Below are 115,343 nucleotides of genomic sequence, written 5' to 3' on the forward strand. Positions count from 1 at the left end.
CCTAAAGTCTGATTTTTCTGTTCCTCCTAACCCCTTTGTGATACTAGCCATTAAAAGTACCTGACAAGGAAGATGTTCCGTCTTCTTAAGCCAGTCTTCCAAGGCGGATTCATGGTCTGGAACTGGTTGTGTATTTGGCATACATACCACCGTTGTATATCCACCAGCCAAGGCAGCTTTGCTTCCAGTTTCTAGGGTTTCCTTCTCTTCTCCTCCTGGTTCACGAAAGTGTACGTGCATATCAATAAAGCCTGGTAGCACCCATTGATCATTGCCTTCAATCACCTCTGCCCCTTCTAAATCTAAGGCTTCTGTAAATCTTTCTATGGTCCCCCCTGAAAGAACAAGACTTCCCTTTGCCTCGGCTCCAGTTTCTGGTGAAACATATCGAATATTTCGAATTAGCTTTTTCATAAACTTCCTCCTTTGCACAAGGTTTCTTTACTCAACGTTTCTAAAACCAACCCTACATCTTTTTCCACCTTATCCCTATAAATGGATAGGTTTTATGAAAAACACCTCACTCAACAGCATTGGATGCTTGATGATCCTCTGATGAGGAAGTATCTTGTTCTTCTGATGGTGCTTCTTCCGATGGTGCTTCTTCCGAAGAAGTTTCTTCTTCCTCTTCTTCCGGTTCCAGCTTTGGTGGTGGTGCCCGATGAACAGAACAATACTGATCTGGTTCTGTTCCCATGATGAAAATCTCTTGCCTAGTGCTTCCACAGTGGCGATTCGCCAGAAAACCAGAAGTACTACAAATCGTTTTTTCAACAATATCTTTGGGCCTTGTATATCCTTTAGGTTCTAAGTTTTCATGAATTTCCATCATCATTTTCTGCCACAGGACAGTTGCCATCCTGCTTCCCTCCGTTAACGCTTCCGGTCGATCATTTCCAATCCAAAGACTGGCGGCGTAGTAAGGCGTATATCCCACAAACCAGGCATCTTTTTTATCCGTTGTAGTACCCGTTTTTCCTGCTACTGGTATTCGCTGATTTTGAGGATCTAGTTTAGCTTGAGAACCAGTTCCATAGGTAATGCTATGCACCATCAAATCCGTCATGATATAGGCAGTTTGTGGCGTTACCACCCGCTTTCTTTTGATGTTCCTATCTACCAAAAGATTCCCTTGACGATCCTTAATATGCGTAAAGGTATAGGGTTCTACATAAACCCCTTCATTGGCCATGACGCTAAAAGCAGCCGTCATATCCATAGGAGAAACTCCTAGGGTCATCCCTCCAAGAGCAGTAGAAAAGGTCTCATCATGATAGGAAGCTCCATCCTGATCCACATAGGGTTCCTTTCGACTTATGATAGAAGTGATTCCACTCCGTTCCAAATATTCAAACATGATATCAAAAGCACCTTGCCGACTTCCACCAATTTCATGCAATAATTTCACCGTCGCTACATTGCTAGACCATTGAAGGGCTTCCCGCAAAGTAATATGACCAAAATATCCTTGTCGATACCAATTGCGAGGCCAAGGCCTATTGGGATTCGCTGGATCCAAGTACACTGGTGCGTCATGGATAAGAGAGGCAGCTGTCTTGCCCTTATCTATAGCTGGAAGATAGACCGCCAATGGCTTAATAGCCGATCCTGGCTGCCTTGGCACCAAGGCTCGATTCAGCATATTTCTTCCGGTCACCATCCTCCCACCTGAAATGCCACGAATAGCGCCTGTCTTATGATCCATGACCACAAAAGCACTTTGAGGTTGAATGTTTCCATGAAGATCTCGAAGGACATGGCCTTCTGCATCTCTCATGGTTTCAGGAAAAGCGTCTGGATCATCAAAGGTAGCTTCAATGATTTGCTGTATCTCCATATCTAATGTGCTATAAATATGCAACCCGCCGGCATAAAAAAAATGCCGGGCCTCTTCTAGGCTATAACCCCTATCCTGAAGGACTGTCAGCACATCCTGTCTCACTAAATCTGCAAAATAAGAACCTATTTCTTCTCCATCTTGCAATCTTCCTGGTTTCAACAAATCTACTAAGGTTTTATCGATGGCTTCATGGTAGGCCTCTGTACTGATCCACCCTAATTCATGCATTTTTCCAAGTACCAGCTGCTGTCGGTTTTTTGCTTCCGGCTGCATCAGCATCACATAGTTTTCGTCCAGCACCTTCAGAATCCTTGTTTCATCCATCACTTGAGATGCCTTAACGGTTTTAATAGGTGCGTATCGACTAGGATTTCTGGGAATACCTGCTAGCAAGGCTACTTCTGCCAAGGTTAGTTGCTCAACATCTTTAGAAAAATAAACTTGTGCCGCCGCCTGAACCCCATAAGCACCAGCTCCTAAGTAAATAGTATTCAGATAAGTCTCTAGTATTTTTTCCTTTTCAAGGTTTTGATTTAACTGAATCCCATAATACATATCCTGAATTTTTCTAGTATAGGTTTGCTCGTGGGTCAGAAATAACATTTTAGCCAATTGTTGGTTAATGGTGCTGGCGCCTTGACGACTACCTGTTCGATAGTTGGTCCAGCCAGCTCCCAAGATCCTTCGGATATCAATGCCAGGATGATCCCAAAATCGCTCATCTTCAATGGCAATAAAAGCGTTTTGAACCAGCTTTGGTATTTCTTCATAGGAAATGATTTCTCGATACATTGGGGTCTCAACTTTTTCCAAGACTTCCCAATCATTATTGTTCGGATAATAAATGAAGGAACTTTCATCCAACAGTTGATATAAGTTGTCCGTATGAATCGCTTCCAGATCAGAGACAATACTGTGAACAATGGCAATAGTGGTGCCGGTAACCGCTCCAAAAAGAATAAGCATTACCAGCACCACTGTTAGAAAAATTCGTCGAAAAACATCCGACCATTTTTGTTTCTTTTGAAGTTGTTTTTCTGTTCGAGGCCTTTTATTTTTCATCCTTTATCCTCACTATCCCATTTAAACCCAATCCTAACTTCCATTGTAAAGGAATAACCGAGGTATTGCAATGTCTAGTTTCATAGAGGATTATGCTTTCAATGCTTTTTCCAGCAGTGTCTTTGCCACTTGTGGATTTGCCTGGCCTTTGGTTGCTTTCATTACTTGACCCATGAGAAACCCAATGGCCTGTTTTTTTCCATTTTTGAAATCTTCTACTGAGGAAGGATTCTCTTCCATAACCCCTTGTATGGTTAATTCCAATTCACCTTCTCCACTTATTTGCTGAAGCCCTTTTTCTTCTATAAGGATATCTGGTGTTTTTCCAGTTTCTACCATGGCATCGAATACATCTCTCCCTGCAGTTACACTAATGCTGCCTTTTTCAATAAAACGGATTAAACTGACCAAATCCTCAGGCTTAAGAGGTTGCTCTTCTGCTGACATTTCTTTTTCTTTCATCACTCGAAGCAAATCCCCTAAAATCCAGTTGGCAGACGTTTTAGGGTCAGCTCCCGCTTTCACTACCTCTTCATAAAAATGACTCAAGGCCATTTCATTCACCAGTATTTCTACTTCTTTCTGACTCAATCCATAGGTTTCTAAGAATCGTTTGGACTTCTCCGCTGGCAATTCCGGCAATTCTTTCTCTACTCGTTGAATAAGTGCTTCCTGAATAAATATGGGTTTCAAGTCTGGATCTGGAAAGTAGCGGTAATCATGGGCATCTTCTTTGGTTCTCATCGAAATAGTTTTTCCTTTTGCCGCATCCCATCGACGAGTTTCTTGAACCACTTTATGACCTTCGTTAAAACTATACAGCTCTAACTGCCGCTTTTCCTCCTTCTCCAAGGCTTTTTGCAACTCTTTAAAAGAGTTAATATTTTTCAGCTCTACTTTTGGATTAAAGGCCTCTTGTCCATAAGGCCTCACAGAAATATTTCCATCGCATCGAAGGGATCCTTGCTCCATTCGACAATCTGAAACGCCTGCATATTGTAAAATAGATCGAACCGCCCTTAAATAGGCTACCGCTTCTTCTGGCGAACGCATATCTGCTTCGGAAACAATTTCTACCAAAGGAACCCCTACCCGATTATAATCAATAAAAGAAACTGGTTCTTCTTCGTCGTGCAGTAACTTTCCGGCATCTTCTTCTATGTGAATTCGATGGACTCTAATCGTTTTCCGTTCTCCGCCACTCTCAATCTCTACATATCCACCAGTACAAATCGGAAGATCATACTGGGAGATCTGATATGCTTTGGGCAAGTCTGGATAAAAATAATTTTTTCGATCCATTTTATTGTTTTGTTGAATTGAACAATTTAGAGCCAACCCAGCTTTCACCGCCATTTCCACTACGGCTTCATTTAACACTGGCAAGGTTCCAGGAAGGCCAATGCAAACGGGGCAGGTATTTTGATTTGGCGGAGAACCAAAGGTAGTGGGACAATGACAAAATATCTTTGTTTTTGTATCCAATTCTACGTGAACTTCTAATCCTATAATCGTTTCCCAATTCATTTCAACGCCTCCTTCCCAAGGCTATTTCTAATATCTAAGTTCAAGCTTTTTTCCAACTGATAGGCCATCCGCAGCAAGGTACTTTCGCCAAAATGTTTGCCTATCAACTGCATTCCTATAGGAAGGCGATTTTCACTGAATCCACAGGGCATTGAAATAGCAGGCAGCTCTGCCAAGTTCACATCCACCGTATAGATATCCGCTAAGTACATGGCTAGTGGATCCATTATTTTTTCCCCTTTTGGGAATGGTAGAATAGGAGAAACCGGACCCAGCACTGCATCATATCCTTGAAATAAATCTTCAAATTGCCCTCTTATTTTCTTTCGTAATTTCTGAGCTCTCTGATAATAGGCATCATAGTAACCAGAAGACAATGCATAGGTACCGAGCATAATTCGTCTCTTCACTTCTTTCCCGAAACCTTCAGACCGGCTGTTCACCATCAACTCTTCCAAAGTATCAAACTCTTTGGGTCGGTACCCATAACGCACGCCATCAAATCTGGCCAAGTTTGAACTTGCTTCCGCTGATGAAATAAGATAGTAGGCGGATAATCCTGCCGCAGAGAATGGTAATGAAACCGTCTCCACCTCTGCTCCTAACGCTTGAAGCTCCTTCACCGTTCTATTCAATGTCTGGTATATTTCCTTGTCTAAACCTTCTTGCTGATATTCTTCTGGCAAAGCTATTTTTAACCCTTTTAGACTTTTTTCCAATCCATCTGCAAAAGACCCTGTATGATGGGCCGCCACACTGGTAGCGTCCATAGCATCAAATCCTGTCAGCACATCCAATGCTAACGCACAGTCTTCTACATTTCTAGTGAAGGGTCCTATTTGATCCAAGGAAGAAGCAAAGGCCACTAACCCTGAACGAGAAATACTTCCATAGGTAGGCTTCAATCCTACGACTCCACAAAAAGCTGCCGGCTGACGAATGGATCCACCTGTGTCGGATCCCAGGGCTAGGGCAACTGTTTCCGAAGCCACAGCAGCTGCGGACCCGCCAGAAGAACCACCTGGAACTCGATCCAAATCCCAAGGGTTGGAGGTTGCCTTGAAGGCGGAGTTTTCCGTCGAAGAACCCATAGCAAATTCATCCATATTGGTTTTTCCAATTATAATGCCATCGGCTTCTTTAATTTTTTGAACAACCGTTGCATCGTATGGAGGAATAAAATCCCCTAACATTTTCGATGCACAGGTTGTTGCAATACCGTCGGTACATATATTATCCTTTACAGCTATAGGAATAGCCGCCAGTAATCCTGTTTTTTCCCCTCGACTTCTTTTTTCATCTAAATGTCTTGCCTGCTCCAGTGCTTCTTCCTGGCATAAATGCAAATATGCATTCACTCGTTCTTCTGTTGCATCAATTTTTTTATAGGTTTCCTCTACCAATTCTCTTGCCGAGACCTCTTTTTTTATCCATCTTTCACGTTGAGACTTGATGCTCATCATTTCCATGGTTATCAACACCCTCTTTTTCCATAATTTCTATTCCAGTATTTTAGGAACCTGAATCAATCCATTTTTTAGCTCTTTGGTATTTTGGTAAAGTTTTTTCTGATGGCCAAAAAGAGTTGGATGATCTTTTCGTAGCAATGTTTTCTGTTCTTCTTCTGGAAGGGTTAACTCAACAGAATCCACATCATAACTGGCAATAACTGCAAAATGCTCTAAAATATGGTCAAACTCACGGGTATACTGCTGAATTTCCTCTTCCTCCAAATGGAGTTTAGCAAGTTTCGCAATATACTTCACTTCTTCTGGTTTCATCATTACTTCTCCCTCCTTATGGGGTGATTCGTTTCATATCCCTTGGCAGTAATGTTGCTTCTCGTATATTGTCCAGTTGACATAATTTCATGGTCAACCTTTCTAATCCAATGGCTAAGCCTCCATGAGGTGGCATCCCGTATCGAAAGGTCTCTAAATAAAAATCAAAATCTTCCGGATTCAGTTCAAAGACTTCCATATTTCTTTTTAACTGCTGATAATCATGGATCCGCTGGCCCCCCGTAGTAATTTCTAGGCCTCTAAAAATAAGGTCAAAACTCTTAGTTAAGGTTGGATCTTCTTCTACTGGCATGGTATACACAGGTCTTTTGCTAACCGGATACCGAGTCAGAAACACAAAATCACTATTATATTTCTCTTTCACATATTGAGAAAAAAGGATTTCTCCCTCTGCATCCAAGTTGCCAGGAGGAGATTTTTTATCAAAAGAGGTTCGTAGAATCTCTCGGGCAGTTTCCAGTTCAATTCTTGGTATTTTTTCAATGATAGGAAGATCCACTTCAAGAATTTCCAACTGTTCCCTACACGTTTTCCTCAAGTGATCCAATATATGACGAAGCAATCCTTCCTCTAGATCCATAATATCGTTTTCGTCCTCAATAAACCCCATTTCAACATCTAAGCTAACGTATTCATTTAAATGCCTCCAGGTATTATGCAATTCTGCCCGATAGGCATGACCAATTTCAAAAACTCTCTCAAAGCCAGCTCCTACCATCATCTGCTTATAAAACTGTGGGCTTTGGGCCAAAAATGCTCTGGTATCAAAATATTTTACCGTAAACATTTCCGATCCGCCTTCTGTTCCAGAGGAAATAATTTTCGGAGTGTGAATTTCTGAAAAATGTTGTTGCTTGAGATAATCTCGAAAAGCCGTTACAATTCCTTCTTGTATGGCAAAAGGTGCCCGAGTTTTAGGATTTCTTAAGCTAATGGATCGGTGATTCAGCTGTGTCTCCAGATGTAGATTTTCTTGCTTATTAACCGGAAATGGTAATTTATCATAATAAGCATTCCCTAGGACTTTTATTTCTTCTACTTTTATTTCTAATCCATTCACTGCTTTTGAATTTTCTGAAACCACCCCAACTACTTCCAAGGCCATTTCCAATCTTAAGCCTTGAAGTTCCCCTTCTTCCAACACCAATTGTACAAGACCAGATTTGTCTCTCAAAGTTACAAATGCAATTCGCCCCAGATTGTGAATTTTATAAATCCACCCCTTGACCAGTATTTTTTGATCCAGTACGCTTTGTAAATCTTTCACATAAACTCGTTTCATAATCCTTCTCCTTTCTTATTTTCCATACAAAAAACCCGTCTCTGCTCAGCAATACTACTGAAGCAGGGACGGGTATCTTTTCCGCGGTGCCACCCTTATTAGTCTAATAAATAGACTCACTTTATTTTTTCATACAGAAAGAAAATCTTTCGATATGTACTCCCTTTATCGGAGGAGAATCGTCCAAGTCTACTAAGTCTAAAAGAGTGGCGTCTTTGTAACTGGCCGTCTTCGTAACCGTTTGGTTGGATGCTCCCGGGTGTTTTTCTACTCACACTGCCTACTGGACTCACACTATCACCAGTTCGCTGAGAGGTTCGTAATGAATATACTCTCCCGTTCGTCACATGATTATCTGAATTTTTTCTTATTATATCATTTTTAAAAAACTTTGCAAGCTTTAATTAAGGATTTTCTCCATGTATGCTTATGGGTTAATCCAATGCGGATTATTGTCAATAAGGCTTTTGATATCCTTGGAGGAAATTGCAAAATTAAGATTCTCAGATTCATCCATTTTAAAGGTTGTCAATCCAATTAATTCACCTTTCATATTCAATAAGGCCCCTCCAGAATTTCCTTGAGAAATAGGTGCCGTTATTTGAATCAATGTTTGTTCTCCAGTTTCTCGAATTCCAGACACAATGCCATCCGAAACAGAATTCATCAATCCACGAGGGCTTCCAATGGTAACGATCCGTTGTCCAGGGCTTACATCAGATGCAGCGCCTAGAGGAATTGGTTTTAAAGACATCTCATCCCTGTTTTTCAGTTGCAATACGGCCAAATCCTGTTGTTGGTCATACCCCAAAAGCATTAAATCTCTTTCTATCACCACTCCACCAACAGCTTCAAACTCGGCTTTTGCCATATAGGGAGATGATTCAATGACATGAAAATTGGTGACCACATGACCCTCTTGACTAATCAAGACACCAGATCCTTGACCTTCTCCCGCTATTATTTTAACCACACCTTCCTTCATTCCTACTATTTGTTCCATGCTTCGTTCTATGGGAGCATCTAAGATTTGGTATGCCTTGGTCCTATCCGCTACCGGCGCTTGAAGGCTATTGCTTTCCGTCTTTTCTTCCAAAGGCGGTGTCGTATCTTCTTGTTTCGGCTCAACTTCTCTTTCTGTTGAAACAGATGCGGTTTCTGCATGTTCATTGCTGAAATACTGAAACAACAAAAATCCAGCGGTTCCATATACAAAAAGCAGCATAAAGGTAATCCCTGCTATCATAGTGATGGCAAGAGATTTCGATACTTTTTTGTTTTTTCCTTTTTCTTTTTTCGCCATTTTTTCAATCCTTTACCCCATCTAGTTTCTGTCAATAAATTAGTATTCCTTTATCTCAATCATTTTTCAAAATGTTTTAAAAAAGAAGCCTCACCTGGATCTTTTAAGGTTCTGGAAATCATAAGATTTCGATTGGTCAATAGATCTATTTGTTTCCCCTTCATTGGTCCGTTAATGATTTTAAGCACTGGACGTGTATGAAATGGTGTGTTGGTCTTGATGACAACGCCTGAACTTCCATCATTTAACTCTGCCAATGTATTAATCGGATACGGATTAATGTTTTGAATAAATTCTTGTACCAGTTTTGGGTTAAACTGAAGGCCAGACTGAGACATAATATACTCATACACTTCTGGTATTGGATATGCCTTCCGATAAGAGCGATCATTGATCATCGAATCAAAAGTGTCCGCCAAGCCAATAATTTGGGCTTTTTCGTCAGTCTCCTTGCCTTTTTTTCCCTTTGGATACCCACTACCATCCCATCTTTCATGGTGCTCCAAAATTGCAATCAGAGCTTCTTTGCCAAGGCTCGCTTTCTCATGAAGAAAGCAATAACTTTTTTTCGGGTGACTTCTAATAATTTCAAATTCTTCCTCCGATAGTTTTGGTTTTTCCATAATTTCCAACGGAATAAAGAGCATACCTATATCATGAAAAATAGCTGCTCGTCCAAGGATTTCCAATTGATTTTTCGGCAGCCCAAGACTGGTCCCTAGGAGCATGGCATTAATCATAACTCCTACAGAATGTTGATAGAGATATTCATAGGCCGTTTTCATACTAACCAGCTTTTCCATGACGGCTTCTTCTTTCAGAAAATCCTCTACAACAGAACTCATCATTGACCGTACTTCATACAGTTCAAACTCTTGACTTTCCTTTTCCGATCTTCCACGAATTCTCACTAAATGCCTAAGCTGAACCGTCATTTTTTTCTGTATTTCTGGCCGAATAATTTCCTGCAGTTGATAATCCAATAGCCTATCGTATATCCGGATCGATGTAATGCCTTCCATATGCATTTCCGTCCGATTAAAAATAGAAATAGGCGTACCCTTAGAGTAAAGTAGCTTGCCTTGGGAATTATAGACTGCTTCGGCTAAGATTGTATTTTCCTGAGCATAACTGGTTTTAACCTTTTTAATCATGGTTTCCCTCTCCATCAGCATGACGAAATACCTGCTTATATTTCATTATACAGGATGATACCTATTTCAACAACCACCATCTCCTAAGGTTACCCCACCTATTGGCTCAAAATACGTCATAATGAGAAACCTCATTTCCACCTTTTTCTTTAGAACGATATAACCCTAGGTCTGCTTTCTGGATAAGTTCTGTCACACTATCTCCATCTTCAGGGTAAACAGCAATCCCAATTGAAATCGTAAAATGTGGGTCTTTGGTGTCTTGGATTTTTCTCAAGAGGCGTTCCGCCACCAGTTTTCCTTCCGCCAAATTGAGTTGCTGAAGCAGGACAATAAACTCATCTCCACCATAGCGCCCAAGATAATCTTGATCTCGTATGACGCCCTGTGTCACAGAAGATAGTGTTTTTAGAGCAACATCTCCTTTTACATGACCATACCGATCATTCACCTCTTTGAATTTATCGATATCAAACATCAGTACAGAAAAAGAAGAACCATCGTTATGCCTGATTTGTTCATCAATAAAGTCCATAATGCTAATCCTATTAAAAGCCCCTGTTAAACCATCCTTTTTAGCATTTTCTAGAAGAGTCTGATGACTTCGAATGATTTCGTTTTCTCGCTTTTTCACTGCATGATCTGCTGTTTTTTTCAAACGACGCTGGTAGGTGGCCGCTAGAGATTGCATTTCTTTTATTTCATCCTCCATCATTTTGGAAAAATGAGTTAAAAGCATGGTATACCCCCCTACCTTTAGAAGCAAAGATACTTCTAGGGCATAGAGAGATCCACGAAAAAACTGAACCGTATAAGCCATCACCACCATAAACAACCCATAATGATATCGTGTAAAGACTTCTTTGCCTCGGTTCATTTTATAAGTCGTTATGATAGCTGGCAACCATAGAAACCAAGGAGCCCAGCGATGATCTATCCGTGTGATCCATCCAGCTGCAAACCTATGGGTCATCCAGAAAAAAAACACACTCCCAACCATCCCTACTATAAAAAAAGATAACGGGTTGGTTTTTTCTTTAATGATATCGCCATAGATCAACATGACTAAAAACAATAGCATGGTTTCTGCCATCCAATAGACTTGATCAATTTGAAGACCAGGAATAAGCAGTAATCCATTCATTAAATATCCAACCATAGAAACCCCAAATATAGCACCCAACAACCGTTGTTTTTGTTGTTGATAGGGGAAGTTCATTACCATCACCACAATCGAAAAACTGACGCATAGTGAATAGAGCCATAAAAAGCGATTGGCTACATGATAGTAATCCATGATACTCCCCCCTTTTCTAACCGTCGAATCCTATCTCTACTCTGACGAATCTTTATGTTCTAGCCGTTTATGATCTTTTTTCTCAGGCCATCATCCAGATTACATATGTTTTTCTGCCAATTGGGCCAAAGGACTTCTTTCTACTTGCTGCAATGTGACATGTCCTGTAATTTCAAAAGGCTTCATTCGATCAACGGTATATACCAGACCATTTGACTTGGAATCAACCAACACATTATCAATCTGATTGTCTGATGGATCTCCTAAAAACAAAAACTTAGCCCCATCGCCTGCTCTAGTCAGCATCAACTTGGCTAAATGCGGCGTGGTTTCCTGGGCTTCATCTACAATAACCAATGCGTTGGATAATGTTCTTCCACGCATATAATTGAAAGTCTTCATTTCCAAAACACCTGCGTCCATATAAGTATTAATAAAATGTTCCACAGAAAAGTCCGGCTTTTCACCTTTTGAATACTGTCTGGTTTTCTCTTCCCCTTTTGATTTTTGTTTTTGATCAAACAGGTTGTCCACGGCATCGTAAAAGGCTTGCATCCATGGCTTCAGTTTTTCTCGTTCTTCTCCTGGTAAAAACCCAATATCGTTTCCAGCCGGAACCACAGGTCGAACAAAAATGATTTTTCGAAAAAGATTTTTCTCTAAGACACTTTGTAAGGCATAGGCAATGCTAAGAATGCTTTTTCCGCTTCCAGCACCGCCCATGATGCTTGCAAAATGAATCTTCGGATCATGGAGTAACTCCATGGCCATTTTTTGTTCTCTGTTGATGGGTTTCAGTCCCCAGGTATATTCGTTAACGTACTCCAAGGGTTGTATTTTATTATTTTTCAATTTTGCTAACAACTCATGGCCTGCTTGATCTTGACTTTTAATATGAAAAAAATGATTGGGATGCACTGAATCCGTTAAGTTTTTAGGCACATCCAGTCCTCCGGCATACACTTGATTCATTTCTTCTGAAGCCATGGTCAATTCACTGAAGCCTTGATACAAATCGTCGGTTCGAATTTTATCCGTTTCATAGTCTTGCACTGTCAATCCCAGTGCATCGGCTTTTACGGTCATGCACATGTCCTTTGTAACTAAAATAGTTGGTCTTTCCTTGTCTTTTTCCGCTACTGCTTTTGCAATGGATAAAATCCGGTTATCATTTTTTTTGGAATCCATTCCTTCTGGCAAATTGGCTACATCTACATAATTCATTTCAATTCGAATCAACCCTCCAGAAGGCAATGGAATCCCTTCCACAAAATCTCCTCTTTCTCTTACTTTATTCAGTTCCTTTAAAACCTGTCTGGCATGATACCCTACCATACCGGATGCTTTCTTGAGCCCATCTAACTCTTCCACCGTTACCAGGGGTAGGATCAAATGATTATCTTGAAAATTATATAGAAATAGTGGATCATGAATCATCACATTGGTATCAATCACATAGTTTTTTATCATCACATGACTCCTTTCTAGTAGTGTTCAACAAAAACGATAAAATCAAGTGAGCAATCCATAGTCTTCAGAGCACTGATAGATCATGGAGTCCCAAATAAAATGATCCCTCGCCCTCACAATGATCAAGGAGCTGCATTGGCTGCAACTTGAACGACATCCCACACCGTAGAAAAAGGTGGTGCATAACTAAGGTCCACGAGGGCTAATGCTTCCGGTGTCATCTGCTGATGAATAGCCAGTGCCAAGACATCTATCCGTTTCCCAGCTTCTACAGGGGATATCATCTGTGCCCCTAACAAACTGCGACTGTCACGATGATAAATAAGTTTTATAATGACCCTCGAAGCCCCTGGGTAGGATTTCGCATGGTTCAGGCCTTTGACTGTAACCGTCTTGTATGGAATCTTTTCTTGTTTCGCTTCTTTTTCTGTCAGGCCAGTTTTAGCAAAAGCCAAGTCCATTCCTTTTACAATAGACGTCCCCAAAATCCCTGCCATGGTTGCCTCTTTTCCACCGATTACACTACCAGCAATTTTTCCCTGTTTGTTAGCCGTTGTCCCTAGAGGAAAATAAACATCCCTTTGATAAATTCGGTGAAACACAGTGGCACAATCTCCTGCAGCATACACATCCTTCAGATTTGTACGACTTTGCGCATCTACCACAATGGCACCTTTTTCCGACATTTTGATTCCACAGCCTCTTAGCCATCCAGTATTTGGCTTGATTCCAAGAGCAAAAATAACCAAATCCGCTTCGTAGGATTGTCGATCTGTTACGACACGCTGAACCTTCCCTTCTCCTTCTATTTTTTCTACTGTTTCTTCCAATCGAACCGTTGCCCCATGTTTTTTCAGTTCTTCCAAAGCAGCCTCCCCAAACTCGAAATCCATATTGTTCAGCAGTTGGGAGGGACGTTGAATAATAGTGGTCTGCTTCCCTTGCACCAACATAGCTTCAGCTACTTCTACATTAATATACCCACCACCCACAAGAATCACCTGATTCCTACTTGGATCTTTCATCCATTGTTGAATCTTTTTGGCATCTGGAATGGTTTTCAACAGAAAAACACCCTCTAAATCTCTTCCCATCATATCTGGAAAAACTGGATCTGCTCCTGTTGCAATCACCAGGTAATCATAAGGTTTGTCCATGACCAGATTTGTTCCTATCTCCTTGATAGACACTATTTTCTTTTCAGGATCTAGTTCAACGGCTTCGTGATAGAGATAAATATCGATTCCTTCTTCTTGAAATTTTTCAGGTCTTCGAACCACCAGCTCTTCTGGATCTTCTAGATGCCCTGCCAGGTAATAAGGAAGTCCACACTGGCCATACGCCACAAATCCTCCTCTTTCATATACCTCTACCTCTAGTTCTGAGTTTTCTCGTTTGGCTTTTGACGCAGCACTCATGCCTGCGGCAACACCACCTATGACAATGAGTTTTTCTTTCCCCAAAAAATTCACCCTTTCTGCCCCTATATGCCTTATTTCAATTCAATGCAACATGTGGATGCTTTCACCTTTCGGGGATCCTATTGATATAAAAGTAGGATTCCTTACAAGATATGTACCCCCATAGGCTTAAAGCATTCAACCTTATGACAGAAATCCCCTCAGAAATAATCCCCTAAACGCCACACTCTTTTAGACCTAGCTGGCCTCGGTGATGGTCAGGCCTCAAAACTAGTCTCCACACCCTTTGCGTATACTAATTTCTCATAAAAAAAAAGCCACAGGCATGGCTTTTCAATGATCTTTAAGGACTTCCATGGCCCGGGCCGCATTATAGGAGCTGCGGATAAAAGGCCCACTCTCTACAAAAGAAATTCCTTTTGCAAGACCCATTTTCTTATAAACATCAAACTGTTCTGGGGTGACAAATTCTTCCACTGGAAGGTGTTCATCCGATGGTTGAAGGTACTGACCAATGGTCAGTATATCACATTTTATCTTGACTAATGTATCTATAACGTCTTGCATCTCTTTTTCTTTTTCTCCCAGCCCTACCATAATCCCAGTTTTGGATAGAATCGAAGGATTTTTTTCTTTTACTCTTTTTAATAATTCTATGGACCTTTGATAATTCGCTCCAGGTCGGACATTCCTATACAGAGAAGGCACAGTTTCTATATTGTGATTAAGGATTTCTGGTTTTGCTTCCAAGATGACATCCAAGGCTGCTTCCTGGCCCTGAAGATCTGGGATTAACACTTCAATACTCGTGGAAGGATTCAATCTTCTGACTGCCTGGATTGTCTCTGCAAAGTGAGCAGCTCCACCATCAGATAAATCATCCCTTGTTACAGAGGTAATGACTGCATGCTTCAGTCCCAATTCCGAAACAGCCTCTGCTAAATGCCGAGGTTCATCGATATCCAAAGGCTGGGTCTCCCCTTTTCCAACGGCACAAAAACGACAACCTCTGGTGCATATATCTCCCATAATCATAAACGTCGCTGTCCGGTTTTCAAAACACTCGCCCACATTCGGACAATTGGCTTCTTGACACACCGTATGCAAGGATAAGTCTTTCACCATGGCTTGCATTTTGTCCAAACTTTTTTTGTCCGGCATTTTTTTTCTAAGCCATTCTGGTTTCCGTTTCACTGGCAATTTTTTTTACCTCCTCCAAGGTTGTCGATAGTAACTTTGCCTTATATAAGGATTCAAAATTTCTTTTTAGGGCTTCTATTATTTCTTTCCGAGTTTTCGTAATGCCCAGTTTTTCCATTGAGGTAACGCCAAATTCCGTAATCCCACAAGGGTTAATATACGTAAAATGCTCTAGGTTTGTATGATGATTTAGCGCAAATCCATGCATGGTGGACCATCGTTTAATCGCCACTCCCAGTGCACAGATTTTTTCATCACCTACCCAGATACCCCGATACTTTTCTTTCCGCTGGCTTTCTAAATCAAAGTCTTTTAAGGTTGCTACTACCCATTCTTCCATCTGCCACACAAACCATTGAACATCCTTTTTGAAGTGTGCCATATTCACCAACAGGTATCCAACTACCTGACCAGGTCCATGATACGTTACATTGCCACCTCGATTACTTTCAAACACTTGAAAACCCTGGTTTTTAATAAGCTCCACAGGAAATAAAAAATCATCTTCCTTATGATTTCTTCCTAATGTAAAAACTGGGGGATGTTCCACAAAAAATAAGAATCCTGGTATTGAAGGATTTTGTTTCAAATACCCATTGACTTGTTGCTGCAAGGCAAAAGCTTCTTCATATTCCATCCTTCCTAAGTCTACCCATTTGATATTTTTCAAGGTTTCACCCTCTTTTCTTCATCTTTTTGTATCCTTGAAGCAAATAGCCATGGTAGTACCCTCTCCTATCTTACTTCGAACCACTAAGGATGCACCAATTTGCTGAATTAACTCCCTTGAGATTAAAAGACCCATGCCGGTACCTTTTTCATCCGCAGTTCCATTCTGACTCTCCACCTTATCCGTTTTAATCTCTGTTACTTGTTTCTCCGTCATTCCAACGCCTGTATCCCTTACTCCCACCAAAATTCCCTCTTTCTGTTTCTCCGCAAACAAAAGAACCTTTCCTTGGGACTTGGTGTATTTAATGGCATTGTTTGTAAAATTTCGAAGAACCGTTTTCAGAACATTATAATCGCACTGAATGCATATGTCTGCTTCTAATTCTGGGTCGATCCCAATAAAAATCTTTTTATGCCCTGCCTGTGCTTGAAAAAGAGCTAACACCTCTTCTAACACTGGCAATAGAGGAAACCGATCCACATCCAAACTTACATTCCCTTGATGTACCGTTGCCCATTGTAAAATATTTTCTAAAAGGGTATAGCTGTTTTTAGAGGCACCATGTAATTCTTGAAAAAGCATGTCTTTTTCCTCTAAATCAAAATCTTCTGGCGATGCCAACATCATCTCAAATATACTTACCACATTTCCTATGGAATTTTTAAGGTCATGGGCCATAATACGCATCATTCGGTTCATAATTCGGTTGGACTTTTTTAAAGCCTGTTCCGACTCATATACTTGTTTTTCCCCTTGTTTTCGATCGGTGATATCAAATACAATGCCCCGAATTCGATGTGGTTTTCCTGTCGGTGTCCATTGGATGATCTTTCCCCGATCATAGAACCATTTAATTTTTCCCGTTCGTGTTAAAATTCGGTATTCTGTCTCATAAACTGGTTTATGACCACATAAATGATCCCGCATGTCTCGATTAGCTTGATCACGATCCTCTGGATGGATCATCCCTACAAAATCTTCAATCGTGAAAACGTCTTTTTCAGGATCATACTCCAATGCTTCCAACTTTAAATGATTCGCGAAAACTTCTCTTGTGACATAATCCATTTCCCAATGACCTAAATTCCCAGCCCAGGCAAATTCCAATTTTTCTTCCTGCAATCGCTCTTGCATCAGCTCTTCTTCTCTTTGCTTTAACCGATCTACTTCCGCCTGACATTCCTGAAGCCTTCTCCTTAAGTGCTCTAATTCCTTCTTATCCTTCTCCAAGTCCATCCCCTCCTTGCATCATCGAGGTTAAAGGGTTGGTTGCCCTAAAGCTTCTTCTATCAGGAAGCGGATTAATTCTCCATAGGGCATACCAGAAGTCTCCCACATTTTTGGGTACATGCTGATTTTAGTAAAGCCTGGCATCGTATTAATTTCATTGACCATCCAATCCCCTGACTTAGGATCTAAGAAAAAATCTACTCTAGCCAACCCTTCGCATTCTAAAAGCTGATATACTTGGATTGCCATTTTTTGAACCGTTGCTATTTCCTTTTCTGAAAGAGTTGCCGGAATTTGAAAACTGCTCTTCCCAGCCAAATATTTATCTTCATAATCATAAAATTCTCTTGATGGAATGATTTCTGCTGGTAGTGCTACCCTAGGATTCCGATGATGCCCTAACACAGCACATTCAATTTCTCGTCCTTCAACAAAGGCTTCCACAACTACTTTGGAATCATGAGCCGTTGCTTTTTCCAAAGCTGTTTTCAACTCTCTTGGATTCGATGCTTTACTGATTCCAAGGCTAGAGCCTAACCGTGCTGGCTTAACAAACATAGGGTATGATAAAGACTGTGCCAAGGTCTCCAAGATCTTCTCTTCTATAGGCATGGCCGAGGCCAAAGATATCACCTGATAAGGCGCCTGATTTATATTTTCTCTTTCGAGTATTTTTTTGGTCATCCCTTTGTCCATGGCCAAAGCAGATGCCAGCACCCCTGAACCAACATACGGTATTCGACAAGCTTCCAGCAATCCCTGTAACACTCCATCCTCTCCATAAGGTCCATGAAGAATAGGAAATGCAACATCCACCATCAGCTTCTGATCCTTTTCCGGATAATGAATCCTTAAAGAGGCTTCTCCCGGAGTCAGAGTAACGGTTTTTCGATGGTCTCGATACTGAAAACTAGCTTCTTCGAATCCATTCCATGTACCTGCTTGAATTTGATGTTGTTTTTCATAGAGCTGAAAGAAGCCTTCTGGCGTGATGCCCACAGGAATTATCTCATATTTTTTTATATCCATTTGCTTTAGAACTGAAGCCGCAGACATCAGGGACACTTCATGTTCCGATGACGGCCCTCCAAATAATACCAGCACTTTAATCAAACTCATACCATCAACCTTTCCCATCAATCTGACATTCAAATGGCCCTCCATTATCTTACAATGGTGTGGGCTAAATAGGTTTCACGATAAATCCGCTTTAACTTTTCATGGGCTCTTTCAGCCTGCTGCTTATTTTTATATAAACCAAAAACCGTAGGCCCACTACCACTCATCATTGCTCTAAACGCATTGAATTCCATCAGTTTTTTTCGTATTGCTTCTACTTCTGGAATCATCCCTACCGTAACTGGTTGCAATACATTGCCCATAGACTCTGCCATCATTGCAAGATTTCCACTTTCCAGTGCCTTTATGAGTTTTTCATTATCTGGACGCTGTGTCATTTTCTCCATCTGAAACTCCCGATATACATCGGCTGTAGAGGCAGAAAAAGGAGGCTTTACCAACACCAACCAAAGAGGCGATTTGGTTCCAATGGGCGTAAGTTGTTCCCCGATTCCTTGGGCTAAAGCCGTTTTTCCCATCAAACAATAAGGGATATCTGCGCCCAATTTTTCACCAAGTTCCGCCAACACATCCTCTGGCGTCTGCTTTTTCCAGTACCGATCCATCACTCGAAAAGCCGCAGCTGCATCTGCACTTCCTCCAGCTAATCCTGCCGCCACTGGAATCCGCTTTTCAATATGTATTTGAAGGCATTCCTTCTTGATATCGATGCCATGGTATTCTGCCAAAGATTGAACAGCACCATAAACTAAGTTATTTCGATTAAGGGGAAGGGTAGACTTATTGGATGTTAATCTAATTCCCGGTCTATTCCCTGGCTGGACTTCTAGTAAATCACACAAAGAAATCTGTTGCATCACCATAGAAACCTCATGGTACCCATCCCTACGCTTTCCAAGAATGTCCAGAGATAAGTTTATTTTTGCATATGCTTTTTCTTGTATCCGTTTCAATCCCTTCACTCCTATGGCCAGTTGTATTTCAGTATTTTCTCAGGTATTCTGCCTTTCATTGTACAACAAAGCATGTTTAATTTCCAGCTTAATCAATTTGTCACCACAGGAAAAAAGCCACAATTAGTTTTGCGGCTTCTTCCTTAAACTCCCTTTATGCTTCCTTCTGTTTTTCCATGGCCAAATATTCTTTCAAGGGCTTGTACTGCATCTGTAGGCCTGCTTTTTTCTTTTTGACCACCTGCAGAAATGCTTCTGCTGTCTCTAACACGGTAAAGGTTGGTATCTTATATAAAATCCCCATTTTCCGAAGCCTATGACCTCTAGAGTCCATTCCTTGTCCACGGGTCGGTGTATTGATGATCATATTTATTTTTCCATTCTGAATCAGATTCAACAAATCATCTCCTGCCACTGCTTGACAGGGAATCCCATGTTTCCTTAGATAATCAAGGGTCTTATGGGCACTGAAACATGTAAATCCAATTTCTCCATAGATTTTTGCCAACTCCAACCCTTCTTTTTTATCCGAATCCTTCAAGGAAAAATAAATCCCACCTTCTTCCGGTAGCGTGATCCCTGAAGCAATAAATCCTTTCATAAGAGCCACGGTATAGTCTGGATCAATTCCCAGCACTTCTCCTGTTGATTTCATCTCGGGTCCCAATGCCATATCTACATCCGAAAGCTTTTCCGCCGAAAACACTGGTACTTTAACAGCATAATATGGCTTGGGCGGAAGCATACCCTTTCCATATCCCATATTCTCAATTTTTTCTCCCAACATAGCTCCAACTGCTAATTTCACCATTGGTACACCTGTTATTTTGCTAAGAATTGGTACGGTTCGAGAAGCCCTAGGATTGATTTCAATAACATAGGCTTGGTCTCCTTGTATCACATACTGAATATTGACTAATCCCACCAGTTTCATCTTTTCTACAATGGTTCTCGTCATATTCTCTAACTGATCTATCACCGCTTTTTTTAGATGCTTGGCTGGATACACAGAAATACTATCTCCCGAATGGACACCTGTTTTCTCGATATGGGCCATCAATCCCGGAATCAGAATTTCCATTCCATCTGCTACTGCATCCACTTCTACTTCCATCCCTCGAATATATTGATCAATAAACAGCGGAAATTTCATAGATGCCTCTTTCTTCTCCCCTAAGTAATGCTTGAGTTCCTCTGGGTTTTGAAGACGTTGCATACCTCTTCCCCCGATAACATAAGAGGGACGGACAATGACTGGGTACCCCAATGCCTCTGTTTTCCACATGGCTTCTTCTTCATTTGCAACCATCATGGCCTTGGGCGTAGCTATATGATTTTTTTGTAAAAACTCATTGCACTTCATGCGATCTTCCGCTAAGTCCATGGAGGGAAATTGGGTACCAAGAATCGGAACCCCTCGTTCATAAAGGGCTGGTGCCAAGTTAACAGAAGTCTGTCCTCCCAACTGGACAATAACGCCCTCTGGATTTTCCTGACGAATAACATTCATCACATCGTCAATATGAAGTGTTTCAAAGTAAAGTTTATCTGCTGTATCAAAGTCTGTACTTACGGTTTCTGGATTATTGTTCATCATAATGGATTCATATCCTGCTTCTTTCAAGGCCCATACTCCATGAACACAAGAATAGTCAAATTCAATTCCCTGACCAATTCGTATGGGCCCAGACCCAATAACCAATACCTTTTTATGGGAGCTAATGCGGTTTTCGTTTTCCTCTTCATAACATGAATAATAATAAGGGGTCACAGCTTCAAACTCTCCACTACAAGTATCCACCATCTTATATACTGGATATATTTGATTTTCTTGTCGCATTTTTTCCAGTTCCGATGAATTCCTTCCAGATAAAGCAAGGATTTCTTCATCAACAAATCCCATGGATTCTGCACGGAATAAAAGCTTATGGTTCATAGCTTCCGATACCAGGCTTCTTTCCATCTCAACAATGTTTTGAATACCCCGAAGAAACCATAAATCCATCTTGGTCATGTTAAACAGTGCTGTCAGACTGTACCCCCGGCGAATCCCATCCGCCAAGGCAAATACCCTTTCATCGTCACAGGCTCCAATTTTTTCTTCTAAAGCTTCCTTTGTAAGCCTAGCCATCTGTTCCATTCGAAGTCCTGTGAATCCCCCTTCCAAAGAGGTAATCGCTTTTAGCAAGGCTGCCTCAAAACTCCTGGCAATGGCCATGACTTCTCCCGTTGCCTTCATCTGAGTTCCTAGACTTCGATTAACATGATTGAATTTTTCAAAGGGCCACTTTGGATATTTTATCACCACATAATCCAATGTCGGCTCAAAAAAAGCACTTGATTTTTGTGTTACTGCATTTTTAAGTTCATTTAGACTATAGCCAACAGCTATTTTCGCTGCAATTTTCGCAATAGGATATCCTACGGCCTTAGAAGCCAAGGCACTGGAACGACTAACTCTCGGATTCACTTCAATGACGACATACTCACTACTTTCCGGATTCATAGCAAACTGAATATTACACCCACCAGCTACCTTTAAACTACGAATAATTTTAATCGATGCTTGTCGCAGCATCTGATATTCTGCATCTCGCAGAGTCTGGGAAGGAGCGATGACAATACTGTCTCCCGTATGCACGCCTACTGGGTCCATATTTTCCATATTACACACAATCATACAATTATCTTTATGATCCCGAATCACTTCATATTCAATTTCTTTCCAGCCAGCCACGCTTTGTTCCAACAGTATCTGTCCGATAGGACTCGCTTTCATTCCCCGCTGGCTAATTTCCATCAATTCTTGATGATTTCCAGCAATACCACCACCAGATCCACCCAAGGTATAGGCTGGTCTAATAATCAGTGGATATCCAGCCTCTTGGACAAATTTTTCGCACTGCTCCAAATTCGTGGCAATAATACTAAGAGCTACTGGCTCCTGAATTTCTTCCATTAATTCTTTAAAAGCTTCTCGATCCTCAGCTTTTCGAATGGTTTCACTTTCAACTCCCAGCAACAATACCCCTAAGTTTTCCAAGGTGCCTTGTTCCTGAAGGGTCATGGCAATATTTAAAGCCGTCTGTCCTCCGAAACCAGCTAGGACCCCGTCCGGTTTTTCCTTTTTTATTATTTCCAAAATGCTTTCCTGAGTCATAGGCTCCAGATACACTTCATCGGCAATATCCGTATCCGTCATAATCGTTGCTGGATTGCTATTTACCAAAACCGTTTGGATCCCTTCCTCTTTTATGGCTTTGCAGGCTTGGGTCCCTGAATAATCAAATTCCGCCCCTTGACCAATGACAATGGGGCCAGATCCAAGAATTAGGATTTTCTTCAACTGTTGGTTTAAGGGCATAGCGTTCTCTCCTTCATAAGTTGAATAAACTGATCGAAAAGGTATTCAGAATCTTGAGGACCAGGCGACCCTTCTGGATGGAATTGAACGGAAAAAATTGGTAATTCATGATGCTGCATGCCTTCTACGGTATCATCGTTTAAGTTGCTATGGGTTATGGTCATCCCCTTGTTTATCACGCTTTCGGCTTCAACGGCATACCCGTGATTTTGAGATGTAATGTAGGCTCTGTCTTTTAAATGATCATACACCCCATGATTCCCGCCTCGGTGTCCATATTTCATTTTATAGGTTTTTCCTCCCAAGGCATGAGCCAACAGCTGATGTCCCATACAAATTCCAAAGATTGGTATTTTACTCATCCAGCTACGAATCAGTTCAATTCCTTCCACCGCCTGAGCTGGATTCCCAGGCCCATTGCTAAGAACCAGTCCCGCGGGTTCGTAGGCTTTGATGGCTTCAAAACAAGTGTGATATGGGAATATCATGATGTCACAATTTCTTTTTTTCAGTGCTTCCACTATATTTGACTTGACGCCCATATCCAAAAGTGCCACTCGAAATCCTGAACCATGTATACGCTTAGGTTCCTGAGTACCCACCACTTTCATCCAGTCTTCTTGCAACGCTGTTTCCCGAAGGATTTTTTTCAATACATCCATCTGGAGGTTTTCATTGGAAATCACAGCTTTTAAAACACCACTTCTCCGTATTTTCCGGGTAATACTTCGGGTATCAACCTCCGAGATCCCTATAAGCCCCATTTGCTTCATCATTCCATCTAAGGTCCATTGGCTTAAATAATTGGATGGATGATCTGAGATGGATTTCACCACCACTCCTCGAGCATAAATCCCCTCGGATTCAGATTCCGTCACAGAAACTCCATAGTTCCCAATCAGAGGGTATGTCATTGTAAGCATTTGACCTGCATAGGATGGATCCGTCAATATCTCCTGGTAGCCGGTGACAGACGTATTAAAAACCATCTCTCCAACAGCCGTCCCTATTCTCCCAAATCCTTTCCCCTTATATGTCGTTCCGTCTTCAAGATAAAGTATCGCTTCCATCCTTACGCCCCTTTACGATTCATCTAATCTTCCTAAACACCCTATTCCCTTCTTTATTGGGTTTTATTCCTAGGCCAATTTCATGATGGCCTCTGTCTTTGGAGACCCCTTCCATTAAAAATGACCAGTGGGACCCATGGTAGCTATGAGCATGGCTTTAATCGTGTGCATCCGATTTTCTGCTTCATCAAAAACAACAGACTTAGAGCTTCTAAAGACTTCATCTGTCACTTCCAGCTCTGAAATCCCATGTTTTTCATACACTTCTTTTCCAATAAGGGTTTCCGTATCATGAAATGCTGGAAGACAGTGCATAAAGATGGTCTCTGGATTACCAGTTTTATTCATTAAAAACCCATTTACTTGATAAGGCTTCAAAAGCTTAATTCTCTCTTCAAACTGTTCTTCTTCTCCCATCGATACCCATACATCTGTATAAATGACATCAGCACCTTTTACCCCCTCTGATGGATTTTCAAACCATTCAATGGTCCCACCGGTTTCTTTCGCTACTTCTTCCATTTCTGTCATCAAGGCTTTATCCGGAGCTAAGGAAACCGGGGATACGGCACGGAACTTCATTCCCATTTTAGCCGCACCAATCATCAGAGAGTGGGCCATATTGTTCCGAGCATCCCCTACATAAGCAATGGTTACTTCTTCCAATGGTTTGTCTACTTTTTCCATAATCGTCATCCAATCTGCCAATATTTGTGTAGGATGGTAGTCATCCGTCAACCCATTCCAAACTGGAACTCCTGCATGAGCCGATAAGGCTTCCACCGTCTTCTGGCTATAGCCTCGAAATTCAATACCTTCATAATAACGCCCCAATACTTTTGCTGTATCCTCAACAGACTCTTTTTTTCCCATTTGCGAATCTTTCATATCCAAAAAAGTAGCATTGCCACCCTCCTGCATCATAGCCACTTCAAAAGCACATCGAGTTCGGGTCGATGTTTTTTCAAATAGAAGCACAATATTTTTCCCCTTCAATAACTCATTATGTCGCCCAAACCTTCGCTGATTTTTCAATTCCAATGCTAATTTTAATAAACTTTTAATTTCTTCTGGCGAATGATTTTTCAGCGTTAATACACTCTTCCCTTTCCACGATCTAGTTTCTTCCAAAACTTTGTTTAATGTATGATCGCTGTCAGCCGCTAAAGATCCACCTTTGTGCGTCCACAATTGATTTTTCATTTTCATCACTCCGTTATCAAGATTTTCATAATTATACATTACCATATATATTTATGCAAGTTTTTTCTTTGGAATACAAAAAATAAATAGTCCTGTAGAGAACAGACATATTTCTGTTCTCTACAGGACTATTTATTTTTCACAGTCAGAAAGTCGTCCAAAGACGACTTTAACTGACTTTAATCGGTCTGTTGTTGTCACATACAGTAATTTCAACGGTTTCTGTAAGGACATCGCAATAACTGTAAGACACCTTTCGAATCGTATCAAAATCACCAAATACTTTGACGATAAAGATGCTGGGATAGGTATCTTCCAATATACCTTCCCGAATTACAATTCTTTTTCTTCCTTTATTCGCCTTGAGTGTGACTCGCTTTCCCAGATACCCCTCGATGGTTTTCTTGATTTCGCCCAGCGTGTTTCGATCAGCCAAATCATCACCTCTTTCACCCATTCCTGTATAGAGTTTACCATAAATGAAAGAGATTGTCAATTGATTTAATTGACTATTATACAATTACTCAGCACCCTTGTCAAATGGTATTTTCTTTTTTTATTTTCCGCAAGGGATCAATAACACTGGTCGTTTGGAATGACGAGAAACTGCATCCGATGTGCTTCCCAGCAATAATGACTTCAATAAACCAGCCCCTCGAGTTGCCATAACGATCAAAGTTGCATTTTCCTGCTCGGCTGTTGTGGTGATGATTTTAGAGGGCAATCCCACGCCCACTTTCACCTGGACAATAATGCCCATCTGACGATAGGATTCTGCAATTTCTTCTAATTTTTCTTTATAATCCTCTAAAATCCTTTCCACTTCCTCCCGTGTTTCACCATGTTCAGCGACGGCAATCAAGATGATTTCACGAATGCCACCCTTTATTTGTTTTATTTCATCCAATACCACTTGGGAACATCTGGAAAAATCAACAGGCACCACAATTTTTTCAAATTTACTGATGCATACATTTTGAAGTTTTTCATCTTCATCCTTTCGGTATTTTTCAATTAATACTGGGGTGGTAGTCATGCGAATCAAATCAAAGGTTGTGCTGCCTAAAAATATTTCTCTTAAAATTGTTTTTCCAATAGAACCAATAAGAATCATGGAGGCCTTTTCTTTTTCTGCTACATGGGCAATTTCTGATGCAGCAAATCCACCTAAAACACTTATTTTAGCCGCTACTCCTTTTTCTTTTAGGTCTGTAGCGATGGCCTGTAATTTTTCTTCTGTCTCTTTCTGAATAGAAACAATAGAACGATCTTCTCCAATTCGAAGATCGATCACGTGGACCAATACCACTTCTTCCAAACCATTATCCCTAAGTTCTTGGATACAATTAAGCAATCTACTGGAAGCTGGGGAGAAATCCATAGCAATAACTACTTTTTTTACCAACATAGGCAATCCCTCTCTTTCTGTTCTGATTCACTTTAAAGACAATTGATTTTTTACGTTATTGCTATTGTACCCTTCTTAAGAAAAAAAAAGCATAGAAAAAACGGTTAACACCGCTTTTCTATGCTTTTCTATTTCTTTTTTAGCAAGACCCTCCGGCTCCTTCGCCAGCATAGTTTACCATAAACCGTTTTCCCAGGAATCCAGAACTAAAGTCTACGTTAACTGCTCCAAACTGACTAAAGGTGCTGTCTTCTACTATAAAGTCTATTCCATCTACTACTTGTTCCTTGTCGTTTTCTTTTGCCTCATCCAGAGACAATGCAAATCTTGGCCCTGCTCATCCAATTCCAGAAACGTAGATACGAACTTTTTTTCCGTCTTGGTTTTGCTTTATAATTTCTTGCTTAGCTGCTTCTGTTACACTAATTTTCATAAGATCGCCTCCCTATCCCCCAGGGTATGGGTTTCTTTTTATTATACAGAGTTTCCAGCATTTTGTCAACTATTTGGATGCCTCGTCTTCTAAAAAGCTCGAAGAAAAATTGCAAACCGTCTGAACTAATGTGCTCACAGCCGATCCTGTTCCTCCCTTTTGTTGATGAGGAGCTGGTTTGGAAGTTCTTGCGGTTCCAGCAATATCCAAATGTACCCAGGGACGTTCTTCCACAAAAGCTTCTAAGAACATTCCAGCCGTAATAGCCCCTGCTTGTCGTCCACCAGCATTAACCAGATCGGCTATGTCGCTCTTTAGCTGCTCCTTATAGATGGCATCCAGCGGCAACGGCCAAAGTTTCTCTCCTGCTTCTTTTCCAGCATCCAAAACCGCCTGTTGCCATTGGTGATTATTGGAAATCGAAGCTGTGTAATGATCCCCAAGGGCAATGACACAAGCTCCCGTCAATGTCGCTATATCTATGAGATGGGTTGCTCCCAGTCTCCCTGCAAAGCTAAGGCAATCTGCTAACACCAGTCTCCCTTCTGCGTCTGTGTTGGTTACTTCCACAGTTTTGCCATTCATAGCTGTCAGCACATCCCCAGGACGATAGGCTCTATGAGAGGGCATGTTTTCACAAATCCCCAAAATTCCTATGACGCTGGCAGATGGCTTTAGATCTGCAATTGCCGACATGGCTCCTATCACCGCAGCAGCCCCTGCCATATCTGTTTTCATTTCCTCCATCCCCGATGCAGGCTTCAAGGAAATTCCACCAGTATCAAATGTTAATCCTTTTCCAATTAATCCAATGACCTGTTCCGCTTTCTTTCCATCTCCATCATAACGAAGAACGACCAACTTGGGTTTATGAATACTTCCTTGGGCCACGCCAAGGAAACAACCCATTTCCAATTTTTCGATTTCTTCTTGATCCATCACTTCTACCGACAATCCTTTTCGAGTTGCCAGCGCTTCTGCTTCCAAAGCTAAGTTTTCAGGTGTCATTCGATTTGCTGGCTCGTTTACCAAGTCTCTAGCAAGAACGATTCCTTCCCCGATGCTTTTTCCAATATTAAGGCCTTTTGTAAATTCACTGTCTTCACAGCCTAAAGGCATTATAATTTTCACATGACTAATGCTAAGATCTTCCTCTTCCTTTGTTTTATATTGATTAAACTCATAAAGACCCGTGATAACCCCTTCATGAATAAACCGACCTGCAGTTTCTGCTGACATTGGCATTTCAGGGGCATCTTGTTGAAAAGGTAAAAACCCTATTCGAGTACATTTTGCTTTTTTCCCTTGCCGGCATACTTCTGCTGCTCCCTTCATTAAGGCAGATGGACTAAACTCCGCTTTCTTCCCTAAGCCAATTAACATCAACTTTCTAGCAGGAATTTTATGAAAGGTATGCAGTATTACAGACTCTTTCTCTTTGCCTTTAAAACTCTTTTCTTCCAAGATAGCTGTCAATTGACTTTCCATCTTTTCATCAATCTCCTGCATAGAAGTTCCTAGGCATAACTCTTCTTCAAAAAAACCAACGGCCAGCACGTCTACTTCCAGTAATTCTGATTTTTGTGTTGTCATTTCTATTTTCATGAAATCCCTCCATAGACAGGCGTTCTTATGCACCTGCAAAATAGTATTTTTATTCCTCTTGTTCTTTTTGTTGAATTAATGCCAAAAATAGTTTTTGAAAAAAAAGCCTCATCACGCTAAATACTGGAACACCAAGAAACATTCCCATAACTCCAAAAAGCTTCCCTCCAATGATAATAGCAAAAATAACCCAAAAAGGCGGCATACCTACACTACTTCCTAGAATTTTGGGGCCCAAATAAAGACCATCAAACTGTTGCAACGCTAATAAAAAAACCACTACCCAAAAAGCCTTTATAGGACTATCGATAAGTGTTAAAAGACCTGCAGGAATCATCCCAAGGATAGGTCCAAAATAGGGAATCATATTGGCGACGCCAACAAAAACACTTAAAAGCAACGCATATCGTATATCCATCATCAGCATTCCGATATAGCATAGAATCCCGATAATCAGAGAATCAATGGACTTCCCTACAATAAAACGAGAAAAAAGGTAATCTGCTTCACGACCAAACTCTTTGATCTTTTCCACGCGTTCCTTACGGATAAAAGCCTTCAGCATTGACTCTAAGCCATTTTTAAAAGATTCCTTATCTGCCAAGGCATACACAGAGATCACCAGTCCCAAAATAAAGTTTAAAAATCCAGAAGTAATCGCCATGGCACGGTTAACCAACAGAGAAACAGAAATTTCCATAATTTCACTGGCACGATCTAAATAGTGATCCAAATTTTCTTCAAGGGGTCCTGCAAAGTCATATAAGTCAACATTCATGTGATAAATTTGAATGCTTCGAAAATCCGTGGACCATCTCTGAATAAGCCCCTCAATCATCACCGCATATTCTGGCGCCCGTTTGGCGATATCCCGAACATTAGAGACAATTTGTGGTGCAATAATCAACACTAAGGCTGTCAGCACCCCAGCAAAAATAAGGTATACACTGAAAATACTGATATTTCTCCGAAGGCTTGGACTCTTCTCTTTGCCCAAAATGCGTCGATAAAAACGTGTTTCAAACCACCGTACGCCTGGATTCAGTAAATACGCAATAAAGCCTGCGATGATAAATGGACTCAACAACTTTCGGAGCCACTGGAAACCATTCCCAATACTATCGACAAAGATTGCAAGATTATCAATGGCATGATAAAACACGATAGCAATCACAATTGTCAAGGAGGCGTACAACGTATACTTCAAATACTGTCGGTCCCATTTCATTCCCAACCAAAACCCTCCTGCCACCTTTTGTCATTCCTTCATGCTCTTATTATACCTCATCTATAGATTTTCTTCCATCCGCGATCTCCAGATTCCTTGAATGATAATCCATCTTTCCAAGGAGCGGCTTTTTAGTTCTCCTTTCATCTCTCTTTTAGACCAGGATACCCCCACTTCTATAAGTGGGGGGAATGTCCTTTCTATCAATCCTGTGTTTGATTGACAAGAAGATAGGCGGGAACTGTATAGCACTCCACCACCGATCCTATAATGCTTTTTCTTCCTGTCCTAATGTAAGGACCCTGGAATCTTTGATTATAGACAAAACACCCCATTAGATATTGCTGGTCTTCAAACCATGCCTCTCCTTCACGAAACATTGCCATAGGCATGTGCGGAACATCACAATAGCGCTGAATCAAATAGTCTTTTCCTGCATACTGCTCAAGCATATTTTTCCATTGCTGAAGATCATAGTCTTTTCCAGCATAAACACCGGAAGAGGCATACCAATCTTCCGGTTTTATAATATACTCATTTTTATGATTCGCCCATTGGTCCCACTGTTCAAGGTGGTCTTTGCTTAAAATAGCGGTATACGGGATATGCTGACGGATAAATTCTTTCTCTTCTCTATTCAAAAAGTCTGTGGCTTCTTCTTGGTGCAAGACTGCAAAAAAACGCTTGTTATGTGGAATTTGCGAACGGATCGGACCAACGACACACACGTCTCCTGCTAAGTAGGCATCTATCAATGCCTTTGTTTCCGGATACCGCTCCACCAATTCCCAGCTTACTATTCGCCGATATACCGCATCAATATGAAAATCTCCTGCCATCAACTTTCCATTTTGATACGTCAATTGACGTACATCCACTATTCTTGCAGGACAATTTTTTTCTTCAAAAACTTTTTGAAATTCCACAAACTCAGAGGCAATTTCACTTTGAAACCAATCTACAATAGCAACATTCGGAGGGGTATTACCCCCACTAAACTCCCAGTAATTTTCCAAAAAAGAACTAACCCAACTCTCAAAGAACTCCCCTTCTGAAATATCCCCCTCCGCCACTGGCAACAATTCAACTGCCGGCGAGTTCCGAATAATTCGCTGTAATTCTCTACACTCTGTCATTCCTGAAGACCCATCTGTGTTAATTTCACAAAACTGAAATCGACCATCAAAATGATAAAACACATCCATGCGAGCCATGGGCATCTCCTGAGAGTATCCTGGCTTTTTTAAAATCAAGGTTTCCATCAAGGGATCAAAATCAAAATATGCTCTGAATTTCGGGTTTTTTAAATACTGCTGCGTCACTTTATGAATCAGCATTCCCATCTTTTCAGTTATTTTTTCTAGATCAGACCATTGTTCCAATGTTAAAAAAAAGGGCTGAAAAAGAAATTCCACTGGCTTTCCTTTGTATTGAGCCGGGGAATCCGCTACTTTTGCCAATGCTTCTTGATACCCTTGCCAGAATCCTGCAGGATCTTTTAAAACCATTTCTTCATAGGTTTTAAAGAAAGTACTAGGAGTTGTCTTCATGAACTCTCCTCCTCGAAGCCATGATCAGCCCTAAGGCATTGCATCCATTTGGAATTCTGACGGGCTCTTTCTTTTTCTATGGATGCCAGGGTTTCTTTCCGTATTACTAATGATTCCAAATGAGAAAGCCACTTCTGTTCTTCTTCCTTTAGCCCTCTACGAGCTAAATCAAAAATCATCATCAAGGCCTCTCCATAGGACTGCCCCATGAATTTTCCATCATATCCTTTTTCCATAACTTGCTGTCTCCCATGAGCCAGTTTGGCATCCGACATACCGAGGGATAGCCGATATAAATAAGACAATGCCTCTTTCTGATAAAAAATACCTTTTATCAGTGCAATAAAACCAAAGTTGTAGGGATAAGGGATAGAGTCTGCCATCCTTATTTCAATATATTGTCTTGCTCGGACATCCGGAAACACCATGGAAAGAATATGATCAACTTCAGCGTCGGTTAAATCCTCAAAGCCTTGAATTTCTCCTGCCGTTTTGTCCTTGAATCCTTTAAACCCATCTTCTTCTTTCAGTAAAATAGGACAGGTTCTCAGGATATATCGTGCATAATCACGATATCCAAAAACCTTATCCATTACGCCTGGTATTAACCCACATCTGGCCGGATCTGTCTCGTCCCAAATCGCCGTACGAATACTAGGATGAGCCGCGGCTTTTCCTTCAAAAAAAGGTGCATTATCTGTTAAAAGAGCCAATAGAGGCATTAGAAAATGAGCCACTCGAAATTTTTGTGTAAAATCTTCCTCACTTTCATAGTCTAAGACTACTTGCAAGGATGCGGTTCCTTTCATCATATGATGGGCATACCTACCATATTGTATCAAGTATTCCGACATATAAGCATATCGTTGTTTTGGATTAAAAGGGATGTCCTGAATAGAAGATACGGGATGATAGCCAATACATAAAAGCCATTGTCCTTGACTAGATACAATCGGTAGTATTTTGTTTAAAAACCCACCATAGATGTTTAAAACTTCTTCCGTCTCATAACAAGGCTTTATACTTATCTCTACTTGCCCACCAGGTTCCAGGGTAATGGCATAATCTGCATGTTTCAGTCCAATTAAGAAATCTTTTTCCATAACAGGCTGATGCTGTTCATCTACCATTTGTTTTAAGATATCCCTGATCCCATGAGGTTGATCATAAGAAACACTCTTTCCTGTTTCTTGGTTGACCACAATATGTTCCAGCTCCACACCTACCTGAAATGCTTCTGCAGGTTTTTCGCCTTGCCGAAGAATCTCCATAATTCTATTCTCTTTTCTCTGTAACGGATCCATCTGTCACACCTGCTTTCCTGATGTCATTCTAAAATATTACTTTTTAATTGCTACCCTCTTTCGGATTTTTTAAGCACTTTCCTATTTTTCTGCGCCATAAAGACGCTGGCATCTGGTTAGGGATTCAAAAAACCCTCCTGGGTAAACAGGAGGGGATAAAAGAGCTCCAGGAGCTGAAGTTATGACTTAAGCTTGAGAAACTTTTGTTTCATGCTTTGGAAGACTCTTGTCATTTTTTTTCAATTTATTGTATTGAAGCCCCAAGACAATGGCAATAATAACGATTCCAAGGACATCTTGCATTCCATTGGCACTAATTAATAACAAGGAAGCAACCAGCAAGATGATCCGCTGCAACATTGGAATAACAGCGAAGAAGTAACCTTCCACTGCACTAGCTAAGATCGTTACGCCAATAATCGCCGTCACCGCAACCAACGTGCCTTCTATCAAGCTAGTACCTCTTAAGAGAAGTGCACTGTTATATACAAACATATAAGGCACGATAAACCCAGCAATTGAAAGTTTTAAAGATTCCACACCAGTTTTCATGGAATTCCCACCGGATATACCGGCTGCCGCAAAGGATGCCAAGGCAACTGGTGGGGTAATATTAGCAAACATGGCAAAATAAAATACAAACAAATGGGCCACAATCGGCTCAATATCTAACTGGATCAAGGCTGGCGCAGCCATGGTAGCCGTAATGAGATAGGCCGGGATACTCGGCAATCCCATTCCCAAAATAATACACGTCAACATGGTGAAAAACAACGTAAACATCAGACTGGTTCCACCCAAGGAAACGATGGCATAGGCCATACTCAAGCCAAATCCAGTGATACTAGCAACCCCTACAATAGGCCCAACAGCTGCACAAGCTACAGCCACTGGAACAACGGATCTAGCGCCATTATCTAATGCTTCTAAAATTTCACGAGGGCTCATTCTGGTGGCTGGCCTCAAGGTACTAATGAAAATCGTCACCAAAATAGTTAAAAACGCAGAAAATATAATGGTTCTGCCGCTAAAGAAAAGCATATACACTAAGAATAATAGCGGAAGCATAAGATGTCCTCGTTCTCTCATCACTTCTCTCACCGTAGGAAGCTCTTCTTTAGGAATCCCTTCCAGTCCTAATTTCGATGCTCGCATTTGCACCTGCACCATAATGCCTAAATAATACAAGAGTGCTGGCAGAATGGCTGCCGTGACAATAACACGATACTGCACCCCTAATACTTCTGCCATGATAAAAGCAGCCGCACCCATAATAGGCGGCAACAATTGTCCGCCAACAGAGGCGGATGCTTCTACTGCCCCAGAAAAGTCTTTACTATATCCAGTTCTTTTCATCAAAGGAATGGTAAACGCACCTGTGGTCACCACATTGGCAATGGCAGCTCCATTAATACTTCCCAAAAACCCACTGGCAATCACCGCCACTTTAGCTGGTCCACCTTTGGTATGGCCAGCCGCTGCCATGGCAATATCATTAAAGAATTGTCCCATGCCAGATTTATTCATAATAGCTCCAAATAAGATAAAAAGAAATATATAGGTGGACGCTACCCCTACGGCAGTTCCATAGATGCCATCCGTTGTCACAAACAAGTGATTTACGATTTGCTCCCACTGATACCCACGGTGACCAAAAAACCCTGGAATGTTTCTACCAAATAGGGAATAGGCAATAAAGATTACTCCTAAAGATGGCAATGCCCATCCAGCTACTCTTCGGGCTGCCTCTAGCACCAACACGATCAAGACTGTACCAAAAAAGAGATCATACTGATTGGGTATCCCAGCACGATGAACAATGCCTAAATAATCATAAAAAATATACACCGTTACCGAAACCGCCAACAAAGCACAAACCCCATCATACCATGCCAACTTCTTACGGCTGGATTTTTTATACGATGGATAGAGCAAATATGCTAGTGTCAGCACCATGGCCACATGCAACGAACGATGCTTCAGCGTTACCAAGGTTCCAAAATAAGCCGTGTATAAATGGTATAAGGAAATTGCAATGGCTAGTATCGAAACAAACAAGGACATCCCTTTGTTGGCAAAAGTTCTCGTTCTAGCTTCTGCATCATATTTCTCCAGCAATTCCTGCTGTTTTTTCTCATCCAGTACCTCTTCATTCAATAGCGATTTTTTTTCGTTATCCACTTTTTTTCACCTCTCCTCAATGGTCATCCTCAACGACTGATGATGGGGCAAAGCTTCCCCCTTTACCAATAATTCTCCATTCATGGTTATTGTTGGCAATGCCGTATGAGAATGAATCCAATCGTAATAAGGTACTTGATGATCTATGGGTTCAAAAATCATCATACCCTCTTCTACTCTAAATCCATCCTGATGATCATGGGGAATCCCTGCACCAAATCCCGCAAAACGACTTTCAATAAGATAAAGCACTCCTTTGTCACTAAGTTGAAGGGTTTCCGTCCATTCAATATGTTCAACAGAATGAATCCAATGAAATTCAATAGTATCTTTCGGGTCCATGGCCTTAGCAATGTAGGTTTCTCCGTCTGGAGACTCCTGTATTGTTAAAACCCATTCAGATTCTTTTTGCATAAAACACCCTTGCATGAATCCCATAAGCATCATCATCACCATAACAAGATAAAACACTCTACAAAATCTTTTTAGGGATAGAAAGGAGGAGGTTCCCCTCCTCCTTTTATCAAAACCTTCGCTATACCATGTCACAATTAATCAATAGCTCCCACTTCTTGGTAGTATCTTTCAGCACCAGGATGTAAGGGAACAATCATACCGTCCATCACACTATCAATGTTAATATGACGTTCTGCTGCATTATGAGCACTGTGAATCGTAGCAATGTTTTCAAAAATTCCTTTGGTCATTTCATAAACCGCATCATCTGGCAGGTCATGATGCACCAACATTAAGTTCATAATGGTGGCCGTATTAATATCTTCTTCATTGTCATAGGTTCCGGCTGGAATAATTTGAGGAACAAAGAAAGGATAATGTTCTTCTAGATACGCCATTCCCTCGCCTTCAATGGGAATAATACGAATATCATTGGTCGTTCCCAAATCCATAACGGTTGCGTTTGGAATCCCACTGGTAACAAAAGCAGCATCAATCATTCCATTCCGCATCTGATCCACGGCTTCACCATAGTCTAAATAATCTTCGTTGATGTCTTCATAGGTCATTCCATGAGCTTCAAACATAAGCCTTGCATTTAATTCTACACCTGAATTTGGTGCACCAATGCCTACTCGCTTCCCTTCTAAATCATAGAAACTTTCAATGCCAGAGTTTGCCATAGAGACCAATTGAACATAATTAGGGTACAAACTCATCATGCCTCTTAATTCTTCTTTGGGTTCTTGATCTTCAAAAGCACCAAATGCTTCGTAAGCCTGGGTTACAGCATCTGCCATGGCAATAGCCATTTCCGCTTGGTTGTTCAGGAGTAAATTAACATTCTCTACTGAAGCTCCCGTTGACTGGGCTGAAGAACGGAAACCAAGATCATTTTGAATCACACTTGAAAATGCTCCGCCAATAGGGTAATAAATCCCACTCGTAGGGCCGGTGGCAACCGTAATAAATAAATCTGGATCCACTGCTGAGGCTGTTTCTTCTCCATTTTCATCGGCAGGAGCTGTTGCTTCGTCGGTGCCGCCACCACATGCAGCTAAAACCATAGCCAAGGCCAATAAAAGAATTAGTAATTTCTTCATTTTAAATCTCCCCTTTTCATCTTTATTATCTTATGATGCAACACCTCTATATTCTTGCAATACTCGTGCCAACATTCCCCACTTCCCACACCTCTGCTCAATCCCATTACTACTGGGTTCCGAGGCCCTAAAACCTTCAAATTTCATTTAAAGCACTTCTCAACCCAACACAAAAACGGCATATTTTTCCATCTCTATGGCATATTTTAGACAACCCTTTATTTTCCAACATTTATAAAGCTACAGGATCCATCTTTTCAAGTCGGCATTTTTTACCTCATCGGCATTTTTTGCCGATATTGGCTCTTTAATCCAGCTGATACCGGTTTATTTTGTTTCGCAGGCCCCTCTCACTAATCCCCAACATATCCGCTGTTTTTTGCCGATGCCCATTTTGAGCTTTTAAGGTTTCTCGAATGACTTCTTTTTCTATGGATTCCAATGTGGACCCCACCATTTGTTTAAAGGGATCTTGAGCTTCAGGAGCCTTTACCCAGGAATTAGCCCGAAGGGGTTCCGGTAGGTCTTGCTCTTCAATATATTCTCCTTCCGCCATCACACAAACAGATTCAACTATATTACTGAGCTCTCGGATGTTTCCTGGATAATCATAATTGAGTAGGCATTTCATCGCTGCTTCTGATACCCCTAATGCTCGGTCCTCTTTTTGTTTATACACCTTTAGAAAATGTCGGATAAAAATCGGCAAATCTTGCCGTATGTCCCTCAAAGCAGGTAAAGAAAGATGGACCACATTCAATCGATAATACAAATCCTCTCGAAACCTACCTGACCCAACAGCTTCCATCAAATCCTGATTAGTGGCTGCTACTACCCTAGCCCGAACTACCTCTGGTTTATTGGCTCCCAAAGGCGTTACTTCCTTTTCTTGCAATACGCGCAGAAGTTTTGCCTGAAGCCCTAAGGGCATATCCCCAATTTCATCTAAAAACAAGGTACCCCTATCTGCATATTTAAATTTCCCTAGCTTATCCGAATGTGCTCCTGAAAAAGCACCTTTCACATGGCCAAACAGCTCGCTTTCCAAGAGATTCTCTGGTATGGCAGCACAGTTTAATGCAACAAATGGGTGTTTTTTTCGATTCCCTGAATAATGAAGGGCTTTGGCTACTAATTCTTTCCCAGTGCCACTCTCTCCATGAATTAACACGTTGGTGTCTAAGTCTTTTAGTTTTTCAATTTTATCAAATACTTTTTGCATCTGAGGACTATTCCCAATAATTCCTTGATACCGATATTTCCCTTCTAGTTCCTGGCTTAAATCTTCTACTCTTTGGTTGAGCCGCTGATATTCAAGGGCCTGATCAATCGTTGCTAAAAGGCCTTCTATTTGAAGCGGCTTGGTTAAATAGGTATAGGCCCCTTTTTTAATGGCATCCACAGAAGAAGCAATGGAACCGTAAGCCGTCATCATAATGACGACTAGATCCTTTTGAATCCCCTTCATTTCCTGAAGCACATCAATGCCACTGATTCCATCGATCTTCAAATCCAGCAAACATAAATGTGCGTTTTCTTCTTCTAGCCACTGAATGGCCTGATATGGTTCCGTTGTTGCTTTGACTTCATAGTGATCTTCCAGGGCAAACTCCAAAGAAGTACAAATAGATATCTCATCATCCAAAATTATGATTCGTTCCATTAAGGCTCCATCCTCTCAAATTTTAGGTGAACCGTTGTGCCATGATCTTTTATGCTCTCAAAATAAACATGTCCATTGTTTTCTTCAATATATTTTTTGGACAAGGTAAGACCCAGTCCAGTGCCACTTTTTTTTGTTGTATAGAAAGGATCCAACATCTTATTCACTTCCACCTGATCCATGCCCACTCCCTCATCCCGAAGGAGTATTTCAACAAATCCCTTTCTTGCAAAGCCTTGGATCTCCATAGTCAATGGCTTCCGGGAATTTGCTTCAGATATTTTTTTTTCCATGGCTTCCATTCCATTAAGCATAAAGTTTACCAAGGCTTGTTTTACTTGATCCCGATCTGCATAGATCACTAAGGGAGATTCTAGCATGGTTACTAGTTTCATTCCTTTTTTTTCAAAGGTTGGTTTAAAAAGCACCTGGCAGGATTCAATCATTTTTTCCATATCCACTTCCTGTTTATTGATTTTTTTAGGCTTCGCATAATCAATCAAACTCTCGATCAACTGGCTAATGCGATCAATTTCTTTGGGAACGTGATTGATCATATCTTGCCGAAACTTTGGATTATTAATTTTTGCTGGTAATACTTCCACAAAGGTCTTTATAGAAGTTAAGGGGTTTCTTATTTCATGAGCAATGCCTGCCACTACCTGACTCAAGGCTCTGGACTTTTCCTTTTCAAACCCTTGGGCGCGCATTTTCTTTTCCTCTGTAATCTCTTCAAAAGAAACAATCGCTCCTATAATATTCTTTTCATGATTTCGCAGTGGATAGACGGTATACCGTATGTCGGATTTTTGAAATTCAGCATTCACCCATTCTATCTCTCCTCCTATGAACTGGGTCCCCTTTTTTAATACATCTTCCATTTTATTCACCAATATGGACTTCAACAGATCCACCTCATAAAAAAAAGAATGCATAGAACCTTCGTCCATAGACATCATTTGAAAGGCCATGGGGTTAACAGAAGTTATTTGACCCTCACAGTCCATTGTCACCAAACCCCTTGGACTATTTTCCAGTATTTGGTTCTTTAATTCACTCATATCCAGTGTTTCCTGAATTTGTTGACTTAAATCATCGTTGGCCATCTTTAATTCTGCTGTCTTTTTCTGCACTTCCTTGGTCAGCAGACGATTCCACCAAAGAATCCCTAGAATAATCAACACGGTCATTCCACTGGCAATCGCAAAAATTCTCAAAAGATACTCTAACCGCTGTTGAAAGTCTTCTCCACCAAACCACTTATCAGAAATCCTTTGGTAGTCACTTTGACTTCTAGTCATCTGAATTCCTCGATTAAGCAAGTTTAGGATGGCGTAATTTTCACTTTTCACTGCCATGGTATATTCTACTGGCAGCATAAAACTACTGGTGACCACATAGTCATCCGTCAAGTTTTTCTCTTCCAAATAATGCTGCAACACCCATCGATCTCCGACTAACGCATCCGCACGACCCATGACCAGAAGATCAAAGGCTTTTTTCTGACTGGAAGTCCCATTAAAATCTATTCGTCGAAGGTTTTGAAGAAATTCATAGGCTACTGAACCACGCTGTACCGCTACTAATTTTTCCGATAAATCTGCAATGGTTTCTATGTCATCGGCTTCGGATTTAGGAACCACCAAAGCAATGCTAGATGAAAAGTAGGGCTCTGTAAACTCCATTTGTTGAGCGTAACGGGCTTGATAAGCAATGCCTAAAATCATATCGATCCGATTTTCCTGAAGCTGGCGAGCCGCTTCTTCTGTGGACAAAGGAACCCAGTGAATAGAAAAAAAATTTTGTTGTCCTATATGCTCCAATAGCTGTATGGAGAAGCCATTATATTCTCTTTTTCCACCCGCTTCATACTGAAAAGGCGGCATTTCCGGATCAAAAGCTACCCGAAATACCGATTGCTGTCTGCGATCATAAAGGTTACCCAGGCCATCTTCCGCTGCTACAGGAAGGTATGCTACCATCAAAAAGAAATATAGGACCAGTAGGATCCCTACCCATATCTTGTTTTTTATGAGTTTCACATAAGTTCACCTCTATCTTTCCACGGTTGTTTCCATCCATTATATCGGAAGCCTCTGTTTCTGAACAGCTATGTAACTCAGTAAAATTTCAGCCCTGCTTCTCACAATCCAGTTTCCCTCCCTTCATTTCGGGTAAAAGAAGGGTAGTGCTAGATTTTCATCTTCAAAATCTGTGTATCAAAAAAAAGGATTTTGTCTTTCTATCACGAATATAAGCGTATGGAGCTTTTTTTATCCCATTAATATGATGCGGGGAAATATGACGTAGGACTTTTTTTGAAAGGAGGTTGCCTATCCTATGCCACCAGAAAAAATGATTAACAACCAATATTTGATTGAAGAAACCCTTCACCATGATGCATTCCAAAAGATATACCTTGGGTCGGACCAGTTTACCGAATCTAAAAACCCAGTTTATATTACTGTTTTCAAAGACATGGATGCCGGCTCCCCTATTACCAATGCTTTTTTGGAATATGAACATGAACTCAAAGACATTTTTGTAGAGATTCTTGTGTTAGAGGATGTGTTACACACGGTTTCACGTTGTTGCCCTGGAAAACCGCTATCCAATTTTATTACCAACACCTATCTGAATCCCTACGAAAAAGGTATGATCGTCAGTAATTTTCTGAATCATATCCGCAGCTTTGAAGACCTCCCCCTGCTCCTAAAGTATGTACTTTGCTCTTTTGGAAATATTTCCATTGTTGACCGTAAACTAGTGTGCTTTAATCACATTCCTTTTTTTTCGCCACAAGACCTCATCGTAACCCATAAAGAATACCTGCAGCGAATCGGCGACTTTATCTTAACGATTTACGGAAACTCAGTGTCCGCCGAACTCACTCCTGAGATCCGAGAAATAGAACCTGCCGTTGATGCCATTATTCGAAACTGCTACCAAGGTCTTTATGATACAGAAGGCGATATCCAAAAGGATTTTAATCCTGTTTATTTTCGGGCTCGTATGAGTCAAGAGGAACCCAAAGCATCCATTGTCCCTCCGCCTTCCAAAGAGAAGCAAGTTCCACTTACAATGCCAGACCATCCAGATGCACCCAAACGCTCTTTTCTCTATACTCGAGAGAAAAAAGAGGGGCGAAAATCAAAAAAAGCAAAGAAACTTCAACGCTTAGCTATTTCCTTTGCCTTGATTATCGTGGTTTTTTTCACAGGCATTTGGGGAGTTAGCCGGATTTTAACTGGAGAGCCTAAAGATTCAGAACAATTGGCTGAAACTGATAGGCCACCAATCGAAGACATCACGGAACAAAATGTCTCAGAGGATAATGGATTGGAAGATGAGGAGATGCCAGAAGAAGGTCTCCTAGAAGACCCTGCTGATCCAGAAGGGTTTCCTGAAACCTTCCCAGAAGAACCTGATGAAGAGCTTCCTGAAGAAGAACCCCCTTCAACGGAGGATCCCCCTTCCCAGTACACCGTTAAATCTGGAGACACCCTCTACAGTATTAGTCGAAAAATGTATAACGACGGTAGTCGCTATCCAGAAATTATGGATGCCAATAACATTACTGATCCTAGTAGCCTCAGAGCTGGGCAAGTCCTTCAAATCCCATAAAAAAACATCCTCTTCCCATCTAATAAGCATCCATGATACCTATTAAAAAACCGCCGATTTTATCGGCGGTTTTTATGGTTTATCGAAGTAGCTCTAATGCCTTTTGAGTCACTTGATCTACCGTCAATCCAAATTTTTCAAACAGTATATTGCCTGGAGCCGACGCCCCAAAATGATCTAACCCAATTACCTTCCCATCTATGCCTACATATTTATACCATCCCAAAGTGGAACCCGCTTCTACTGCTACCCGCTTTCGAAGTCCTGGCGGCATAATGCTTTCCTTGTATGCTTGAGATTGTTTTTCAAATAGTTCCCAAGAAGGCATACTGATGACGCGTGGCCGATATCCTTTTTCTCTCAATTGTGCTGCAGCCTCTACAATCAATTCTACTTCAGATCCTGTAGCCATCAACAAGATGTCCGGCTCTCCCTTATCTGCATCTTCTAAAATATAAGCGCCTTTTAAAGCTTCTTCTCCACTATTTTCGTACAGTGGTAGTTTTTGTCTTGTCAACACTAGAGAAACCGGGGTTTCATTATTTTCAAGGGCTAATTTCCAACCCATGGCGGTTTCTTTGCCATCTGCAGGACGAAACACAATCATGTTCGGAACACTTCTCAGAGCCATTAAATGCTCAATAGGCTGATGGGTCGGACCATCTTCACCCACCCCGATGCTATCATGGGTCAACACATACGTCAGCGGCACCTTCATTAAGGAAGAAAGTCGCATGGATGCTTTCATATAATCCGTAAACACAAAAAAAGTAGCTACATAAGGAATCAATCCACCATGGAGCGCTATGCCATTGCCAATAGCTGCCATGGCATGTTCTCGTACTCCAAATCGCAGGTTGGACCCTTGATAATTCTCCCGTTGAAAATCTTCTCTTTCCTTCATCAGTGTCTTGTTAGAAGGTGCCAGATCTGCAGATCCACCCATTAAATTCGGAATCACTTTAGCCAATCGATTAAGGATTTCACCAGAAGCACTACGGGTAGCATCCGCTTTATCGTATGTCCAGATATCCTCTTGATCCAGAGCTTCCACAACCCCTTGGTTTCCATACCAGGCATTCCACTCTTTTTCCTTTTCTGGGAACTCTCTAAAATATTCTTCCATCATCATTTCCCAAGCAGCTTCATTTTTTAATCCTGTTGTAAGAGCCGCTTCCTCAACTTCTTGCATCTCTTTAGGCAAAACAAAGGGATCTTCATTCCAACTTAGGAATGATTTTGCTTCCACCAAATTTTCCGCTCCCAAAGGTTCTCCATGAGCGGAGGCTTTCCCCTGCTTTGCCGGAGATCCATAGCCAATTTCCGTCACCACCTCTATAAGAGTTGGATGTTCCTGATCCTCTTTCGCATCTTTTAATGCTTGATGGATGGATTCAATATCATTCCCATCTTTTACCTGTATTACTTGCCATCCGTAGGCTTCATATCGTTTTTTAACATCTTCACGGAAGGCAAGAGAAGTTCTACCTTCGATGGAAATTTCATTGGAATCATAAAGGACAATCAGCTTTCCAAGGCCCAAAGTCCCTGCCAAGGAAGAAGCTTCTGAGGCAATCCCCTCCATCATACAGCCATCACCAGCCAGCACATAGGTATAATGATCTACCACTGGGTATTTCGCTTTATTAAACTGTACTGCTAGCTTTGCTTCTGCCATGGCCATGCCTACAGCGTTGGCAATCCCTTGGCCTAAAGGCCCTGTAGTCGTTTCTACTCCAGTGGTATGGCCGTACTCTGGGTGTCCCGGGGTTCGACTGTCCCATTGTCTAAATTGCTTGATTTCTTCCATGTTTAAATCATATCCAAATAGATGCAACAGCGAGTAGAGGAGCATGCTACCATGACCGGCAGACAGTACAAATCGGTCTCTGTTTTTCCATACTGGATTTTTAGGATTATGCTTCATGACACGACTCCAAAGGGTGTATGCCATAGGTGCGGCTCCCATGGGCAGCCCAGGGTGACCGGACTTTGCTTTTTCAACGGCTTCAGCAGAAAGTATTCTTATTGAATTGACCGCCAACTGATCCAGATTCTTTTCCATTTACAATTGCCTCCTCTGTGATGGTGCTGCTTCATTTAGTACAAACTCTTTTCCCTTTATTGTACCATGTTTCACCCTACCATAAAAGCCTGTTCTCCAGATCCTTGATCCCAGGAATGCCAAATAATCCTTCAGCGTTGGTAACCGCATTCAATACTGCCCCTTCTATGGCTTTTGCCGCCAAGGTACCAAGTAAACTTCCATCTACTGGTGTTTCACCAGTTCCTAACACAAAAATGGTATCTCCGTCAACCATGGTATGACAGGGCCTAATGCTGCGGGCAAAGCCATCCTGTGCCATGGATGCCACTTTTGTTGCTTGTGTTTTGGTGATTTTTGCGTTGGTCATCACCACTCCAAGGCTTGTATTGCCACTGAAGGATACTTTTTCTTCGATGCCATCCAAGATCATTGTTTCTTCTGTACCTGCCAATGCCTTCTTATCTTCCCGAAGTAATCCGGCTACCCGTTCTCCTGTGGCGGGATTCACCACATCTCCAAAGGCATTCACAGCCACTAAGGCATGGACCTTTAGCCTTCCTATTTCCAAGGCAAAAAATCCGATTCCACCTTTCATGGCTCGTGTATATCCTTTAAGTTTCCCAATAGTAGCCCCAGTTCCAGCACCTATGCTTCCAACCATGAGTGGGGATACGCCTGCATTCTCACATGCTTGATACCCCATGGCTGCATCTGGTCGTCGAAAAGCATTTCCCACCGCCAGATCAAAAAGAACTGCACTGCATACGATGGGCACCTTGGCTACTTTCACATCAAATCCATACCCTTTTTCTTCTAGATACTTCATCACACCTCCGGCGGCATCCAATCCATAAGCACTTCCACCAGCAAGCACCACCCCATGGACTTGATCTACCATGTTAACCGGATTCAACAAATCTGTTTCACGGGTTCCTGGAGCTCCTCCGCCCACGTCTACTCCTGCCGTAGCACCTTCTGGACACAATACTACGGTGCATCCTGTGGCTCCTTGGAAATCATGGGAGTGCCCAATGCGAAACCCCTTTATTTCATTCATCAATATTTCTTTCATCTCCATCACTCTTTTCGCTAAACTCATGATACAATAACATCTGAGAAAATCATCCTTATGATTCATTTTATCTATGGAGGGGTTTTAATTGAAAATTATTCATCAACTCAAGGAAATGCAAGAAGATTCTGCCCTGAATCGATCTCAAGGAAAATCCATCGGATTAGTTCCCACCATGGGAGCCCTGCATGAAGGTCATCTCTCATTAATCCGAGCAGCCCGCCAAGAGAACCAACGAGTAGTGGTCAGTATCTTTGTGAACCCGACTCAATTTGGTGCCAACGAAGACTTTCATCAGTACCCTAGAAACCTTACAGCAGATGCTGCACTGGCAGAAGAAGCTGGCGCAGATGTACTCTTCAATCCCAGTGCTGAGGATATGTATCCATCAGATCTTTGCACCCGTATATCCATGGGTTCCATCGCTAAGGGAATGTGCGGACGTTATCGGCCAGGACATTTTGATGGTGTTGCTATTGTGGTCAACAAGCTATTTCATCTGGTCCATCCCCAGCGAGCCTACTTTGGCCAAAAAGATGTACAGCAAGTTCAAGTGATTAGACAGATGGTGAAAGACTTAAATATGGAAGTAGACATAATGGCCTGCCCCATTATCAGAGAAGCCGACGGTCTTGCCATGAGCTCTCGTAATGTCTATTTAAAACCAGAAGAACGGGTTTCTGCCCTGTTATTAAGCCAAGCCTTAAAAGAAGGAACACAATGGATCGAAAACCAGGGGAAAGACCCACATCTCCTTCGTGAGCACCTGGAACAGCGATTAAAGTCCGATTCGAAGATCCAGGTTCAATATATTGAAATCCTTCACCCTACTTCCTTACAACCTCTTGAAACCCTGGAAAAGCCAGTCTTAATTGCCTTAGCAGTCTTTATTGGACGTACTCGTCTTATCGATAATACCCTAGTTCTTTAATCAAGAAACCTAGGCCTATCGCAGTCCGATATCCTTGCGGTAAGTTTTTCCTTGAAATTGAATTTTCTCTGCAGCTGCATAGGCTTTGCTCCTAGCTTCTTCTACCTCTATTCCAGTAGCTGTCACACCAAGTACTCTACCGCCTGCCGTTACTAACTGGTCTTTCTCAGAAGCTGTTCCTGCATGAAAGACCAGAACGTCCTCAGGAATATCCTCCAGACCAAGGATAGGGATCCCTGTTTTATAGGAACCTGGATACCCACCAGAAGCCAGCACAATGCAGACTGTAGTTTCTTCAGACCATTCTAGCTGAACTTTATCAAGATTTCTATTAAGAAGATGTATCAACACCTGACTTAAATCATTCTTTAGTTTAGGCACTACCACTTGGGTTTCTGGATCTCCAAAGCGCACATTGTATTCCAACACTTTGGGTCCATCTGCTGTGATCATAAGCCCAATGAAAAGAATCCCTCGGAAATCCATTTCTTCAAGTTGAATCCCTTTTAATGTTGGCTGAAGAATCATTGCTTCCACTTCTTTAGCCATGGCTTCCGTATATACTCTATTGGGAGAATAAGTCCCCATCCCACCAGTGTTAGGCCCCGTATCCCCCTCTCCTATCTGTTTGTGATCCTGAGAACTAACCATAGGGAGAATTGTTTTCCCATCTACAAAGCAGAGCACCGATGTTTCGATTCCTTCTAAAAACTCCTCTATGACCAAATGTTTCCCTGCATCGCCAAAAGCATTTTTTTCCAAAATAGCTTCAATAGCCTGATCCGCTTCCGCCTCTTGATGACAAATCAATACTCCTTTTCCAGCCGCTAAGCCGTCGGCCTTAATCACCACCGGATAGGTAAAGGCTTTCAGTTTTTCTTTGGCTTCCACGGAATCATATGCCACTTCATAATGACCTGTAGGAATTTTGTATTGTTTCATAAAGGCTTTCGCAAAAGATTTGCTCCCTTCTAAACGAGCAGCGGCTTGATCCGGCCCTACAATCGGAAGGTCCGCTTCTCTAAATTGATCTACGATACCTGCCACCAATGGCACTTCTGGCCCCACAATTGTTAGATCAATTTGTTGCTCCAGGGCAAAGGCTTTTAGCTCCTTTATTTGATCTGGTTGAATTTCAACACATACTGCCAATTGACCAATGCCTGGATTCCCAGGGGCACAGTAGAGCCTATGTCCTTCCGAAGACTGGCTGAGCTTCCAAGCCAAGGTATGTTCTCTACCACCGTTGCCTATTATCAGTATCTTCATCCTTATCAACTCCTAATGTTTGAAGTGTCTCGTTCCAGTAAATACCATGGTCATTCCCGCTTTGTTGCAAGCGTCAATGGAGTCTTGATCTTTTTGGGATCCACCTGGTTGGATAATGGCTGTCACCCCGGCTGCATTGGCAGCTTCTACACAGTCTGGAAAAGGAAAAAAAGCATCGGAAGCCATCACCGCCCCTTCAACAGTATGAATCGAGTTGCTGAGGGCGTTTTGAAGTGCCCATATGCGACTGGTCTGACCTGGCCCTAGGGCTAAGGTTTGTTGATCCTTCACAAATACAATCGCGTTGGATTTTACGTGTTTTACAATTTTCCAAGCAAACTCTAAATCCTTTTTTTCTGCTTCTGATGGAGATCGTAGGGTTTTGGTTTCCATTGCCTCCCACAGACGCTCATCTGCATCTTGCAAAAGTAGTCCACCTGGCACTCGCTTTAAATCCACGGCTCCTTTCTCTCTTTTCTCTATTTCCGGGATTTCCAAGAGACGAATATTAGGCTTTTGAGCCAATACCTCCAAGGCTTCTTTGGTGAAGGAAGGTGCCAAAATAACCTCTAGAAAGATAGCTGCCATTTTAACGGCTGCAGCTTCTGTCAAAGGACGATTAACCGCCACAATTCCACCAAAAATAGAAAGTGGATCTGTCTGAAACGCTCTTTCGTAGGCTTCTTCAATGGTATCTGCTGATGCAACGCCACATGGATTCGTGTGTTTTACAGCCACTGCCGTTGGGGCATCAAATTCCTGCAGCAAACTTAAGGTTCCTGCCGCATCGTTAATATTGTTAAAGGAAAGTTCTTTTCCCTGCAACTGCTTTGCCGCCGGTAACGTCCCCTTGGTAGCATTTACTTCTCGATAAAAAGCTGCCTGTTGATGGGGATTTTCACCATACCGGAGATCCTGTACTTTTTCAAAGGTTAGGGTTTTGGTATTGGGAAAAGGTTCTTCCTGTTCCTGAGAAAGGTAGGAGGCAATCAACGTATCATAGTGGCTCGTTAGTTGAAATACTTTGGCAGCCAGGTTTTTTCGAGTGGTCAAACTGGTATTTCCCATTGTTTTTATTTCTTCTAAAACCCTAGGGTAATCTTCAGGATCCACCACTACCGTCACATCTTCGTGATTTTTTGCTGCAGATCGAAGCATGGCTGGTCCACCTATATCAATTTGTTCCACTACCTCCTGAAAAGAGGCGTCTGTCTTAAGCATGGTTTCTTTAAAAGGATATAAATTAATAATCACCAGATCGATGGTTTCCATTCCTTGCTCTTTCAATGTTTTCATATGCTCCGGTAGGCTTCGTCTTGCTAATAATCCACCATGAATTGCCGGATGTAGGGTTTTTACCCGCCCATCCAGACACTCTGGAAATCCTGTTATTTCCGCCACTTCCTTTACTGGAATGCCATGATCTGACAAAATTTTTGCCGTTCCTCCAGTGGAGAGGATCTCAATCCCCTGTTCATGTAAGATTTGTCCCACTTTTTGAATGTCCTTTTTATCCGAAACACTAATGAGTGCCCTTTTCATGATTGTCAGCCCCCTTTTCTCTCTTGATAACCCGACCATTTTCAATGGCCAATTCATTGTTAACCAAAAGGCCTAGGGCTTTTGGCAATAGTCGATGTTCCAATTTCAATACTTTGTCCGCAATAATAGCTGGTGTCTCCTCTCCTGTTAAGGCTACGGCTTCCTGTAGAATAATCGGGCCTTCATCCATTCCTTCATTGACAAAATGAACCGTTGCGCCAGTCAGTTTCACGCCACGACGATGCACTGCCTCATGGACTTTAGCCCCATAATAACCCAAACCAGAAAAAGCTGGAATAAGAGACGGATGCACATTAATGATCCTATGTTCATAGGTTCTCACTACAGAATTTGGTACTTTTTTGACAAATCCAGCTAATACGATCAGTTCAATGGCTTGTTCCTCCAGGCATTTCAGCATTGCTTCTTCTCTCGCTTCCTCCTGACTTCCTACTTCATCCAGACATTTTACCTTGATCCCTTCTCTTTGGGCTCGTTGTACACCATAAGCTTCTTTGTCACTGGAAATTACCAGACAGATTTGGATATTAAGTTCCTTCTTATGCACAGCATCTATGAGGCTTTGCATATTGGTGCCACCACCAGAAATAAATACAGCTACTTTCACTGGTTGCATACCGTCACCTGTCCATTTCCTTCTGTGACTCCACCAATTTCCCAAGCCAGTTGTCCATGCTTGTGCAACAACTCCAAAGCTGTGTGGACATCTTCTGGCGCCACCACCATGACCATGCCAATTCCCATATTAAAAGTTCCAAAGAGCACGTCATCTTCCAAAGGCCCTTTTTCTTTTAAGCATTCAAAAATAGGAGGAATTTTCCAGCTTCCCATCCTTAGGTTAGCGGCTCTTCCTTCTGGAAGCACTCGTGGAATATTTTCATAAAATCCGCCGCCGGTAATATGAGCCAGTCCTTTAATGGTAATTTCTTCCATCATTGCCAGCACAGGTTTAACATAGAGGGCCGTAGGTGTCAGCAATTCTTCTCCCAAGGTTTTTCCTTGTGCTCCAAAGGGCTCCGTCAGCTTTAGACCCTCTTTTTCCAATAATATTTTCCGAACCAGAGAAAAACCATTGCTATGAAGTCCCGAAGAAGCTAAGCCAAGAATAACATCGCCTACCTGAATCTTTTCGCCTGTGATCATTTTTTTTCGATCCACCATGCCTACGGCAAAACCAGCCAAATCATATTCTCCGTCGCTGTAAAATCCTGGCATCTCTGCAGTTTCCCCGCCAACTAAAGCACAGCCCACCTCTTTACAGGCTTCGGCAATGCCAGCAACAACGCTAGCTGCTTTTTCAGCTTTCAGTTTTCCCGTAGCCAAATAATCCAGAAAAAACAAAGGTTTTGCTCCATGGCATAAAATATCGTTCACGCACATCGCTACGCAATCCTGTCCAATGGTATCGTGACGATCCATTAAAAACGCCAATTTCAACTTGGTTCCAACTCCATCCGTTCCAGATACCATCACTGGTTGGTCCATATTGGTCAGATCTGGCTGTACCATTGCTCCAAAACTACCAAGGCCCTGCAGCACTTCTTTGGTCATGGTTTTTTGAACGGCTTGTTTCATCAATTCCACGCTTCGCTGCCCTTCCTGCACATCCACACCTGCTGATTCATAGGTCATTTTATCCATCAGGAACCCTCCTCTTCTAATCGTTGAAATACCCGATGTCCATTCTGTTTCTTCTCTTTTTCTGGCAGTTCCATAGGATAATCTCCATCAAAACAGGCTAAACAAAACTGCTTTCTTGGTTTTCCGACGGCTTGTACCAGTCCTTCGTGACTAAGGTAGTAGAGACTATCTGCTCCTATGATCTTACAGATTTGATCCACGGTTTTAACGGCACCAATGAGCTGACTCCGGTCTGGTGTATCAATACCAAAGTAGCAACTATACGCCACTGGAGGCGAACTGACTCGCACATGCACTTCTTTTGCACCCGCCTGTTTCAAGGTTTCTACAATTCGTTTGCTGGTCGTACCCCGAACAATAGAATCATCAATGAGAATCAATTTTTTTCCTCGGATATTAGCCGCCATGGGCGATAGTTTTAACTTCACTGCCAGTTCACGAATGGCCTGAGTTGGCTGGATAAACGTCCTGCCAATATATCGATTCTTGATCAATCCTTCTCCATAGGGGATTCCAGATTCTTCTGCATAACCCAGAGCCACTGGAATAGATGAGTCTGGTACCGCCATAACCATATCTGCCTCTACAGGCATCTCTTTAGAAAGAATACGCCCCGAATTTTTTCTAGCATGATATACATTAACGCCATCCATAATGCTATCTGGTCTCGCAAAATAGATATATTCAAAAATACAACCAGCCCTTCTGGCAGATGTCTGAAAAAATTCAGACTCTATGCCCTCCGATGTAATGGTGACCATTTCCCCTGGTTCTACATCTCTTACGATTTCCGCTCCCATCACATCGAAAGCACAGCTCTCCGAGGCCAGTACATAGCCTTTTTCTGTCTTACCGATGCAAAGCGGTCTTAAACCCAGTGGATCTCGAACACCAATTAAACATTCTTCGTTCATAATCACCAAGGCATAGGCACCTTTAATTAGTTCCATAGAGCGGCGAATGGCGCCATGAATCCCTTCATTACTATAGCGAGCAATCAAATTTACCACCACTTCAGAATCAATGGTGGTTTGGAACACAACACCAGAGTCCTCCAATCGGCTCCTTAACAGCTTAGCATTCACCAAGTTCCCATTATGTGCCAACGCAATGGTACCACCACGATAACGCACTACAAGAGGCTGTGCATTTTCAATGTCAGATTCTCCAGAAGTGGAATACCGAACATGACCTATTCCAATTTTCCCTGTTAGTTTTTCTAAGGCACTTTCGCTAAACACTTCTGATACCAAACCCATGTCTTTGTGCCACTTAGCTTGTTCCCCATTATTAACTGCTATGCCAGCGCTTTCCTGTCCTCTGTGCTGCAGTGCGTAAAGCCCATAATACAGCAACTCAGACGTATGGTCGTCTTCCGTCTGAATCAATCCTACCACACCACACTCTTCTTTAAGCCCATCCCACATCAATTCCTTGGTCACAGTCACCCCTCCATCTTAAAGACTCAGCACTTTTTCAATTCTCTTCAACACTTCCTGATAATGTTCCTCTACCTGTCCTAAATCTTTTCTAAATCGATCTTTGTCCATGATTTCACCGGTTTCCATCTCCCACAAACGACAAGTATCCGGAGATATTTCATCCGCCAATAAAAGTTCTTCCCGCTTCATGCCAAATTCCAACTTAAAATCTACTAACCGAAGGCCTGCTTTTCCCATGACCTCTTTTAGTAAGTCATTGATGATTAAGGCTTTTTTTCGAATCGCCGCTACCTGCTCTTCCGTTGCCCATTCCAAGGCTAAAATATGATCTTCACTGACCATAGGATCTCCCAATTCATCCTTTTTAAAAGAATACTCCAGAATCGGTTTTTTTAGTACTGTCCCTTCTTCCACTCCCAAATTTCTAGCCATAGAGCCTGCGGCAATATTGCGAAGGATCACTTCCAAAGGAATAATCTCTACTGCATCCACCAACATTTCTCTTGGGGATAATTGACGAATAAAGTGGGTTTTTACTCCCTTCTCTTCCAAATATCCATAGAGAAGAGAGGATATCGTATTGTTTATTTCCCCTTTTCCAGGAATAAGACGTTTCTTTTTTCCGTTAAAAGCCGTTGCATCGTCTTTGAAAAAAACGATAACCTGAGAAGAATCCTCTGTGGCATACACCTGTTTTGCCTTTCCTTCGTACAGCATTTCTTTTTTTGCTGGTACCCCTGTATTCCTCATTCTACTATCTCCCTTCCAGAAAAGCATCTATCCCCATTTTTTCCAAAGCTTCTGCTTTTTTAATAACCTGATCCTTTTGACGCTCTCGAAAGATTTCCAGCTTTTTGTCAATTTCAACATTGGTTATTGCCAACATCTGAGCTGCCAGTAATCCAGCGTTTCCAGCACCATTAATAGCTACGGTTGCCACAGGAATCCCTGCTGGCATTTGTACAATGGATAGCAAAGAGTCCCAACCATTTAGAGCTTTACTCTTAACTGGCACTCCAATAACAGGAAGTGTTGTCATGGAAGCCACCATTCCCGGTAAATGAGCTGCACCACCAGCACCTGCAATAATCACTTTAATGCCTCGCTCCTTAGCCTGTTGTGCGTAAGCTGTCATACGCTCCGGTGTACGATGTGCCGAAACAATCGTCATTTCCGATGAAATTCCTAAATCTGACAATGCCTGAGTTGCCTCTTTCATTACTGGTAAATCTGAATCGCTTCCCATAATAATCCCAACCTCTGGTTCTTTCATCAACATCCACCTCTTCTCCTTATTCTCCAGCTTTGACTTTAAGCATACTCCGAATTTTTTCCGCTTTTTCCATGGCTTCTTCCCTAGTGTCCCCTAAAACCGTCACATGACCCATTTTTCTCCCAGGCTTACTTTCCGTTTTTCCATAAAAATGAGGGTATACTTCCGTCAACTTCATAGCTTCTTCCATGCCTTCCAACCTAGGCGGTCCACTTTTATCTGGATCTCCCAAGAGATTAAGCATAACCGCAGGTTTTCGTAGCTTTGGCTTCTCCAGCGGCCATCCCATCAACCCGCGGATCTGCTGCCCAAACTGAGAAATAGTGCAGGCTTCTATGGTATAGTGGCCTGAGTTGTGGGTTCTAGGTGCAATTTCATTAATCCATAATTCATATCCTCGACCCACAAACATCTCAATACAGAAGATCCCGGTTCCCTTCAACTGTTTCATAGTTTCGGCTGCTAGGGATGCCGCCTTTTGTAACACCGATTCTGGCAGTGGCGCTGGCACAATACACCTATCCAAAATGCTATCTCGGTGGATATTTTGTCCCACAGGAAAGGTTTCTGTTTCTCCTTGCTGGTCTCGAGCAACAATCACGGATATTTCCATCAAAAAATCCACAAATACTTCCCCCATCAAAGGGTGCTCCAAACCTTCTAACCCATGAAAAGCTGCTTCCAATTCCTCTTCACGGCGAATCACTATATTCCCTTTTCCATCATACCCGCCTCGGCAACGTTTCAAAAGAAATGGGAATCCAAAGGTTTCCGCTGCCTTTTTCAAGTCCTCCACCCCATGGATTTTTCTATAAGCAGGCACTGGCAATCCTTTGTCTTCCAAGGCCTGATTCTGTCTGTATTTATCTTGAATCATGTAAAGCGTTTCTGCTGATGGCATCACAGAAATCCCTTCTTTTTCTAGCTTCATTAAAGATTCAGCATGGATATGTTCAAATTCATAGGTGATCCTTTGACTTTTCTCTGCCAGCAACCGAATACTCTTTTCATCAAAAAAACGGCCATGAATCAATTCATGAGCCATTACCCCTGCTGGACACCTTTCAGAAGGATCTAAAACAGCAAAAGTTAACCCCCTTTGGTGCCCTTCCATCAACAACATTTTTCCCAATTGTCCTCCGCCAACGACTCCAATGTCATAGCGCTTCACGTTCATTCCCTCCTTTTTTGTTTCATTCAAATGAGATCAAAGGATCCTCTGGCTGTTACCAGCAGGAGCATCCTTTTCTCTCTTTTTCTTTGATTAATGTGGCAAAATAGTAAATCTAAGAATAAACAAAGCAGCCAAAATATAAATTGACGGATGAACTTCTTTCCCTTCTCCTACGGCCAGCTTGGTGATAGGGTAAAAAATCAGCCCAGCAGCAATGCCATTAGCAATACTAAAGGTGAAAGGCATTATGGCAATGGTTAAGAACGCTGGCATAGCCTCTGTAAAATTATCGAAATCGATGTTTTTGATGGTCCCCATCATCAAAACGCCTACGATAATCAACGCAGGTGCTGTAGCCTGAGGTGGAACCACCAAGGCCAAAGGCGCCAAGGCTATGGAACACAAAAATAAAACACCAGTTGTTACGGCAGTTAAGCCAGTTTTTCCGCCTTCAGCTACGCCAGCGGCTGATTCAACATAAGTAGTCACCGTAGAAGTTCCTAATACCGCTCCAGCCGAGGTGGCAATAGCATCTGACCACAGAGCCTGTTTCATATTAGGCAACTTCCCATCTTTATCCAACATACCTGCTTTATTGGCCGTTCCAATTAAGGTACCAATGGTATCAAACATATCTACCAAACTAAAAGAAACGACTACAAAGAGGACACTGGTAAAGGCCCCTGCAATACCAGCTTCCCCAATGGCCAAAAGGCCACTCATATCCATTTTCATAAAAGTTGGCGAAAGATCTGGTCTGGCAAAATGAGCAATTTCTGTGCTGGTAACTCCTAAGGGGATCCCAATGGCTGTAGTCAGGAGAATCCCAATCAAGATGGCTCCTTTCAAGCCCTTGGCCATTAAAACACCCGTAATCACTAGGCCTAGCACAGACAAAATCACCTTCGGATCTGTAAAATTTCCAAAATCGACTAAGGTGGCTTCATAAGGAATAACGATGCCTCCATTTTTCAAACCTATCAATGCAATAAAAAGACCAATACCACCTCCAATGGCATGTTTTAACGCATTTGGAATGGCGTTGACAATGGCTTCTCTTGTTCCTGTTGCAGTTAATACCATAAAGACAAGTCCAGAAATAAATACAGCAGCCAAGGCCTGTTCCCACGTGTAGTCCATCCCCAGAACAACGCTAAAAGCAAAAAATGCATTCAGTCCCATGCCCGGAGCCTGAGCAAAAGGCAGATTAGCATAAAACCCCATAATAAACGTACCAATAGCCGCCGAAAGACAGGTGGCCAGAAAAACCGCATTAAAATCCATTCCTGCCGCCGATAGAATGTCTGGATTAACAAAAAGTATGTACGCCATGGTAATAAAAGTGGTAACCCCTGCTAAAATTTCCGTCTTCACATTTGTGCCTCGTTCTGTTAGTTTAAAATAATTGTCCATCAATGAATGCCTCCTTAGATTAGTGTGAATCCAGCCCCAAAAACAAATGCCTCGCTGCTGATTCCATTAAATGAATCCAGCTCGAAGCATCAATATGCTGCATGGCAGCATAGGCCTCGCTCGTAGTAGAGCCATTTACGGTGACTCTGTAGAAACTGCCGAACCATATTATCAGCATTATAGGATTGAGTTCTTTTCTTTATCATAGCAAAAAACAAAGAAAAAGCAAGGGTTTTTCGAATTTTTTTATGCTAATCAGGAAGAAAAACCATTCAAATATGGAACGTTTATGGTTTAAAATTTTTAATCGTTCGTTTTTATGCTTTCCTCTAAGGAATACCCATCTTCTCTAAATAAACGAATACACGCATCCACTATGTCTCCATCGTACCAGATCCCTCGGTATGCTTGGATTTCTTTCAAGGCATATTCGACCCCTAAAGCTGGGCGTTGGGGGCGATGGGAAGAAATAGCTTCCACCACATCGGCAACCATCAAAATTTTTGCCTCCATAATAATCTCTCCACCGGATAACCCATTTGGATAACCTGATCCATCTATTTTTTCATGATGTTGAAGAATGATCTCCGCAATTGGCCAATCAAAATCAATATCGATTAATACATCGTAGGCATTCTTTGGATGGGTTTTTATAAATTCAAATTCCAGATCCGTCAAGGCTGCTGGTTTACTAAGAATCTCTGATGGAATGATAATTTTCCCGATATCATGCAAAGAAGCCGCAATCCAGAGACCTTCTAATCTTGTTTCTCCTACATTCATTTTCTTTCCGATGGCTTTTGCCAAGCCTGCTACCCGTTGTTGATGACCAAAAATATATAAATCTCGTTTTTCAGATAATTTCGCAAAGCTATTGACGGTTTCTGTTAATGCTCGTTTCAATTGTCTTTCGGTTTTTTTCTGATTCGAAACATCTGTATAGATCCCTTGATAGCCAACTATTTCATCCTCTATCCGAATAGTTCCTCCACGGATTACCACTGGTATTTCCTTACCTTTCTTTGTATAACGAAGGGTTTCCATCTCCATTATTGAAAGTTCTTTGGCTAAGCGATCTATCCTTTTTGCTTCTTGAGCTTGATGAGAGGCTACAATCAAATCATTAATATTTTTACCAATACACTCTTCTGCGGTATATTCAAAAATGTTTAAAAAAGTTTGATTCACCTCTTTTATAACTAGTTCATCTGTCATATGAACAATAGCATCCGGGGATTGTTGAAAAAAAGATTCTAAAATAAGCTTTTGATCCTTCCTTGATTTTTGTCGTTTTTTATCCTCTGTAATATCCATTATAATGCCACTAAACGTCTTTAATTTCTCATGTTCATCCCAGGCCACTGGCTTCCCACTAACTTTTATCCAGAATGGATCTCCATCTATGGTACGCATTAAAATCTCTTTTTCATACTCCTGTTCCCCTCTGACAATCTTTTCATCGTCTTTCAACACCTCTTCTCGAAGAGATGGATCGATCCTTTCGTTCCACTCCTCCGTTGAGATAATCGATTTGGAAACACCTAATATCCTTCTACTTCCTGGATCCAGAAAAATCTTCTTTTCTTGAACATCCCATTCCCATATGCCAGAACCACTTCCCTGCAACACAAACTTAAGCTGTTGACGATTAGCCATTAAACGGTTAATTTTTTCTTTCCATTCCGTATAGTCCGTATGAGTCCCAGTAATACGAGATGGTTTCCCTTGTTCATCCCAGGCAACTACTTTGGCTTGGGAAAGAATCCATTTATAAGTCCCATCTTTACAACGCATTCGAAATTCATAACGGCGAAACAGATGCTCCCCCTCGCGAAATTGCTTTAATATTTTACGGATCCTCTGCCTATCCTCTGGATGAAGATGAGATAAAAAAAAATGCACCTGATCCATGACTTCTTCTTTGGTGTACCCCAACATAGATGCCCACTGTTCCGTTATCGTGTTTTTATCCTTGAGTAAATCCCAGTCCCATACCCCGTCTTGACTCCCCTCAATAGCAAAACGCCACCGTTCCTCATTTTCCTTTAAAAGCCTCTCCTTTTCCTTTAACAAATCATAATGATGCCGCAACTCTTCCTCCGTGGCTTTTAACTGTTGCAACGAACTCTGCATTTGCTGGTTTACCGCCGAAAGTTCTGTACCAATAGACTGTCGACCATAAATTCCTTGAAACATTTCCGCAAAATATTCTGTTAACATTTGCAGGAATGATATATGGCAACTCAACTCTTCTTCCGTCATCACAGGGACTTTCTTCAAGGATGCGAGATACACTTCTTCATCATAGCCATATTCATGGGCTTGGCGACGAAACACTTCTTCTGTTGGTTTTACCAAGAAAAACTCTCCCAAGACAAGCGTCGCAACTTTTTCGTTGGCTACCATTACTGGAACAGCTACATTCACCAAACCATTGGCACAAACCTGACGATAGACTGTCTCATCACTTTTTCCCCTAGCTAAGTGGGAGATGGATTCCTTGCTAACATGACAATTCCTTTGGAACTCTCCATGCATCGGATGAAATTCAGCACATATGGGTTGATGTACTCTTTCTGTAATGACCTCTCCTTTGGGATCTATCATCAAAACCGTCAGACCTGTTGATACCTGAAAGTGAATCATTATTTCTTCAACGAATCCAAATTCTAAATGATCAGATATTTTTAGGGATGTTTCAACTCTCATCTCCCTCACCTCCTTTGTAAACCCTTGTGCGCTATCCAAAGCTAAAAGATCCAGATTGGAATAATTTCAAGCAAATATCCACGACTTCATGATCATACCAACTTCCACGACGATTGTTAATTTCATCCAGGGCTACCTCTATTCCCAGAGCTGGCCTATAAGGACGATGAGATGAAATAGCCTCCACCACATCCGCTACGATTAGAATTCTAGCTTCTGGAAGAATGGCTTGTTTTGTCAATCCACCTGGATAACCACTCCCATCACAGCGTTCATGATGTTGAAGCACCATGTCTGCCACCGGCCATTCAAACTCAATGTTTTTAAGAATATCATAGGCATTCTGAGAATGGGTTTTAATATATTCAAACTCTAGTTGTGACAAGCGAGAAGGCTTACTAAGAATCTCCGAAGGAATCATTATTTTACCAATGTCATGCAATAAAGCTGCCGTCCGTAGACCTTGTATCTTATTCTCATGCCATTCCATTTCTTTTGCAATCGCTACAGCCAATGACGCCACTCTTTTTTGATGGTCCGACGTATAAAGATCTCTTTTTTCAGATATGCGAGATAGACTAACAACGGCATCCTGCAAAGTTTTTCGTAATTTGTTTTCTGTTAAGACTAGTTTGCTTATGTCCGTGTAACTTCCCTGAACCCCAAAGACTTTTCCATTCAGCACCGCTGGCCCTAACCGAAGAATCACCGGAATCGCTGCACCACTTTTCTTGTACCGAATGCCACGTCCTTCATAGTAATGAATCTTGTAGGCTGTTTGTGTGATGTTTCTACCCAAATTCGTTTTATCTGCTGGTAAAATCAATTTGTCCAAGTCAGCACCACTGGCTTCCTCTACTGAATACTCGAACATTTCTTCAAAACGACGATTTGTCATCCGTATTATATTTTCTTTTCCTCTTAACTCCGTATAGACCAACGCATCCGGAGAATGATTAAAAAGCGCCTCTAGCACTTTTTTCCGCCGCTCATAGTCTCTTTCTTCTTCCACTTCTTGGCTTCGATCGGTTATCATTCCACTGACCCGCTGAATATTTCCATCTTCGTCAACCTCCACGGCTCTTCCTCGATCTAACACCCATCGAATTTCCCCATCTGGTCGCAAAATCCGATAATAATGAGAAAAACCTTTTTTCTGCTGCATTTTCTTTTTTTCTGCTTGAAGAATTCGATTTCGGTCTTCTGGATGTATCATTTGTTTCCATGTATCTGCAGATACAACGTTGGAATCTATTCCCCATATTTCCTTGGTTTTATCTGAAATAACGCCTTCCCCTGTCACGTAATTGGTATCCCACCATCCATCTTCACTGGCTTCCAGTGCCAAGGTTATTCGCCGTTGACTCTCTTTAAGCTTTTGTTCCAACATTCGATTCTCAGTCACATCCCTCTGAGTCCCGACAATTCTCCTTGGAACCCCCTTTTCATCCCACTCAAAAACTTTTCCTCTGGTCTTAATCCAACGATAGGATCCATCTTTCCCTCTCATGCGAAATTCATAGTCCTGTTGCAGGCAAGATCCGTTAAAAAAACGATCTAAGACAGATTCCACATAGGTTTTATCCTCTGGATGCACCAGAGATCTAAAAAAATCAACATTCCCTTCTACCTCACTTGGCTCATAGCCCAGCATTTCTCCCCATCGATGTGAAATAAAATTTTTTCCCGATGGAACATGCCAGTCCCATACCCCATCTCGGCTTCCTTCAACAGCATAGAGATATCGTTCTTCTGTTTCTCGAACCATTTCTTCTTTTTTCAGAAGCTCATCATATTGACAACGAAGTTCTTCTTCTGTTTGTTGAAGCTGTTCAAAGGCTTTTTCCAGTTCTGCATTGGACTGCATCAACTGTTTTTCTTCCTGTTCCTGATTGTATTTAGTCTCTTCTATGGAAATAGCAAACACCACCAGACGGTGTACCATCCGGAGATGGGCCATTTGAGTATATGCTTTCTCCGAATAACCATATGCAAAGGCCTGTTTCCTTAAAGCATCCAAGTCAGACTTTTCCAGAAGAAGCGGCCCAACAAAAACACATCCTATTTTTTCACCCTTTATACAGACATCCATTGCCCCATGAAGACTTCCTAAAGAACAAACATAGATACCATAGGCTTCTTCCCCTTCATACTGCCGACGATAACCAGGCATTTTGCTTTTTTCACATACACATTGGATCTTGGAATTTTCATGAGAAAAATCTTCGCAGGCAGGTTTTGCTTCCGATGACGCCAAGACCACTCCCTGAATGTCTGTCAATGTGGCTGTCATCCCCGTCATATTTGAAAACCCACGAAAGAGTTGTGAAATTTTATCCTTCAATTTCGGAGATAATTGCATCTTCTTTCTCCTTATCTTTTATGTCTTTTTTTAAGTATACGACAAACAGAGGCTAATTTCCTCTTTTTTCTAAAAAATGACATAAAAAAAGTGAGTCTATGAAAAGACTCACTTTTTTTCGTTTACTTGATTCCCTTCCAAAATAGTTCCCAAGCAGTTTCTGCATGTTCTTCGGAAAATTCAATTTGCCTACTTATCAACTGAAGGAAATAACCCGTGATGAATCGGTGAAAGGCATCCAGTATTTCTCTAATATCTGTTTGAGGCATCTTTCTTTTTTGACTAGTAGCAATAAATTCACTGACTTTCTCTGCATATTGCTTTCTCCATGTCAGATGCATTTCCCAAATTCTTTCTTTCATGGTAGCCACTGGAAAAAGGACATTTCTTAACAAGAAGGTATGCTCTTCTTTTTGCTGACGATAAAAGTCCAGCAAGGCTTTAAAGATATACTGTAGACGTTCTTCTGCCATTAAACTAGGACAACTCTCGATGGCTTCATCAATGACTTTCTGATGTAAGGCTTCTGCTTCTTTGATCATCTGCATATACAAAAGCTCTTTTGAATCAAAATAGTAATAAAAGGACGGTGCTGTAATACCTATTTCATTGCAAATATCTCGGATAGTCGTTGCTTCATATCCTTTTTCGTTAAAGAGTCTCATCGAAATTCTTTTGATCCGCTCTGCTGATTCATGTGCTCTCACCGTTTACACCTCTTTCTACCTATCGTTAGTTGTTCCTTATTGTACCTCTAAATTTGCAAGAAATCAAGTAATTTTCTTTCAAATTGATAAAAACTAATATCATTTTATTCCCACTCCACAGTGGCTGGGGGTTTCGATGTAATATCATAAACGATACGATTTACATGATCCACTTCATTCACAATTCGATTAGAGATGATTTCCAAAACTTCATGAGGAATTCTAGCCCAATCTGCTGTCATGGCATCCGAACTAGTGATGGCACGTATGGCTACGGTGTGGGCATAGGTTCGCTCATCTCCCATAACTCCAACGGTTTGAACATTGGGCAATACAGCAAAATATTGCCAGATACTTCGATCCATTCCTGCATTTTTTATTTCTTCTCGTACAATGGCATCTGCTCCTCGAACAATTTCCAGTTTTTCTTCTGTTATTTCGCCAAGAACCCGTACCGCTAATCCTGGTCCAGGAAAAGGTTGTCTCCATACCACTTCATCTGGTAAACCCAGAGCTGTTCCCACGGCTCTTACTTCATCTTTAAATAGATACTTAAAGGGTTCGATCAATTGAAAGGTCATGTCCTCCGGAAGCCCGCCAACGTTATGATGGCTTTTAATTACCGAAGCGGTGTCCGTTCCACTTTCTATGATATCTGGGTAGAGAGTTCCTTGTACCAAAAATTCCATCTGCCCTAATTTTTCTGCTTCCTCTTCAAACAAACGTATGAAAGATTCTCCAATAAACTTGCGTTTCATTTCCGGATCTGTAACGCCTTTCAAGCCTTTAAGAAAGCGGTCTTTGCCGTCTACACGGATAAAATTCATTTTAAACTGTTTTTCAAAAATGGCTTCCACCTGTTTTGACTCATCTTTCCGAAGCAAACCATGATCTACAAAGACACATGTTAGCTGGTCTCCAATAGCTCGATGGACCAAAACCGCTGCAACCGAAGAATCTACCCCTCCAGAAAGTGCACAAAGGACTTTTCGATGACCTACCTGCTGCCTAATTTCTTCAATGGTTTCTTCAATAAAGTTACCAGTGGTCCACTCTCCTTGACAGCCACATGCCTTGTATAAGAAATTCCGAAGAATATCTGTTCCATATTCTGTATGTTCAACTTCTGGATGAAATTGAAGGGCATAGCATTTCTTTTCGACGCTCTCCATAGCCGCTACTGGACAATCTTTGGTAGAGGCCGTTACAAGAAACCCTTCTGGTGCTTGCTGAATCGAATCTGTATGGCTCATCCAGCATACTAGTTCTGTTCCGATGGTATCAAAAAGCATGGACTGACTTTCTAAAGATAACTTAGTTTTTCCATATTCTCGCTTATGGGCTCTGGCTACGGTTCCATCAAAATGTAGCGCCATCAATTGGCCCCCATAGCAAATACCCAATACTGGAATGTCCAAGCTAAAAATTCCCGGATCGCATTTCGGTGCATTGTCTTGGTATACACTGGCTGGCCCACCTGTAAGGATGATGCCAGTCGGATTCTTTTTCCTCACTTCTTCAAGGCTAATATGGTAGGGTACCACTTCACAATAAACCTGACACTCTCGAACTCTTCGGGCAATTAATTGATTGTACTGCCCACCAAAATCCAGAATTAAAATGTTTTCTTTTGCTAACTCCATTGACGCCATCCTTTCTCTTTTCATTAATTCGTTTCTTTCACACTGTAATTTGGTGCTTCTTGGGTGATAAAAATGTCATGCGGATGTCCTTCTACCAAAGAAGCACCAGTTATTTTAGTAAACATTGCATCTTTACGCAAGGATTCAATTCCCGGTGTACCGCAATAGCCCATACCTGATCGAAGTCCACCCATCATCTGGTAAATAGTGTCCTTTAAGTGACCCCTATAAGGAACCATCCCTTCTACCCCTTCCGGCACTAGTTTTCGATCATCTTCTTGGAAGTACCGATCCTTGCTGCCTTGTTTCATAGCCCCTACAGAGCCCATGCCGCGATAGGTTTTGAAATTTCTCCCTTTGTAAATAACGGCTTCTCCAGGACTTTCCTCTGTTCCTGCAAACAACGAACCAATCATCACCGTACTAGCCCCTGCCGCCAATGCTTTTACAATATCACCAGAGTATTTAACGCCTCCATCCGCTATCACTGGAATCCCATAAGCGTCTGCTGCCTCTGCACAATCAGCAATTGCAGATATTTGCGGAACGCCTACGCCTGTCACAACCCTAGTGGTACAAATGGAACCTGGACCTATGCCTACTTTTACAGCACTGGCACCCGCTTCAATCAAGTCTCTGGTAGCTTCCGCCGTCGCTACGTTCCCTGCTACTATTTGTAAGTTCGGGTAGACACTTCGAACTTTTTTTACAGCCTCTAAAACACCCTTAGAGTGGCCATGAGCTGTATCAATTACAATCACATCCACTTTGGAGCTCATTAAAGCATTCACCCGTTCCATCATATCTTCCGTAATCCCAACGGCTGCGCCGGCTAGCAATCGACCACCTTTATCTTTTGCAGAATTCGGATATTTAATGGATTTTTCAATATCTTTAATGGTTATAAGGCCTTTTAAGTTATTCTCTCTATCCACAATTGGTAATTTTTCAATTTTATGTACCATTAGGATATTTTTTGCTTCTTCCATGGTCACGCCTTCTTGTGCCGTAATAAGATTTTCTGAAGTCATCACCTGGGAGATGGATAAGCTATAATCTTGAACAAAGCGAATATCCCGATTGGTAATAATGCCCGCCAACTTTCCTTTTACCGTAATAGGCACACCAGAGATGTGATATCGTTCCATCAACTCCAGTGCATCTGAAACAATATGGTCTGGCGATAGAAAAAATGGGTCTACAATAACTCCATGTTCACTTCTTTTTACTTTATCTACTTCCAAGGCTTGTTCTTCAATGGTCATATTCTTGTGAATAATTCCAATCCCACCTTCTCTAGCCATGGAAATAGCCATTTTCCCTTCTGTCACTGTATCCATTCCCGCACTAAGCAAGGGGATGTTTAACTCAATCGAGGGAGTTAGTCGAGTTTTCAATGAAACTTGCCCAGGTAACACTTCTGATTTGCCTGGGATTAGCAATACGTCATCAAAGGTTAAGCCTTCTTTTACAATTTTTTTCATTCTCTATTCATTCCTCCTTTAAAATAATGACAAAGCCCCAACTTCAGGAGTCGAAATCACTCCATGGGCAGTTCCCTACGGAAGTACGACATCTGAATTTGGGGTTAGGTTTGTAATGCTATTTTTTCAAAAACCAGTACACATATCCGCAATGTTCACATATGTAATTCTGAGCTGCTTGATTGGCCCAATCAAACCCAAAAAAACTTGCCCCTGCGGTATTCATTAAGGTTTCCCTCTCCCAAAATTGATCTTCCCCGCAAACCGAGCATATCAGCTGTTTGCCGCTAACCGTTACTTGCTTTGCATCCTTATTCATCTAAGTCACCTCAAATCCATCATTCCTTGAATTTTTTTCAACCGATCTATAATGGGGAGTTTTTGCGTACAAAGAGATTCACAAATACCACAAGCGGTACATTCTTTAGGCAAAAGGTCTGTTTCTGTTAAGTCGTTTTTTTCCTGGTACCACTCTAATTGTTGAAACATTTCTTTTTCACCCATCAACAAGTAAAGGTTATAGGCTTCCATGTAATAATTCATTTTAATTTTCAAAGGACATTTTCGACAGTATTGACAATTGGTGCAAAGCTGATCCATCATACTGGTAACTTTTCCTCTTATTTCTTTTTCTTTGGTTGCAGATACGGTCACCGGTCGCTGAATGATTTTTACGTTTTCATCCACTTCTTCTTTAGTGCCCATCCCTGCCAAAACTACTGTAATACCATCTTGGGCTGCATTAAACCGAAGGGCCGCTTGAGAAACGGTTTCGTCTTGGTATTCTCGAATAAAGTCAAAATAGTCTTGATGCCTAGGGATCAAACCGCCACCCAGTGGATTCATTGTGACTACCCCGATCTGTTGCTTTTTCGCTGCCTCTATTCCCTGTTGACGAAAAGGATGATTCATCACATTATATCCCAGTAAAACGCCTTCAAAAACACGGTCTTCAATAATGTGCTCTATGTCTTCTCCCTTGCAGTGAGTCGAAAAACATAGATGCTCAATCAGTCCTTCTTCCTTGGCTTTCAATGCTCCTTCATAAGGCCCTCCTGGAGCCATGACTCGATGATACTGATCCAAGTCCATAATGCACCACATATGGTAAAAGGTGATTTTTTCCAAATTCATCCTTTTTAGGGAGTTTTCAATTCGTCTCCTTACCTCTGATGCGGTTTTTTCGCTGCTAATACCGCTTTTGGTAGACACGTAAAAAGGTGCAGGCATTTTTTTAAAGGCTTTTCCAAAAATATCTTCGCTACGATCCTCATTATAAAAAGGAGCTGTGTCAAAGTAGTTAATTCCATTGCGACTAGCATGTCGAACTACCTCTGCACCATAATCGTCGTCCTCACCGAATCTCATCCCTCCCATCCCAATGACGGAAACATGTTTTCCAGTTTTTCCATAAGGTCTGTAGATCAAAAAATCGCCTCCACTTAAATACATACTGCAATTTTTATGGCATGTTTATAATACTACAATTATACTGCATTTGACTCTATACGTCTACATCAAGATAAATTTGGATTTTAACGCAAAAGGGCAAAATAATAACCAGACCTCTCATAATAGTTCAGAAAGGTCTGGTTAAACAAAATAGAATCCTCTTACTTCAGACAGAATATGCAGTTCTTTCACTCCTTCGATCCTTACTTGCATTGCATTCCTTCTTTCGTTGGTCTAATTGCCGTACAGTCAACAGCAACTGTTCCTACGATGCGAGAAACAAACCATTTTACTTCAACTACTCAACTACTCAACTACTCAACTACTCAACTACTCAACTACTTAAACTACTTAAACTACTTAAACTACTTAAACTACTTAAACTACTTAAACTACTTAAACTACTTAAACTACTTAAACTACTTAAACTACTTAAACTACTTAAACTACTTAAACTACTTAAACTACTTAAACTACTTAAACTACTTAAACTACTTAAACTACTTAAACTACTTAAACTACTTAAACTACTTAAACTACTTAAACTACTTAAACTACTTAAACTACTTAAACTACTTAAACTACTTAAACTACTTAAACTACTTAAACTACTTAAACTACTTAAACTACTTAAACTACTTAAACTACTTAAACTACTTAAACTACTTAAACTACTTAAACTACTTAAACTACTTAAACTACTTAAACTACTTAAACTACTATCTTTAAGGTGCTACTTGCTACTTGCTACTTGCTACTTGCTACTTGCTACTTGCTACTTGCTACTTGCTACTTGCTACTTGCTACTTGCTACTTGCTACTTGCTACTTGCTACTTGCTACTTGCTACTTGCTACTTGCTACTACTAAACTCAATTCCCCACATATTCTAACCGTCTGTCAGAGGATTCAAGGAAGGAGTCTATCTTCCTGTAATGTTATTATAGCAAAAGTGTGAATATTTTGCAAGCTTAATATTGATTTTTTTTAAAAGTTTTTTTAAAAAAGGGATCATCGCAAGATGATCCCTTTAGGCTTTTAAACCTTACATCATGGGCATGCCGCCGCCCATGCCACCCATGCCGCCGCCCATACCAGCGCCAGCTGCTGACTCATCTTCTTTGATATCTACCACAGCACTTTCTGTCGTAAGAATCATTGCAGAAATTGAGCCTGCATTTTGAAGAGCACTTCTAGTTACTTTTTTAGGATCTACAATCCCAGCTTTAATCATATCAACGTATTTTTCGTTCAGGGCATCAAACCCAAAGTTCTTATCGGAGTTCATCACTTTTTCAACAATAACAGATCCTTCTAGTCCAGCATTTTCAGCAATTTGTCGCAATGGCTCTTGTAATGCTCGCTTCACAATGGCTGCACCAGTTTTTTCGTCGCCTTCGAGACTATCTACTACTTCTGATAATGAAGGAATAACATTCACTAAAGCTGTTCCTCCACCTGCAACAATGCCTTCTTCAACAGCTGCACGAGTTGCGTTTAAAGCATCCTCAATTCGAAGCTTTCTTTCTTTAAGCTCTGTTTCAGTTGCTGCACCAACTTGAATAACAGCCACACCACCAGATAATTTCGCTAATCGCTCTTGTAATTTTTCTTTATCAAAATCGGAAGTGGTATCTTCCATTTGTGTTTTGATTTGTGCAATGCGCTCTTGAACTTTTTCTTGATCTCCAGCACCTTCTACGATTGTAGTGTTTTCTTTATCTACCTTAACCGTTCGAGCCGTTCCTAACATGCTGATTTCAGCATTTTTTAGCTCGTAACCTAGTTCTTCTGAAATAACTTGTCCGCCAGTTAAAGCTGCAATATCTTCCAACATGGCTTTTCTTCGATCACCAAAACCTGGTGCTTTAACAGCTACGCATTCGAAAGTACCTCTCAGCTTGTTTACAACTAAAGTAGCCAAGGCTTCTCCTTCAAGATCTTCTGCAATGATCACTAATTTTCGTCCTTGCTGAACTACTTGTTCCAGCAAAGGCAGCAATTCTTGAGCATTGGAAATTTTCTTGTCTGTAATCAGAATATATGGGTTGCTATACACGGCTTCCATCTTCTCTGAATCCGTTACCATATATGGAGAAAGATATCCACGATCAAACTGCATACCTTCCATCATATCTAAAGTCGTTCCCATAGATTTAGATTCTTCTACAGTAATAACGCCATCTTTGCCTACTTTATCCATAGCATCGGCAATTAAAGATCCAATTTCTTCATCTGCTGCAGAAATAGAACCAACTTGAGCAATCGCTTCTTTGCTTTCTATTGGCAGCGCAATGTTCTGAAGCTCTTCCACTGCTTTTTCAACAGCCTTATAGATCCCCTTCTTTAAAATCATTGGGTTAGCTCCAGCCGCTACGTTTTTCAAGCCTTCTCGAACAATTGCTTGAGCTAATAAAGTTGCTGTAGTCGTTCCATCACCAGCTACGTCATTGGTTTTAGTCGCTACTTCTTTAACGAGTTGCGCGCCCATGTTTTCAAACGGATCTTCCAGTTCAATTTCACGAGCAATGGTTACTCCATCGTTGGTAATCAAAGGAGAACCGAACTTTTTATCAATCACTACATTTCTACCTTTTGGCCCTAATGTAATTTTTATGGTATCAGCCAGTTGGTTTACACCGCTTTCCAAGGCTTTTCTTGCATTTTCACTGAATCTAATATCTTTTGCCATGTTAAAATACCCTCCTTGTTGATTGTTTTCTCTTTACAGCGTTGCTCTTATTCTACAATAGCCAGTACTTCACTTTGACGCAAAATGGTTACTTCTTCTCCATCTAGCTTCACTTCCGTACCGGAGTATTTGGAAAAAATTACTTTATCGCCTTTGGTTAACTCCATGTTCACTTCTTTTCCATCGACCATTCCACCTGGTCCTACGGCTAAAACTTCAGCCATTTGTGGTTGCTCTTTTGCGCTTCCTGGCAACACAATACCACTCTTTGTTTTTTCTTCTGCTTCTAATTTTCTAATGACTACTCGATCTCCTAGTGGTTTAATTTCCATTTCTTTCACTTCCTCCTTTTCCTATCTTAATAAAATTATTTCCGTTTTATTGTTAGCACTCACCTTAGCTGAGTGCTAACATACTACTATCATATAGAAAAGCGAATCATGATGCAAGGTTATTTATCGACAAATACATATAATTATATGCCATTTATCCAAAATAAGACATTCAAGCTTCTATATACTTCTGATTTCATTGTTTTTCATTGAAAATGAATTTTCGGCACCGTGATCTATGGATTCCTTGTGATTCCTAAGATAAAAAAGACGCTTCGCGTCTTGTTAGTTGGAAAGTTGGTTAGTTGGAAAGGAAAAGCAAAGTCAAAGTCACAAAATAATCCACAAGTTAAATGCGCATGCTATTTCCTTAGACAGAACAAAAAAATAAAACCGCATGCGGTTTTATTTAAACTCAGAAATATAAAGAAATAGTCCATATCCTAAAAAAGCATGGCCACCTGTCGAATCAATCCCTCTACAATAGGATACATCATGGGGATAAATACGGCTGGAAGCAAGTTCCCCACTGGAACCTTCTTAATCTCCAAAATATTGAAGGATATTCCAACAATAAGCAAGCCTCCAATTGCAGATATTTCCAACACAACAGCCTCTGTCAATAGGACGGCTAAATGCCCCGCAACCAAAGTAATCGTCCCTTGGTATACAAATACACTGAAGGCAGACAGCAATACGCCTATCCCTAAGGTAGATGCAAAAATAACCGATGAAACACCATCCAACAAAGATTTGGCATAAAGGGTTTCATGATTGCCTGCAAGACCACTCTCCAAAGCTCCTACAATAGCCATCGCTCCTACACAGTAAATAAGACTTGTCGTAACAAACCCCTTGGCCACCAGACCTTCACCCTGGCCCATTTTTCCTTCAATGGACTTGCCCAAGGAATTCAACTTGCCTTCTATGTCCATAGCTTCCCCAATAATCCCTCCCAATACAATGGAAAAAATCATCAGCAGGACGTTTTCCGTTTTTAAAGCGCCGGATAAGCCTATAACAAAAACAGCCAGTCCTAATCCTTGCATCACGGTTGTTTTAAATCGCTCTGAAATGCCTTTTTTAAGCAAAAGCCCCATGGAACCACCAAAAATGATGGCTAAACTGTTTACGACTGTCCCTAGCATTTCTGACCGTCTCCTCTCCTATAGTATAGGCTCGTAAATATGAAATCCTTCGTGAACAAGATTCCCGGACATCACATCGAAATAAACCATGGTAGGCTGACCGCCCTTCTTAACTCGAAAGCCATGGGCCAGCTTGGGCTTGAATCGTGTATCAAAAGATCTTACAACACTTAACCCGTTATAAGTCATAATCCCCAACTCTTCTCGCCACCGACGTCGAACCTCTTGTCTTGATAACACTATGGGTGTATTAGGAACTTCCGTCTTGCAATAGCCATTCTGAAATTGAAGCAATCGCCCATCCACAGCAGAAATTTGAATTTGGAAAGCATCGCTGACAATCTCAATGTTGGAACGGATCGGCGCAAAGAGAAAAGCAAAAAAAGGTTCTTCTGTTGTGCCATTCACTGGTTGAAAATACACTTCCCTTTTCATTTCGCCTTCTATTTTTACATGCTGCAACGCCCTATCCAATGCTTCTTCCATTGTTAGGGACACCTCTCCTGGATTGGATTGAAGTGTCTGATATTCTCTGATGCGTCCATTTACCGCATCCATCTGAACACGACTTTCCTGTTTTTCTCCAAAATACAGCCTAAAAGGATATGTGTGTACACCATTTCGAATCCTTACGGTTTCCTGGTCAGCTTGGATTTTTTCCAGATTCAAAAATGCCATGGCTTCCCACGCCTTCTCTTGGCATTCCTCTATCTCCATATAAACTGGGTGTTGGTTTGGAATAGCACTATGACGATAGAGCAGTGCTATTTCATGAATCTGTTCTGCCACATGGCCTAAACCACCATCTGGATTGTCTGGATCAATCAACTCTTTCAAACGCCCTTCACTATTGTGATAAATCAAAAGAAAGCGCTCCATTTGATCCTTCATTTTTTCTAACATTTCCCGATCATATTGGTTTAATTGCTGTTCCTGATTTTGGTATTGTCGATCCAAGTGATTCACAATGGCATTTCTCATGGCTTCCATTCCTGCAAGTCCTTCTTTAAGTCGTTCATTGGGTTGGTCTTTCGTACCACTTAGCATCACCCATTGTTGAAATACAGACACCAATTCTTCCAAAGACCAACGAAGCCGAGCCATCGATTCTAGTGATTCCGTCTCTAGCAATACATCTATCTGCCTAATGCCATGCCGGGTATTTCGTTCAATACTTTCTGATGCCATTTGGTGCACTTGATCCAAACGGTACCTTTGTTGTGCCATTCTCTGATACATCATGCCATTTATCACCATGCTTATAAAAAGAATCGCCAGCACAATTCCCGTTAGTTTACTGAATTTCAAAAACTTCACCTCTTTCTTCACTGCTTTTCTATTATATGAAAAAACACTGGAACTGACAACTATTATTATGTTTCTTATCCTCATTAGCCCCAATCAGAATGGGGGGTCGTTAAGATTTGCACTCCTATGGTATAATGGACAAAATGATTTTAATCGTTAAAGGATTCTAACATCATTAAATCAAAGGAGGTACTTATTGGATGGATCTAATCATCAAAAACGGAACAATCATCACTGCAAAGGATACGTACCACGCAGACATTGGTGTAAAAGACGGAAAAGTAGTGCTCATCGGGAAAGATTTACAGCACGACAATGCTACTATTGTTGATGCAACCAATCAACTTGTGCTACCTGGAGCCATTGATGCTAATACACATCTAGGCATGCCCCTTAATCATGTTCAGTCAGCCGACGATTATGAGTCTGGTACTCGTGCTGCTGCCTGCGGCGGCACCACTACGATCTTTGATTATGTGATCCAACAGCCTGGGGAAAAAATCATGGAAACCGTCAAAAAAAGAAAGCAACTCTGCGAAAAAGAAGCTTGCATTGATTATTCTTTTCACGCTACCTTGACAAATGTCACTACTGAAGTCTTAGCAGACTTAGAAGAGGCGGTGGATTTTGGCATTAATCAATTTAAAGTCTTCATGATTTACAGCAAGGAAGGCATGTCCACCGATGATGGAACTCTGGTCAAGGCCATGATTCGAGCTAAAGAACTAGGTGCCCGTATGGCTGTCCATGCAGAAAATCCCCATATTATCAATATGCATACAGAAGCTTTTCTGGCCGAAGGCAAAGTTCATCCTTGGTATCACTATCAAAGTAGACAAGAATACGTAGAAACTGAAGCCGTCAAACGTGCTGTCTATTGGGCCACTTCCTTTAACACACCCTTATACATCCCTCATCTAGCTTGTAAGGAAGGACTGGATGAAATTTCTAGAGCTCGAAATGAAGGGTACAGTATCTTTGCTGAGACCTGCCCTCATTATTTATACTTTACCAATGAGGTATACAAATACGAGGGTGCTCAAAATTATGTTTGCTCCCCACCTATGAAAGGCCCAGAAAGTCAGGATGCTTTATGGGATGGCATCAAACGTGGCGACGTGTCTATTGTATCTACGGATCACTGTCCTTTCCAATCCTGGGAAAAAGATGCTGGTCTAGAGAATTATACCAAAATCCCAAACGGGGTGATGGGCATCGAAAATATGTATCCCTACATGTTGAGTGAAGCCAATAAAGGCCGTCTGCCCTTTAATAAAGTAGTGGAGGTTTGCTCTACAAACCCAGCACAACTCTTTGGCTGTTCCCCCCAAAAAGGAACCATTGCCATCGGCAGCGACGCAGACATCGTGGTATACGATCCAGAAAAAACCTTTGTGGTCCGCTCAGAAAACATGCATTCCAATGTGGACCATACCATCTGGGACGGCGTAGAGTTTTCTGGTTATCCAGTCAAAACATTCTCCCGCGGGAAATTGATCTACGATCAGGAAACGTTCCTTGGTGAAAAAGGATGGGGTCGCTTCATCAAACGTCAGCCCCTGGAGTAAAAAAAGATACATGGGATGAGGGAAAAGAAAATGAAACGAGTAAACTGCCTAACCTGTCGTTATTTTAAGGTCACTTGGAATCCTAAACACCCTAAAGCCTGCACATTTTTTGGTTTTAAGACCACTAAAATGCCTTCGCAGCTTGTGTTTGAATCTACCGGTGAAGCGTGTAAACAACATGTGCCACGAAAAAAAACGTCAACTAGGTAAGTCAACCTTATTGAAATTTTCGAACCTGAATCGATACTTCCTCTATATGAAAGGATGTCATCCCTTCAACTTCTTTTATGATGTTATCTTGTAACTTTTCCACAGATTTTGGAATTGAAACCCCATAACAGACTCGTACTTCCAACTGAATTCGTAGTCCTGAGGTTCCGTTTTGAACAAAGGTACGGCCAACTGGTGATACTTCCGGAAACCTGCGAAAGCTATAGTGAACAAGACTTCTAATAACACCATCGGAAATCGTATAATGTCCCATATAGCTAAAGGTTGGGCGTACTACAGATTTATCATGAGCCGCAGAATCACTTTCTTTCCCAAGACTCCGAAGGGCTTTCAACGGATTTAGAAAATAACCAGAAAAATCTTTTTTTAACTGTAATGCAGGAACGGGAATAACATGTTTCCCTTCCTGCTTCCTTATTTTTTGTGCTAATTTAATCTCTTGACTGCTTACCAAATCCTGAATCCACAAGACCTCATCTGGCTCCCCTAAATCTAAATTCTCACTAATAATGTCCACCATTCTTTGAGAAGTTCCCAAAACCATAATCGATTCTGGTTTTTCTCTCTGAAGAATATGGATGATTTCCTGCCGATGTAAAGGATCCATAAATAGAGCACGACGAACCGCCCCCAATCTTGAAGCTTCCCGTTTTGCTGATTTCCCACCCAGAATCTTATTCTCCTTTATTAAAAGCCCATCATCGATTAAAAATCCTATGGATCGCTGGCTGGCCAAATGCATGGCTTGATAACTTTTCCCGGTGCCACTAGTTCCAATCAAAAATGTAACCTTCATAGTTCACCTCCAAAAATGATCCTTCCTTATACCAATCCCCTGCTTTGATATCCGCTTCCACTTTCCAACTTTTCAACACCAGCATCCCGATATCGCATATCTACTTTAACAAGAAATTTCAAAATTGCCTTTTCTTCGTTAAAGGTAAACTCATTCAGAAGCTCAAATAAATGACTCTGCTTTTCCTCCCGAAATTGTGCCAAGGTTTCTTTGCCAAAGGGGGTCAATGCTAGTTCCTGTACTCTTCGATCTTTCTTAGCACTTTTTTTCAAAAGCATCTCCCGTTCTGCCAGCCGTTTCACTGCAGAAGCAAGATCATTTCGCTTTAACCCTGTTTCTTCTGCCAATTGTTGAATGCTTACTTGGCTTCTATTATTGATCCATACCATTAACAACAAGTCCATTAGCTGGAGCGATTCTCCTTTTACTAATTTCCCTTGTTTTTCTTCCATCATCACTAGATAGACCAATTTTTCAAGATACTCATAAATCTGATGATAATAATTCCGCATCTAAATCCGCTCCTATTATACACACTTGTTTTCCATTATACCATAGGAAAAGGACGCTCATCCGTTAAATGTTTATCCTGCTTCCCCATAAAAAAACGGACATCCTTGGATGTCCGCAATAAAAAAATAATTTGATTTTAGGTCTGTTCAGATTCTTCCATTTGCATTTTCAGCAAATAAGAAATCACAAACAAACTGTCGCTTAAATGAACATTTTCTTGGATGATATGATCTGGCAAATCAATGTCCACCGGTGCAAAGTTCCAAATTGCTTTCACTGGTAATTTAACCAACAAATCTGCTACGTCCTGAGCGCTTTCTGAATTGGTGCAAATAACACCAATGCCAATTTCTTTATCCGCAGCAAAAGATTCCAAATCCTCAATGTCCATCACAGGAATATCACGTATTTTCAAGCCTATGAGTCTTGGGTTTTTTTCAAACAATCCCAATACATGAAACCCTTTTTTCTCGAAATTTGAATAGTTGGCAATCGCCTGTCCCAAATTTCCAGCTCCGATAATCACCGTGTTATAATGCTGCGTTAGTCCCAGAATTCGGCTAATTTCCGAATAAAGTTCTGCCACATCATATCCGTAACCCTGCTGCCCGAATCCTCCAAAACAATTGAGATCTTGACGAATTTGGGAAGCCGTAAAACCAATCATCACACTAAGCTCTTTGGACGAAATTCTGGTCACATCTTTCTCCATTAGTTCTTTTAAACGTCGATGATACTTTGGCAGCCTTCGAATCACCGCCATTGAAACATTTTTGTGGTCTTTTTTCAATTTTTTCACCTCTTTATCTCGGGATGACAGGATCGTCGATCTCCATTATAATATAAAATGACAAAGAAAAAAATGTTTATTTTTTAACAATTTTTTCTCTATTCTTAATTTACCCATTTTATTACACATTAAAGGAGCTTCTATATGATTGTTTTATCTGTAAGTCAGCTTAATAAAAGTTTCGGAACCGATATTCTCCTTGACCAAATATCTTTTTCTATCCGGCACAAAGAAAAAGTAGGCCTAGTCGGTGCCAATGGTGCTGGAAAATCAACGCTTTTTCAAATCATAGCCGGAAATCTTTCCTATGACAGTGGTTCCATCCAAATTCCCAATAGTATAAAACTTGGTCGGCAAGATCAATTGCATCATTACCAAACAGAAGAAACCGTTTATGATCACCTGATGTCTATCTTCGCCCCTTTAATAGAAATGGAACAAAACCTCCGTGAAATGGAAACCCGTATGAGTGACCTAGGTTCCCAACCTGATAAACAAGAGGAGCTAAAGGTTTTAATGGAGGAATACAGCCTGTTAACAGACGCATTTGAAACCCAGAATGGCTATGGGTTTCGCAGCGAAGTACGAGGCGTTTTAAACGGACTTGGCTTTTATGGAGAAGATTTCCATCGACCAGCCTCTGTACTTAGTGGCGGTCAAAAAACACGCTTAGCCCTGGCAAGGCTTCTTCTCAGCAAACCAGACTTGATTTTTTTAGACGAGCCTACCAACCATTTGGATATTCAATCTGTTGAATGGTTGGAAAGTTTTTTAAAAAATTACCCATCTGCTCTGTTAATCATTTCACACGACCGTTATTTTCTCGATCAAGTAACCAACCGCACCTTGGAATTAGATCAAACCCATTTAATGGATTTTGAAGGCAGTTACACCACCGCCCTTAAAAAAAAGAAAGCCTTGATGGAGGCTCAAGAGCGAACCCGTATCCGTCAGGAAAAAGACATTAAACAACAAGAAGATTTGGTTCGACGTTTAAAACAGCATGGGACAGAAAAACTGGCAAAACGTGCTGCTAGCCGCGAGAAAAAACTGGAAAAGATGGAGGCAAGTCAACAGTCCTACACCACCCCCACCCTTTCTTCACTAAAATTCCAAATCCAAAATACTAGCGGCCGTCATGTGTTAACCGCCGAAAATCTTAGTAAACAATGGCCACATCAACCACCTTTGTTTCAAGACATTTCTTTTTCCTTAGAACGAGGAGATCGCATGGCATTAGTAGGTCCCAACGGCATTGGAAAAACCACTCTCTTTCGAATGGCCATGGGTTTATTAGACGAATTCCAAGGCTCTATCCATATGGGGCATCAGGTAGCGCCTGCCTATTACCATCAAGAACTGACCCAGCTTAATGAAAGCCTTACCATTATGGAGGAAATGCAAGAAACCTTTCCCCATATGAAAGATTCGTCTCTACGTACTTGCTTAGGCTCTTTTCTTTTCTTTGGAGACGATGTTTTTAAACCCATTCACCTGTTAAGTGGAGGCGAAAAAGCTAGGCTTTCTTTGCTAAAAATCATGTTGTCGCCACATAATTTACTGCTACTGGACGAACCTACTAACCACTTAGATATTCCAGCCAGAGAAAATCTTGAGGAATCCCTATTAGAATATAACGGCACCCTCTTTTTCATCTCTCATGACCGTTATTTTATTAATCGAATCGCCAATAAAGTATTGGAACTCTCATCAGATGGTAGTACAACCTACCTTGGTAACTATGACGATTATCTGGCTAAAAAAAGACAACTAGAACTAGAGGAAGAGCCTGAACCTACCCTCTCCATCACTCGAACACAGGCTAAGCAGGATCGAAAAAAAGATCGAGAAGTACGCCAACAAGCCAAGGCTTATGAAAAAGAAATTCAAAGGTTGGAAAAGGAAATCGAAGAAACCGAAGGATTCATCCAAGAGGCAGAGTCAGCCATGTGCCTGCCAGAAGTTTTTCAGGATCCAGTTAAAAGCAAAACACTCCACACAGAAACTCAGCACTTAAAGAACAAATTGACTTCCCTTTACCAGCAGTGGGAAGCCAAGATAGAAGAAGGCGCCAATTAAGGACGCTGTCCTATGGGCACATTCGCTGTAGCGTTGAGGTCCCATCCAGATCCATAACCTAGACAATAATCGTAATAACCAACACATGCAATCATTGCTGCATTATCGGTACACAAGTATAATTCTGGTACATGAAAATTCTTTCCTTCCTTGGAACAAGCCTCTTCTAACTGTTTCCGCAGCAAAGAATTTGCCGCTACTCCTCCAGAAAGCACTACTTGAGATACCTGGTGTTCTGTGGCGCAGGTCATGGTTTTTTCTACCAAAACATCTACCACGGCCTGTTGAAAACTGGCAGCTACATCTGGCACCGAAAAGGCTTCCCCTTTCATTCGACAGCTATTCAAGTAATTCAATACCGCGGATTTTAATCCACTAAAACTAAAATCATAGGTCTTTTCATCCAATAAAGCTCTGGGAAAGGCAATGGCTTCTGGATTTCCATTTTGGGCCTGTTCATCAATCAAGGGCCCGCCTGGATATCCAAGGCCCAAAGCTCTGGCAATTTTATCAAAGGCTTCTCCCGCCGCATCATCTCGGGTTTTCCCAAGAATTTCATACCTGCCATAATCCGTCATTTTCACCAAATGAGTGTGTCCACCAGAGACAATCAATGCCAACAAAGGTGGCTCCAACTCAGGATACTGAATAAAATTGGCCTGTAAGTGGCCTTCAATATGATGAACCCCATTTAGGGGTACTTCTAAAGCATAGGCCATGGCTTTTCCAAAAGCAACTCCCACCAGCAAAGCCCCTACCAAACCTGGTCCATAAGTAACCGCAATCTGATCTATTGCTTCCAGTTTTTTTCCTGCCTTGTCCAAAGCTTCTTCCACCACTTGATGAATGCATTCTAAATGATAGCGAGATGCTACTTCCGGCACTACACCACCAAACTTTCGATGTTCAGGAATTTGAGAAGCAATGACGCTGGAAAGAACTTTTCTTCCATCCTCCACTAGGCTAACCGCCGTTTCATCGCAACTTGTCTCAATCCCCATGGTGATCCATCCCTTTGGAGGACTGGTTGCTTGTTTATGTTGTTGAGCCATGGGTTCCTCCTTTTCCCTCCGTCAGCGTGAAGTCGCCAAACCGAGAATCCACAATCTGACCAAGTCCTATTAATTTAAATAAAAAGGTAAATACTTTCCCTACAATGGTTATTTCCAGCACAATAAATAAGAGAGTCCCCAAAAAAAGAGCTGCTATACTGCCCCACTCTTTTCCAATGCTTCTCACCATCCTACGGCCAAATGCTATTTTCACCGTGGTATTGGCTCCGAATTCCAGCAACATAAAGGATGGAATCAATATGGGTATAAGAGGAGCTCCCATGACAGACACCACCAGAATCACCAACAACACCCAACCACCTCCGTACACCAACAGGCCTACCAAGGTTTTTCGTCCTATATCATCAAAGGCCACTGAAGCCATTCGTTCAAACCGTTCCGGAAATAATACAAGGGCTATCACACCCAAAACAAAGGCGATCCCTTGTTTGATCACAAACAAAAAAGCCATCAACCCCGCCAATAACCCAAGGCCACTGATATTGGCTGGGATCCCACCCAGCACATCAATATGACTCCCCACAACCTTGGTATCCTCCAGCTCCAGTCCATGACCCAAGATGGCAATGGCATCGCCGTGAATTTTCGAGTTTTCACTTCCGTCAATCCCCCCCAGAACAGACACCACATCCCCTTTTACTTGGCTCTGCTGCATGGTAATGGGTTTGAGAATGGAGATCACATCCCCTTCCACTCGACTCTTATTCATATGGATCTGACTAAAAATCCCCACCACATCTCCCGTCACCTGTCCATGAATTTCCACATGGCTAAAAAAAGAAACCACGTCTCCCTTCACCACTTCATGGGCTTGGATGGTAACAGGACTAAAAAATCGAAGCTGTTGTCCTTTTATGTCCTGTTCCAAGGAGGCATTAGCTGGAATAGCCCACAAGAAAACAAAAACAGCCCATAGTACAAGGGCTTTTTTACGCATTTTTTTCATTTCCCTTCCTCCCTGGAGTTTCGAATGATTCGACGTAGAGAAAAGTGAAATAACAGCAAAAGCAGTACCAAATTAAGCAGGCCAGCCATGTGCCACATCTGATTTCCCACACTCACACGCGTCACAAAATCCACCAACATCCCATAAGGAACAAATACATAGTAAACCAATCGATACACCACTGAATGATAAATGGTATTCATGGATTCAAGCAGTGGAATCTGTGGTGCTATTTCCATTAAACGAAGTAATATCCATTGAAGGGTATCTATGGTCAGTGCGTGAATCATGGCCAGCACTCCCAAAGCCACCAACATATGGCCAGTATGATGCTTTTGATACAATGGACCAGGTCCCTCATACAAACTATTATCTATTTGATTCATGACCCGAGTAGTAAAATCAGCAGAAGGTTCCAGCATTGGGAGCTGACAGATCCATTCATCTATCTCTTTCCAATTTTCATCTATGAAGTTCTGGGTGGGCTTTTGGCTGTCCATAGCATTTCCTCCTTCAACGCTTTCAGTTCTTCCTTTAATGTTTTACGGGCTCGAAACAATCGATTCTTTACCATGGATAATGGAATGTCCAAGATATCAGCAATTTCTTGGTATGATTTTCCCTGTTGATGGTACAGCAAAACAACGATCCGGTGTTCTGGAGAAAGCCGGCCAATGGCACCTTCAATTTCCTGCCTTGCCTCTTCCTGCAAAAACGTTTTTTCCGCGCTCAAATCTTCACGGTGAGTTTCAATTTCTTCTTCCAAGGGCATGGTATCCAACTTCTTTTTTCGCAAGGCATCAATAGAAGTATTGGTAGCAATTTTTAAAATCCAGGAAGCAAATTTATGGTCTGGATTGTATTGCTTTAAGGATCGGTAGGTTTTCACAAACACTTCTTGAGCCAAATCCTCTGCCTCTTCTCGCTGTCGCACCATTCGGTAACAAATCGAAAACACTTGTTTTCGATACCGGGTCACCACCTCTTCAAAGAAATATGTTTCACCCTGTATGATTTTTTTTACCAACTGCTCATCCGATAACGCCACAGGGACACACCTCAACTTCACTCTTACTATTCTTTACGGACGTAGAGGCAAAAAGTCTGTTTCTTTTACCTCTTTCCACATAATAATAGCATCTTCTCCATTATCATGGTAATACCCAGGTCGTATGCCAGACACTAAAAAGCCCATGGTTTTATACAGCTGGATGGCCACTTCGTTACTCTTACGTACTTCTAGGGTCATCCTTTGAATCCTTCTTTGGTCCGCTTCCTGTACCAGCGCCTCCACAATTTTCTTTCCAATTCCTCGGCTCTGGTATTGAGGGTGTACGGCTATATTGGTAATATGCGCTTCTTCCATAATGAGCCACATGCCGCCATAAGCCACTATTTTTTTGTCTATGACTGCTACCTGATATACCGCCAGTTTGTTGCGCATTTCCATACGAAACGCATGGTGTGTCCAAGGGATCGGAAAACACAGCACTTCAATATCAATAACCCCAGGGATATCTTCAAAGGTCATATGCCGAACCACTACTTCCGTTGCTTTCATGAATCAAACCCTTTCTCTTCTATCTGTTTTTGCCTCCAGGCCCGTTCCGCTTGAGAGGTTCGAAGATACAGAGGAATCATTTCTTTGGGAGATATCAGCTCCTTAAGCATGGCTTTTTCCATGGCACACTGGGCCACAGCCGCTGCCGTAGGCATTCGATGCAAGGCTGTGGTGAAATGAGCTTGTGCCCCTAAAATTTCAACAATTCGTGAACGATGCATGGCAGCTGCATCACCTGAAAAAAGTACGGATATTCCTGTTTTTTTCAACATTTCTAGCCATTCCAAAAGATGAAACACATCCGGTGCCTGCTGAATACTCTTTTTTCCATCCTCAAAAGAATAAGCGGCCGTATATATTAAGTTTTTTTGTGCATCAATCATGGGTGCGCACCAACCTGAAAAGTAAGGTGTTTGCACCGCCAAAGATTCTAAGCTATCCACAGCCACCACAGGCTTCTGGAGAGCTTGGGCCAACCCTTTCACCGTGCTGACTCCTATTCGGATCCCTGTAAAAGAACCTGGTCCTATATTGGCTGCAAAAAAATCAACCTCCCGAAGGGTACATTGGCAGGAGGTTAAAAGCTGATCCACCATGGGCAGCAGTCTTTCAGAGTGATTTTTTTTATAATGAGTGCGGATTTCCCCCACCACTCGATCTTCTTCCATCAGAGCGGCCCCAGCTACAATAGAACTACTTTCCAAGGCTAAACATCTCATAGGGTTGCCAGCTCCTTTATCTTTTTATGGTCAAATCCACCCTGTGGGTCGAAACAAATCCTTCTTTTTTCCACATCCACCCAACGAATATCAATCCATAATTTTGTTTCTGGCAAATAGTCCTTCACCAGATCCGCCCATTCGATCACACAAATCCCATGTCCATCAAAATATTCCTCGGCTCCCAGATCATTAAATTCTCCAGCATGCTTTATCCGATATACGTCAAAATGATAAACCGGCATCCTTCCTTGATATTCTTGAATCAATGTAAAGGTAGGACTGGTAATATCATCTTCCACGCCTAATCCTACTCCTAGGGCTTTTGTAAAGGTAGTTTTTCCTGCTCCCAAATCACCAGTGAGACAAAGAATATCCCCAGCTTCCAGACAAGAAGCCAGTTGATGAGCCAGGTCCTGTGTTTCTTCTTGGTTGTTTACTTCAATCCATCTCTTCAAAGGATTTTCGTCCTTTCTTTTATCAGAATACTTTCTATTCCACATCCCATAAGTCCTAGGCATCTAAGGCTTTAGCAATGGAGATAGTTTTTTATACAATAATAAGGTTAAGACAGCAATCATGGTCCCCTTAAATATATTAAAAGGCATTACGCCATAAATAACTAAGGTTCTTACATCCACAATCCGACTATTAACCACATTTCCCATCTGAATAATAGCTTCTATGGGCATGAACTGGGAATACATAGGGATCAGGACAAAATAGTTTGCCACAGCACCTAAAACCGTCATAATAACCGTCCCTAGGGCTACTCCCATAATAGCATGTTTTCTGTCTTTTTTATAATGGTAGACCAGGGCTGCTGGTACCACGTAAAACACCCCTACAATAAAGTTTGCCAGTTCTCCTACCCCTCCAGACCAGCTTTTGGTAATAAAATGCAATGCGGATTTTACAAGCTGAATCAATACCCCAGCCATAGGCCCCATGGCAAACGCACCAATAAGGGCTGGCAGATCGCTGAAGTCCAGCATCAAAAATCCAGGAAAAACAGGTAATCCAAACTCTAAAAACATCAACACATAGGCAATTACCGACAACACAGCTATCCGAGTTAAATGCTGGGTACTTAATTTATACCTTGTCTTTCTTTTTCCACTTCCGAGAATTTCAATCGTTTTATCCATAAGAACCCCCATAAATATAATTGATAATTGATAATTAAGTTCACTTAACCCATCAATATAATTGATCATTATTACCTTCAAGTACTCTAAAGAGTACTTGAACTGACAATCAAAAGATAAAAAAAGACGCCTGGATTTCTTCAGGCGTCTGGTTTGACTGTCACATCAATGCCATCTTCTCCCATCCAGACTGTACTGTCGGTTCCGGATTTACACCGGATCAATCGATTAAAGCCGATTCGCGGACTGTCACCGCCGGTCGGGAATTTCACCCTGCCCTGAAGATTATACTTTTATTATACGAGATCCCTAAGGAATTGACAAGGATTAATCCTGAGAAACCCCTTTCATCGTCAAGGCAATACGCTGCTTTTTCACATCCACACTTAGTACCTTCACCCGAACTACATCTCCCACAGATACCACATCCAAGGGATGTTTCACAAACCCATTTCGAAGCTGAGAAATATGCACCAGTCCATCTTGCTTTACACCAATATCTACAAAAGCCCCAAAGTCAATGACATTCCGCACCGTTGCCGTTAATTCCATCTCTGGCTCCAAATCTTCCATTTTCATTACATCAGTCCTAAAAATCGGCTTTGGTAAGGCTTCTCTAGGATCCCGACCTGGCTTTTTCAACTCTGCTACCATATCTTGCAAGGTAGGCAGGCCCACTTCCAACTCTTCTGCCAAAGGATCAAGACGAAGCCCAGAAAGTTTTTCTTCTAATTTGATAGTGGCGTCCCCCTGAAGATCCTTTAGAGAAAGATCACATTTATCCAACAAAGCTTTTGCCGTCTTATAGGATTCTGGATGAACACCAGTCTGTTCTATGGGGTTTTTCCCTTGACGAATCCGCATAAAACCAGCACATTGCTGGTATGCCGCTGGCCCCAACCGTGGCACTTTCAGCAACTGCTTCCGCTCTTGAAAAGAGCCTATTTCATTCCGATAGGCGACTATATTGTCTGCCACCGCCTTACTAATCCCTGCTACGTATTGCAACAAGGAAGGTGAAGCCGTATTTACATCTACCCCTACTCGATTCACACAATCTTCCACTACGCCAGAAAGTCGCTGGCCCAACTGTTTTTGATTTACATCATGCTGATACTGACCTACGCCTATGGCTTTAGGCTCTATTTTCACCAATTCTGCCAATGGATCCTGTAATCTTCTCCCAATGGAAACAGCTCCTCTAATGGATACATCTAAATCAGGAAATTCCTTGGTGGCTAGCTTAGAAGCCGAGTATACAGAGGCACCAGCTTCACTGACAATCACATAGGCTACTTTGTGGGAAAAGGATGGAATGAGAGAGGCGATAAACTGCTCCGTCTCCCTAGAGCCAGTCCCATTTCCGATGGCTACTGCTGTTACACCATAGGCTTCAACAAATCCCTTGATTATTTCTGCAGATTTAACAAATTCATTTTGAGGTGGCACTGGAAAAATCGTAGCCCAATCCAAGAGTTTTCCGGTTTCATCCACTACAGCCAACTTACAGCCTGTTCGATAAGCAGGATCGATCCCTAATACTGGCTGACCTGTCACTGGAGGCTGCATCAGCAAACCACTTAAGTTTTTCCCAAACAACTGGATGGCAGCGGTTTCTGCCCTTTCTGTTAGTTCCGAACGAATTTCCCTCTCCAGAGACGGTTGCAACAACCGCTTCCAAGCATCTGCTGCTATCGCTTCATAGGTGGCATTTCTAGGGTCTTTTTCTGAGTACACAAGGGTCTTTTCCAGTTGAGCCACCATTTCCTGCTCTGGTGCCGCCAGCTGGACTTTCAGGATTTCTTCTTTTTCACCACGATTGGCTGCTAAAATCCGATGGTCTGGTATCTTTTTTGCTGGCTCCGAATAATCATAATACATTTCGTAAACAGATTCTGCTTCTGGATCCTTGGCCTTGGTCACAAATTCTGCCTGCTGCCACAACAAACGACGAAGCTTTTTCCGAAGATCCGCGTCATCTGAAAGGTCTTCCGCCACAATATCCATGGCTCCAGACAAAGCTTCTTCTGCTGTGTGGACCTCTGTTTCTAGTTGCACATATTTTTCTGCTTCCTCCATAGGATGATGACCTGGAATAGATGGGGATACCAACCACTCCGCCAAAGGTTCCAATCCTTTTTCTCTGGCTATGGTGGCCCTTGTTCTCCGCTTTGGTTTATAGGGTCGGTATATATCTTCAATATCCTGCAGCGTTGTAGCCTTAGCCAGTTTTTCTTCTATGGCTGGCGTCATTTCCTCCAAACCCGTAATCAACCGATGTACCTCTTCCCGTCGTTGCTCCAGATTTTGAAGGTACGTAAGCCGCTCATGAAAATCCCGTAGCACTTCATCGCTGAGACCGCCGGTCATTTCCTTCCGATATCGGGCAATGAAAGGGATGGTATTGCCCTCTTCCAACAGTGCCAGGATCTGAGAGACCTGACTGGTTTTTAAATTAAATTCTCCAGATAGTTTTTTAGTTAAGTCCATTCGAAAGCTCCTTTTTTGGCAATCTGCAGGTGCTCTATGGTGATGAGGCTAGCACCTGACGTACATCTTCTGTGTAACAGTATACCATGAATAGGCAACCTTCTAAGCCTTCCTTGGATTTTTTCAAACTGATTTTTAATATTCTGAAACACCTTGCTGTCTTCCCCTTATATAAGGTATAATATTTTTTATTACAGCCTTATTCTAGTATGCTTGTATGCTTAAAGACATCCTATACCCTAGGGAAGGAATGAATAAAATGATCATCGGAATTGATCTTGGCACTACCTTTTCCGCTATGGCTTTTATAGATGCTCAAGGAAATCCTCAACTCATTCCTAATAGCGAAGGGAAACGGACTACTCCTTCTGCCATTATGTTTGAAGAAGATGGAAGCGTCATCGTGGGAGAGATCGCACGAGAAAATGCTCTCTTGGATATCACAACGGTTGCGGAGTACATAAAAGATGAAATGGGCAACCCAAATTATCGCTTCCCATGGAAGGACCATGCCTATACCCCAGAAGAACTATCCGCATTAATTCTTAAGAAACTAAAAAAAGACGCCGAGAGCTATTTAGGAACGCCCATTGAAAAAGCCGTCATCACCGTACCGGCTTATTTTAATGATGCCCAGCGGAAGGCTACTCAACATGCTGGCATGCTGGCTGGCCTAGACGTATGTAAAATTATCAATGAACCCACAGCCGCTGCCATCGCTTTTGGTGCAGAAAAAAAACTAAAGGACTGTCGATTGCTGGTGTATGACCTAGGCGGCGGTACTTTCGACGCCACCATTGTTCATTATCAAGATAATATGGTTCATGTGAAAGCCACAGATGGCATCCGTCGGCTAGGTGGCCATTTCTTTGACCAAGAAATCCTTCGACATGTTGCCCAAATAATTGAAGAGAAGCATGGCATCGATCTTTATGAGGAAGAATATGCGGAAACCTTGCAAGAATTAGTAAAACTTGCAGAAGACTGTAAAATCCATTTAAGCACGCGAAATGAAACCTACCTTCCTTTTCGTTGCCATAAAATCCGTGAACGCATTAAAATCACTCAAGAGGAGTACCATCAACTCATCAAAAAACTCTACGAAAGAACCGAAGCCATTGTGATGAGTACTTTGTCCGATGCCGAGATGACCTGGGAAGAAATCGATATGATCCTCTTGGTCGGTGGCGCTACTCGAACCACGTATATACGTCAGCGTTTAAAAGCCCTTTCTGGAAAAGACCCTTGCTGTGAAATCAATCCAGATGAAGCGGTTGCCATGGGTGCCGCCATCCAAGCCGCTATGCTCACGGAGACCCCTGAAGCCCAACCAGAAAACGCCCTTCAAATCACGGATGTATCCTCTCATGGCATCGGCATTGTCACCTTGGATGCAGCCACAGAAAAACATATAAACTCTATGATCTTAGAACGAAACACCCCTCTTCCCGCCAAAGAAAAGAGACGTTTTTATACCGCCGAGGAAGATCAGGAGATAATCCGATTAGAAGTAACAGAAGGAGAGTTTGCGGAACTGGAAAACGTAAGTATTATCGGTTCCTTTGAAATAGAAATCCCTAGACTATTGCCCAGAGGAAGCGAAGTTGAAATTGAAATGATGCTGGATGAATGTCAGCTCTTACACGTCTATACCCGCATTCCCTCTGTCAGCAATTTTTTTAAGGAACTACATCTCAATCGAAACGCTTGTCTCTCTGATGGGCAAATAGTCAAAAGAAAAGACCTGGTTTCAAAAATTCAAATCGCCTAAAAAGGGGGCTGACGGATGAATTTCAAAAAAGAACTCCAATCCCTTACCGCCAACCATCAATGGAAAAAAGCCTATTCCCTTGTGGAAAAAATTGATTTATCCGATTCTACGGATCCAGAGTTCCTTTATCTGGCAGGGCTTTCCTATGAAAAAAACCACTATATCCAACAAGCCCTGACTTTGTTGAGCAAAGCTTACTCCCATGAACCTAAAAACCTAAAGTATGCCAAGGCCTTAACCGAAGTAGCCTTAATCGGATCACAACCGCTTCTTGCCACGGATGCTTTAACCTACTTAGAACAGGCCGAACCCGACGCCCTCACCACCCTTCGCTTTAAAGCCCATTGGTTAAAGTTGAAGCAAGAAGACCCAGCAATAAGACGAGATTTACTGAAAAAAATCACCCGTGAATCCTATGAAGAGTCCGAAGCCATGGAACTCGCTGAACTTTACCTTCATCTAGGGGACGAAAAAAAAGGAAAAACCGAATGTCGTCGAATTATTCATTATTTTCGTCGTGGACCCGTGGTGGACAAAGCTTCCCAGCTTCTTGAAGACCTAAAAAAAGAAACGGAAAAGCCCTCCACACCTCCTCAGTCCTCACCCCAAAAGATGGTGCGCCCTGCTCCAACAAAGGGTAGCCCTCATAAAACTTCTCCAAAACCCACTCCACTGCCGCCGGAGATTGAAAAAGAGTTCGCTTCCCTGATAGGCATGGATTCCGTCAAGCAGCAATTTATCAGTTTTGTTAATGAGGCAAAGCTCGATCAAAAACGTGGCCTTTCCAGTAAGGATAACCACCTTCAGGACCGCAGTTACCATTTTATGCTTGTAGGAAATCCTGGAACTGGTAAAACCACCGTTGCTCGAATTATTGCCAAGGTTCTTCATCAATTAAATATCCGAAGTGCCGATACCCTCGTAGAAGTAGACAAAAGCAATCTTGTTGGTCAACATATTGGTGAGACAGAGAAAAACACCCGCCAATATATCCAACAAGCCTCCCAAGGAACCCTGTTTGTTGATGAAGCCTATACCCTCTATTCCAAGGACAATCCCAAAGATTTTGGCCGTGAAGCCCTGAACGTCCTCATGAAATCCATGGAAGACAAGCGGGATACCATGACAGTGGTACTAGCCGGCTATGAAAAACAGATGAAAGAAATGCTGAATGCTAACCCCGGACTAGCTTCCCGCATAGATTTTACCATCCGTGTTCCGGATTACTCAGATGAAGAACTCCTGCAAATCGCAGATGAAATTGCCCAAAAACGCATGCTCCTCCTGACAGCTTCCGGCAAAAAAGCCTTGTTACACCGTATTCAGCAAGAACGTATCGATGATAAATTCGGCAATGCCCGCTTTATTCGATCTACTTTAAATGAAGCCTATCGTACACTAGCCAATCGACTTTCCCAAAGCAATCATAGTCAAGATGATATGTATAAACTTACGGCAGAAGATTTTGGAGTTGATTTACAGTTATCTCCTGAAGAAGAAATTAGCCAAGCCTTAGAAGAGTTAAACCAGCTTACCGGACTAGAAAGCGTCAAGAAAAACGTAAAAGAAACCGTCAACAATCTTCGGGTTCGAAAAGAAATGATTCGAAGAGGTCTTTTAAAAGAAAGTGGCAGCTCCGAAACCCTTCACATGGTTTTTTCTGGCAACCCAGGTACGGGTAAAACCACTGTGGCACGAATTATTGGACGCATTTATAAATCTCTAGGAGTTCTAAAACGTGGCGATGTGTTTCAGGAATGCACCCGTGCAGACTTAGTTGGTCGTTACCAAGGCCATACGGCAGAAAAAACCAAAACCCTTATTAGCGATTCCCTGGGTGGCATCCTTTTTATCGATGAAGCCTACGGCCTTTATCAAGGAGAAAATGACACCTTTGGAAAAGAAGCCATCGATACCCTCATTGCTGAAATGGAAAACAAAAGAGATCGACTCCTAGTTATTCTGGCAGGATATCAAGAAGAAATGGAAGCTCTTTTAGAAGCCAACCCAGGCTTTAGAAGCCGTATCAGCACCAGCATCGTTTTTGAAGATTATTCCCTGGAGCAACTAAAAGAAATTTTTCTCTCCATGACCCATAACCAGCAGCTTCATCTGTCTGCTGAAGCATATCCACTTTTAGAACAACGTTTGGCAGAATCTTTAGCATCAAAAGACTTTGGCAATGCTCGAGGTGTTCGAAATCTTTTGGATCAAGCCATCCGCAGCAAAAACAGTCGAGTAAGTCGCCTATTGGATGCAGGAAAAGAACCTAAGGAATATGATTTCTTAAGGATTACACCAGAAGATTTAAAAGCATAAAAAGGAGGCACGATCATGTCGAACTATTACAAAGAATTGGAACTTGATCCAAAGGACACCACCGATGTTCTAAGAAAAAAAGTCCAAAGCATTCATAGCATGGCCATACGCCGGCTTAACAGCACCCTAGGAGATGCGGAAAGAGAATATAATGCTCGTAAAACCTTGGAAAAAATCGAACATGCCCTAGACATCTTCCAAAACGATGAAAATCGAAAGGCCTATGATGAATCTTTGGGAGGTTCCGAAAAAAGCAGGGGAAATCTGACGGCAGAAAAACCAACAACTCCTGATGCCGTTGAAAAAAATATTTCATCTTCTGAAGCTCCCAGCAATACACAGGAAGACCCGTCACCACCACCTATAACAGATGAAGAGGCTGAAGATAACCGAAAACTGCAGGATATTATGCTAAAAAAAGCTATTAAAGAAGCCTTGGAAGAGCAACAAGCTTCACAGAAAGATGTTTCAGAACCCTCAAAACAAAACACCCAACGGGCCAAAGCCCATAACTTTGTGATTCGAGCAAAACAGTCTTTGGATGCTATCCTTGCAGAACAGAAATGGCAATCGTCCTACTGGGACAAAAGCCGCTTGGAACAAGTCAAAGAGTTTACCGAAGCTGCTTTAAATGAAGATGCAACCTATCCGGTTGCGTGGGAAGTTTTTTTCTATTACCATGTTATCCTAAAAAATTCCAATTGTTTCACTTATGACTTATCGTTGCTAAATCCATCCGATATCTCTATGGCCATGACAAATTGCAGGCGATCTGCTAATTATGAGAACATCGAAAAATTGCCAGATTTCGATGAGTATCAACATCTATTACGCCAACTTGAAGAACTGGAAAATGTGAAGATATCTTCTCTGAGAAGTAATGCCACTTTACTTCAGAAACTATCAAACCAGAAAGATGACCTAAAAGCATGGTTAGGTTCTGAAAAGCGATTCCAGCCCATTGCTCGCATCGTAGAAGATTATCGGCAAGAGGCCCAAGCAAAAGCACCTGATCATTATATACGTGCTGCCTCTTTGCCTAATGAAGTCTGGGAAGCCTATAAAAAAATCCAGGAGTATTCTTCAGCTTCGGAACAAGAAGAAATCCACCAGCGAATTTTGAACTTTCTAGAAAAAGTATGGCAAAGTGATCTAGATTACGCTTATAAAAACTATTGCGCTTGCCTTGAAAATGATATTTTGAGTCCACTGAAGCAACTACAAAATCGCTTGGATTTAGTCGATAAGAAATTTCATTCTGCCAAAGTACAGTCAGAAATGATGAATGCACCTACACGTTTTATTTTAGGCATGGGATTGCTTTTTATCAGTTTCTTTTTTCATGGCGTTAAATTAAATCACTATGACTCTTGGCTTTCTGACAATGTTATTGTCTTGCTCTATGATTATTGGGTGTTTAAAGATGTTCGTGTCTTTGGAATTATTAACCTATGGCGCCGTAGAATCATGAACCTCATCCCCATTGACACCTTAGGTTTTGTTTTTTACGACCTGCTTATTTTAGTCATTATTTACCTCATTTACAAAGTAACCGTTACCCTAAAAGCATCCACCGCTTATGTTCAATGGGGCCTCATGTTTATTACTTTACCCCTTTCCGCCATTGGTGCTTTACGGTTTGGCAGCTCTATCGGTTGGCTCCCAGCTATCTTGCTAATTCTCCTTTATGGGTATTTGTTATTTGATTGGATATTACTCGTTGGGATGGCTGAATATACTTCAGAAACAGATAAGACAGGAAAAGCCGTCACCCCCATAGACAAACTATTTGGCTTTAAACGTTAAAAAAAAGAAGGTGGAATATTCCCACCTTCTTTTTTAGATTCCTTTACCCTATAAGCTATGAAGCTTTTACCTGCTTTGACCTAGCCTCTGCCCAATCGGTCATCGCCATCCATGACATTCTCATTGAGGGTTCCTTTACCATAAGTCATTCCTGCCACTACAGAAGGGCCCTTTTGACCCGCCGGTGTTTCTGCCAAAGACGGATTTTTCTCCAAATGCTGCCAGCCTTCCAATACTGGTTTCAGTACTTTTTTCGCCTCTTCCAAAGGAGCTTCCACCCCTCGATTCCCTGCATCTGTTACCAACTTATTCATATAAATATATAACTGACGAGAAGAAATCGCCACTTCCGAATCTCCCCAAAGCGTTGCCAAGAGTTCCGCTAAAATAGCTCTGGCTTTATCCGTAGCCACCTTCAACAGGGCTTGATCACGGATATGAATGGCGTGTATTCCCTGATCAAAGGCTCCGTCTAATCCTTCCAACATCATTACCACCAGTTCCGCTGCACTGGCATTTTCCACTTTTTCTGCGAATATTTCTTGCTCTGTCATAGCCTGCCCCCTCTAACATCCGGCTCAGTGGGAACGGAGCCCCATGTGCCTTTCCCTTATCTTTTACCTCTAACCTATTCCCTTGTCCCCTATAACCTATTCCTTATAACCTGTTGTTCTATAACCTGTTCCCTTGTCCCCTATAACCTGCTTTTCTATAACCTGCTTTTTAACTCTAATCTCTTAACTTATAACCTATAACTTTCAACTTATAACTTTTAACTTATAACTTTTAACTGCTTTTTAAACTGGTTTCCAACTGCCCTTCCCCTATCCTTGCAACAACTGCAGTACCATTTGCGGCTGCTGATTGGCCTGAGCCAACATAGAAGTTCCAGCTTGCATCATTACATTCATCTTTGTGAATTCGCTCATTTCTAGAGCCATATCTGCGTCTTCAATACGAGATAAGGCGGCGGTCATATTTTCTTGGGTATTATCCAAGTTGGCCGAGGTGTACTCCAAACGGTTTTGAATGGCCCCCAGTTCTCCACGAAGCTGAGCCACGTGGACAATGGCATTATTGTATACGGTGATGGCTGCGGTAGCCGTTTCTTCTGAGGAAACATCCAATGCATATTCATTTAACTCATCTGTTAAACCATCTGTCACCCCAGGATCCTTAAAGAACTCAGCCCCCCTTACACCAGTGGCACCATCCGGTCGAGTAGAACTAATCCGAAGTTCCGTAGCTCGAATATCGCCTACCACCAAACGGAAGCCTTGGCCTTGATTCGGTCCAATTTGAAGGTTTGCCACAAATTCATCTGGAGTTCCTTCGATGAAAACCCGCTGTCCTTCAAAACCTGGTTTATCCGCCGTTAAAATAAGTCTAGTGTCTACGTTATCATCCACTACAATACTATCAATTCCATCAAAAGCCATGCCTGCTATTTCACCAGCGATGCCCGAAGCCTCTTTGTATCCAGTTCCATCCCATATATCGATAGGTCTATTAGCACCTGTATAAGGGCCTGTAGAACTATCAAAGAATTCTATTTTTTCCTTGCCAATGGTAATAGTGGAGCCAGCTTCTGGTCTAGCCGTAAAATTAATGGCACCCGAAGCCACATCACTGTCATTTTCTGCATCTCCACGAGCAGATGCTTTTCCATTCTCTGCATCAGTAACAAAAATTCCATTGGCTACTGCAGTATCATCTGTTAAGGCGGTGCTTTCTAAGACTATTTCACTACTTCCACCAACGGAATTACTTCGGATTTCAAAGTTTCCATTGTTATCTTCAATGATCGTCCCTAACCCTCTAATGGCTTCATTCATATTCTCAATCATTTTAGCTCGATCATCCGCATCATCCGCATCGCCGGTTAAAATAACGGTTCGGGTTTCCCCATCAATGGTGATATCCACTTTTTGGGATTCAATATCCCCTTTCAGTTCTCCTGTTAAAACAGCTGGGCTACCTGTGCTCATTCGATGCACCGTGGTATTCGAATTAGGACCTTCATTACCTTTCAGAAGGTTTCGAGTGTTAAATTCAGTTCCATTGGCAATTCGGTTGACTTCGGAAGTCAACTGATTCACTTCTGCCTGAATCGCTTCTCGGTCATCATCCGTGGTGGTTCCATTGGCAGATTGCACTGAAAGTTCGCGCATTCGTTGCAACATGGAATGCACTTCGTTCATGGCTCCTTCTGCTGTCTGGATCAAAGAAATACCGTCTAAGGTATTCTGGCTGGCTTTTCGAAGGCCACGAATTTGAGTCTTCATTTTTTCACTGATGGCCATCCCCGCAGCATCATCTTTTGCTCGGTTGATCCGACGTCCTGAGGATAGTCTTTCCATTATGTCAGAAGACGTATTGTTATTTCGACTTAAAATTCGATGGGCATTCAATGCCGGGATGTTATGGTTAATTCTCATGGGTGATTCCCTCCACTCTGATATTTTTTATTGTCTGAACCCTCCATGGTTTTGACTGCGGCACAATGCCCTCCTTGGCCTGTTACCGTTTGCTTTCTCTCAGATGCTCCTTTGCTGATCCCTTGGCTGTATTATTTCTTTCATGATTGTTATCGTCTGTTTAAGGGTAATACTTTAGACGATTTTTGTTTCTATCCTATTCTTTGCGCCCCTTGGCATCCTTTGCAGTTCATGGTTTTTTATTTAATTTTATTTTTCTTACCTGCGTTTTAAGTCCCTATATTTTCCTTTTTCTTTATCTACGGATTCCACAAATACCAACACCTGAGCTACAATTTCATATAGTTCCTCTGGGATTTCCGTTCCAATTTCAAACTGAAGCAATTCCTTCACCAACCTCTCGTTTTCATATACCACCACATCATGTTCTTGGGCCTTTTTAACCATATTGTCCGCCACCATACCTTGACCCTTTGCCATGATTTTGGGAGCAAAGTCCTTTTGAAGGTCATAGCCCAAGGCTACGGCTCGTTTTCGTTTTTTCCTTTCTTCCAAGGCTATTCCCCTCTTTCCTTCCCGCCCTTCGTGTTCATCTCTCTTGTGACTTTATTCTTTTGAACTTAATGATCCATTATCACTTATCCATTATCACTTATCCATTATCACTTATCCATTATCACTTATCCATTATCACTTATCCATTATCCATTATCACTTATCCATTATCCATTGCTCTCTAGATTTGCAAGTCTAGTATTCCACTTCTCAATCCCCGAAACTTCTGCACCTCATCTGCTAAGGTCAAGGTATGTTGTTCTTCTTCTACTCGGAAGGAAAAGTCTTTGATCTCATAGCCCAATTCTTCCATGGTTTCATGCAATTGATTGGAAAAACGCTCCATCCATTGTCGATCTTCTTCCTGATCCACACCCATTTTCATCACAATTTTTTTATATTTAACTCCCAGAAAAATATTAAGATTCCCCATATTTTCTGTATCGAAATTAAAGAGAATCGACATATCTTCTGGGTCGATCTTCTTTCCTTTTTGATCGTTCATAAAAAACATCTGCAGGTTTTTTGCTTCGCCGTTCATCATAAAAGGAAGCTGAAAAACCGAGTCTTCCCGATTTAACTGGCTTTGAAGCTGTAAGGCATTCATCAATTGCTCTGAAGACCTTCCAAAACTTTCCCTCTCCCCAGCATTCATTTCTGTCATGCCCTTCTCGGCTTCTTGTAGTATGTGACCAATTTGCCGATATAAGTCTGCCGCTGGTGGTTTTCCTTTGTGTAACTGTTCACCTACTTGATGCATAAGAGTCTGTAACTGAAGGGCTGCTTGACGTGCCGGGTGATCTGATTTATCTGAATACTGTAGCAATCGATCTGTTAGCTCACCTAAAAGATGGCCCATCTGATTCTTATTCTGAAGAAACAAACCGGTTTGTCGAACTTCTTCCAGATTAACTGGTATAGCATTTTTTACCATTAAGGATAATGCCCCATTTTGCCGAGATTCACTGGCCAAAAGTGCTTTCATAGATTCCAGATTTTTGGTTATTCGTTGCATTTGTTCAGGCTGTATCTCTCCAGATTCCTTGGAGGAAGGCTGAAACTGCTGGGCTATTTGTTGAAGGGTTGTTTCAGGGGAAATAGTCCCTGGAGAAGTCCCCATAAACCCACGAGGATCCTGAAGAATAGTCTGCAATTGCCGTTGAATTTGCATTAATTCCTGCATGTTTTCTCGATTTAAGGGCATTTCATTGGCTATGATGGCTCTTGCTAAGGATTTCATCTCCGCTAAAGCATCCTGATCTTGGATGCTTTGGGGCGCCATCTCCATTACATGCCTGGAAATAAGGGTTTCTAATGCCTTCGGCAGTTCCTTTGGCAATGTCATAGGATCTGTCCTCGTGTCAATATTCATTTTTTGCTTATAGTGATCTTCCGTTTGGTTTCCTTCTATCAATGCTTGAGTTGAAGCCAACGATGCTGCCGTAATAGGAATCTGGTGCTTATGAAGAAAGGCCAAAGTATCTGGATCTGCTTGCTGTAGTATATTAAAAATTTCCATCCGCTCCAGGCCCTGTTCTAGGGTTATGGTTGGCGTCCCAGCTACTTTCATTCCATTCATGAAAGCTTCCAATTCGTAAATAGACATTTGCTCTGGCGACATCTGTTGACTCACTGCCTGCTGAACCGTTGCCACTGTAAGATTCTGATGTAGATTCTCCACAGCTCCACGAAGTTCATAAAGCTGAGCTACCCGAGTTTCCGTCAGAGGAAGCTGTTGCAAACTAAGGGCACGGGCTGCATCAAACTCTCCATGCTGTTGCACAGCATGAGCACTGGCACCTCGTTGTACCAAGTAAGCTTCCATAGCTTCTTGGGCTTTTTCTATGCCTTCTGTTGTCTGACTTTCCAGTGGTAGGGCTTTTGCTGGGTTCTCCGCTACAATCTGCTGGCTTTGGGCCAAACTCTCTAGGGTCATAGGTGCCTGCTGTCGCTGATGATGGGCCGCTGCTTCCAAACTAAAGTCACTAAGGCGCCCCAGCACTTCTGCCATTTTCAGTACTTGTTGGTCTGTTTCACTCAAGGTAGTAATGATCCCTTGATCCGCCATAGGCGCTAACTGACTTAACTTCAAATCGCCACCCTGACGTACCAATTTAAGCAACTGAACTTCGTCCATTTTTCCTAGTTTTTCTATCTGCTGTTGTAAGTTCTTTAAAATGGCTTCCTTTTCCTTGGCTGTCATTTCTCCCCTAGAAGCAAAGGATTCCTCCTTTATTTGGGTTTCATACTCCTGTAGCCAACGGGCAATTTCTGTCACATCGGTTTTTTCCACTTGGATGCCAGCTTTTTGCATCGCCGCCACTTTTTCTGGATCTAATTTTTCCGCCACCACTCGAACTGCTTCTTTCAATGCTTCCATCCGTTCTATGGTTTCAGCCGTCACTGGTATGCTGTTTTTCAAGAAGGTTTTAGCCGTTGTCATCCTCTCTTGAGATACGTCCAATCCTTCGGATCTCAATTGGTTGGCGATGCTTTCTTCCATCCTCTCCAAATCCGAAGACGAAAGAGGCTGAACCGCCCCTGCGTCCCCCTGATAAGCCCTATAGGATGTAGCTTTTCCTCCTGCTACAGGTTCTGTTTCTACTTTGCCCGAAACCATGGATTGATTCAATTTAAACAAATGATCCAAGGTGGCATCCACTTTCCCTTTAAGAGGCTCTAATAAGGCTTCTTCCCTTATGTCTCGAAGTGCATGAACTTTATCCAGCACCTGCTGCACGGCTTCAATTTTGTTCTTACTGGGTGTCATCCCTATTCGATCCAAGGCTTTAATCGTATCCGTAATGTCTTTTCCCATTTTGCTTCCATAAATCTTTGTGGCTATTTTTTCTGCTTGTTCTGTGGTCATTTCCTTTTTAATCCCCAGCCATTTCAAAAATGAAAATCCTTCTTTGGAAGTTGGAGCTTCTTTCAGCAATTGGGCTAACTCCTGTAGGGAGGTACGATCTAAATCAATATTTTTGTTCATTAACTCCAGTGCTTTTTCTGGGTTCAAGTCTTCCATCACTTGATTCAAGAGGTTTTTAGAAGTAATAAAGGCCATCACATTGCCCCGCGTTAGTTCTACGCCATGCTTCTGTAATGCTTCCAGCGCCTCTCTGGACTCTTGGCTGGGTTTGATCTGAAGCCGATCCAACAATTTATCGGTTTCTGCTTTCCCCTCCTGCTTTTTTCCTTCCTCTACTTGAGTGTTGATATGCTTCTTCACTTCCATCTTCTCAATGTTTCTCCCATCAATGCTAACGGTTTGACCTGGTTTTTCAGGAATTTCCTGTTTTAACGTAGCATGGACGACGCGACTATCCGAAATCCGCACCTGTACTTCTCTGGCTTTTTTTTGCAACAATTCACCTGTGATCTTGGCTGGTGTTTGTGGTTTATCATAGGTGAAACTTTTCACCGGTGCTGAAATTTTATCAAAAAAGGATGAAATCATTGTTTCTTGCTCCTTCCTGCATCTCTTGTATTTCTTTTATAATTATCGACAAAAACCCTTAAATGCTTTAGGTTAAGGAATTTCTCATGCTCTTTCCTTCATCAGCCCACAGAAAAAGCGACGAATGTCTCCGCCGCTTTGCTCCTTTGTTATTGTTTTGTATGGCTCCTATAATTTGAATTGGGCACTGGCTTGCTGAAGATCTTGTGCCAGCTTTGCCAAGTCTTCGCTGGTATTGGCAATTTCATCCATAGCGGCGGTCTGTTGTTGAACCGATGCTGATGCTTGTTGGGTACCAGCAGCATTTTCTTGGGAAATAGCAGACAGATTTTCTATCATCCTTAGGATTTCATTTTTCTTCTCTTCCATTTCTTCTCCAGATTGGTTAAGGTTTTCCAAAATATTCTTCATGTTTTCAATGGCTTCTGCAATTCCATCAAAACGATCTGTCGTTTCTTCCACACTTTTATTCTGTTCTTCTATGACGGTGCCCAGATTTTGCGTGGTACTCACAGCCTTTTCTACTTTCTCTGTTAAGTTATGAATTACCTTAGCAATTTCATCTGTAAAGTGATTGGATTCTTCTGCTAATTTCCGAATTTCATCTGCCACTACGGCAAATCCCTTCCCAGCTTCACCAGCTCTGGCTGCTTCAATGGCTGCATTTAACGCAAGTAAATTGGTTTGCTCTGCAATACTCTTGATCATGCCACTTGCCTGTTCAATCTGACCAGTACTTTCTTGGGTTTCATTGATCACTCGTTGAATCTCCAAGACTCCGCTTCTACTTTGGTCCGATTTTCCCATAAGCTCTTTTGTTTTACCTAAGCCTTCGGCTTTTAAGCGGTCTACCACTTCTACAGATCCATTCATGGTTTGCATAAAGTGCTGATTCTTTTCAATGATATTCCCAAAATCTTTCAGGTTTTCTGCTCCATTTTCTGTCTCTTTCGCTTGATCCGAAGCTCCTTGGGCAATTTCTTCAATGGTTTTTGCAACTTCTAATGCGGCTGTTGACGCTTCTTGACTGGTAGATGTCAGTTCTTCTGAAGAAGCTGCCACATGATCTGCTTGATCTGCAATTTCTTTTACTAATTCCGTTAAATTCTGCTGCATAGTTGCCAAGGCCTTCACCATGCCCCCAATTTCATCCTGTTTTTTCATATAAGCTACCGCTTTGCTGCTTTTATCAAAAGTTAAGTCATAGGTGGCTAGTCTATGGATTATTCTTTGCATTTCTATCATGGGAGTGGCAAAGGAGTTCCCTACCCATACAGCCACTAGAATACCCAGCATGACCATCCCAAAAGTAGTGGCCAACAAGGTGTTTCGTAGGCGATTCACCCCATCTAAAATCTCGCTTTCCTCTGCTACAGTTGCAAGCACCCATCCCGTTCCCATGATTTCCGCAAATCCAGCATAAACATCCATTCCTTCGAATACATACTGCCCATGGCCTTGGCGTTCCTCTAAAATAACTTGAAAAAGTTTTGCTGCGGAATTTAAACTTGCATCTTCTTGGGCGGCCACAATGGGATTAAAGGCATTTATAACTAATTCTCGATTGTTATGTGCTATAAAGGACCCTGCTTCATCAATAATATACCCATAGCCAGCTTCTCCATAGCCAACCTCATCCACAATATAACTCAGAAAGTTTCCATCCCCTACAGCTACAATGGCTCCCAGAATTTGATTCTTATGTTTGAGAGGAACAGAATATACCATAACCATCCCACCTTCATCATCTGGATTAACACTGACCGCAGGTGGCATCATGGCTCTGTTACCAGCTAGAGATTCATGAAAATACTCTCTTTCAGCGATGTCTACAACATTTCCACCAATGCCGTAGCTATCGGATAAATATAGATTGCCTTGTAGATCCGCTACGCCTATGCGAATAAAAGGACTGTCTTCCGCTTCTTCTAATAGTATTTCCATTTTTTGATCCAAGTCTGCTTCTGGATTGTTTAAACGCTGGATTTTCCCTAAGCCCTCTAAGTAGGTAAATTGACTGTTAAGACTCTCTTCTGCAATGGTTGCCGCTTCATGAGCCTGTATTTCCAAACCTCTAATTGCTTCTTTCAAAACAGCATCACTGGCTGTATGAATGGAAATAAAGGATAAAGAGCCACTAAACAATAGGATCACCAAGGTTAGTATTAAGACCATTTTCATTTTAATCGATTTCATGAGCAGCATCCCCTTTCCAAGGCAGTGATCTACTGCCAAGATCGTCCTTCGTCTCTTTTTCTATGGACTGTTATGATTTTATCAATACCCTTTTTATGAGTTTGAAACCTTCCTTTCGGTTTCAGCTCGAAAAAGATTATGCGAATCTTCTCCTAAGGCTTCAAGATTTTTTCCTTAATGCCGATAATAGTATTGAGGAATAGATGAATCCTTGATGAAAACAAGGCCAAACAATGATTATTGGAGTGATACCATGTCCAATCGAATAGATGGAGTTTTATCCCCAGAACCAGCTCAAAAACAAACAACAGCCCCACAGGTTCTAAAACCTGCACAGGCAAATTTTATGGATAAGCTTAATGATGTGAAATCCGATGAGGTGCGAACACATCTTCAAGGATTATACGGCAAAATTACAGAACAGGCGGATCGTCTTTCGGATCGTTTGTATTTGGATGACGTTTTGCATTACAAAAAGCTGGTCAGAGAATTTTTAGACGTTGCTTCCAAAAATTCTCACCATTTTTCAAAGCAGAATTTTCTGGATCGCCGTGGTCGCCACCGTGTCTATTGTATTGTCAAAAACGTAGATCGAGAGTTGGATCAGCTAACCAAGGAGTTTATTAATCAAGAAGCCGATCGAATCACCGTCCTTAAGCGGTTAGATGATATTCGGGGTATGCTGGTGGATATTATGATGTAATCATTAAAAATGGATCATTAGGTTCAACAAACAACACCAGATAAAAAAGGTGCTAGCGATTTTAAAATCGCCAGCACCTTTTTTAAATTATCTCTCTTACTGATTCCCAACTACTTTTCGACTATTTTTTTAACACTTTTTGCTGTAGATAGCCATAGATAAAGGGATCTAAATCCCCATCCATTACACCCTGCACATTCCCAACTTCTACATTTGTCCGATGGTCTTTCACCATATTGTACGGATGAAAAACATAAGACCGAATCTGACTTCCCCAAGCGATTTGATTGTACTCCCCTTGTAGTTCATCGATTTTTTCCTTGTTCTCTTCCCGTTTCAACTCCAATAACTTTCCCTTGAGGACTTTCAAGGCGGTTTCCCGATTGCTATGCTGAGACCGCTGGTTCTGACACTGCACCACCACCCCCGTAGGCAAATGAGTAATTCGAACTGCCGAATCTGTTTTGTTGACATGTTGGCCACCTGCACCACTAGATCGGTAGGTATCAATGCGAAGGTCTGTTGTTTTGATATCCACCTCCACAGAATCATCAATTTCCGGTGTCACATCCACGGAAGCAAAGGAGGTATGTCTCTTGCCCGAAGAGTCGAAGGGAGAAATTCGCACCAAACGATGAACCCCTTTTTCTGCTTTAAGATATCCATAGGCATTTTCTCCTTTTACCAAAAAGGTCACACTTTTAATGCCACCCTCCGGATCCCCTTGCAGATCGTAGTTTTCCAATCCAAATTCCTTAGACTCTGCCCATCGGGTAAACATCCGATAAAGCATCTCTGCCCAATCTTGAGCATCCAATCCCCCAGTACCAGCATGAATCGCCACCACACAGTTTAAATGATCGTATTTTTCATTCAAAAGGGTTTGAAGTTCCATGATTTCCAGTTTGCTTTTTAGCTCCTCCAAACCTTTAAGAAACTCTTTCTCAAACTCACTTTCCCCTTCTTCCAGAAAAAAGATCATGGTCTTCAGCTCTTCCTGCTGATTTTCCAAGAAATGATACTCGGCTACTTTATCTTTCATCTGCTTACTTTTTTTAAGCATTTGCTGAGCTTTTTCTGGATCATCCCAAAAGCTGGGATCACTCATTTTTAACTCAAGCTCTTCAATCTCATGCTGCAGACTGGCTATGTCAAAGAGAAGTCCCCATTTCTTTTATTTTTTCTTCCAGTTCTATGACTTCTTGCCGGAAATTATCTATGTTTAGCATCCTCTTCAGCCCTTTCGTAGAATCACAGGCGGAGGGAGGTCATCTTCCCCGCCTATAACTTTATTACCCTGCTTGCACCCTATAACCTATAACCTGTTCACCTATAACCTGATTTCCTATAACCTGTAACCTGTTCGCTTTTAACTACTTTTAACTGCTTTTAACTGCTTTTAACTACTTTTAACTGCTTTTAACTACTTTTAACTGCTTTTCATCTGCTTTTCATCTGCTTTTCATCTGCTTTTCATCTGCTCTTCATCTGCTCTTTAAGCTCCATGGCATTTTTTATATTTTTTACCACTGCCGCAGGGACACGGATCGTTTCGTCCAGGGGTTTTCTCACTCTTTACTGGCTCTGGTTTGCCTCCCCCAGAAGCAAGCCCTGGGGTATTGGCTCTAGCCACAGGTTTCCGCTCTACTTGGGTGGATTTTTCCATCAAGAACAAGTATTTCACTGTGTCCTCTTGGATGTTCTGAATCATTTCTTGGAACATATCAAACCCTTCCATCTGATAAGCTCTCACAGGGTCTACTTGTCCAATGGCTCGAAGGGAAATTCCCTGTTTTAGCTGATCCATGGCATCAATATGATCCATCCATTTGGTATCTACTACTCGTAACATAATAATTCGTTCCACTTCACGAATTCGTTCATCGCCAATTTCCGCTTCTTTTTCTGCATAGAAAGCATGGCATTTTTCTAAAATCTCTTGTTTCAAACGATCTTTTGTCATGTTTTCCACGTCATCTGTGGAGAAGAAGTCTACCAGTCCAAATTTTTGTTGCAATAGTTTTTCTAAGGCATCCAAATCCCATTCTTCTGGATACTGGCTATTGGCGGTATAGAGTTCGATACTAGTATCAACAATGGTTTCCACCATTGACATAATCTGATCCCGCATGTCGTCTCCATCTAGGACTTTTCGACGCTCATTATAGATAACTTCACGTTGTTTGTTCATGACATCATCGTACTGAAGCACATGCTTTCGAATCCCAAAGTTGCGACCTTCCACTTTCTTTTGTGCATTTTCAATGGATTTAGATAACATACTATGTTCAATGGCTACGTCTTCTTCCATGCCTAATTTTTCTACCATGTTCTGCATCCGTTCTCCGCCAAAGAGACGCATTAAATCATCTTCTAAAGAAATAAAGAAACGGCTGGAACCTGGATCTCCCTGACGCCCTGCACGACCACGCAACTGGTTATCAATTCGCCGAGATTCATGACGTTCTGTCCCAATGATGTGAAGTCCTCCTGCTTCAAGGACCTGTTTTTGTTCAGCATCGGTTTCTTGCTTGTATTTTTCATGCAAACGCTCATACTCCCGAACCGCTTCCTGTATTTCCGGATCATCTGGCACGGTCAAGGCCGTAACCATGCCCATGACCTCCTCTGTATAACCACGGGCTTTCATATCTTTTTTTGCCATGAATTCTGGGTTCCCACCCAATAGAATATCCGTTCCTCGACCCGCCATATTGGTGGCGATGGTCACGACGCCTTTTCGACCTGCTTGGGCTACAATATCCGCCTCTCGCTCATGATGTTTGGCATTTAGGACTTCATGGGGAATCCCTCTTTTTTTCAGTAGGCTGGCAAACAATTCCGAATGCTCGATGGAAATGGTTCCTACTAGAATTGGCTGTCCTTCTTTGTGTCTATCCTCAATTTCCTGAGCTACTGCTTCGTATTTTCCCTTCACCGTCTTATAAATAGCATCTGGGTAGTCTTCCCGAAGAATTGGCTCATTAGTAGGAATTTCTACAACATCCATGCTATAGATAGATTTAAATTCTTCTTCCTCGGTTTTAGCGGTACCCGTCATCCCTGAAATTTTATCATACATTCTAAAATAGTTCTGGAAGGTAATGGTGGCTAAGGTCTTGGACTCACGCTGGACTTCAATGCCTTCCTTGGCTTCAATGGCTTGGTGCAATCCATCGCTGTAACGGCGTCCAAACATCAATCGACCGGTGAAATCATCTACAATAATCACTTCACCTTCTTTAACCACATAATCTTTATCTTTTTTCATCAATGCATTGGCTTTCAGCGCTTGGTTAATATGATGAGACAGCTCCATATGTTCTGGATCCGACAAATTATCCACAGAGAAATGTTTTTCTGCCCGTTCTACCCCTTCCTCTGTGAGAGCCACAGAATTGGCTTTTTCGTCTACGCTATAGTGATCTTCGTTTTTCAATAATTTTATAAACTGATTCACCAAAGCATACATCTGGGTAGATTTTTCCCCTTGGCCAGAAATAATCAGCGGCGTTCTCGCCTCATCAATAAGGATTGAATCCACCTCATCCACGATGACATAGTTCAAACCACGTTGCACCATGTTCTCTTTCTGAATCACCATATTATCTCGCAGGTAATCAAAACCAAATTCATTATTGGTCCCGTAGGTAATATCCGCAGCATAAATTTCTTTTTTCTCTTCTGGTTTCAGACCATGAACATTAACACCCGTAGTAAGGCCTAAGAATTCGTAGATTTTCCCCATCCACTCTCGGTCACGTTTGGCCAAGTAATCATTCACGGTCACGACATGAACGCCTTTTCCTGACAGCGCATTTAAATACACGGGCAAAGTGGCTACCAAGGTTTTTCCTTCTCCGGTTTTCATCTCGGCAATTCTTCCTTGATGCAGGACAATACCACCAAATAGCTGGACTCGATAATGCTTCATCCCAAGGACTCGAAAAGCCGCTTCCCTTACGGTGGCAAAGGCCTCTGGCAAGACATCATCCAAGCTTTGGCCCCTTTCAATCCGATCTTTTAAAATTTGTGTCTGATTTTTTAATTCTTCGTTGGTCAACTTGCTGTAGGCGTCCTCCAATGCTTCAATGGATTCCACCTGTTTTTCCAAACGTTTTAACTCTCGATGGCTATAACTCCCAAATACTTTCTCAAATAATGCTTTCAATTAAGTCACCTCATTCATTTTTTACCACTTCATCGGTTTATCGTTTCAATATTTTACCATGATGGTCAATTCTAAGCATACGTGCCCGCTGATAATGGCCAGCACCCAGCCATAAGTTCTGAACCCAGCATAAGATCCCCAGGGAGATGATTAAATCTCCAATGGAAAACACCTGAGCAACAGGATAAAAGGCTGGCGGTGTTAACCGTTTCGCCAAGAACCCCATGACACCAGAAACCTCTTGCAATAGCAGGTAATGTGGGAGTCTTCCAGCTTCAATCAAAGACAATCGATTTAAAAACCCAGCTTCCTTTAGGGCTTCCGCCGAAATCAGGATGCTTCCGCCGTTCAAAAAAATGACTGCAAAGTTCATCACACTGCCGACAACCAGCAACCATACGGCTCTATGGGACACATTAAAAAACAAAACAACAAACAGCAATCCATAGCTCACAGCATATAGCAGCATCCGATGTTGAATAAACCAGGTACTTCCCGCCAGCATCATAAAAGACAAGGTGCTTTGCAGGATAAAGCCAACTATCAACAAAGCCGGCATCCGAATACGCGCCAGCTTCATGTTTTTCACCGAACCTCCCCGAAGAAGGCCAATGACCGTTCCCAGTATTAAAGCTTCAATGAACATAGGATCACTTCCTCACCATTCTCTGAACAACATTATATCAGAAATCCCATAAAAAAAAACCGCCTTCTGAAGAGTAATCCACAGAAGGCGATTTTTTTATTCGGTATTTATTCAAATTCCGGCTCAATTAGGCCATAGTTCCCATCTTTTCTTTTGTATACTACATTAACTTCGTTCGTCTCATCGTTGGCATAAACAAAGAAATTATGTCCTACCAGTTCCATTTGCAACACGGCTTCTTCATTGCTCATAGGCTTAACCGCAAATCGCTTGGTTTTTACGATTTTAGACTCATCTTCCTCTGGTTTTTCATAGGTAGGGATATTATCAAACCGAATGGTTGCGTAATTATTAATTCGATTTTTTTCCAATTTGGTTTTATGTTTGCGTAGCTGGCTATCCAGCTTATCTACTACTCGATCCATGGTCGTATACATATCCGCAGTAGCTTCTTCTGCCCGAAGTACGGAGCCACTTAAGGGAATGGTCACCTCCATAATTTGTCGTTCTTTTTCTACAGAAAGCGTAACCTGTGCTTCCGCCTCCTTATTAAAGTATTTTTCAAGCTTCTCCATTTTCGATTCGATATTGTTGCGTAAAGAATTAGTAATGTTGACATTTCTGCCTGTTACGGTGACTTTCATGTTTCCAGCCCCTTTCCTTCTTTTTTCTATCAGATGTCTTATCCTAGATGTATCTCATAATATACCCGAAACTCAGCCCTCAAACCAGCCAATTTCATTTGAATTTATTTTCTGTCATTCATTTTTCGTCTCTTGCCTGTGGATAACTCTGTGGATTGTGGATAAGACTCAGGGTTTTCTGTGGATAATGTGGGTAACTCTGTTGATAAGTTGAAATCAGTGGATTCATCTATGTGGAGAAGCTGGGGAAAAAAGAGGCACTTAAGAATAGTTTTCCACATTACAAAAAGTCAAGATAAAAAAAAAGCCGCATAAGCGGCTTTTTTGAATAGAAGCTGACCTGATCTTTGACCCCACACTCGCCTGCTGGAGGGTTTGCTCCGGGGTTGCCGTCACGACTACCTCTCTCAGGCCAATTGCCTGGCAGGACTTACTCCTAAGCCGCACCATGCTCCACAACACTTTTGGCTGTGTTACGTGGGTCCTTTTGCCTGCGACTGGCATGGACTTTCAACCACAGACCTTCCATTCTTGTTTATTATACCACAAAAGAAGAAGACCTTGGGGCTGTTTTAACAGGTTTCGGCAAGAAAAAACAATCATCTCCTCATAAAGATGGATCCAAATAAAGATGGATCCAACTACTTACGATGATCCTTCTCCTTCTTATCCATAAAAATTGATGGTTGCTGCTGTTTGGTGTTGGCATAGCCATGTATGGCTTTTTTACCTTTTTGAATCTGATTTATTTCGCTTTTCATTTTAACCATCATAGACTTCATGAATTCCCGATTTTCGTTGTCCAAATCAACCACTTCATTGAGCAACAATTGAATGTTCTTTGTTACATTTTGAAGGTTTTTCACCTGATCCGCTTCAAAAGTACCAGATGGAACTTGATCCAAGGCTTGACAGCCCACTTCCACTTTAGCTTTCTCCAAGTCTTTTAAAAAGCCTTTATCTAACTCATCAATGACTTCCATTATCCGATTTCGCTCTTCAATCAACGACAAGTGTGCCTTTTGATTCATCTGATCATCAGAAGCACTTAGTATTTCTTTTTGTCTAGCAGTTAACTCCAGAAGATCCTGCAGTATCTCCTGCTTCTCTTCTAAAACATTGATTAAAGAAATTAATGAAGGTTTCTTTTTCATTGATACCTCCTAAAACTGCATCAATTGTTGTTGCAGCCATTCTGACTGACTATTCATTTCACCCATAGCTTTTTCCATAGCTGTAAAACGTTGCCACAGTTGATCCTCTTTACGCATGAGACGCTGTTCTTCTCTGTCAATTCTCTGATTGATAGAAAGAATATCTCGGTCTGAAACACTTATACCACTATTGCTTGTTACAAAGTCCACTAACATATTTCCTTGAACAGATCTCAATTTATCTGCATGCTCGCCAACACCTAAGCGTCTTACGCTGTCCTTCATGCCAGCAACCATTTCATCACTCATCCTCTGAAATAGACCACTTTCTGCTTTCCGCTGAGCTGGATCCTCTGCATTAGAAGTTTTAAAGAAAAGGTTTACAACACCTTCTGCATCTTCATTAATTGCATTCCTTAGCTTGTCTTCATCTATAAACAACTTTCCACCATCCTGATAATTTCCAGTGGTAATTCCAACCTGTGCAATCTGATTAAACGAACCAGTGGCGCCCTCCACTTGTTGATACATCCCTCTACGGAGATTTTGCACCATTCTCGTCATACTATCGTCATTTCTTAAAAGCCCACTTTTAGCTCGTTCTTCCCACTGTTCTACTTCCTTTTCGCTCATGGCTTGTCTCTGTTCGTCTGTCAAGGGTTTATATTCTCTATATTCTTCTGCTTTCAGTTGCCCGTTAACATCATCCATAAGCTTGTTATACTCATCCACAAAATCTCGGATTTTATCTACCATACCATCTGTATCAGTTTGAACACTAACAATAGCAACTTCGTTTAAAGCTGCACCACCCTGAATATCTAAATAAATCCCAAAAATTTCGATTTCATTGCTGTGATGAGTGATGGTTTCACCGTTAAATTTAATCTCAGCATCTTGACCTTTTTTTTCTAGTTCCCCATCTTCAAAACCATTAAACAAAACCCCACCAAGATCATCTTCCATAATCGTAAAGGCATGATCTTCACCAGTCTCCCTAGTGGTAATCATCATTCGCCCAAAATTGGCATCATAAGAAGCATTAAGCCCAGTTTTATTGCGAATTTCTGTTGTAAGACTGGCTACGGTATCTCCATCCTTTACTGTAAAGGTTATTTCTTCGCCGTCTACCTTCATTTTTAATTCTCGGGTTATGGGATCTTCTCCTTCTGGTGTTTCAAAGTCAAAAGTTCTCCCATTCTCTGAGGTAATGGCTTGCATATCTTGAGAAGTAATGCTTCCAACCTCTGCTCGTTGTTCTACTTCCACTGTATGGTTTCCTTCAATGGCGTTGGCATTGGCCCTGGTTTTTACAATAGATTCATCAGAAGATTGGGCCGACTTAATCCAGTCAAACCGATTCACATCCGAGGCTCGAATCTGTCCATTATAACTAACCTGATTCAGGCCAAAACCCTCTCGACTGTCCAAGACAAACTGAGCCACTCGCTTATTCATATCATGGGCTGCTTCTTGACGCCATTGAATAGTCTGACTTCGCTGATGAAAACGATCCACTCTCATCCGTTCTACTTTCATCATCTGGTCTATCATGTCATGAGTATCTATCCCAGAGCTCAATCCACCAAATCGCATTCGATCCATCATTTTAACCTGCCTCCTTCAAGTATGCTGCAACGTTCACACTCAATAGTAATCGCCGCATTCCGTACTAGCTTTATCCTCGCTCATCTACTAGAATACCTGCTATTTCCAGCATATTTGCTACCATATCCACCAACTTTTCTGGTGGAATTTCTCGAATTACTTCATCAGTTTTTGTGTTAATTACTTTCACCATCGTACGATCCAGCTTCTCATGGGAAGAAAACTCAAAATGCCTATTTAGCGGTTCAAAACTTTTATTTGCCTGATCCAAAGCATCTTGAAGATCCTCCACACGACTTCCTTTATCCGTTGCATTCTGGATTTTTTCTTGCTGAGTTTTAATGCTTTCCTTACTCTTCATTCCCTCGTTTTCAAGTGTTACCGCTACTTGGCTTCCTTGCCTTTCCATCATTCGATCACTAGTATGAGTCGTCTGCAAGCGATTCACGCTAGCTGCACCGTCCATTTTCATATAGGCTCCCTCCCTTATTGAGTGCATCTTTATCGCTATTATGTGCAATTCAGATGCAATAAACACACTTCCTTATTAATAATATCGGAATAAAAGCAAAATAGTTTAATGATCTTTTCAATGGGGTTCAACAGTGATACAATGTCTTAGAGGTTCTCCCGTCAGAAATCAAAATACATAAACCTTCTTAAGGTCATGGCCTTTAGAGGCTTATCTCAATATGGAGGAATCACCGATGCATCGTGAAATCCAGAAACAATTCTATCTCTTAAACAGTACTTTTTACCCAGTAAAGGACTTTGACCCAGAAAAAATCTTGGAAACCCCTTCTGTTTACGAAGTAATACGGGTCATTGATGGCATCCCTCTGTTTTGGGAGGCCCACTTAGATCGGATGAAAAAATCCCTTCATCTCCTTGGATATTCTTTTTCTTTTGAGCCATCCAGGCTTTACGCTCAATTGCTGGATTTAATTGAAAAAAATCAGACTCAACAGGATAATATTAAGTTAGTCCTTAATCAATTGGATACACCAAGTCCCAATTTATACCTCTTTTTTATTAGCAGCCATTACCCTTCTACAGAACAGTTAAGGAAGGGGGTTCCTGTGATTCTTCATAAAGCAGAGCGGCAGAATCCCCATGCCAAAGTAATTGCCACGGATTTTAGAGCACCTATTCTAGAGGCCCTTCGCCGTAGAGATGCTTATGAAGCACTTTTGGTGAACCCTGCTGGAGAGATTACGGAGGGGAGTCGTTCAAATTTTTTTCTTGTGAAAGATGGTCATTTTTACACATCTCCCCCTAGCAAAATCCTGGAAGGGGTTACCCGAAAAGTGGTCGTATCCCTGCTCCATCGGCTAGGATACCCTTTGACCCAAATGCCTATCACCAAAGAACTGCTTGAGAAAGGGGATGGCCTTTTTCTGACAGGCACTTCCCCAGGGGTATTGCCCATCAACCAAGTGGACCAACAAGCCTTTGATTCAGGTGCACAAAAAGAAATACAAGACATCCAAAAAATGTACGATCATTTTGTCCACACTTATATTGAAATCCATAAAACAAAAGAGGGTGCACCCCTGCACCCTCCTTATCAGGAGGAATAAAAAAATGAAAATTGGAATTGTGGGACTTCCCACCACAGGAAAAACCACCTTGTTTAACTTACTCACCGGAGCACAGGAAGAAACCGCTGGCTTTGCCACGGGTAAAGTCGAAGCCCATACGGGAAATGTCAAGATCCCAGACCCACGGATTGATTTTTTAACTGCTCATTACAAACCTAAAAAAACCACTCCAGCTACCATTGAGCTAACAGATGTTCCTGGCCTTGTAAAGGGTGCCAGTGCTGGAAAAGGCGTTGGGAATCAGTTTTTAGATACCATTCGAAAAGTAGATGCCCTTATTCACCTGGTGCGTGTTTTTGAAAATGATCAAGTCCTTCATCCAGAAGGAGACATAGATCCTCTCCGAGATATCGAAACCATTAATATGGAACTCTTGTTTTCCGATTTAGGCGTCATCGAAAATCGAATCCAACGCATTCAAGCTGGCAAGAAAATCACCAAAGAACATCAGGCAGAAATGGAAGTCATGAAAAAATGCCAAGATGCTTTGGAAAACGGAAAACTCATCCATGAGTTAGAGATGAAGGAAGATGAGCAAGAACTTATGAAAACCTTTGGTTTTCTATCGGAAAAACCCATGATGATGGTGGTCAATATCGATGAAAATCAATTAACCGAGGGAAGCTATCCCCAAAAGGAAGCCTTGGAAAATTTTTGCCAGGAAAGAAATATGCCTCTCATTGCCCTTAGTGCCAAAAGCGAACAGGAAATCAGCCAATTAGACGATGAAGACCGAGAAATGTTTATGGAAGAACTTGGCATCGAATCCCCAGGAATTCACCGAGTAGCCCAATCGGCCTATGAATTGCTAGGACTTATTTCCTTCCTTACTAGTGGTGAGGATGAAGTGCGGGCTTGGCCAATCCGAAAAGAAACCATTGCCAAAAAAGCTGCCGGGAAAATTCATACGGACATTGAAAAAGGATTTATTCGAGCCGAAGTTACGGCTTTTGAAGACTTCAAAGAACATCCTTCTACGGTAAAGCTCAAAGAACTAGGAAAAGTTCGGTTGGAAGGCAAAGAATACGTGGTTAAAGATGGAGACATCATCAATTTCCGTTTTAATGTTTAAGAACGACGGCGCCTCCCAAAACTGCTAGAAACACGTTTGGAGGTGCCACCTTGTTTCTTCAACTCCAACTCCATGTTTTTTCTTTTACAATCCTTGCAATAGTGGCCATAATCCAAAAGAACACCGCAATCTCGACAGGTGTTTAGCATACTTCGCCCCTCCATCAAGGAAATCCGCCCTTCCTTTACGTAACGTAAAATCAAAGAGCGACTCACTCCTGTGGCTTCTTCGGTTTCTAGTACCGTAGCCCCTCTATGATCGTAGACATAATCTCGTACCCTTTTATAAGGATCGCCTTGCTCTTTGGCACAATCTTTACAAAGCAACTCCCCCTCTGGCTGTTCCGTCACTAAATGCCCACAGCCAGGACAGTTATGATAGCTCATTTTCACACCACTCCTTTTTGCCCAATATAACATGCCTTGCTTTTATTTCTCCATCCAAAAAACCCTTGTGATAGTTCTATGCTACCACAAGGGTTCTCTTCTGTCTCTTTCCAATTTTATTTTCCTAAGAAAGTTTTGCTTCTGTCATGACCTGCTTCCATGTGTCCCGTAATTCCCTAAGTAGATCTGCCGCTTCTTTCAATTTATCGGTGCTTTTTTCAGTGTTGGCTTCAATCAAATGGAAATGAATAAATTCATACATTCTGAAAAAATCCTCAGCAATTTCATATTCCTGCTTGAGTCCTCCCATTAGTTCCAAGACAATATTCTGGGCCCTTATATTAGTAGTATGGGCTTTTTCCATGTCCTTTGCTTCAATGGCTTCCGCAGACTGATTGATAAAACGCAAAGCTCCATCGTACAGCATGGCTACCAGCTCTTGGGGCGAAGCCGTCATCACTTTGGATTGTAAATATGGATTGGCTTGCTTCTGCCCTACTGCTTTCGTGGTCTCTTTTTTTTCATCGGTACCTAGATTGACTTGTTTAGGCATTTTATAAATTTTAGGGTTTTGCATTTGTTTTTTTTCTTGATGTGGGTTTTTCATTGCCATTTTAACACCTCTTTACGTATTTTAAGGATAACCTTCGGATCTTTATCTGTTCATTAGTATTATCGGCTAAATTTCTTTTAACTTAACCCTTCCCAACCCCTATCAAATTCTCTTTCTTCTTTTATACATAGGACTTTGGTAGGAATCATTCCTATGACTCCTACTAAAATGGGCCACTCAGCAAAACCCAGAATAAATCCACCCTAAAGCACCGTATACGCCCTTGAATCTCTTTCTATTTAGTGGTACATTGTGATTATGTGAAAATTCCCTAAGTGTATATAAATACATACTACGCTTCCCAGATTATGCCCAGCATATGGATAGGCTCTTTTGGGCAAACTTTTGAAGTGAAATCAACCTAAAATTACTGCTACAGGAGTTACTGCTACAGGAAATACTGCTACCGGCGAATTAAAATGATTGTGAGTACAGGAGGATTAAAATGATTAAAAATACAGAGGATTATGATTTTATGAAAGGTGTCTGCGAGGATACACTACAGGATGTATTGGATTTATTAACGGATATTTCCTCTTCTATGATGAGTCTGAATATTCAAAATGAGTACTTGGTCAACCGTTGTCTCCAACGCATTGGTGAATTCACCAAGGCCTCTAGGGTGTATGTTTTTATGTTTCGGGATGAATTGGGGTATATGGATAACACTTATGAATGGTGCGCAGAAGGTGTTTCTTCTGAAATAAACAAGCTGCAAAACTTAGCCACCGATAATTTTCAATGGTGGATGATTAAACTGTTAAAAAAAGAAATTATTTTTATCGAAGAGGTAGAACATATGGATCCCTTTGCCACATCGGAAAAGCAAATCCTATTGGAACAAGGCATTAAATCCCTGATCACCGTTCCTATCTTTTACCACCAAGAGCTCATTGGGTATATAGGCATTGACTTTACAAAGGAAAAAGCCCAGTGGAGCGTCTCTACTCCTTTTGTGTTAAAACTCACCTCTGAAATATTTTCATCGGCTTTTGAACGCCTGCGCCATGAAAAAATACTTTATGAGTCCCAGCAATCAGCCATTCCCTATAAAGGCGACGGTTGCCCCCAACTACCAGCACACTTCTCTTATCCAGTTGGCACCAAGGCCGAGAACCTTAATCGACTCATTGAAGAAGTCCTCCATGACATAGAATCTAGTTTAAGGGTTTTTGATGTGGTGGAAACCAACTTGACGGATCAAGATCCCATCATTTTAATCAATAAATACGACTTTTTTCAAGTGTTGATAATTTTAATCCGGAACAGCATCGATGAAATCACCCGTTGTAAGAAAACTGCTCTCCGTGATTTTACTCATTACTTGGTCCTTCGTACCCATCAGGAAAATAATTGTGTTAAAATAGAATTGTTAGACAGTGGCCAAGGGTTTTCTCCCCATGATGGCACGAAAGTATTTAATCCTTTTTTCACTACCAAAGAACTTGGAGAAGGAACCGGCTTGGGGCTAACCTATGCCTATGATCTTATTGCCAATAAATACCACGGAAGCATCGAAGTAGTAGATAGCCCAGAAGGGGGACAGGTTGTCATCCTACTTCCTTTGCTCCAATCGCTTCTTTCTTAGGTCATAACCAAGACGCAAGAATACATCTTAAGGAGGTTTTTATATGATCGTAAAAGAAATAATGAATTGCCATGTGGTATCCGTTAAACCCAACGATACCTTGGACACAGTACTAAACATTATGAACCAACACAATATTAACGGAACTCCTGTAGTCAACGAATCCGATGATTTAATAGGAATGATTGTAAAAGCTGATATCTACCGATTTTTAATGGATCCAGGTCATTATAAAAGTTGTCCAGTAGAATGGGTCATGACAAAAGAGGTGATCTATGGCCAAGCCGATGAAGACCTGTTAGCCATTGTGAAGCGCTTGCGTCATCACGATATTGTCGCCTTGCCTATTCTTGAAAACAATAGGGTGGCAGGCATTATCTCCTTAGAAGATCTGCTGGATTATTATATACAGACCCAAGAAAAATAAAACCAACCCGCATCAGCGGGTTGGTTTTATTTTCGGATTCTTGCTGCCACACGATTGCCGCCAGTCTGAATAAACTGAACCAAAATTACCAACAAGGCAACGGTGGCATACATCACCGTAGCTTCGTAACGCAAATGCCCGTACCGATAGGCCAAGTCTCCCAATCCACCAGCTCCTACCAGTCCAGCCATAGCCGTTGCGCCAATCAGGGAAATCACCGCTGTTGTCAAGCCCAACACCATAGCAGGTCGTGCCTCTCGGATCATGACATACCACACAATCTTTGGTGTGGTAATGCCCATAGCCTCATACGCTTCAATGACACCACGATTCACTTCTAAAAGAGCTGACTCCATTAACCGTGCTACAAAAGGTGCCGTATGAATCACCAAGGGAACCAACACTCCTTTTACCCCTATGGAAGTCCCTACCAGCAAACGAGTAAAGGGTAAAATAAAGAAAAGAAGAATGATAAAAGGAACGGAACGAAAAAAATTAATGATGGCATTGAGTCCATTATAGAGAAGCCTATTCTCGTAGCCGCCTCCCTTTCTCGTTAGAATCAAGCATATGCCCAATGGAAGCCCTAGTAAAATGGCAAAGAAAATGGCAATTCCCACCATCTGAAAAGTTTCTATGCTTGCATTTACAATAATCATCGCCCATTCTTCAAGAAACAACTTCATAATCACCGCCTCCTCTCACCACATCTATGCCAATGCCCTTGGCTTTTAAATAGTCCAAGGATTTTTCTGTTTCTTCTTTGTCTCCTTGCAATTGCACCAATAATTTGCCGTAATGCTGTTTTTTAAGAGGCACCATATTACCCGACAGAATATTGGGGTATACATGGAATTTTTTCGCCACTTCAGCCAAAACTGGTTTATCCGCTACCTTTCCTACAAAAGACAATTCTACTACCAGATGGCTATCCATCCATGGCTGATTCACTAGTTCTTCTGCTCCAGAGGGAAACTGACTGTTGATGAATTTTTTTGTGATCGGATGTTTCGGTGCCGATATAATCTGGGTTAAATCCCCTTTTTCCACTACTTTACCTGCTTCCATAACGGCTACACTGTCACAAATACGTTGAATCACCTGCATTTCATGAGTAATCAGTAACA

Annotated in this window: 93 protein-coding genes, 2 riboswitches and 1 other annotated feature (2 of these 96 only partly in view); of the genes, 12 read left to right on the plus strand and 81 right to left on the minus strand. The window is 41.7% G+C overall.

Annotation, left to right across the window (positions count from 1 at the left end; translation table 11 throughout):
* The 31 genes from ACZ47N_RS04130 to ACZ47N_RS04280 all read right to left on the minus strand — a co-directional run.
* Window positions 1-414: the 5' end (the start) of a dihydroorotase gene (locus ACZ47N_RS04130; protein WP_464887869.1), read on the minus strand. Its footprint begins 867 nt before the window's first position; the window shows 414 of its 1,281 coding nt (coding positions 1-414); it begins with the start codon at window positions 412-414; the stop codon falls past the left edge of the window.
* Between the two features lie 106 nt (window positions 415-520).
* A complete protein-coding gene (locus ACZ47N_RS04135) occupies window positions 521-2,902 on the minus strand; it encodes a transglycosylase domain-containing protein (protein WP_464887870.1) in 2,382 nt (793 codons plus the stop codon).
* A gap of 90 nt (window positions 2,903-2,992) precedes the next feature.
* Entirely contained in the window at window positions 2,993-4,429 is a 1,437-nt protein-coding gene (gene gatB / locus ACZ47N_RS04140) for an Asp-tRNA(Asn)/Glu-tRNA(Gln) amidotransferase subunit GatB (RefSeq protein ID WP_464887871.1), read from the minus strand.
* Window positions 4,426-5,898, minus strand: a complete 1,473-nt coding sequence (gatA, locus tag ACZ47N_RS04145) for an Asp-tRNA(Asn)/Glu-tRNA(Gln) amidotransferase subunit GatA (protein WP_464887872.1) — start codon at window positions 5,896-5,898, stop codon at window positions 4,426-4,428. The genes gatB and gatA overlap by 4 nt, the downstream gene beginning before the upstream one ends.
* A 30-nt stretch (window positions 5,899-5,928) precedes the next feature.
* A complete protein-coding gene (gene gatC, locus ACZ47N_RS04150; RefSeq protein WP_464887873.1) occupies window positions 5,929-6,213 on the minus strand; it encodes an Asp-tRNA(Asn)/Glu-tRNA(Gln) amidotransferase subunit GatC in 285 nt (94 codons plus the stop codon).
* A gap of 13 nt (window positions 6,214-6,226) precedes the next feature.
* Window positions 6,227-7,513, minus strand: coding sequence for an aspartate--tRNA(Asn) ligase (gene aspS, locus ACZ47N_RS04155; protein ID WP_464887874.1), 1,287 nt, complete (start codon window positions 7,511-7,513; stop codon window positions 6,227-6,229).
* Between the two features lie 61 nt (window positions 7,514-7,574).
* Window positions 7,575-7,866, minus strand: a binding site (T-box leader).
* Between the two features lie 74 nt (window positions 7,867-7,940).
* A complete protein-coding gene (locus ACZ47N_RS04160; RefSeq protein ID WP_464887875.1) occupies window positions 7,941-8,816 on the minus strand; it encodes a S1C family serine protease in 876 nt (291 codons plus the stop codon).
* 59 nt (window positions 8,817-8,875) lie between these two features.
* A complete protein-coding gene (locus ACZ47N_RS04165; protein ID WP_464887876.1) occupies window positions 8,876-9,970 on the minus strand; it encodes an HD-GYP domain-containing protein in 1,095 nt (364 codons plus the stop codon).
* A 106-nt stretch (window positions 9,971-10,076) separates the two neighbouring features.
* Entirely contained in the window at window positions 10,077-11,267 is a 1,191-nt protein-coding gene (locus ACZ47N_RS04170; RefSeq protein ID WP_464887877.1) for a GGDEF domain-containing protein, read from the minus strand.
* A 99-nt stretch (window positions 11,268-11,366) separates the two neighbouring features.
* On the minus strand, window positions 11,367-12,737 hold the full coding sequence (locus ACZ47N_RS04175; RefSeq protein WP_464887878.1) for a PhoH family protein: 1,371 nt from the start codon (window positions 12,735-12,737) through the stop codon (window positions 11,367-11,369).
* 122 nt (window positions 12,738-12,859) lie between these two features.
* The gene (locus ACZ47N_RS04180; RefSeq protein ID WP_464887879.1) at window positions 12,860-14,209 is read right to left on the minus strand and encodes a CoA-disulfide reductase; all 1,350 of its coding nucleotides are present in this window, start codon (window positions 14,207-14,209) and stop codon (window positions 12,860-12,862) included.
* 282 nt (window positions 14,210-14,491) lie between these two features.
* Window positions 14,492-15,352, minus strand: a complete 861-nt coding sequence (gene lipA, locus ACZ47N_RS04185; RefSeq protein ID WP_464888409.1) for a lipoyl synthase — start codon at window positions 15,350-15,352, stop codon at window positions 14,492-14,494.
* Complete coding sequence (gene lipB / locus ACZ47N_RS04190; RefSeq protein WP_464887880.1) at window positions 15,327-16,028, minus strand: lipoyl(octanoyl) transferase LipB; 702 nt, start codon at window positions 16,026-16,028, stop codon at window positions 15,327-15,329. The genes lipA and lipB overlap by 26 nt, the downstream gene beginning before the upstream one ends.
* Before the next feature lie 18 nt (window positions 16,029-16,046).
* On the minus strand, window positions 16,047-17,261 hold the full coding sequence (locus ACZ47N_RS04195) for a PAS domain-containing sensor histidine kinase (protein ID WP_464887881.1): 1,215 nt from the start codon (window positions 17,259-17,261) through the stop codon (window positions 16,047-16,049).
* Window positions 17,262-17,288: 27 nt separating this feature from the next.
* Window positions 17,289-18,413: a D-alanine--D-alanine ligase family protein gene (locus tag ACZ47N_RS04200; protein ID WP_464887882.1), complete on the minus strand. Its 1,125-nt coding sequence runs from the start codon at window positions 18,411-18,413 to the stop codon at window positions 17,289-17,291.
* 11 nt (window positions 18,414-18,424) lie between these two features.
* A complete protein-coding gene (gene ispE, locus ACZ47N_RS04205; protein WP_464887883.1) occupies window positions 18,425-19,294 on the minus strand; it encodes a 4-(cytidine 5'-diphospho)-2-C-methyl-D-erythritol kinase in 870 nt (289 codons plus the stop codon).
* Window positions 19,295-19,448: 154 nt separating this feature from the next.
* Window positions 19,449-22,658 (minus strand): carbamoyl-phosphate synthase (glutamine-hydrolyzing) large subunit, encoded by a 3,210-nt coding sequence (carB, locus tag ACZ47N_RS04210; protein ID WP_464887884.1) that lies wholly within the window; start codon window positions 22,656-22,658, stop codon window positions 19,449-19,451.
* Window positions 22,649-23,728, minus strand: a complete 1,080-nt coding sequence (gene carA, locus ACZ47N_RS04215; protein WP_464887885.1) for a glutamine-hydrolyzing carbamoyl-phosphate synthase small subunit — start codon at window positions 23,726-23,728, stop codon at window positions 22,649-22,651. The genes carB and carA overlap by 10 nt, the downstream gene beginning before the upstream one ends.
* A gap of 114 nt (window positions 23,729-23,842) precedes the next feature.
* Window positions 23,843-24,931, minus strand: a complete 1,089-nt coding sequence (gene argF, locus ACZ47N_RS04220) for an ornithine carbamoyltransferase (protein WP_464887886.1) — start codon at window positions 24,929-24,931, stop codon at window positions 23,843-23,845.
* A 169-nt stretch (window positions 24,932-25,100) separates the two neighbouring features.
* Window positions 25,101-25,451: a Veg family protein gene (locus ACZ47N_RS04225; RefSeq protein WP_464887887.1), complete on the minus strand. Its 351-nt coding sequence runs from the start codon at window positions 25,449-25,451 to the stop codon at window positions 25,101-25,103.
* A 36-nt stretch (window positions 25,452-25,487) separates the two neighbouring features.
* Window positions 25,488-26,339: a universal stress protein gene (locus ACZ47N_RS04230; RefSeq protein WP_464887888.1), complete on the minus strand. Its 852-nt coding sequence runs from the start codon at window positions 26,337-26,339 to the stop codon at window positions 25,488-25,490.
* 139 nt (window positions 26,340-26,478) lie between these two features.
* Window positions 26,479-26,658, minus strand: a complete 180-nt coding sequence (locus tag ACZ47N_RS04235; RefSeq protein WP_464887889.1) for a hypothetical protein — start codon at window positions 26,656-26,658, stop codon at window positions 26,479-26,481.
* 183 nt (window positions 26,659-26,841) lie between these two features.
* Window positions 26,842-28,377 (minus strand): leucyl aminopeptidase, encoded by a 1,536-nt coding sequence (locus ACZ47N_RS04240; RefSeq protein WP_464887890.1) that lies wholly within the window; start codon window positions 28,375-28,377, stop codon window positions 26,842-26,844.
* Window positions 28,378-28,426: 49 nt separating this feature from the next.
* Window positions 28,427-29,605: an AI-2E family transporter gene (locus ACZ47N_RS04245; RefSeq protein WP_464888410.1), complete on the minus strand. Its 1,179-nt coding sequence runs from the start codon at window positions 29,603-29,605 to the stop codon at window positions 28,427-28,429.
* Window positions 29,606-29,808: 203 nt separating this feature from the next.
* A complete protein-coding gene (locus ACZ47N_RS04250; protein WP_464887891.1) occupies window positions 29,809-31,155 on the minus strand; it encodes a circularly permuted type 2 ATP-grasp protein in 1,347 nt (448 codons plus the stop codon).
* Window positions 31,152-32,459 carry a glutamate--cysteine ligase gene (locus ACZ47N_RS04255; RefSeq protein ID WP_464887892.1) on the minus strand — a complete coding sequence of 436 codons (1,308 nt, stop codon included), beginning with the start codon at window positions 32,457-32,459 and terminating at the stop codon, window positions 31,152-31,154. Before ACZ47N_RS04255 ends, ACZ47N_RS04250 begins: the two co-directional genes overlap by 4 nt.
* A gap of 186 nt (window positions 32,460-32,645) precedes the next feature.
* The gene (locus ACZ47N_RS04260; protein ID WP_464887893.1) at window positions 32,646-34,640 is read right to left on the minus strand and encodes a TRAP transporter permease; all 1,995 of its coding nucleotides are present in this window, start codon (window positions 34,638-34,640) and stop codon (window positions 32,646-32,648) included.
* Window positions 34,641-34,646: 6 nt separating this feature from the next.
* On the minus strand, window positions 34,647-35,111 hold the full coding sequence (locus ACZ47N_RS04265; RefSeq protein WP_464887894.1) for a DUF1850 domain-containing protein: 465 nt from the start codon (window positions 35,109-35,111) through the stop codon (window positions 34,647-34,649).
* An 80-nt stretch (window positions 35,112-35,191) separates the two neighbouring features.
* Entirely contained in the window at window positions 35,192-36,199 is a 1,008-nt protein-coding gene (locus ACZ47N_RS04270; RefSeq protein ID WP_464887895.1) for a TAXI family TRAP transporter solute-binding subunit, read from the minus strand.
* 307 nt (window positions 36,200-36,506) lie between these two features.
* Complete coding sequence (locus tag ACZ47N_RS04275; RefSeq protein ID WP_464887896.1) at window positions 36,507-37,862, minus strand: sigma-54-dependent transcriptional regulator; 1,356 nt, start codon at window positions 37,860-37,862, stop codon at window positions 36,507-36,509.
* Window positions 37,862-39,904 carry a transporter substrate-binding domain-containing protein gene (locus ACZ47N_RS04280; RefSeq protein WP_464887897.1) on the minus strand — a complete coding sequence of 681 codons (2,043 nt, stop codon included), beginning with the start codon at window positions 39,902-39,904 and terminating at the stop codon, window positions 37,862-37,864. Before ACZ47N_RS04280 ends, ACZ47N_RS04275 begins: the two co-directional genes overlap by 1 nt.
* Before the next feature lie 298 nt (window positions 39,905-40,202).
* Between ACZ47N_RS04280 and ACZ47N_RS04285 the strand changes: the two genes are divergently transcribed.
* Window positions 40,203-41,486, plus strand: a complete 1,284-nt coding sequence (locus ACZ47N_RS04285; protein WP_464887898.1) for a LysM peptidoglycan-binding domain-containing protein — start codon at window positions 40,203-40,205, stop codon at window positions 41,484-41,486.
* Window positions 41,487-41,565: 79 nt separating this feature from the next.
* Here ACZ47N_RS04285 and tkt read toward each other — a convergent pair whose 3' ends face one another.
* Window positions 41,566-43,551, minus strand: a complete 1,986-nt coding sequence (gene tkt, locus ACZ47N_RS04290; RefSeq protein WP_464887899.1) for a transketolase — start codon at window positions 43,549-43,551, stop codon at window positions 41,566-41,568.
* Window positions 43,552-43,627: 76 nt separating this feature from the next.
* On the minus strand, window positions 43,628-44,605 hold the full coding sequence (locus tag ACZ47N_RS04295; RefSeq protein ID WP_464887900.1) for a P1 family peptidase: 978 nt from the start codon (window positions 44,603-44,605) through the stop codon (window positions 43,628-43,630).
* Window positions 44,606-44,693: 88 nt separating this feature from the next.
* On the opposite strand from ACZ47N_RS04295, the gene panC reads away from it, so the two are divergent.
* Entirely contained in the window at window positions 44,694-45,536 is an 843-nt protein-coding gene (gene panC, locus ACZ47N_RS04300) for a pantoate--beta-alanine ligase (protein WP_464887901.1), read from the plus strand.
* A gap of 15 nt (window positions 45,537-45,551) precedes the next feature.
* On the opposite strand, the gene purD is transcribed toward panC, so the two are convergent.
* From purD to ACZ47N_RS04400, 20 genes are all read right to left on the minus strand, one after another.
* The gene (purD, locus tag ACZ47N_RS04305) at window positions 45,552-46,805 is read right to left on the minus strand and encodes a phosphoribosylamine--glycine ligase (RefSeq protein WP_464887902.1); all 1,254 of its coding nucleotides are present in this window, start codon (window positions 46,803-46,805) and stop codon (window positions 45,552-45,554) included.
* Between the two features lie 12 nt (window positions 46,806-46,817).
* The gene (gene purH, locus ACZ47N_RS04310; protein WP_464887903.1) at window positions 46,818-48,347 is read right to left on the minus strand and encodes a bifunctional phosphoribosylaminoimidazolecarboxamide formyltransferase/IMP cyclohydrolase; all 1,530 of its coding nucleotides are present in this window, start codon (window positions 48,345-48,347) and stop codon (window positions 46,818-46,820) included.
* Window positions 48,328-48,984, minus strand: a complete 657-nt coding sequence (gene purN, locus ACZ47N_RS04315) for a phosphoribosylglycinamide formyltransferase (RefSeq protein ID WP_464887904.1) — start codon at window positions 48,982-48,984, stop codon at window positions 48,328-48,330. Before purN ends, purH begins: the two co-directional genes overlap by 20 nt.
* A complete protein-coding gene (purM, locus tag ACZ47N_RS04320; protein WP_464887905.1) occupies window positions 48,972-50,009 on the minus strand; it encodes a phosphoribosylformylglycinamidine cyclo-ligase in 1,038 nt (345 codons plus the stop codon). The genes purN and purM overlap by 13 nt, the downstream gene beginning before the upstream one ends.
* Window positions 50,009-51,451: an amidophosphoribosyltransferase gene (gene purF / locus ACZ47N_RS04325; protein WP_464887906.1), complete on the minus strand. Its 1,443-nt coding sequence runs from the start codon at window positions 51,449-51,451 to the stop codon at window positions 50,009-50,011. Before purF ends, purM begins: the two co-directional genes overlap by 1 nt.
* 15 nt (window positions 51,452-51,466) lie before the next feature.
* Window positions 51,467-52,201 (minus strand): phosphoribosylaminoimidazolesuccinocarboxamide synthase, encoded by a 735-nt coding sequence (gene purC, locus ACZ47N_RS04330; protein ID WP_464887907.1) that lies wholly within the window; start codon window positions 52,199-52,201, stop codon window positions 51,467-51,469.
* A gap of 4 nt (window positions 52,202-52,205) precedes the next feature.
* Window positions 52,206-52,724: a 5-(carboxyamino)imidazole ribonucleotide mutase gene (purE, locus tag ACZ47N_RS04335; protein WP_464887908.1), complete on the minus strand. Its 519-nt coding sequence runs from the start codon at window positions 52,722-52,724 to the stop codon at window positions 52,206-52,208.
* 19 nt (window positions 52,725-52,743) lie between these two features.
* Window positions 52,744-53,895, minus strand: coding sequence for a 5-(carboxyamino)imidazole ribonucleotide synthase (locus tag ACZ47N_RS04340; protein ID WP_464887909.1), 1,152 nt, complete (start codon window positions 53,893-53,895; stop codon window positions 52,744-52,746).
* 93 nt (window positions 53,896-53,988) lie between these two features.
* Entirely contained in the window at window positions 53,989-55,311 is a 1,323-nt protein-coding gene (locus ACZ47N_RS04345; RefSeq protein WP_464887910.1) for an NCS2 family permease, read from the minus strand.
* A gap of 103 nt (window positions 55,312-55,414) precedes the next feature.
* A riboswitch (purine riboswitch) is annotated at window positions 55,415-55,516 on the minus strand.
* A 98-nt stretch (window positions 55,517-55,614) separates the two neighbouring features.
* Window positions 55,615-58,020 (minus strand): PAS domain S-box protein, encoded by a 2,406-nt coding sequence (locus tag ACZ47N_RS04350; protein ID WP_464887911.1) that lies wholly within the window; start codon window positions 58,018-58,020, stop codon window positions 55,615-55,617.
* Between the two features lie 31 nt (window positions 58,021-58,051).
* Window positions 58,052-60,382, minus strand: coding sequence for a PAS domain-containing protein (locus ACZ47N_RS04355; protein WP_464887912.1), 2,331 nt, complete (start codon window positions 60,380-60,382; stop codon window positions 58,052-58,054).
* A 122-nt stretch (window positions 60,383-60,504) separates the two neighbouring features.
* A complete protein-coding gene (locus ACZ47N_RS04360) occupies window positions 60,505-61,089 on the minus strand; it encodes a TetR/AcrR family transcriptional regulator (RefSeq protein ID WP_464887913.1) in 585 nt (194 codons plus the stop codon).
* Between the two features lie 104 nt (window positions 61,090-61,193).
* Entirely contained in the window at window positions 61,194-62,732 is a 1,539-nt protein-coding gene (gene guaA, locus ACZ47N_RS04365; RefSeq protein WP_464887914.1) for a glutamine-hydrolyzing GMP synthase, read from the minus strand.
* A gap of 23 nt (window positions 62,733-62,755) precedes the next feature.
* Window positions 62,756-64,216 carry an IMP dehydrogenase gene (gene guaB / locus ACZ47N_RS04370; protein WP_464887915.1) on the minus strand — a complete coding sequence of 487 codons (1,461 nt, stop codon included), beginning with the start codon at window positions 64,214-64,216 and terminating at the stop codon, window positions 62,756-62,758.
* 118 nt (window positions 64,217-64,334) lie between these two features.
* The gene (locus ACZ47N_RS04375; protein WP_464887916.1) at window positions 64,335-64,535 is read right to left on the minus strand and encodes a hypothetical protein; all 201 of its coding nucleotides are present in this window, start codon (window positions 64,533-64,535) and stop codon (window positions 64,335-64,337) included.
* A 5-nt stretch (window positions 64,536-64,540) separates the two neighbouring features.
* Window positions 64,541-65,644, minus strand: a complete 1,104-nt coding sequence (locus tag ACZ47N_RS04380) for an aldo/keto reductase (RefSeq protein ID WP_464887917.1) — start codon at window positions 65,642-65,644, stop codon at window positions 64,541-64,543.
* 1,068 nt (window positions 65,645-66,712) lie between these two features.
* Window positions 66,713-68,359 (minus strand): chaperonin GroEL, encoded by a 1,647-nt coding sequence (gene groL, locus ACZ47N_RS04385; RefSeq protein WP_464887918.1) that lies wholly within the window; start codon window positions 68,357-68,359, stop codon window positions 66,713-66,715.
* A 47-nt stretch (window positions 68,360-68,406) separates the two neighbouring features.
* A complete protein-coding gene (locus ACZ47N_RS04390; RefSeq protein WP_464887919.1) occupies window positions 68,407-68,691 on the minus strand; it encodes a co-chaperone GroES in 285 nt (94 codons plus the stop codon).
* Window positions 68,692-69,134: 443 nt separating this feature from the next.
* Window positions 69,135-69,839: a DUF554 domain-containing protein gene (locus tag ACZ47N_RS04395; RefSeq protein WP_464887920.1), complete on the minus strand. Its 705-nt coding sequence runs from the start codon at window positions 69,837-69,839 to the stop codon at window positions 69,135-69,137.
* A gap of 18 nt (window positions 69,840-69,857) precedes the next feature.
* Window positions 69,858-71,147 carry a hypothetical protein gene (locus ACZ47N_RS04400; RefSeq protein WP_464887921.1) on the minus strand — a complete coding sequence of 430 codons (1,290 nt, stop codon included), beginning with the start codon at window positions 71,145-71,147 and terminating at the stop codon, window positions 69,858-69,860.
* A 200-nt stretch (window positions 71,148-71,347) separates the two neighbouring features.
* Here ACZ47N_RS04400 and hydA point away from each other — a divergent pair, with 200 nt between their 5' ends.
* Window positions 71,348-72,715: a dihydropyrimidinase gene (gene hydA, locus ACZ47N_RS04405; protein ID WP_464887922.1), complete on the plus strand. Its 1,368-nt coding sequence runs from the start codon at window positions 71,348-71,350 to the stop codon at window positions 72,713-72,715.
* Between the two features lie 217 nt (window positions 72,716-72,932).
* On the opposite strand, the gene ACZ47N_RS04410 is transcribed toward hydA, so the two are convergent.
* From ACZ47N_RS04410 to ACZ47N_RS04420, 3 genes are all read right to left on the minus strand, one after another.
* A complete protein-coding gene (locus ACZ47N_RS04410) occupies window positions 72,933-73,742 on the minus strand; it encodes an Asp23/Gls24 family envelope stress response protein (RefSeq protein ID WP_464887923.1) in 810 nt (269 codons plus the stop codon).
* Between the two features lie 26 nt (window positions 73,743-73,768).
* Window positions 73,769-74,254 (minus strand): MarR family winged helix-turn-helix transcriptional regulator, encoded by a 486-nt coding sequence (locus tag ACZ47N_RS04415; RefSeq protein ID WP_464887924.1) that lies wholly within the window; start codon window positions 74,252-74,254, stop codon window positions 73,769-73,771.
* Between the two features lie 137 nt (window positions 74,255-74,391).
* Window positions 74,392-75,018, minus strand: a complete 627-nt coding sequence (locus ACZ47N_RS04420) for a redox-sensing transcriptional repressor Rex (protein ID WP_464888411.1) — start codon at window positions 75,016-75,018, stop codon at window positions 74,392-74,394.
* Between the two features lie 171 nt (window positions 75,019-75,189).
* Here ACZ47N_RS04420 and ACZ47N_RS04425 point away from each other — a divergent pair, with 171 nt between their 5' ends.
* Window positions 75,190-77,124 (plus strand): ABC-F family ATP-binding cassette domain-containing protein, encoded by a 1,935-nt coding sequence (locus ACZ47N_RS04425; RefSeq protein WP_464887925.1) that lies wholly within the window; start codon window positions 75,190-75,192, stop codon window positions 77,122-77,124.
* Here the strand turns inward: ACZ47N_RS04425 and tsaD are convergent.
* From tsaD to ACZ47N_RS04470, 9 genes are all read right to left on the minus strand, one after another.
* Entirely contained in the window at window positions 77,121-78,176 is a 1,056-nt protein-coding gene (gene tsaD / locus ACZ47N_RS04430; RefSeq protein ID WP_464887926.1) for a tRNA (adenosine(37)-N6)-threonylcarbamoyltransferase complex transferase subunit TsaD, read from the minus strand. The genes ACZ47N_RS04425 and tsaD overlap by 4 nt on opposite strands.
* Window positions 78,160-79,143 (minus strand): hypothetical protein, encoded by a 984-nt coding sequence (locus tag ACZ47N_RS04435; RefSeq protein WP_464887927.1) that lies wholly within the window; start codon window positions 79,141-79,143, stop codon window positions 78,160-78,162. The genes tsaD and ACZ47N_RS04435 overlap by 17 nt, the downstream gene beginning before the upstream one ends.
* Complete coding sequence (locus ACZ47N_RS04440) at window positions 79,140-79,643, minus strand: hypothetical protein (protein ID WP_464887928.1); 504 nt, start codon at window positions 79,641-79,643, stop codon at window positions 79,140-79,142. The genes ACZ47N_RS04435 and ACZ47N_RS04440 overlap by 4 nt, the downstream gene beginning before the upstream one ends.
* Window positions 79,610-80,191, minus strand: coding sequence for an RNA polymerase sigma factor (locus ACZ47N_RS04445; protein ID WP_464887929.1), 582 nt, complete (start codon window positions 80,189-80,191; stop codon window positions 79,610-79,612). Before ACZ47N_RS04445 ends, ACZ47N_RS04440 begins: the two co-directional genes overlap by 34 nt.
* A gap of 33 nt (window positions 80,192-80,224) precedes the next feature.
* Window positions 80,225-80,704, minus strand: a complete 480-nt coding sequence (rimI, locus tag ACZ47N_RS04450) for a ribosomal protein S18-alanine N-acetyltransferase (protein ID WP_464887930.1) — start codon at window positions 80,702-80,704, stop codon at window positions 80,225-80,227.
* Window positions 80,701-81,423, minus strand: a complete 723-nt coding sequence (tsaB, locus tag ACZ47N_RS04455) for a tRNA (adenosine(37)-N6)-threonylcarbamoyltransferase complex dimerization subunit type 1 TsaB (protein WP_464887931.1) — start codon at window positions 81,421-81,423, stop codon at window positions 80,701-80,703. Before tsaB ends, rimI begins: the two co-directional genes overlap by 4 nt.
* Entirely contained in the window at window positions 81,420-81,881 is a 462-nt protein-coding gene (gene tsaE, locus ACZ47N_RS04460) for a tRNA (adenosine(37)-N6)-threonylcarbamoyltransferase complex ATPase subunit type 1 TsaE (protein ID WP_464887932.1), read from the minus strand. Before tsaE ends, tsaB begins: the two co-directional genes overlap by 4 nt.
* A 63-nt stretch (window positions 81,882-81,944) precedes the next feature.
* Window positions 81,945-82,640: an ECF transporter S component gene (locus ACZ47N_RS04465; RefSeq protein WP_464887933.1), complete on the minus strand. Its 696-nt coding sequence runs from the start codon at window positions 82,638-82,640 to the stop codon at window positions 81,945-81,947.
* Window positions 82,641-82,740: 100 nt separating this feature from the next.
* Window positions 82,741-82,861, minus strand: a riboswitch (FMN riboswitch).
* 37 nt (window positions 82,862-82,898) lie between these two features.
* Entirely contained in the window at window positions 82,899-85,061 is a 2,163-nt protein-coding gene (locus ACZ47N_RS04470) for a Tex family protein (protein WP_464887934.1), read from the minus strand.
* A 259-nt stretch (window positions 85,062-85,320) separates the two neighbouring features.
* Between ACZ47N_RS04470 and ACZ47N_RS04475 the strand changes: the two genes are divergently transcribed.
* From ACZ47N_RS04475 to ACZ47N_RS04485, 3 genes are read left to right on the plus strand one after another with little or no spacing between them, the layout of a single operon-like run.
* Window positions 85,321-86,832, plus strand: a complete 1,512-nt coding sequence (locus ACZ47N_RS04475; RefSeq protein WP_464887935.1) for an Hsp70 family protein — start codon at window positions 85,321-85,323, stop codon at window positions 86,830-86,832.
* A 15-nt stretch (window positions 86,833-86,847) separates the two neighbouring features.
* Window positions 86,848-89,151: an AAA family ATPase gene (locus tag ACZ47N_RS04480; RefSeq protein ID WP_464887936.1), complete on the plus strand. Its 2,304-nt coding sequence runs from the start codon at window positions 86,848-86,850 to the stop codon at window positions 89,149-89,151.
* Between the two features lie 15 nt (window positions 89,152-89,166).
* Window positions 89,167-90,957 (plus strand): hypothetical protein, encoded by a 1,791-nt coding sequence (locus tag ACZ47N_RS04485; RefSeq protein WP_464887937.1) that lies wholly within the window; start codon window positions 89,167-89,169, stop codon window positions 90,955-90,957.
* Window positions 90,958-91,037: 80 nt separating this feature from the next.
* Here the strand turns inward: ACZ47N_RS04485 and ACZ47N_RS04490 are convergent, their stop codons facing one another.
* The 5 genes from ACZ47N_RS04490 to ACZ47N_RS04510 form a co-directional block, all read right to left on the minus strand.
* The gene (locus tag ACZ47N_RS04490; RefSeq protein ID WP_464887938.1) at window positions 91,038-91,511 is read right to left on the minus strand and encodes a flagellar protein FliS; all 474 of its coding nucleotides are present in this window, start codon (window positions 91,509-91,511) and stop codon (window positions 91,038-91,040) included.
* A gap of 270 nt (window positions 91,512-91,781) precedes the next feature.
* Complete coding sequence (locus tag ACZ47N_RS04495; protein WP_464887939.1) at window positions 91,782-93,395, minus strand: flagellin N-terminal helical domain-containing protein; 1,614 nt, start codon at window positions 93,393-93,395, stop codon at window positions 91,782-91,784.
* 258 nt (window positions 93,396-93,653) lie between these two features.
* Window positions 93,654-93,950: an EscU/YscU/HrcU family type III secretion system export apparatus switch protein gene (locus tag ACZ47N_RS04500; protein ID WP_464887940.1), complete on the minus strand. Its 297-nt coding sequence runs from the start codon at window positions 93,948-93,950 to the stop codon at window positions 93,654-93,656.
* Between the two features lie 181 nt (window positions 93,951-94,131).
* Window positions 94,132-97,407 (minus strand): DUF6240 domain-containing protein, encoded by a 3,276-nt coding sequence (locus ACZ47N_RS04505; RefSeq protein WP_464887941.1) that lies wholly within the window; start codon window positions 97,405-97,407, stop codon window positions 94,132-94,134.
* A gap of 168 nt (window positions 97,408-97,575) precedes the next feature.
* Complete coding sequence (locus ACZ47N_RS04510) at window positions 97,576-99,603, minus strand: methyl-accepting chemotaxis protein (RefSeq protein ID WP_464887942.1); 2,028 nt, start codon at window positions 99,601-99,603, stop codon at window positions 97,576-97,578.
* A 253-nt stretch (window positions 99,604-99,856) separates the two neighbouring features.
* Here ACZ47N_RS04510 and ACZ47N_RS04515 point away from each other — a divergent pair, with 253 nt between their 5' ends.
* On the plus strand, window positions 99,857-100,306 hold the full coding sequence (locus ACZ47N_RS04515) for a YaaR family protein (protein ID WP_464887943.1): 450 nt from the start codon (window positions 99,857-99,859) through the stop codon (window positions 100,304-100,306).
* A 121-nt stretch (window positions 100,307-100,427) separates the two neighbouring features.
* On the opposite strand, the gene prfB is transcribed toward ACZ47N_RS04515, so the two are convergent.
* From prfB to ACZ47N_RS04550, 7 genes are all read right to left on the minus strand, one after another.
* Window positions 100,428-101,535 (minus strand): peptide chain release factor 2 gene (gene prfB / locus ACZ47N_RS04520; RefSeq protein WP_464887944.1). Its coding sequence is split into 2 segments (ribosomal slippage): window positions 100,428-101,459 and window positions 101,461-101,535, totalling 1,107 coding nucleotides; the frame shifts between segments, so codons are not numbered across the junction.
* A gap of 266 nt (window positions 101,536-101,801) precedes the next feature.
* Window positions 101,802-104,477, minus strand: a complete 2,676-nt coding sequence (secA, locus tag ACZ47N_RS04525; protein WP_464887945.1) for a preprotein translocase subunit SecA — start codon at window positions 104,475-104,477, stop codon at window positions 101,802-101,804.
* 37 nt (window positions 104,478-104,514) lie between these two features.
* Window positions 104,515-105,123, minus strand: a complete 609-nt coding sequence (locus tag ACZ47N_RS04530) for a DUF5317 domain-containing protein (RefSeq protein ID WP_464887946.1) — start codon at window positions 105,121-105,123, stop codon at window positions 104,515-104,517.
* Between the two features lie 107 nt (window positions 105,124-105,230).
* Window positions 105,231-105,767 (minus strand): ribosome hibernation-promoting factor, HPF/YfiA family, encoded by a 537-nt coding sequence (hpf, locus tag ACZ47N_RS04535; protein WP_464887947.1) that lies wholly within the window; start codon window positions 105,765-105,767, stop codon window positions 105,231-105,233.
* 641 nt (window positions 105,768-106,408) lie between these two features.
* Window positions 106,409-106,921 (minus strand): flagellar export chaperone FlgN, encoded by a 513-nt coding sequence (gene flgN, locus ACZ47N_RS04540; protein WP_464887948.1) that lies wholly within the window; start codon window positions 106,919-106,921, stop codon window positions 106,409-106,411.
* 9 nt (window positions 106,922-106,930) lie between these two features.
* Window positions 106,931-108,529, minus strand: a complete 1,599-nt coding sequence (gene fliD, locus ACZ47N_RS04545) for a flagellar filament capping protein FliD (protein WP_464887949.1) — start codon at window positions 108,527-108,529, stop codon at window positions 106,931-106,933.
* Between the two features lie 70 nt (window positions 108,530-108,599).
* Window positions 108,600-109,001, minus strand: a complete 402-nt coding sequence (locus tag ACZ47N_RS04550) for a flagellar protein FlaG (RefSeq protein ID WP_464887950.1) — start codon at window positions 108,999-109,001, stop codon at window positions 108,600-108,602.
* Window positions 109,002-109,236: 235 nt separating this feature from the next.
* Between ACZ47N_RS04550 and ACZ47N_RS04555 the strand changes: the two genes are divergently transcribed.
* Window positions 109,237-110,109, plus strand: a complete 873-nt coding sequence (locus tag ACZ47N_RS04555) for an aminotransferase class IV (protein ID WP_464887951.1) — start codon at window positions 109,237-109,239, stop codon at window positions 110,107-110,109.
* Between the two features lie 4 nt (window positions 110,110-110,113).
* The gene (gene ychF, locus ACZ47N_RS04560) at window positions 110,114-111,202 is read left to right on the plus strand and encodes a redox-regulated ATPase YchF (RefSeq protein ID WP_464887952.1); all 1,089 of its coding nucleotides are present in this window, start codon (window positions 110,114-110,116) and stop codon (window positions 111,200-111,202) included.
* Here ychF and ACZ47N_RS04565 read toward each other — a convergent pair.
* Both ACZ47N_RS04565 and fliS read right to left on the minus strand, forming a co-directional pair.
* Window positions 111,199-111,588 (minus strand): hypothetical protein, encoded by a 390-nt coding sequence (locus tag ACZ47N_RS04565; protein WP_464887953.1) that lies wholly within the window; start codon window positions 111,586-111,588, stop codon window positions 111,199-111,201. The two genes, ychF and ACZ47N_RS04565, sit on opposite strands and share 4 nt — an antisense overlap.
* Before the next feature lie 124 nt (window positions 111,589-111,712).
* Window positions 111,713-112,201: a flagellar export chaperone FliS gene (gene fliS / locus ACZ47N_RS04570; protein ID WP_464887954.1), complete on the minus strand. Its 489-nt coding sequence runs from the start codon at window positions 112,199-112,201 to the stop codon at window positions 111,713-111,715.
* A 445-nt stretch (window positions 112,202-112,646) separates the two neighbouring features.
* Here fliS and ACZ47N_RS04575 point away from each other — a divergent pair, with 445 nt between their 5' ends.
* Together ACZ47N_RS04575 and ACZ47N_RS04580 are read left to right on the plus strand one after the other, a co-directional pair.
* Window positions 112,647-113,789, plus strand: coding sequence for a GAF domain-containing sensor histidine kinase (locus tag ACZ47N_RS04575; RefSeq protein WP_464887955.1), 1,143 nt, complete (start codon window positions 112,647-112,649; stop codon window positions 113,787-113,789).
* A 43-nt stretch (window positions 113,790-113,832) separates the two neighbouring features.
* The gene (locus ACZ47N_RS04580) at window positions 113,833-114,216 is read left to right on the plus strand and encodes a CBS domain-containing protein (RefSeq protein WP_464887956.1); all 384 of its coding nucleotides are present in this window, start codon (window positions 113,833-113,835) and stop codon (window positions 114,214-114,216) included.
* Between the two features lie 26 nt (window positions 114,217-114,242).
* Here the strand turns inward: ACZ47N_RS04580 and ACZ47N_RS04585 are convergent, their stop codons facing one another.
* On the minus strand, window positions 114,243-114,902 hold the full coding sequence (locus tag ACZ47N_RS04585; protein WP_464887957.1) for a methionine ABC transporter permease: 660 nt from the start codon (window positions 114,900-114,902) through the stop codon (window positions 114,243-114,245).
* A protein-coding gene (locus ACZ47N_RS04590; RefSeq protein WP_464887958.1) for a methionine ABC transporter ATP-binding protein crosses the window boundary here: on the minus strand, window positions 114,886-115,343 show its end. 580 nt of this gene lie beyond the right edge of the window; only the last 458 of its 1,038 coding nucleotides appear in the window; its start codon lies beyond the right edge, outside the window; it ends in the stop codon at window positions 114,886-114,888. The genes ACZ47N_RS04585 and ACZ47N_RS04590 overlap by 17 nt, the downstream gene beginning before the upstream one ends.

The sequence above is a fragment of the Tindallia texcoconensis genome, from assembly GCF_055383815.1.

Coding starts and splice junctions, on each gene's coding strand:
- ACZ47N_RS04160 (WP_464887875.1), bottom strand. CDS start 8,816: ATGGCGAAAAAAGAAAAAGGAAAAAACAAAAAAGTATCGAAATCTCTT.
- ACZ47N_RS04435 (WP_464887927.1), bottom strand. CDS start 79,143: ATGAAAAAAATGCGTAAAAAAGCCCTTGTACTATGGGCTGTTTTTGTT.
- ACZ47N_RS04575 (WP_464887955.1), top strand. CDS start 112,647: ATGATTAAAAATACAGAGGATTATGATTTTATGAAAGGTGTCTGCGAG.
- ACZ47N_RS04420 (WP_464888411.1), bottom strand. CDS start 75,018: ATGGCGGTGATTCGAAGGCTGCCAAAGTATCATCGACGTTTAAAAGAA.
- argF (WP_464887886.1), bottom strand. CDS start 24,931: ATGAAAAATCAATTGTGGACGCACAAAGGTGGATCTTTAGCGGCTGAC.
- purH (WP_464887903.1), bottom strand. CDS start 48,347: ATGAAAAGGGCACTCATTAGTGTTTCGGATAAAAAGGACATTCAAAAA.
- ACZ47N_RS04355 (WP_464887912.1), bottom strand. CDS start 60,382: ATGCAATTATCTCCGAAATTGAAGGATAAAATTTCACAACTCTTTCGT.
- fliS (WP_464887954.1), bottom strand. CDS start 112,201: ATGGCAATGAAAAACCCACATCAAGAAAAAAAACAAATGCAAAACCCT.
- gatC (WP_464887873.1), bottom strand. CDS start 6,213: ATGATGAAACCAGAAGAAGTGAAGTATATTGCGAAACTTGCTAAACTC.
- tkt (WP_464887899.1), bottom strand. CDS start 43,551: ATGGAAAAGAATCTGGATCAGTTGGCGGTCAATTCAATAAGAATACTT.
- ACZ47N_RS04350 (WP_464887911.1), bottom strand. CDS start 58,020: ATGAGAGTTGAAACATCCCTAAAAATATCTGATCATTTAGAATTTGGA.
- ACZ47N_RS04550 (WP_464887950.1), bottom strand. CDS start 109,001: ATGAAAATGGACGGTGCAGCTAGCGTGAATCGCTTGCAGACGACTCAT.
- ACZ47N_RS04165 (WP_464887876.1), bottom strand. CDS start 9,970: ATGATTAAAAAGGTTAAAACCAGTTATGCTCAGGAAAATACAATCTTA.
- ACZ47N_RS04285 (WP_464887898.1), top strand. CDS start 40,203: ATGCCACCAGAAAAAATGATTAACAACCAATATTTGATTGAAGAAACC.
- ACZ47N_RS04255 (WP_464887892.1), bottom strand. CDS start 32,459: ATGGATCCGTTACAGAGAAAAGAGAATAGAATTATGGAGATTCTTCGG.
- ACZ47N_RS04530 (WP_464887946.1), bottom strand. CDS start 105,123: ATGTTCATTGAAGCTTTAATACTGGGAACGGTCATTGGCCTTCTTCGG.
- ACZ47N_RS04295 (WP_464887900.1), bottom strand. CDS start 44,605: ATGAAAGAAATATTGATGAATGAAATAAAGGGGTTTCGCATTGGGCAC.
- ACZ47N_RS04175 (WP_464887878.1), bottom strand. CDS start 12,737: ATGATAAAAAACTATGTGATTGATACCAATGTGATGATTCATGATCCA.
- ACZ47N_RS04425 (WP_464887925.1), top strand. CDS start 75,190: ATGATTGTTTTATCTGTAAGTCAGCTTAATAAAAGTTTCGGAACCGAT.
- ACZ47N_RS04270 (WP_464887895.1), bottom strand. CDS start 36,199: ATGAAGAAATTACTAATTCTTTTATTGGCCTTGGCTATGGTTTTAGCT.
- ACZ47N_RS04275 (WP_464887896.1), bottom strand. CDS start 37,862: ATGGAACGAATCATAATTTTGGATGATGAGATATCTATTTGTACTTCT.
- ACZ47N_RS04505 (WP_464887941.1), bottom strand. CDS start 97,407: ATGATTTCATCCTTTTTTGATAAAATTTCAGCACCGGTGAAAAGTTTC.
- carB (WP_464887884.1), bottom strand. CDS start 22,658: ATGCCCTTAAACCAACAGTTGAAGAAAATCCTAATTCTTGGATCTGGC.
- purM (WP_464887905.1), bottom strand. CDS start 50,009: ATGGATAAAATGACCTATGAATCAGCAGGTGTGGATGTGCAGGAAGGG.
- hydA (WP_464887922.1), top strand. CDS start 71,348: ATGGATCTAATCATCAAAAACGGAACAATCATCACTGCAAAGGATACG.
- gatA (WP_464887872.1), bottom strand. CDS start 5,898: ATGGAAATGATGAGCATCAAGTCTCAACGTGAAAGATGGATAAAAAAA.
- ACZ47N_RS04440 (WP_464887928.1), bottom strand. CDS start 79,643: ATGGACAGCCAAAAGCCCACCCAGAACTTCATAGATGAAAATTGGAAA.
- flgN (WP_464887948.1), bottom strand. CDS start 106,921: ATGAAAAAGAAACCTTCATTAATTTCTTTAATCAATGTTTTAGAAGAG.
- ACZ47N_RS04465 (WP_464887933.1), bottom strand. CDS start 82,640: ATGATCAATTATATTGATGGGTTAAGTGAACTTAATTATCAATTATCA.
- ACZ47N_RS04515 (WP_464887943.1), top strand. CDS start 99,857: ATGTCCAATCGAATAGATGGAGTTTTATCCCCAGAACCAGCTCAAAAA.
- ACZ47N_RS04230 (WP_464887888.1), bottom strand. CDS start 26,339: ATGTTGGTAAAAAAAGTAGTTATTGCTATGGATTTCTCCCCAGCTTCC.
- ACZ47N_RS04390 (WP_464887919.1), bottom strand. CDS start 68,691: ATGGAAATTAAACCACTAGGAGATCGAGTAGTCATTAGAAAATTAGAA.
- fliD (WP_464887949.1), bottom strand. CDS start 108,529: ATGATGGATCGAATGCGATTTGGTGGATTGAGCTCTGGGATAGATACT.
- purN (WP_464887904.1), bottom strand. CDS start 48,984: ATGCAACCAGTGAAAGTAGCTGTATTTATTTCTGGTGGTGGCACCAAT.
- tsaD (WP_464887926.1), bottom strand. CDS start 78,176: ATGGCTCAACAACATAAACAAGCAACCAGTCCTCCAAAGGGATGGATC.
- ACZ47N_RS04240 (WP_464887890.1), bottom strand. CDS start 28,377: ATGAAAATAGAAATGACAACACAAAAATCAGAATTACTGGAAGTAGAC.
- ACZ47N_RS04580 (WP_464887956.1), top strand. CDS start 113,833: ATGATCGTAAAAGAAATAATGAATTGCCATGTGGTATCCGTTAAACCC.
- ACZ47N_RS04135 (WP_464887870.1), bottom strand. CDS start 2,902: ATGAAAAATAAAAGGCCTCGAACAGAAAAACAACTTCAAAAGAAACAA.
- guaA (WP_464887914.1), bottom strand. CDS start 62,732: ATGGAGTTAGCAAAAGAAAACATTTTAATTCTGGATTTTGGTGGGCAG.
- ACZ47N_RS04495 (WP_464887939.1), bottom strand. CDS start 93,395: ATGAGAATTAACCATAACATCCCGGCATTGAATGCCCATCGAATTTTA.
- carA (WP_464887885.1), bottom strand. CDS start 23,728: ATGGAAGCGATACTTTATCTTGAAGACGGAACGACATATAAGGGGAAA.
- groL (WP_464887918.1), bottom strand. CDS start 68,359: ATGGCAAAAGATATTAGATTCAGTGAAAATGCAAGAAAAGCCTTGGAA.
- ACZ47N_RS04415 (WP_464887924.1), bottom strand. CDS start 74,254: ATGCGGAATTATTATCATCAGATTTATGAGTATCTTGAAAAATTGGTC.
- purC (WP_464887907.1), bottom strand. CDS start 52,201: ATGAGGAATACAGGGGTACCAGCAAAAAAAGAAATGCTGTACGAAGGA.
- aspS (WP_464887874.1), bottom strand. CDS start 7,513: ATGAAACGAGTTTATGTGAAAGATTTACAAAGCGTACTGGATCAAAAA.
- ACZ47N_RS04565 (WP_464887953.1), bottom strand. CDS start 111,588: ATGAGCTATCATAACTGTCCTGGCTGTGGGCATTTAGTGACGGAACAG.
- ACZ47N_RS04250 (WP_464887891.1), bottom strand. CDS start 31,155: ATGAAGACAACTCCTAGTACTTTCTTTAAAACCTATGAAGAAATGGTT.
- ACZ47N_RS04485 (WP_464887937.1), top strand. CDS start 89,167: ATGTCGAACTATTACAAAGAATTGGAACTTGATCCAAAGGACACCACC.
- ACZ47N_RS04345 (WP_464887910.1), bottom strand. CDS start 55,311: ATGGACAATTATTTTAAACTAACAGAACGAGGCACAAATGTGAAGACG.
- tsaB (WP_464887931.1), bottom strand. CDS start 81,423: ATGAGATGTTTAGCCTTGGAAAGTAGTTCTATTGTAGCTGGGGCCGCT.
- ACZ47N_RS04470 (WP_464887934.1), bottom strand. CDS start 85,061: ATGGACTTAACTAAAAAACTATCTGGAGAATTTAATTTAAAAACCAGT.
- ACZ47N_RS04245 (WP_464888410.1), bottom strand. CDS start 29,605: ATGAAATGGGACCGACAGTATTTGAAGTATACGTTGTACGCCTCCTTG.
- ACZ47N_RS04395 (WP_464887920.1), bottom strand. CDS start 69,839: ATGCTAGGGACAGTCGTAAACAGTTTAGCCATCATTTTTGGTGGTTCC.
- guaB (WP_464887915.1), bottom strand. CDS start 64,216: ATGAAAAAAATTGTAAAAGAAGGCTTAACCTTTGATGACGTATTGCTA.
- ACZ47N_RS04510 (WP_464887942.1), bottom strand. CDS start 99,603: ATGAAATCGATTAAAATGAAAATGGTCTTAATACTAACCTTGGTGATC.
- ACZ47N_RS04585 (WP_464887957.1), bottom strand. CDS start 114,902: ATGAAGTTGTTTCTTGAAGAATGGGCGATGATTATTGTAAATGCAAGC.
- ACZ47N_RS04475 (WP_464887935.1), top strand. CDS start 85,321: ATGATCATCGGAATTGATCTTGGCACTACCTTTTCCGCTATGGCTTTT.
- purE (WP_464887908.1), bottom strand. CDS start 52,724: ATGAAAGAACCAGAGGTTGGGATTATTATGGGAAGCGATTCAGATTTA.
- ACZ47N_RS04375 (WP_464887916.1), bottom strand. CDS start 64,535: ATGAATAAGGATGCAAAGCAAGTAACGGTTAGCGGCAAACAGCTGATA.
- gatB (WP_464887871.1), bottom strand. CDS start 4,429: ATGAATTGGGAAACGATTATAGGATTAGAAGTTCACGTAGAATTGGAT.
- ychF (WP_464887952.1), top strand. CDS start 110,114: ATGAAAATTGGAATTGTGGGACTTCCCACCACAGGAAAAACCACCTTG.
- ACZ47N_RS04490 (WP_464887938.1), bottom strand. CDS start 91,511: ATGACAGAGCAAGAAATATTCGCAGAAAAAGTGGAAAATGCCAGTGCA.
- ACZ47N_RS04480 (WP_464887936.1), top strand. CDS start 86,848: ATGAATTTCAAAAAAGAACTCCAATCCCTTACCGCCAACCATCAATGG.
- ACZ47N_RS04555 (WP_464887951.1), top strand. CDS start 109,237: ATGCATCGTGAAATCCAGAAACAATTCTATCTCTTAAACAGTACTTTT.
- rimI (WP_464887930.1), bottom strand. CDS start 80,704: ATGAAAGCAACGGAAGTAGTGGTTCGGCATATGACCTTTGAAGATATC.
- ACZ47N_RS04410 (WP_464887923.1), bottom strand. CDS start 73,742: ATGAAGGTTACATTTTTGATTGGAACTAGTGGCACCGGGAAAAGTTAT.
- purD (WP_464887902.1), bottom strand. CDS start 46,805: ATGAAGATACTGATAATAGGCAACGGTGGTAGAGAACATACCTTGGCT.
- ACZ47N_RS04170 (WP_464887877.1), bottom strand. CDS start 11,267: ATGGATTACTATCATGTAGCCAATCGCTTTTTATGGCTCTATTCACTA.
- hpf (WP_464887947.1), bottom strand. CDS start 105,767: ATGAAAGTCACCGTAACAGGCAGAAATGTCAACATTACTAATTCTTTA.